Origin of the sequence: Salicibibacter cibarius, from assembly GCF_016495725.1 — a bacterium.
GTDB classification, from domain to species: domain Bacteria; phylum Bacillota; class Bacilli; order Bacillales; family Marinococcaceae; genus Salicibibacter; species Salicibibacter cibarius.
Window position 1 is genome coordinate 4,376,325 of sequence record NZ_CP054705.1, and the last position, 115,343, is coordinate 4,491,667.

The 115,343-nt window shown below is 45.8% G+C and carries 102 protein-coding genes, 3 tRNA genes and 1 pseudogene (2 of these 106 cut by a window edge); 37 read left to right on the plus strand and 69 right to left on the minus strand.

Annotation, left to right across the window (positions count from 1 at the left end; all coding sequences use genetic code 11):
• Positions 1 to 57: the 5' portion of a peptide chain release factor 1 gene (prfA, locus tag HUG15_RS22075; RefSeq protein WP_200125876.1), read on the minus strand. The gene continues 1,014 nt to the left of window position 1, outside the view; only the first 57 of its 1,071 coding nucleotides appear in the window; the start codon lies at positions 55 to 57; the stop codon falls past the left edge of the window.
• Positions 58 to 191: 134 nt separating this feature from the next.
• On the opposite strand from prfA, the gene HUG15_RS22080 reads away from it, so the two are divergent.
• Positions 192 to 1,532 carry an FAD-dependent oxidoreductase gene (locus tag HUG15_RS22080; RefSeq protein ID WP_200125879.1) on the plus strand — a complete coding sequence of 447 codons (1,341 nt, stop codon included), beginning with the start codon at positions 192 to 194 and terminating at the stop codon, positions 1,530 to 1,532.
• 55 nt (positions 1,533 to 1,587) lie between these two features.
• Here HUG15_RS22080 and HUG15_RS22085 read toward each other — a convergent pair whose 3' ends face one another.
• From HUG15_RS22085 to HUG15_RS22115, 7 genes are all read right to left on the minus strand, one after another.
• On the minus strand, positions 1,588 to 1,734 hold the full coding sequence (locus HUG15_RS22085) for a hypothetical protein (RefSeq protein ID WP_200125882.1): 147 nt from the start codon (positions 1,732 to 1,734) through the stop codon (positions 1,588 to 1,590).
• A 175-nt stretch (positions 1,735 to 1,909) separates the two neighbouring features.
• On the minus strand, positions 1,910 to 2,155 hold the full coding sequence (locus HUG15_RS22090; RefSeq protein WP_200125884.1) for a type B 50S ribosomal protein L31: 246 nt from the start codon (positions 2,153 to 2,155) through the stop codon (positions 1,910 to 1,912).
• Positions 2,156 to 2,266: 111 nt separating this feature from the next.
• A complete protein-coding gene (gene rho / locus HUG15_RS22095) occupies positions 2,267 to 3,565 on the minus strand; it encodes a transcription termination factor Rho (RefSeq protein ID WP_200125886.1) in 1,299 nt (432 codons plus the stop codon).
• Positions 3,566 to 3,872: 307 nt separating this feature from the next.
• Entirely contained in the window at positions 3,873 to 4,844 is a 972-nt protein-coding gene (glpX, locus tag HUG15_RS22100) for a class II fructose-bisphosphatase (RefSeq protein ID WP_200125888.1), read from the minus strand.
• Between the two features lie 14 nt (positions 4,845 to 4,858).
• Positions 4,859 to 6,145 carry a UDP-N-acetylglucosamine 1-carboxyvinyltransferase gene (locus HUG15_RS22105; RefSeq protein WP_200125890.1) on the minus strand — a complete coding sequence of 429 codons (1,287 nt, stop codon included), beginning with the start codon at positions 6,143 to 6,145 and terminating at the stop codon, positions 4,859 to 4,861.
• 231 nt (positions 6,146 to 6,376) lie between these two features.
• Positions 6,377 to 7,027 (minus strand): fructose-6-phosphate aldolase, encoded by a 651-nt coding sequence (gene fsa, locus HUG15_RS22110; RefSeq protein WP_200125892.1) that lies wholly within the window; start codon positions 7,025 to 7,027, stop codon positions 6,377 to 6,379.
• 315 nt (positions 7,028 to 7,342) lie between these two features.
• Positions 7,343 to 7,717, minus strand: coding sequence for a response regulator (locus tag HUG15_RS22115; protein ID WP_200125894.1), 375 nt, complete (start codon positions 7,715 to 7,717; stop codon positions 7,343 to 7,345).
• 118 nt (positions 7,718 to 7,835) lie between these two features.
• Between HUG15_RS22115 and HUG15_RS22120 the strand changes: the two genes are divergently transcribed.
• Positions 7,836 to 8,351, plus strand: coding sequence for a DUF2529 family protein (locus HUG15_RS22120; protein ID WP_200125896.1), 516 nt, complete (start codon positions 7,836 to 7,838; stop codon positions 8,349 to 8,351).
• An 853-nt stretch (positions 8,352 to 9,204) separates the two neighbouring features.
• Here the strand turns inward: HUG15_RS22120 and pyrG are convergent.
• From pyrG to HUG15_RS22150, 6 genes are all read right to left on the minus strand, one after another.
• Complete coding sequence (gene pyrG / locus HUG15_RS22125) at positions 9,205 to 10,815, minus strand: CTP synthase (protein WP_200125898.1); 1,611 nt, start codon at positions 10,813 to 10,815, stop codon at positions 9,205 to 9,207.
• A gap of 820 nt (positions 10,816 to 11,635) precedes the next feature.
• Positions 11,636 to 12,115, minus strand: coding sequence for a DNA-directed RNA polymerase subunit delta (gene rpoE, locus HUG15_RS22130; RefSeq protein WP_200125900.1), 480 nt, complete (start codon positions 12,113 to 12,115; stop codon positions 11,636 to 11,638).
• Between the two features lie 124 nt (positions 12,116 to 12,239).
• A complete protein-coding gene (locus HUG15_RS22135; RefSeq protein ID WP_200125902.1) occupies positions 12,240 to 12,851 on the minus strand; it encodes a TetR/AcrR family transcriptional regulator in 612 nt (203 codons plus the stop codon).
• Positions 12,852 to 12,865: 14 nt separating this feature from the next.
• Complete coding sequence (locus HUG15_RS22140) at positions 12,866 to 13,993, minus strand: acyl-CoA dehydrogenase (protein ID WP_200125904.1); 1,128 nt, start codon at positions 13,991 to 13,993, stop codon at positions 12,866 to 12,868.
• A gap of 28 nt (positions 13,994 to 14,021) precedes the next feature.
• The gene (locus tag HUG15_RS22145) at positions 14,022 to 15,200 is read right to left on the minus strand and encodes an acetyl-CoA C-acetyltransferase (protein WP_200125906.1); all 1,179 of its coding nucleotides are present in this window, start codon (positions 15,198 to 15,200) and stop codon (positions 14,022 to 14,024) included.
• Between the two features lie 432 nt (positions 15,201 to 15,632).
• Positions 15,633 to 17,750 (minus strand): (Fe-S)-binding protein, encoded by a 2,118-nt coding sequence (locus tag HUG15_RS22150; RefSeq protein ID WP_200125908.1) that lies wholly within the window; start codon positions 17,748 to 17,750, stop codon positions 15,633 to 15,635.
• 170 nt (positions 17,751 to 17,920) lie between these two features.
• Here HUG15_RS22150 and HUG15_RS22155 point away from each other — a divergent pair, with 170 nt between their 5' ends.
• From HUG15_RS22155 to HUG15_RS22175, 5 genes are all read left to right on the plus strand, one after another.
• Complete coding sequence (locus tag HUG15_RS22155; RefSeq protein ID WP_200125910.1) at positions 17,921 to 19,123, plus strand: phospholipase D-like domain-containing protein; 1,203 nt, start codon at positions 17,921 to 17,923, stop codon at positions 19,121 to 19,123.
• A gap of 133 nt (positions 19,124 to 19,256) precedes the next feature.
• Positions 19,257 to 20,261 (plus strand): TAXI family TRAP transporter solute-binding subunit, encoded by a 1,005-nt coding sequence (locus HUG15_RS22160; protein WP_200125912.1) that lies wholly within the window; start codon positions 19,257 to 19,259, stop codon positions 20,259 to 20,261.
• A gap of 15 nt (positions 20,262 to 20,276) precedes the next feature.
• Complete coding sequence (locus tag HUG15_RS22165) at positions 20,277 to 20,813, plus strand: DUF1850 domain-containing protein (RefSeq protein WP_211202303.1); 537 nt, start codon at positions 20,277 to 20,279, stop codon at positions 20,811 to 20,813.
• Positions 20,814 to 20,818: 5 nt separating this feature from the next.
• Complete coding sequence (locus HUG15_RS22170) at positions 20,819 to 22,792, plus strand: TRAP transporter permease (RefSeq protein ID WP_200125916.1); 1,974 nt, start codon at positions 20,819 to 20,821, stop codon at positions 22,790 to 22,792.
• A 688-nt stretch (positions 22,793 to 23,480) separates the two neighbouring features.
• The gene (locus HUG15_RS22175; protein WP_200125918.1) at positions 23,481 to 24,728 is read left to right on the plus strand and encodes an IS110 family RNA-guided transposase; all 1,248 of its coding nucleotides are present in this window, start codon (positions 23,481 to 23,483) and stop codon (positions 24,726 to 24,728) included.
• Positions 24,729 to 24,916: 188 nt separating this feature from the next.
• Here HUG15_RS22175 and HUG15_RS22180 read toward each other — a convergent pair whose 3' ends face one another.
• Positions 24,917 to 25,342, minus strand: a complete 426-nt coding sequence (locus HUG15_RS22180; protein WP_200125920.1) for a pyridoxamine 5'-phosphate oxidase family protein — start codon at positions 25,340 to 25,342, stop codon at positions 24,917 to 24,919.
• A 135-nt stretch (positions 25,343 to 25,477) separates the two neighbouring features.
• Between HUG15_RS22180 and HUG15_RS22185 the strand changes: the two genes are divergently transcribed.
• From HUG15_RS22185 to HUG15_RS22200, 4 genes are all read left to right on the plus strand, one after another.
• Positions 25,478 to 26,410, plus strand: coding sequence for a S66 peptidase family protein (locus tag HUG15_RS22185; RefSeq protein ID WP_200125922.1), 933 nt, complete (start codon positions 25,478 to 25,480; stop codon positions 26,408 to 26,410).
• Entirely contained in the window at positions 26,410 to 27,591 is a 1,182-nt protein-coding gene (locus HUG15_RS22190; RefSeq protein ID WP_200125925.1) for a M20 metallopeptidase family protein, read from the plus strand. Before HUG15_RS22185 ends, HUG15_RS22190 begins: the two co-directional genes overlap by 1 nt.
• A 153-nt stretch (positions 27,592 to 27,744) precedes the next feature.
• The gene (locus tag HUG15_RS22195) at positions 27,745 to 27,903 is read left to right on the plus strand and encodes a hypothetical protein (protein WP_200125927.1); all 159 of its coding nucleotides are present in this window, start codon (positions 27,745 to 27,747) and stop codon (positions 27,901 to 27,903) included.
• A 196-nt stretch (positions 27,904 to 28,099) separates the two neighbouring features.
• Complete coding sequence (locus HUG15_RS22200) at positions 28,100 to 28,324, plus strand: hypothetical protein (RefSeq protein ID WP_200086304.1); 225 nt, start codon at positions 28,100 to 28,102, stop codon at positions 28,322 to 28,324.
• A gap of 2 nt (positions 28,325 to 28,326) precedes the next feature.
• On the opposite strand, the pseudogene HUG15_RS23265 reads toward HUG15_RS22200, so the two are convergent.
• The 8 genes and pseudogenes from HUG15_RS23265 to HUG15_RS22240 all read right to left on the minus strand — a co-directional run.
• Positions 28,327 to 28,429 (minus strand): annotated as a pseudogene (locus HUG15_RS23265) (MerR family DNA-binding transcriptional regulator); the annotation flags it as partial.
• Between the two features lie 126 nt (positions 28,430 to 28,555).
• Positions 28,556 to 29,344 carry an ABC transporter ATP-binding protein gene (locus HUG15_RS22210; protein WP_200125929.1) on the minus strand — a complete coding sequence of 263 codons (789 nt, stop codon included), beginning with the start codon at positions 29,342 to 29,344 and terminating at the stop codon, positions 28,556 to 28,558.
• A 979-nt stretch (positions 29,345 to 30,323) separates the two neighbouring features.
• Positions 30,324 to 31,256 (minus strand): putative RNA methyltransferase, encoded by a 933-nt coding sequence (locus tag HUG15_RS22215; protein WP_246516716.1) that lies wholly within the window; start codon positions 31,254 to 31,256, stop codon positions 30,324 to 30,326.
• A gap of 822 nt (positions 31,257 to 32,078) precedes the next feature.
• Entirely contained in the window at positions 32,079 to 32,519 is a 441-nt protein-coding gene (locus tag HUG15_RS22220; RefSeq protein ID WP_200125933.1) for an NUDIX domain-containing protein, read from the minus strand.
• 78 nt (positions 32,520 to 32,597) lie between these two features.
• Positions 32,598 to 33,011 (minus strand): type II toxin-antitoxin system death-on-curing family toxin, encoded by a 414-nt coding sequence (locus tag HUG15_RS22225; protein WP_200125935.1) that lies wholly within the window; start codon positions 33,009 to 33,011, stop codon positions 32,598 to 32,600.
• Positions 33,011 to 33,244, minus strand: coding sequence for an AbrB/MazE/SpoVT family DNA-binding domain-containing protein (locus tag HUG15_RS22230; protein WP_200125937.1), 234 nt, complete (start codon positions 33,242 to 33,244; stop codon positions 33,011 to 33,013). Before HUG15_RS22230 ends, HUG15_RS22225 begins: the two co-directional genes overlap by 1 nt.
• 122 nt (positions 33,245 to 33,366) lie before the next feature.
• Entirely contained in the window at positions 33,367 to 34,608 is a 1,242-nt protein-coding gene (locus HUG15_RS22235; protein ID WP_200125939.1) for an Nramp family divalent metal transporter, read from the minus strand.
• Positions 34,609 to 34,738: 130 nt separating this feature from the next.
• Positions 34,739 to 34,903: a hypothetical protein gene (locus tag HUG15_RS22240; RefSeq protein ID WP_200125941.1), complete on the minus strand. Its 165-nt coding sequence runs from the start codon at positions 34,901 to 34,903 to the stop codon at positions 34,739 to 34,741.
• Positions 34,904 to 35,044: 141 nt separating this feature from the next.
• Between HUG15_RS22240 and HUG15_RS22245 the strand changes: the two genes are divergently transcribed.
• Positions 35,045 to 36,025 carry an SDR family oxidoreductase gene (locus HUG15_RS22245; protein ID WP_200125943.1) on the plus strand — a complete coding sequence of 327 codons (981 nt, stop codon included), beginning with the start codon at positions 35,045 to 35,047 and terminating at the stop codon, positions 36,023 to 36,025.
• Between the two features lie 230 nt (positions 36,026 to 36,255).
• Here the strand turns inward: HUG15_RS22245 and argS are convergent, their stop codons facing one another.
• Complete coding sequence (gene argS, locus HUG15_RS22250) at positions 36,256 to 37,932, minus strand: arginine--tRNA ligase (RefSeq protein ID WP_200125945.1); 1,677 nt, start codon at positions 37,930 to 37,932, stop codon at positions 36,256 to 36,258.
• Between the two features lie 3 nt (positions 37,933 to 37,935).
• Positions 37,936 to 38,367 (minus strand): YwiB family protein, encoded by a 432-nt coding sequence (locus HUG15_RS22255; protein ID WP_200125947.1) that lies wholly within the window; start codon positions 38,365 to 38,367, stop codon positions 37,936 to 37,938.
• A 225-nt stretch (positions 38,368 to 38,592) separates the two neighbouring features.
• Here HUG15_RS22255 and HUG15_RS22260 point away from each other — a divergent pair, with 225 nt between their 5' ends.
• The 5 genes from HUG15_RS22260 to HUG15_RS22280 all read left to right on the plus strand — a co-directional run bounded on the left by HUG15_RS22260 (position 38,593) and on the right by HUG15_RS22280 (position 43,955).
• Positions 38,593 to 38,799, plus strand: coding sequence for a hypothetical protein (locus HUG15_RS22260; RefSeq protein WP_200125949.1), 207 nt, complete (start codon positions 38,593 to 38,595; stop codon positions 38,797 to 38,799).
• Positions 38,800 to 38,951: 152 nt separating this feature from the next.
• Positions 38,952 to 41,267 (plus strand): ribonucleoside-diphosphate reductase subunit alpha, encoded by a 2,316-nt coding sequence (locus HUG15_RS22265; RefSeq protein ID WP_200125951.1) that lies wholly within the window; start codon positions 38,952 to 38,954, stop codon positions 41,265 to 41,267.
• The gene (locus tag HUG15_RS22270) at positions 41,267 to 41,773 is read left to right on the plus strand and encodes a class Ib ribonucleoside-diphosphate reductase assembly flavoprotein NrdI (protein ID WP_200125953.1); all 507 of its coding nucleotides are present in this window, start codon (positions 41,267 to 41,269) and stop codon (positions 41,771 to 41,773) included. Before HUG15_RS22265 ends, HUG15_RS22270 begins: the two co-directional genes overlap by 1 nt.
• A complete protein-coding gene (locus tag HUG15_RS22275; RefSeq protein WP_200125955.1) occupies positions 41,700 to 42,743 on the plus strand; it encodes a ribonucleotide-diphosphate reductase subunit beta in 1,044 nt (347 codons plus the stop codon). Before HUG15_RS22270 ends, HUG15_RS22275 begins: the two co-directional genes overlap by 74 nt.
• 324 nt (positions 42,744 to 43,067) lie before the next feature.
• Positions 43,068 to 43,955, plus strand: a complete 888-nt coding sequence (locus HUG15_RS22280; RefSeq protein WP_200125957.1) for an Abi family protein — start codon at positions 43,068 to 43,070, stop codon at positions 43,953 to 43,955.
• Between the two features lie 370 nt (positions 43,956 to 44,325).
• Here the strand turns inward: HUG15_RS22280 and HUG15_RS22290 are convergent, their stop codons facing one another.
• Positions 44,326 to 44,892: a DeoR family transcriptional regulator gene (locus HUG15_RS22290; protein WP_211202304.1), complete on the minus strand. Its 567-nt coding sequence runs from the start codon at positions 44,890 to 44,892 to the stop codon at positions 44,326 to 44,328.
• Positions 44,893 to 45,102: 210 nt separating this feature from the next.
• Here HUG15_RS22290 and HUG15_RS22295 point away from each other — a divergent pair, with 210 nt between their 5' ends.
• Together HUG15_RS22295 and HUG15_RS22300 are read left to right on the plus strand one after the other, a co-directional pair.
• A complete protein-coding gene (locus HUG15_RS22295; RefSeq protein ID WP_200125963.1) occupies positions 45,103 to 45,669 on the plus strand; it encodes a copper resistance CopC family protein in 567 nt (188 codons plus the stop codon).
• 6 nt (positions 45,670 to 45,675) lie between these two features.
• Positions 45,676 to 47,082: a CopD family protein gene (locus HUG15_RS22300; protein WP_200125965.1), complete on the plus strand. Its 1,407-nt coding sequence runs from the start codon at positions 45,676 to 45,678 to the stop codon at positions 47,080 to 47,082.
• 152 nt (positions 47,083 to 47,234) lie between these two features.
• On the opposite strand, the gene HUG15_RS22305 is transcribed toward HUG15_RS22300, so the two are convergent.
• The 4 genes from HUG15_RS22305 to aroD all read right to left on the minus strand — a co-directional run bounded on the left by HUG15_RS22305 (position 47,235) and on the right by aroD (position 50,171).
• Positions 47,235 to 47,684, minus strand: a complete 450-nt coding sequence (locus HUG15_RS22305) for a type II toxin-antitoxin system VapC family toxin (protein ID WP_200125967.1) — start codon at positions 47,682 to 47,684, stop codon at positions 47,235 to 47,237.
• 10 nt (positions 47,685 to 47,694) lie between these two features.
• Positions 47,695 to 47,874, minus strand: coding sequence for a hypothetical protein (locus tag HUG15_RS22310; protein WP_200125969.1), 180 nt, complete (start codon positions 47,872 to 47,874; stop codon positions 47,695 to 47,697).
• A 99-nt stretch (positions 47,875 to 47,973) separates the two neighbouring features.
• Positions 47,974 to 49,293: a hypothetical protein gene (locus tag HUG15_RS22315; protein WP_211202305.1), complete on the minus strand. Its 1,320-nt coding sequence runs from the start codon at positions 49,291 to 49,293 to the stop codon at positions 47,974 to 47,976.
• 107 nt (positions 49,294 to 49,400) lie between these two features.
• The gene (aroD, locus tag HUG15_RS22320) at positions 49,401 to 50,171 is read right to left on the minus strand and encodes a type I 3-dehydroquinate dehydratase (RefSeq protein ID WP_211202306.1); all 771 of its coding nucleotides are present in this window, start codon (positions 50,169 to 50,171) and stop codon (positions 49,401 to 49,403) included.
• Positions 50,172 to 50,277: 106 nt separating this feature from the next.
• Between aroD and HUG15_RS22325 the strand changes: the two genes are divergently transcribed.
• Positions 50,278 to 50,814 carry a shikimate kinase gene (locus HUG15_RS22325; RefSeq protein WP_246516438.1) on the plus strand — a complete coding sequence of 179 codons (537 nt, stop codon included), beginning with the start codon at positions 50,278 to 50,280 and terminating at the stop codon, positions 50,812 to 50,814.
• A gap of 51 nt (positions 50,815 to 50,865) precedes the next feature.
• On the opposite strand, the gene HUG15_RS22330 is transcribed toward HUG15_RS22325, so the two are convergent.
• From HUG15_RS22330 to HUG15_RS22350, 5 genes are all read right to left on the minus strand, one after another.
• A complete protein-coding gene (locus HUG15_RS22330) occupies positions 50,866 to 51,063 on the minus strand; it encodes a helix-turn-helix transcriptional regulator (protein ID WP_200125975.1) in 198 nt (65 codons plus the stop codon).
• A complete protein-coding gene (locus HUG15_RS22335) occupies positions 51,064 to 51,570 on the minus strand; it encodes a DUF6773 family protein (protein ID WP_200125977.1) in 507 nt (168 codons plus the stop codon). It abuts the gene before it with no gap.
• Between the two features lie 255 nt (positions 51,571 to 51,825).
• Positions 51,826 to 53,553: an acyl-CoA dehydrogenase family protein gene (locus HUG15_RS22340; RefSeq protein ID WP_200125979.1), complete on the minus strand. Its 1,728-nt coding sequence runs from the start codon at positions 53,551 to 53,553 to the stop codon at positions 51,826 to 51,828.
• A gap of 3 nt (positions 53,554 to 53,556) precedes the next feature.
• Entirely contained in the window at positions 53,557 to 55,044 is a 1,488-nt protein-coding gene (locus tag HUG15_RS22345) for a class I adenylate-forming enzyme family protein (protein WP_200125982.1), read from the minus strand.
• 20 nt (positions 55,045 to 55,064) lie between these two features.
• Positions 55,065 to 55,445: a MerR family DNA-binding protein gene (locus HUG15_RS22350; RefSeq protein ID WP_200125984.1), complete on the minus strand. Its 381-nt coding sequence runs from the start codon at positions 55,443 to 55,445 to the stop codon at positions 55,065 to 55,067.
• A 160-nt stretch (positions 55,446 to 55,605) separates the two neighbouring features.
• Here HUG15_RS22350 and HUG15_RS22355 point away from each other — a divergent pair, with 160 nt between their 5' ends.
• The 3 genes from HUG15_RS22355 to nagE all read left to right on the plus strand — a co-directional run bounded on the left by HUG15_RS22355 (position 55,606) and on the right by nagE (position 62,290).
• Positions 55,606 to 57,699: a transglycosylase domain-containing protein gene (locus HUG15_RS22355; protein WP_246516439.1), complete on the plus strand. Its 2,094-nt coding sequence runs from the start codon at positions 55,606 to 55,608 to the stop codon at positions 57,697 to 57,699.
• Between the two features lie 117 nt (positions 57,700 to 57,816).
• The gene (locus HUG15_RS22360; RefSeq protein WP_200125986.1) at positions 57,817 to 60,237 is read left to right on the plus strand and encodes a penicillin acylase family protein; all 2,421 of its coding nucleotides are present in this window, start codon (positions 57,817 to 57,819) and stop codon (positions 60,235 to 60,237) included.
• 577 nt (positions 60,238 to 60,814) lie between these two features.
• Complete coding sequence (gene nagE, locus HUG15_RS22365) at positions 60,815 to 62,290, plus strand: N-acetylglucosamine-specific PTS transporter subunit IIBC (protein WP_200125988.1); 1,476 nt, start codon at positions 60,815 to 60,817, stop codon at positions 62,288 to 62,290.
• Between the two features lie 24 nt (positions 62,291 to 62,314).
• Here the strand turns inward: nagE and HUG15_RS22370 are convergent, their stop codons facing one another.
• From HUG15_RS22370 to HUG15_RS22400, 7 genes are all read right to left on the minus strand, one after another.
• Complete coding sequence (locus HUG15_RS22370) at positions 62,315 to 63,409, minus strand: DUF871 domain-containing protein (protein WP_200125990.1); 1,095 nt, start codon at positions 63,407 to 63,409, stop codon at positions 62,315 to 62,317.
• 582 nt (positions 63,410 to 63,991) lie between these two features.
• Complete coding sequence (locus tag HUG15_RS22375) at positions 63,992 to 65,350, minus strand: PTS transporter subunit EIIC (protein WP_200125992.1); 1,359 nt, start codon at positions 65,348 to 65,350, stop codon at positions 63,992 to 63,994.
• Position 65,351: 1 nt separating this feature from the next.
• Positions 65,352 to 66,248 (minus strand): N-acetylmuramic acid 6-phosphate etherase, encoded by an 897-nt coding sequence (gene murQ / locus HUG15_RS22380; RefSeq protein WP_200125994.1) that lies wholly within the window; start codon positions 66,246 to 66,248, stop codon positions 65,352 to 65,354.
• A 755-nt stretch (positions 66,249 to 67,003) separates the two neighbouring features.
• Positions 67,004 to 67,552: a YwhD family protein gene (locus HUG15_RS22385; protein ID WP_200125996.1), complete on the minus strand. Its 549-nt coding sequence runs from the start codon at positions 67,550 to 67,552 to the stop codon at positions 67,004 to 67,006.
• Between the two features lie 179 nt (positions 67,553 to 67,731).
• The gene (locus tag HUG15_RS22390) at positions 67,732 to 68,976 is read right to left on the minus strand and encodes a C40 family peptidase (RefSeq protein WP_200125998.1); all 1,245 of its coding nucleotides are present in this window, start codon (positions 68,974 to 68,976) and stop codon (positions 67,732 to 67,734) included.
• A gap of 448 nt (positions 68,977 to 69,424) precedes the next feature.
• Complete coding sequence (locus tag HUG15_RS22395; RefSeq protein ID WP_200126000.1) at positions 69,425 to 69,937, minus strand: YwgA family protein; 513 nt, start codon at positions 69,935 to 69,937, stop codon at positions 69,425 to 69,427.
• A 13-nt stretch (positions 69,938 to 69,950) separates the two neighbouring features.
• Entirely contained in the window at positions 69,951 to 71,243 is a 1,293-nt protein-coding gene (locus HUG15_RS22400) for an HD domain-containing protein (RefSeq protein WP_200126002.1), read from the minus strand.
• A 194-nt stretch (positions 71,244 to 71,437) separates the two neighbouring features.
• On the opposite strand from HUG15_RS22400, the gene HUG15_RS22405 reads away from it, so the two are divergent.
• The 4 genes from HUG15_RS22405 (at position 71,438) to HUG15_RS22425 (ending at position 76,158) form a co-directional block, all read left to right on the plus strand.
• A complete protein-coding gene (locus tag HUG15_RS22405) occupies positions 71,438 to 72,280 on the plus strand; it encodes a lipoate--protein ligase family protein (protein ID WP_200126004.1) in 843 nt (280 codons plus the stop codon).
• Between the two features lie 178 nt (positions 72,281 to 72,458).
• A complete protein-coding gene (gene hemQ, locus HUG15_RS22410; protein ID WP_200126006.1) occupies positions 72,459 to 73,205 on the plus strand; it encodes a hydrogen peroxide-dependent heme synthase in 747 nt (248 codons plus the stop codon).
• A 240-nt stretch (positions 73,206 to 73,445) separates the two neighbouring features.
• A complete protein-coding gene (metE, locus tag HUG15_RS22420) occupies positions 73,446 to 75,713 on the plus strand; it encodes a 5-methyltetrahydropteroyltriglutamate--homocysteine S-methyltransferase (protein ID WP_281393574.1) in 2,268 nt (755 codons plus the stop codon).
• Positions 75,714 to 75,948: 235 nt separating this feature from the next.
• Positions 75,949 to 76,158 carry a hypothetical protein gene (locus HUG15_RS22425; RefSeq protein ID WP_200126011.1) on the plus strand — a complete coding sequence of 70 codons (210 nt, stop codon included), beginning with the start codon at positions 75,949 to 75,951 and terminating at the stop codon, positions 76,156 to 76,158.
• A gap of 155 nt (positions 76,159 to 76,313) precedes the next feature.
• Here HUG15_RS22425 and HUG15_RS22430 read toward each other — a convergent pair whose 3' ends face one another.
• Entirely contained in the window at positions 76,314 to 76,763 is a 450-nt protein-coding gene (locus HUG15_RS22430; RefSeq protein ID WP_200126013.1) for a DUF2188 domain-containing protein, read from the minus strand.
• A gap of 121 nt (positions 76,764 to 76,884) precedes the next feature.
• On the opposite strand from HUG15_RS22430, the gene HUG15_RS22435 reads away from it, so the two are divergent.
• From HUG15_RS22435 to HUG15_RS22460, 6 genes are all read left to right on the plus strand, one after another.
• The gene (locus HUG15_RS22435; protein ID WP_200126015.1) at positions 76,885 to 77,307 is read left to right on the plus strand and encodes a cell wall hydrolase; all 423 of its coding nucleotides are present in this window, start codon (positions 76,885 to 76,887) and stop codon (positions 77,305 to 77,307) included.
• Positions 77,308 to 77,334: 27 nt separating this feature from the next.
• Positions 77,335 to 77,784: a spore coat protein GerQ gene (gene gerQ / locus HUG15_RS22440; protein ID WP_200126017.1), complete on the plus strand. Its 450-nt coding sequence runs from the start codon at positions 77,335 to 77,337 to the stop codon at positions 77,782 to 77,784.
• A gap of 222 nt (positions 77,785 to 78,006) precedes the next feature.
• Complete coding sequence (locus HUG15_RS22445; protein WP_200126019.1) at positions 78,007 to 79,782, plus strand: ABC transporter ATP-binding protein; 1,776 nt, start codon at positions 78,007 to 78,009, stop codon at positions 79,780 to 79,782.
• Positions 79,783 to 79,935: 153 nt separating this feature from the next.
• Positions 79,936 to 80,172, plus strand: a complete 237-nt coding sequence (locus HUG15_RS22450; protein ID WP_200126021.1) for a ferredoxin family protein — start codon at positions 79,936 to 79,938, stop codon at positions 80,170 to 80,172.
• A gap of 134 nt (positions 80,173 to 80,306) precedes the next feature.
• Positions 80,307 to 81,134 carry a DUF368 domain-containing protein gene (locus tag HUG15_RS22455; RefSeq protein ID WP_200126023.1) on the plus strand — a complete coding sequence of 276 codons (828 nt, stop codon included), beginning with the start codon at positions 80,307 to 80,309 and terminating at the stop codon, positions 81,132 to 81,134.
• 10 nt (positions 81,135 to 81,144) lie between these two features.
• Positions 81,145 to 81,669: a small multi-drug export protein gene (locus HUG15_RS22460; protein ID WP_200126025.1), complete on the plus strand. Its 525-nt coding sequence runs from the start codon at positions 81,145 to 81,147 to the stop codon at positions 81,667 to 81,669.
• Between the two features lie 10 nt (positions 81,670 to 81,679).
• Here the strand turns inward: HUG15_RS22460 and HUG15_RS22465 are convergent, their stop codons facing one another.
• The 14 genes from HUG15_RS22465 to HUG15_RS22530 all read right to left on the minus strand — a co-directional run bounded on the left by HUG15_RS22465 (position 81,680) and on the right by HUG15_RS22530 (position 91,751).
• Positions 81,680 to 82,051 carry a DUF423 domain-containing protein gene (locus HUG15_RS22465; protein WP_200126027.1) on the minus strand — a complete coding sequence of 124 codons (372 nt, stop codon included), beginning with the start codon at positions 82,049 to 82,051 and terminating at the stop codon, positions 81,680 to 81,682.
• 34 nt (positions 82,052 to 82,085) lie between these two features.
• A complete protein-coding gene (locus tag HUG15_RS22470) occupies positions 82,086 to 82,373 on the minus strand; it encodes a DUF5327 family protein (protein ID WP_200126029.1) in 288 nt (95 codons plus the stop codon).
• Between the two features lie 68 nt (positions 82,374 to 82,441).
• On the minus strand, positions 82,442 to 82,636 hold the full coding sequence (locus tag HUG15_RS22475) for a hypothetical protein (protein ID WP_200126031.1): 195 nt from the start codon (positions 82,634 to 82,636) through the stop codon (positions 82,442 to 82,444).
• A gap of 68 nt (positions 82,637 to 82,704) precedes the next feature.
• A complete protein-coding gene (locus tag HUG15_RS22480; RefSeq protein ID WP_200126033.1) occupies positions 82,705 to 83,382 on the minus strand; it encodes a uracil-DNA glycosylase in 678 nt (225 codons plus the stop codon).
• 320 nt (positions 83,383 to 83,702) lie between these two features.
• Complete coding sequence (rlmH, locus tag HUG15_RS22485) at positions 83,703 to 84,182, minus strand: 23S rRNA (pseudouridine(1915)-N(3))-methyltransferase RlmH (protein WP_200126035.1); 480 nt, start codon at positions 84,180 to 84,182, stop codon at positions 83,703 to 83,705.
• Positions 84,183 to 84,333: 151 nt separating this feature from the next.
• A complete protein-coding gene (locus HUG15_RS22490; RefSeq protein ID WP_200129108.1) occupies positions 84,334 to 85,581 on the minus strand; it encodes a S1C family serine protease in 1,248 nt (415 codons plus the stop codon).
• Positions 85,582 to 85,740: 159 nt separating this feature from the next.
• Complete coding sequence (locus tag HUG15_RS22495) at positions 85,741 to 86,541, minus strand: MBL fold metallo-hydrolase (RefSeq protein ID WP_200126037.1); 801 nt, start codon at positions 86,539 to 86,541, stop codon at positions 85,741 to 85,743.
• Positions 86,542 to 86,555: 14 nt separating this feature from the next.
• Positions 86,556 to 87,371, minus strand: a complete 816-nt coding sequence (gene yycI / locus HUG15_RS22500) for a two-component system regulatory protein YycI (RefSeq protein ID WP_200126039.1) — start codon at positions 87,369 to 87,371, stop codon at positions 86,556 to 86,558.
• Complete coding sequence (locus HUG15_RS22505; protein WP_200126041.1) at positions 87,358 to 88,725, minus strand: YycH family regulatory protein; 1,368 nt, start codon at positions 88,723 to 88,725, stop codon at positions 87,358 to 87,360. Before HUG15_RS22505 ends, yycI begins: the two co-directional genes overlap by 14 nt.
• On the minus strand, positions 88,718 to 90,565 hold the full coding sequence (gene walK, locus HUG15_RS22510; protein ID WP_200126043.1) for a cell wall metabolism sensor histidine kinase WalK: 1,848 nt from the start codon (positions 90,563 to 90,565) through the stop codon (positions 88,718 to 88,720). Before walK ends, HUG15_RS22505 begins: the two co-directional genes overlap by 8 nt.
• A 6-nt stretch (positions 90,566 to 90,571) precedes the next feature.
• On the minus strand, positions 90,572 to 91,276 hold the full coding sequence (gene yycF, locus HUG15_RS22515; protein WP_200126045.1) for a response regulator YycF: 705 nt from the start codon (positions 91,274 to 91,276) through the stop codon (positions 90,572 to 90,574).
• A gap of 132 nt (positions 91,277 to 91,408) precedes the next feature.
• A tRNA-Phe gene (locus HUG15_RS22520) sits at positions 91,409 to 91,484 on the minus strand.
• 10 nt (positions 91,485 to 91,494) lie between these two features.
• Positions 91,495 to 91,570 (minus strand) — tRNA-Asp (locus HUG15_RS22525).
• A 105-nt stretch (positions 91,571 to 91,675) separates the two neighbouring features.
• Positions 91,676 to 91,751, minus strand: a tRNA-Lys gene (locus HUG15_RS22530).
• 113 nt (positions 91,752 to 91,864) lie between these two features.
• On the opposite strand from HUG15_RS22530, the gene HUG15_RS22535 reads away from it, so the two are divergent.
• Together HUG15_RS22535 and HUG15_RS22540 are read left to right on the plus strand one after the other, a co-directional pair.
• The gene (locus HUG15_RS22535; RefSeq protein ID WP_200126047.1) at positions 91,865 to 92,572 is read left to right on the plus strand and encodes a YqjF family protein; all 708 of its coding nucleotides are present in this window, start codon (positions 91,865 to 91,867) and stop codon (positions 92,570 to 92,572) included.
• A 60-nt stretch (positions 92,573 to 92,632) separates the two neighbouring features.
• Positions 92,633 to 93,523 carry an aldo/keto reductase gene (locus HUG15_RS22540; RefSeq protein WP_200126049.1) on the plus strand — a complete coding sequence of 297 codons (891 nt, stop codon included), beginning with the start codon at positions 92,633 to 92,635 and terminating at the stop codon, positions 93,521 to 93,523.
• Positions 93,524 to 94,147: 624 nt separating this feature from the next.
• Here the strand turns inward: HUG15_RS22540 and HUG15_RS22545 are convergent.
• The 3 genes from HUG15_RS22545 to HUG15_RS22555 form a co-directional block, all read right to left on the minus strand.
• Positions 94,148 to 95,551, minus strand: a complete 1,404-nt coding sequence (locus HUG15_RS22545) for an NAD-dependent succinate-semialdehyde dehydrogenase (RefSeq protein ID WP_281393624.1) — start codon at positions 95,549 to 95,551, stop codon at positions 94,148 to 94,150.
• Positions 95,552 to 95,843: 292 nt separating this feature from the next.
• A complete protein-coding gene (locus tag HUG15_RS22550; RefSeq protein ID WP_200126053.1) occupies positions 95,844 to 96,410 on the minus strand; it encodes an NADPH-dependent FMN reductase in 567 nt (188 codons plus the stop codon).
• 12 nt (positions 96,411 to 96,422) lie between these two features.
• Positions 96,423 to 97,481, minus strand: a complete 1,059-nt coding sequence (locus tag HUG15_RS22555) for an LLM class flavin-dependent oxidoreductase (RefSeq protein ID WP_200126056.1) — start codon at positions 97,479 to 97,481, stop codon at positions 96,423 to 96,425.
• 415 nt (positions 97,482 to 97,896) lie between these two features.
• Here HUG15_RS22555 and HUG15_RS22560 point away from each other — a divergent pair, with 415 nt between their 5' ends.
• The gene (locus tag HUG15_RS22560; protein WP_246516441.1) at positions 97,897 to 98,304 is read left to right on the plus strand and encodes a transporter; all 408 of its coding nucleotides are present in this window, start codon (positions 97,897 to 97,899) and stop codon (positions 98,302 to 98,304) included.
• A 550-nt stretch (positions 98,305 to 98,854) separates the two neighbouring features.
• On the opposite strand, the gene HUG15_RS22565 is transcribed toward HUG15_RS22560, so the two are convergent.
• The 8 genes from HUG15_RS22565 to rpsF all read right to left on the minus strand — a co-directional run bounded on the left by HUG15_RS22565 (position 98,855) and on the right by rpsF (position 106,317).
• Positions 98,855 to 100,144, minus strand: a complete 1,290-nt coding sequence (locus HUG15_RS22565; protein ID WP_200126058.1) for an adenylosuccinate synthase — start codon at positions 100,142 to 100,144, stop codon at positions 98,855 to 98,857.
• 125 nt (positions 100,145 to 100,269) lie between these two features.
• The gene (dnaB, locus tag HUG15_RS22570; RefSeq protein ID WP_200126060.1) at positions 100,270 to 101,631 is read right to left on the minus strand and encodes a replicative DNA helicase; all 1,362 of its coding nucleotides are present in this window, start codon (positions 101,629 to 101,631) and stop codon (positions 100,270 to 100,272) included.
• Positions 101,632 to 101,660: 29 nt separating this feature from the next.
• Complete coding sequence (gene rplI / locus HUG15_RS22575) at positions 101,661 to 102,107, minus strand: 50S ribosomal protein L9 (RefSeq protein ID WP_200126062.1); 447 nt, start codon at positions 102,105 to 102,107, stop codon at positions 101,661 to 101,663.
• Positions 102,104 to 104,074 carry a DHH family phosphoesterase gene (locus HUG15_RS22580; RefSeq protein ID WP_200126064.1) on the minus strand — a complete coding sequence of 657 codons (1,971 nt, stop codon included), beginning with the start codon at positions 104,072 to 104,074 and terminating at the stop codon, positions 102,104 to 102,106. Before HUG15_RS22580 ends, rplI begins: the two co-directional genes overlap by 4 nt.
• An 11-nt stretch (positions 104,075 to 104,085) precedes the next feature.
• The gene (locus HUG15_RS22585; protein WP_200126066.1) at positions 104,086 to 105,027 is read right to left on the minus strand and encodes a YybS family protein; all 942 of its coding nucleotides are present in this window, start codon (positions 105,025 to 105,027) and stop codon (positions 104,086 to 104,088) included.
• A gap of 198 nt (positions 105,028 to 105,225) precedes the next feature.
• Complete coding sequence (gene rpsR / locus HUG15_RS22590) at positions 105,226 to 105,453, minus strand: 30S ribosomal protein S18 (protein WP_200126068.1); 228 nt, start codon at positions 105,451 to 105,453, stop codon at positions 105,226 to 105,228.
• Positions 105,454 to 105,497: 44 nt separating this feature from the next.
• Positions 105,498 to 105,998 (minus strand): single-stranded DNA-binding protein, encoded by a 501-nt coding sequence (ssb, locus tag HUG15_RS22595; protein ID WP_200126070.1) that lies wholly within the window; start codon positions 105,996 to 105,998, stop codon positions 105,498 to 105,500.
• 31 nt (positions 105,999 to 106,029) lie between these two features.
• Positions 106,030 to 106,317: a 30S ribosomal protein S6 gene (rpsF, locus tag HUG15_RS22600; RefSeq protein ID WP_200126072.1), complete on the minus strand. Its 288-nt coding sequence runs from the start codon at positions 106,315 to 106,317 to the stop codon at positions 106,030 to 106,032.
• Between the two features lie 305 nt (positions 106,318 to 106,622).
• Here rpsF and HUG15_RS22605 point away from each other — a divergent pair, with 305 nt between their 5' ends.
• Positions 106,623 to 109,694 (plus strand): hybrid sensor histidine kinase/response regulator, encoded by a 3,072-nt coding sequence (locus HUG15_RS22605; RefSeq protein ID WP_211202307.1) that lies wholly within the window; start codon positions 106,623 to 106,625, stop codon positions 109,692 to 109,694.
• Positions 109,695 to 109,746: 52 nt separating this feature from the next.
• On the opposite strand, the gene HUG15_RS22610 is transcribed toward HUG15_RS22605, so the two are convergent.
• On the minus strand, positions 109,747 to 115,343 hold the 3' portion of the coding sequence (locus HUG15_RS22610) for a Cna B-type domain-containing protein (RefSeq protein WP_200126076.1). It continues 991 nt past the right edge of the window; only the last 5,597 of its 6,588 coding nucleotides appear in the window; its start codon lies beyond the right edge, outside the window; it ends in the stop codon at positions 109,747 to 109,749.

Genomic DNA, 115,343 nt, shown 5'->3' on the forward strand with positions numbered 1-115,343 from the left:
AAGCCAATCGTTAAGCTGTAGATAGCGATCTTCCACCGATTGCAATTTTTCGAACACAACATTCACCTCATTCTACTGCTTCACACAGTATAATATAAGGGGGCGGAAGCGTCAAAATGAGGATCGCGCCACAAGCCCCGGTTTCTTTTCATGCATGAGAGGGAATGATACATCAGACTGGAGGTATAGCTATGAAACAATACGTGATCATCGGCGGCGATGCCGCGGGAATGAGCGCCGCCATGCAAATTATCCGCCGTGACTCTGATGAGCCTCAAGTCACGACATTGGAAAGAGGCGGCATCTATTCCTATGCGCAATGCGGGTTGCCTTATGTCATTGAAGGCTCGGTCGCCCAAACGGATGACTTGATTGCCAGATCAAAGGAAACATTTCGTAAAAAATACGGCATCGACGCACGTACTTACCATGAAGTCAAAAGCATCGATCCACAAAAACAATACGTACACGGCATCGATTTGGAGTTGGACCAGCCGTTCACCATCCCTTACGACAAATTGTTAATCGCTACCGGCGCAGACCCCGTTATCCCTTCGCTTCCGGGTAACGGCCTGCAAGGTGTGCACACGCTGAAAACCATTCCCGATCTTGAACGCTTACAAGCTGACCTCCATCAACACCGCCAAGTAACCATCGTTGGCGGCGGCTACGTCGGACTCGAGCTCGCGGAAGCCTTTGCCTCGCAACATATTCCCGTGCGCATCGTGGAGCGCAATGGGCAATTGGCGAAAATGTTTGACGGCGATATGGCCTCCCTTTTGCATGAGGAAGCAAACGCACAAGGAATCGAAATCGTGTTCAACAAAACCGTCACGGAACTAAGGGCGGATACAGAAGGGCGCGTAAATGCTTTGTACGCGGACAATGAAGCTTTCCCGACCAACCTTGTCGTTTTCGCTACGGGGATTAAACCGAATACATCCTTTTTACGCGAAACGGATATCGAGCTAAACGAAAAAGGTGCCGTTCACGTCGATGGCCAAATGAAAACCAACCTTGCGAATGTTTACGCAGCCGGGGATTGTGCCTTACAGTACCATCGTATTAAAGAACAGCATGACTTCTTGCCTTTGGGTACGCATGCTAACAAGCAAGGGCGCATTGCCGGCACAAATATGAGCGGGACAGAAAAATCCTTTCAAGGCGTTGTCGGCACTTCCATCTTTCGTTTTCTTCGCTTGACTGCGGCCCGTACGGGAATTTCGGAAAAAGAAGCAGAAAGATTGGAGGTCCCCGCCGAATCCGTCTATTATAAAGGAACAGACATTGCCGGCTATTTCACGGATAAAAAACCGCTCCATATTAAGCTTGTGTACCGAACCGATAACCATTTACTCCTCGGCGCACAAATCATCGGGGAATCAGGCGTCGATAAACGTATTGACGTTTTGGCAACAGCGCTTTTTCATCGGATGAGCATGGATGAATTTGAAGACCTCGATCTGTCTTATGCCCCGCCCTATAACGGCGTATGGGACCCTGTGCAACAAGCGGCCAGGCGGGTGAATTAGTACAACAATGAAGCCTCTCTGCTTACGCAAATGCAGAGAGGCTCCTCTGTTTAGCCTATTCGTCCGGCAAAACTGCAACTCCAAGTCCATTCATCTGAATATAATCGTGCAATCCGTACGCATCGATGGCCTGCGGCGGATTTGCCGGTGAACAAGCAACGAGACTCACCAACAGCAGCAAGCAGCAGAGCTTTTTAACCATTCTAATACCTCCTTGTTCAGAGGTGTATCTCTATTCTGCCCTAAACAAGCGCGTGCAATCATGGAGGTTAATGTTGGAAAAAATTTAATCCTTTATCAAAGATAAACATCTTTAAATGGAACAAAAAAAGACTGCCTTTACTGTCACGTTAATGACAGCCGGGCAGTCTTTTTTATTAATCCAAGTTGTATTTCTTTTTGAATTTGTCGATCCGGCCACCTGCGTCCACAAGCTTTTGTTTCCCGGTATAGAAAGGGTGGGAGTCCGAACTGATTTCTACCTTAAGCAGTGGGTACGTATTCCCGTCTTCCCATTCAATCGTCTCTGATGACGTACTTGTCGAACCGCCCAAAAACTTGAAACCAGTGCCTGTATCTAAAAAGACAACATTTTGATACTGCGGATGAATGTCCGTTTTCATTGTTGCGTTCCCTCCTCTTACACGCTTAAATATAAGCGCTCGTTTCACACATGTTGTGATTATACCAAGGCAGTTTACGTTTTTCAAGGGTATGATTTAGCCGCCGGGGATTCATCCGGATGAATAACTTCCGGCTTTCGCTTTTGTGTTTGCTCTCGCTTTGTCTTGTTCCATACGCTCAAAAAATTCATCGTTCGTTTTCGTATCTTTGATCCTGCGAATAAAATGATCGATGAATTCGGGCGAATCGTTCATCGTTTTGCGCATCGCCCACAAACTTTCAAGCTGGCTTTTCGTAACGAGCAGCTCCTCTTTTCGCGTGCTGGAACGCCGGATATCGATGGACGGGAATATTCGCCTTTCCGCGAGACGACGGTCCAAGTGCAGTTCCATGTTCCCTGTGCCTTTAAATTCTTCATAGATGACATCATCCATGCGTGAACCCGTGTCGACGAGTGCCGTGGCCAAGATCGTCATGCTGCCCCCTTCTTCGATATTGCGGGCAGCCCCGAAAAACCGTTTCGGGCGATGGAAGGCAGCGGGGTCAATCCCTCCGGATAACGTTCGTCCACTCGGCGGGATGACGAGGTTATACGCCCGGGCCAACCGCGTAATGCTGTCCATTAAAATGACGACATCTTTTTTTTGTTCCACGAGACGCATCGCCCGTTCTAGCACAAGTTCTGTCACTTTCACGTGATTTTCCGGCACTTCATCAAAGGTGGAATGAACGACTTCCCCTTCTACCGAACGTTCAATATCGGTCACTTCTTCCGGGCGTTCATCAATGAGCAACATAATTAATTCCGCATGGGGATGATTTTCCGTAATACTGTTCGCCACCTGTTTCAACAGCGACGTCTTGCCCGCTTTCGGAGGTGCCACAATCAACCCCCGTTGCCCGAAGCCCACCGGGGTAATAATGTCCATAATTCTGGCGGAAAGCCGGCCGGGATTCGTTTCCAAGCGCATGCGTTCATTCGGAAATAACGGCGTAAGCGCAGGAAAATGGGGGCGTTCTTTCGCTGTCTCCGGTTCATCCCCATTCACTGCCTCTACTTGCAACAATCCATGATAGCGCTCGTTATCTTTCGGTTTGCGCACCTTGCCGGACACACGGTCTCCATTGCGCAAATCGAAACGGCGAATTTGCGATGCAGAAATGTAAATATCTTGAGAACTCGGCAAATAATTAATCGGCCGCAGGAAACCATACCCTTCCGTTTGTATAATTTCCAAGACGCCTTCCATAAACATATGACCATCCTGCTCCGCCTGTCCTTTTAAAATCGCGAAAATCAGTTCCTGTTTCGTCAATTTGCTATAATAAGAAATTCTAAATTCTTTCGCGAGCCTGTAAAGATCCCGCAACGTTCTATCTTCAAGCTCCGCTATAGATAAACTCAACATTCATCACCGTCTTTCATAAATTCAACTTTTTGCTTACAATTTCTATTTAGGAATACATAAAGGAGAGGCAAAGCAACAACATTCTCTCTGTTGTAGGAAGCGAGGCAGGGTCCATTAAGGTTGGATGTGATACTGTCTCTATGGTTACTTTAAAAGTAACATATGAAGCCGCTTAAAAAAACCACTACGACAACATAAGACAAAAACAGAGGCGCGAACACGACCGTAGGCCTATTTTTTATATTATGCCACGTTTCTCATCAAAGGTTAGAAAAACTTGGCGTTGCGCCAAGTTCCAAGCAAGCCATTATGCGTCTTTAAATACAAAAGCCGGTTTTTTCTCAACATTATGTTTCCCGTCCACGAAGCGAACGGTTCCGGATTTTGCCCGCATGACAAGCGATTGCGTGGACGCCCGTTTGCTTTTGTAGTGGACGCCTTTCAACAGCTCCCCGTCCGTAATGCCCGTAGCGGCGAAAATACAGTCATCCCCTCCGACAAGATCATCCATGTACAGAATTTTCGAAAGGTCCTCGATGCCCATCCCTCGGCAACGATCCGCTTCTGCATCGTCTTTCGGCAGTAAGCGGCCTTGCACTTCTCCGCCAAGGCATTTTAAAGCAACAGCCGAGATCACACCTTCCGGTGCGCCGCCGGCACCGATTAACATATCCACACCCGTTTCATCAAAGGCTGTATTAATGGCGGCTGCCACATCTCCGTCTTGAATAAGCTTGATACGGGCACCTGCTTTTCGGACATCATTAATAATATTCCGATGGCGTTCTCGATTTAAAATGCTGACAACAAGATCATCAACGTCTTTTCCCCGTGCCCTCGCGACCGCCTGAAGATTATCGGCAACAGATGCATCCAAGTTAATCGCACCGACCGCGTCAGGACCAACGGCTATTTTATCCATGTACATATCCGGGGCATGTAACAGTTTCTCGTGATCAGCGATCGCGATGACAGCCAATGCGTTCCATTGGCCGTTGGCCACAATATTTGTTCCTTCCACCGGATCTACGGCAACGTCAACACGGGGGCCGGAACCGGTCCCCAATTTTTCCCCAATATAAAGCATCGGCGCTTCGTCTTTTTCCCCTTCGCCAATCACGACTCTTCCCTTCATCGGGATCGTATCGAATACATCACGCATGGCACTTGTTGCAGCATCATCCGCTTCCTCTTTAAGCCCTCGCCCCATCCATCTTGCGGATGATAAGGCTGCCGCCTCGGTGACACGCACAAGTTCCATCGTTAAACTTCTTTCCATCTGCTTTTCCCCCATTACGAATGTTTCAATTGTTCCTGTTCTTCCTCTGTCATTTCTTCCCGCCAAAGCCTGGCTCCCAATTGTAGGAGCTTCTCCTCAAAAGCTTCATATCCTCGATCAATATGGTGCACTCCGGTAACTTCCGTGACACCGTCCGCCAAAAGCCCCGCGATGACCAAGGCAGCACCCGCCCGCAGATCACTCGCCTTCACGCGCGCGCCTTCCAATTTTATTCCGCCGTTAACCATTGCGGAACGCCCTTCAACTTTTATATCGGCACCCATTCGCCGTAACTCATCAATATGCTTAAAACGGGAATTGTAGATCGTATCCGTAATAATACTCGTGCCTCGGGCCTTGGCAAGCAGGGACGTCACCGGTTGTTGTAAATCCGTCGGGAATCCGGGATGGACAAGTGTTTTAATATCCACCCCTTTAAGATCGTTGTTTGAGCGTACGACGACCGAATCATCTTTTGTAATCACCTCGACGCCCATTTCCTGTAACTTTGCTATCAACGATTCTAAATGATCGGGAATGATATTCTCAATCATCACGTCCTTGCCCATTGTAGCTGCCATTATCATGTACGTGCCCGCTTCAATGCGATCGGGGATAATCGTGTGGTTGCATCCTGCCAGTTTTTCTTTTCCCTCAATGCGGATGACATCCGTACCCGCGCCTTTGATGACCGCCCCCATGCTCGTTAAAATCGTAGCAACATCAATGATTTCCGGTTCTTTTGCCGCATTTTCAATCACTGTTCGCCCTTTTGCACGGGCGGCAGCGAGCATAATATTAATCGTGGCTCCTACGCTGACAACGTCCAAATAGATTCTTGCTCCCCTAAGTTCATTTGCCCGTAAAAAAATGGATCCTTGTTCATTGGATACCTTGGCTCCCAATGCTTCAAAGCCTTTAATGTGTTGATCAATCGGCCGGGGGCCAAGGTTACAACCTCCGGGCAGTCCTATATCGGCCTGTTTATATTTCCCCAACATGGCACCCATCATATAATAAGAAGCTCTCATTTTTTTTACGCGGCCATTCGGCAACGGTGTAGGGATAATATTACGCGGGTCAATGGTGATCGATTCCCCGTACAGATCAACATCAGCCCCAATGTGCTGCAACAAGTCCGCCAAAATTCCAACATCTGAGATCAGCGGCAGATTATCGACATGAACAGGTGCGTCCGCCAGTATTGCCGCAGGTATTAACGCCACCGCACTGTTTTTAGCTCCACTGATGTGGACGTTGCCGGATAGCGTATGTCCACCTTCTATCATTAGCTTGTCCATCGTCTGTCACTTCCTCATTTGGCAATTGTCTCACCACTCGCAAAATTATTGATAGGAATACCTGCTAGCATATTTTTTTAACATTTTTAGAAAACTTGGCTTTTCGCCAAGCTTTTATGGCGAATGCCTTAGTTGCACTTATGCAGGCAATAAAGTTGATTTATACTTCTTACTTGCCCAGTGTAGACATCCCTTCATCTTTCTAGACGCCTTTCGGTAACCGTTAAAACGCTAATCTTTCCCATTCATTTTTTCCCAATCGGCAAGGAAAGCATCCAACCCTTTATCTGTTAACGGATGCTGTACAAGTTGATGGATCACCTTAGGCGGGATCGTTGCAATGTGAGCGCCTTGTTTGGCTGCTTCTGCCACGTGCATGGAATGACGGACGGAAGCTGCGATGATTTGCGTATCAATGCCATGTAATGCAAAGCTGTTCGCGATCTCTCCAATCAGGTTAACGCCGCTATGGCCTATATCATCAAGGCGGCCGATAAATGGGGATACATAAGTGGCTCCGGCTCTGGCTGCCAAAAGCGCTTGCACACTTGAAAAAACAAGGGTTACGTTTGTGTCAATTCCATCCGCTTTTAAAGCCTTTACCGCTTTTAGGCCATCCAGTGTCATCGGAACTTTCACGGTAATATTTGGCGCTATGGCCGCTAATTCTTTTCCTTCTTTATACATTTCCCCGGCTTCCGTGGCAATTACTTCCGCGCTTACGGAACCCTTCACAACCGAAACGATTTCCCGTAACCGTGACGTGAAATCCACCCCTTCTTTTGCAACAAGACTGGGATTGGTCGTCACTCCGCTAAGAATGCCGAGATCATGGGCAAAACGAATATCATCCATATTTACCGAATCAACAAAAAATTTCATCACGGTTCAGCAAGGATGCCGCTTAACTATCCAAAAAACCAACGTCCTTGCCTTCCTCCCTTCGAGATATTCATAAACTATATAAACCTTATAAATCCATTGGAGGTTTTCGCTTGAGTTGCAAAACCCATTGAGACCAATGGCATAATAAATATACAATTAATGTGATATATAGCTCTATATTTCGATAGACCATTCACTACTTGTGTATTATAACATAACTCTTATGGTTTTTTCTTGCCTGTGTGGAGAAAATTCGTGTATCCGAAATATGTCTGCTTTATTGCCGGGCAACGTTATGTAGATTATCGATCATCAGTCTCCTTGTTTATGGTTGTCCATGTACTGATTTACCTTTTCCAAAACGTCCTGAATGTCAAATGGTTTTGATAATGATGCAACGACTCCCAAGTTTTTTACATCCATTTTCATATTGATTTCTTCATAAGCAGTCACAATGATCACGCCTATGGTAATCCCCTCATCCCGTATGGTTTTCAATACATCAATCCCGTTTAACCCGGGTAATTTTACATCTAAAATGATAAGGTCATAGTCAACACGCCTGATCCACCCCAAGGCCTTCCAGCCGTCGCTCGTCTCTTCAACGACGTAACCTTCTGCCTGTAAAACTTCTCTTATTAACGTACGAATACCCTCTTTATCATCAACAATTAATATTTTGCGCATGATTCTCTCCTTTGGCTCCTTCCATTGATTTCTTCGTCAAAAACGTAAATCCTTTTAGTCACTCCCTGTTTTTATGATATTTTTGGTGTTGAAAAAGGAAAAGGAGGAGATTCTATTTATGATAAAGAGTTATACGACACAATTGCAACATGTTTTCCATACAATTGGCAAGCAAGAGGAAGCTATTGGAGACAGCGCACGTCTTTTAGCACAAGCGCTTGTAGGCGAGGGGACTATATATGTAATGGCGAATAAGCGCTTCTCGGCACTTGCAGACACAATCGTTCAAAACGAAGACACACCTAAACGAATACAGCGCATTGCCCAGCAACAAAAAGAAGCGCTTACAACCACTGACCGTATGCTCGTTCTGAGCGAAGGAACAGAAACGAAGAACGAATTATTATACCTCCAAGGGTTGTTGCAGGCGCATATTCCCCTCGTATTTTTGGGACCGGGGTCCCCCAGCCTATCGTTTAAGGAAGGCATGGAAGAACCAATGGTGATCACCACCCCGTCTTCCCCCATCGTACCCGCTCCCGACGGAAGCAAAAGTGGACATCCGACAGAGATCGCGATTATTTATGCATATCAAGCGATGATGTTCGAATTGTCGGAAATGATCGCTGAGTAAGGGACGCTGCTTTTCATGCATCAAAGTTACAATGAGAGATATTCATGGCTATTGTCAATTGGGCGATTCAGACAATTAGTATATCCAATGCGTGAGGAGGTAACAAATCATATTCTGCTCGTAAGTACAAAGTAATCCCTCAAACGGTGGTCGGGTTTCTTTGAGAGGAACAAGTGATGCTTGGTAATCCCTCAAACGGTGGCCGGGTTTCTCTGAGAGGAACAAGTGATGCTTGGTAATCCCTCAAACGGTGGTCGGGCTTCCCTTGGAGGAACAAGTGATGCTTAGTAATCCCCCAAACGGATGCCGGGCTTCCCTTGGAGGAACAAGTGATGCTTAGTAATCCCTCAAACGGTGGTCGGGCTTCCCTTGGAGGAACAAGTGATGCTTGGTAATCCCTCAAACGGTGGTCGGGCTTCCCCTAGAGAGACAAAAGTCGTGTCGATCTGTATTACGCAGAGAATGCAAGGTGGAACAGCCTGTACGACGAACAAACCTGGAAGCCAGGAGGCTTTAACGAAGTAGTCCCGTAATTCTGCCCCCTCAGAAGCTGTTGAAGGAAAAATACGATTGGTGAATCGCTGGAATAGAACGTTAGACAGCTTTATACAATGTAAATGTTGGAGTGGAACATAGGGTCTACCCACTTTTTCCTTGTGCGGTCACTTATTTTGACCGTGCTGCACTTGTCGGACCGACCAGAGCATGAACGCTCGCGGCAGTCCAACCTTAGAAAAACTTGGCTTCCGCCAAGTCCTTATAGCAAAAGTCTTAGTTTTACTTATACTTTAATCCTTTAGCAAAGTTAAACATTCTTAAAATGAAAAAAAGCCGAGTATACGAGTACTCGACTTCACGCTTCCGGCAACGTCGCGTGGATAAACTCCCGAAAAAGCGGTTGGGGGCGCGTCGGTCTCGACACGAATTCCGGGTGGAATTGGGTGGCAACGAAAAATGGATGGCCACTCAATTCGATAATCTCGACGAGCCGGTTGTCGGGACTTTGTCCGGAAAATCTAAATCCTGCATGTTCAAAAGCTTCGCGATAGGCGTTATTAAACTCATAACGATGGCGATGGCGTTCATAAACAATTTCTTCTTCGTCATAGGCCGCTTTTGCAACCGACCCATCTTCGAGTTTGCAAGGATATAGCCCAAGGCGCAGGGTGCCGCCCAAGTCTTCCACATCTTTTTGCTCCGGAAGCAGATCAATAATCGGGTGTTCCGGCTGCTCTACGAATTCCGCCGATGCCGCTTCTTCGTGGCCAAGAACGTTTCGCGCGAATTCTACGGACGCAAGCTGCATGCCGAGGCAAATGCCGAAAAACGGAATGTGATGTTCGCGGGCATAACGGATCGCGCTTATTTTCCCTTCAATTCCACGGTGTCCAAAACCATAAGGAACGAGAATACCGTCCACATCTTTAAACTGATCCGCAGCATTATCGCACGTGATATCCTCGGAATTATACCAACGAATAGCTACATCTGCATCATAAACGTAACCAGCATGCTTGAGGGCTTCTGCAATGGAAAGGTATGCATCCGGGAGGGCCACATATTTGCCGACAATGCCTATCGTCATTTTTTTGGAGAGATGACTTACCCTGTCGACAAGCGCCTTCCAATCCTCCATATCTGCTTCAGGATTTGGCGTCTCCATGTTTAAGTGATCGCACACGATGGAATCCAATCTTTGTTCTTGTAAATCGAGCGTGACCTGATAGAGATTATCGGCGTCCCGGGACTCGATGACCGCATGTTTATCAATGTCACAAAAGAGTGCGATTTTTTCTTTCATTAAATCGGGTACAGGTTGGCCGGTGCGAACGACGATAACATTCGGCTGAATGCCGAGAGAGCGTAGCTCCTTTACGCTATGCTGTGTCGGCTTCGATTTCATCTCCCCTGCGGCTTCTAAAACCGGAATCAGCGTACAATGGATATACATGACATTTTCAACGCCAACATCGCTTTTAATTTGGCGAATAGCCTCCAGAAAAGGCAGACTTTCAATATCTCCGACAGTTCCTCCGATTTCCGTAATCACCACATCGACGTTGGATTCTTCTCCCGCCCGATAAACCCGATCTTTAATCTCGTCCGTTACGTGGGGAATGACCTGTACAGTCCCGCCGAGATAGTCCCCGCGCCGTTCTTTTCGGATAACGGAAGAATAAACTTTCCCTGTCGTCACGTTACTGTTTTTGTTCAGATTAATATCGATGAAACGCTCATAGTGTCCGAGGTCCAGATCCGTTTCCGCACCATCATCCGTAACAAACACTTCCCCATGTTGATAGGGGCTCATGGTTCCCGGATCGATATTAATATATGGATCAAACTTTTGGATCGTCACGTTTAATCCTCTATTTTTTAACAGCCTTCCGAGGGAAGCAGCTGCAATCCCTTTTCCGAGGGAGGATACAACGCCTCCAGTAACGAATATATATTTCACAGACATGCTTTATGCCATCTCCTTTTCTAGAGGTGAGAAAACATTCTTTTTCGGCAGGTAAGAATGTATAAACCAACTTTATTGCCTGCATAAGTTGGGCTAAGGCATTCGCCATAAAAGCTTGCCGAAAAGCCGAGTTAGGTTCTAAAAAGGGTCAACACTAAAATCTATGGTTGAAAAATAGGGGTTATCATGAACGATGAACCGCTACGGAACACCATTACACTTTCCATAGGCTTGCGCTCAGCCTCCTCGAAAAAAGAAATTCGCTTTTTTCTGCGGGGTCTTCCTGCTGCGTTTTCCTACAGGAATCTCCGTGTTTTTCCTCCGCCAGCTCATGTTATTACCATAATTAGGGACTGCTGAATAACGGAAAAAGATTGACACATAAGCATTTTCCGTTGATGTTGTCAAAACTGGATGCAAGGAAATCTATCCTAAAAGCAGAAAACCCTTGCACTTCTGGAAACATACGGAGGGATGATGCTGCAATGGCGAGATTCCAGCGGAAAAACGGACGCGTCAAGACCCCGCAGCGCCGGTTTTGCGCGAGGAGGCTTGACCGTTCTTCCGCGAAAAAGCGAAGCCATGGAGGCGGCATCCCGGCTTCAGCTGATATCTGCAAGTTGTTCAGCAATCCCTAATTATTCACTGATATCAACGAATAGATTTTGATGAAGAGCCCTATAAAATAAAAAAAGTGTGTCCGGCCACCGACGGGGTGGGGCACACTTTTTAGGTGTCTTGATTTACATCTATGGAACAAGCCCAAAAGTTATTGTACCTAGGGCACTATAAAAAGTCAAGATCGGCAAAAGGAGAAGGCTTATTGATCACCTTCCTGATCTTTCTCTTCTTCATCTTCAGGGTGGTCATCGTTGCCGAACCCATCGAGTTCTTCTTCATCGGATTTGTCGGCATCATCTTCATTGGCTAATTCGTCAAGCTCATCTTCCAAATCTTCCAAATCATTGTCCTGATGTTCCGACCCTTGATCATCCGAACTTTTTGATGAGGGTTGGACAGTCCGGCTCAAATCTTCCTCTGTTTGATCAACGGGATACCATGCTTTCAAACCCCAATGATTTGCCCCTAAATGAACAAAACTACCGCCAATATTCAAATCCGTGAACAATTTCGTTCGGCGTTCATCCATTTGTTCCTTTTTTATTTGCTTGATCTCAGCAATCTCCGCGAACAAGTCTTTATAGTGAACGGGTTCACGTTTCTCCTTTAGTAATTCGTAAGCAAGCTCAACCGCTGACCTTTCCAATACTTCATCCTGATCGAGTTCACGAATCGTCACAGTGGCTTACACCCTTTCATTCGGAATACATTTTTTCTCGTGTGCATACCCACCATTATAAACATATTCCAGAAGTTTATGCCACAAAAAATGATGAAGCAGGCGTTCTTTTTTTAAATAGTGCCTATTTGGATAACAGCGCATCCAGTTGCAAACGGGTGTATTGTTCCAATGTATAATGCTTTCTTAATGACCAACGCCTAAATGTCCACATATGTCCTTTAACCGTTATATCTTCCGCCATAAGGCGGGCAGACGCTTCATTCATCGTCAGATAACCTTCTTCGCGGCATTCATCAATCACTGTTTTGATGTTTGCCGTCATGCTTTCGTCTTTTTTTAAAACGTAAGAAAGCGATTCTTTCGGTAATGATTTTGCTTCCTGATACATGACGAGCACTTCTTCTTGCATGTCATCCATCACTTGAAAAAGTGCAGTCACCATTTGTTCAAATCGTTCAGCTGCAGGCAAGCTTTGATCCAGTAATTGATTGAAACGATCGGTCACTTCATCGTAAACGGCATCACAAACGAGGTACAGGATGTCTTCCTTGGAAGTGACATACTCATATAACGTGCCAACACTAAACCCTGATGAACGGGCAATTTCACGGGTTGTCGTGCGATGAAACCCTTTTTCCTGAAAAAGTTTGACGGCACTTTTCACCATTTGATCGCGCCGTTTTTCGATCAGTTGCTCATCTTTAACCATCGCAGGGACGTGTCGTTTCTCCATTGAAGCGCCTCCCGTCAATCCGCCAACAGCATTTTCCCGATGACAAGACGTTGAATTTCATTTGTTCCTTCGTAGATTTGCGTGATCTTCGCATCCCGCATATATCGCTCCACCGGGTATTCACGGATATATCCGTAACCGCCGAACACTTGCACAGCTTCTGTCGTTACGTCCATCGCCGTATCAGCCGCATAAAGTTTCGACATGGCCGATGCTTTTCCATAATCCAGCCCTTCTTGTTCACGCCACGCCGCTTGATACGTTAACAGGCGGGAAGCTTCAATTTTTGTTGCCATATCCGCGAGTTTAAAGCTAATGCCTTGTTGAGCTCCGATTGCTTTTCCAAATTGCTTTCGCTCTTTCGCATAAGCCGTCGCCGCATCGAGAGCACCTTGGGCGATTCCTAACGCTTGCGCGGCGATTCCGTTACGTCCGCCGTCCAATGTCTGCATCGCGATTTTAAACCCTTGGCCTTCATCCCCTAAACGATTCTCTTTGGGAATACGGCAATTTTCAAGACGAATTTCTGTTGTGGGCGAAGATCGGATACCCATTTTTTCTTCTTTTTTTCCTACAAAAAAACCCGGGGAGTCTTTATCCACGATAAATGCCGCAGGACCTGAATCCATCCCCGCAAACACGATATAAACATCGGCTTCCCCGCCGTTTGTAATAAAGATTTTCGATCCGTTCAGCACATAGCTTTCCCCTTCGAGGGTGGCCGTTGTTTTCATCGCCCCTGCGTCGGAGCCTGACCCTGGCTCCGTAAGGGCAAAAGCGCCGAGTTTCTCGCCACGCGCAAGCGGCTTTAAATACGTTTCTTTCTGCTCTTCCGTGCCGAATGTATAGATGGGCCAACTTGCAAGCGAAATATGAGCGGACAGTGTAACCCCTGTAGATGCGCACACACGGGATAACTCTTCGATGGCAACGACGTAACTTAAGAAATCGCCGCCAATGCCGCCATCCGCTTCCGGCCAAGGGAGCCCCGTAAACCCGAGATCGGCCATCTGTGCAAAAAGGGAGCGGTCAAAACGTTCATCCGCATCCCTTTCGGCGGCCGTCGGTTCTACCTCATTTTTCGCAAAGTCGCGAACCATCTTTCGTATCATTTGTTGGTCTTCCGATAGTAAAAAATCCATACATCTCGACTGCCTTTCTAGATTGTTTTTAGACTTTCAACAACACCGCATCCCCTTGGCCGCCACCGCTACAAATCGCAGCGATGCCGAGGCCACCTCCGCGTTTTTTAAGTTCATAGGCAAGTGTCAGCAATATGCGGTTGCCACTCGCTCCAATCGGATGTCCAAGCGCCACAGCCCCGCCGTTGACATTGACTTTTGCTGCGTCAATCCCTGATAGTTGTTCGCCGAGAAGGGCAACAACCGCAAATGCCTCGTTCATCTCAAACAAATCAATGTCTTCCGGACGGTACCCGGTTTTTTTACAAAGTTGATCAATAATAAGCCCCGGGGTTTGCGGAAAACGTTCCGTTTCAACGGCGATCGCCGTATGGCCGACGATCGTCGCCAATGGTTCCACATTTTCAGCATGTGCCGTTTCTTTTTCCATAAGCACGAGCGCACTGGCGCCGTCATTGACGCCCGGTGCGTTCCCGGCTGTGATTGTGCCGTCTTTTCCGAACGCGGGGGGCAATTGTCCCAAAGAGTCCGCCGTAACGTTTTCGCGAATGGCTTCATCCCGATCCACGATGCTATCTTCCCCGCGCCGCCTCGGAATGTTTACAGGCGCAATCTCTTCTTTAAATCGTCCGCTCTCCGTCGCTTCCTGTGCCCTCGTATGGCTGCGAGCCGCCCACTCGTCTTGGGCTTCGCGGCTAATGTCAAACTCTTTTGCATTCCGGTTTCCGTAAACACCCATGTGAACGCCTTCAAACGCACATGTCAATCCATCATGGACCATCGAATCAATCAGTTTGGCATCGCCCATTTTTTGGCCAAATCGAAAATTCGGCACGACATGTGGTGCCTGGCTCATCGATTCCATGCCCCCTGCCGCGATTATTGTTGCATCTCCGCTGCGAATGATTTGGTCGGCAAGGGTGACACTTCGCATTCCCGATGCACATACTTTATTGATCGTCTCCGTTTTGACCTCCCACGGGATATCCGCTGCTCTTGCCGCTTGCCGCGACGTTAACTGCCCTTGGCCGCCTTGAAGAACGTGGCCCATAATCACTTCATCCAATTGGCCTGCTTCAATTTCGGAACGGGTGATCGCCGCTTTTAACGCGTGTCCGCCCAAATCCATCGCCGTGAGCGACGCTAAAGCCCCGCCCATTTTGCCAAAAGGGGTTCTTGCTCCCGATACAATGACTGTTTCCGCCATTTTCATCCTCCTTTTTCAAAAGTAATCCCTATAATGGAGGGGGTGCTGCCCAGAGAGGGATTACTTCATCGACCTAATCCCTCAAGCAAAAGGAATGCTACCACCAGGGGGATTACTTCACCAATCTAATCCCTCTAACGAAAGAAATGCTGCCACCAAAGGGATTACTTCACCAATCTAATCCCTCTAACGAAAGAAATGCTGTCCCCAGAGGGATTCAATCTGTAGAAAAAAAGAGAGAGGAACCTCTCCCTTTTTATTCCCAATCCTTAGGTTTGGGTCAACACTAAAATAAATGGTTGATAGTAGTGATTAAATATAGTAATAACACTAGCTAGCGGAGAAAAAACACGGAGACTGATATGAACGAAACCGTCAAGTCCCCTAGCAACTTTAATGAAAAATACCTTGTTTGGTGAAGAGCCGTACGTTTTACGCTGTTTTTTCTTTTTCACCGGTTCCTACAACGGAACGCTCTAAAATTTCCACAACATCAAGCGTTTCAATATCTTCTTCAAGCCCTTTGTCCTTCGTGCCGTCACTGAGCATCGTCAAACAATAGGGACAAGCGCTCCCGATCATCGTCGGATCCACTTCCAGTGCTTGTTCCGTGCGGGCAACGTTCACCCTTTGTCCGGCCTCTTCTTCCATCCACATCATGCCGCCGCCGGCACCGCAGCACATTCCCTTTTCGCGGTTTCGTGCCATCTCGACGACGTTAAGGCCGGGCACAGCTCTTAAGATTTCACGCGGCGGATCGTAAACTTCGTTATAACGGCCGAGGTAACAAGAATCATGGTACGTGATCGTCTCGTTGACGGCTTGCGTTGGCTTCAATTTCCCTTCTTCCAACAATTGCACGAGAAATTCCGTATGGTGGTAGATTTCTACGTCTTCCAAACCAAACTCCGGATACTCATTTTTAAACATGTTGTACGCGTGCGGATCAATGGTAATAATCCGTTTAACGTCATTTTTTTGGAATTCCTCGATATTTTTAGTCGCGAGTTCCTGGAAAAGAAATTCATTGCCGATCCGCCTAGGGGTATCTCCGGAGTTCTTTTCCTTGTTTCCGAGAATCGCAAAGGAAACGCCTGCTTCATTTAGCAGCTTTGCAAATGACGCCGCAACCTTCTGGCTACGTTTGTCATAAGAACCCATAGACCCGACGAAGAAAAGATAATCAAAGGATTCGTCTTTTTTATTTAGTTCTTTTACCGTCGGCACTTCAATATCATCACGGCTGTCTCTCCAATTCTCACGCTCTTTACGGTTAATGCCCCATGGATTTCCTTGACGTTCAATGTTCGTGATCGCCCGTTGTGCATCTGCATCCATTTTTCCTTCGGTAAGAACGAGATAGCGTCGCATATCAAGAATTTTGTCGACGTGTTCATTCGCCACCGGGCAAGCATCTTCGCAGTTTCGGCACGTCGTACAAGCCCAAAGTTCCTCTTCGGTAATGACATCGCCAATCAAATTCATGCTATGAACATCTTTCGTTGCCGCAACTTCATCGTTCCCGCCTTGGCCGGCCAACTGATTCGCGGTTGCGCCACTAAAGGCGTACGCCGGCATCCAGGGGGATTGGGACGTGATGGCTGCTCCCTTTTCGGTCAAATGGTCTCTCATTTTAATGAGCAAATCCATCGGCGAAAGCATTTTGCCGCTCCCCGTCGCCGGGCACATATTCGTACAACGCCCGCACTCAACGCAAGCGTATAGATCCAATAGCTGTTTCTGGTCGAAATCTTCAATTTTATTCTTGCCAAATTCTTCTTTTGTTTCATCTTCAAAATCAATCGATTCCAATTTTCCGGTTGGTTTTGTCGGTCCTACAAACACATTGGCCGGTCCGGCGATCAAGTGGGCGTGCTTGGATTGCGGAATATAGACTAGGAACGTAAGCAAAAACAACAAGTGCAACCACCAGAACACGTAAAATAAAACGCCCGCTGCCGTAGCCCCCAGTGGTTCAAACGCTAGCGCGAGCACCGAAGATGCAGGTTCGTAGATGCTTGGAGCGCTATCTGCAAACCACACGTGCCCCGCACCTTTTGTCGCCAATTTAAACACCATGACGCCACTGAGCAGAATGAGTACGATACCGGCTTTCCAGCCGCGTTTCAATCGAACGATCTTCTCTATATAACGACGATAAAAAGCCCATATTACTCCGAAAAGAATGATTAGAACAACAATTTCCTGCGATAATGTGAAAAATGGATAAAGCGGCCCAAACGGCAAGTGCCCGCCATTACTTAAGCCCTTCCAAATAACATCGATCGCGCTGAATTGAACAATAATGAAGCCGTAGAAGAAAATAACGTGAATAATCCCGCTTTTTTTATCCTTCAGCAACTTCTTCTGGCCAAACACATTGACCATGACCGCCTTCCATCGTTCCTTTGCGGAATAAATGAAATTCGGTTTATCTCCAAGGCGAATAAAATCAACCCTCGTTTTTACGAGTCTATAAAATAAAAACAGGGCATAGAGTGTCACCGCCAAAAAAGCGATTACATGAACCCAAAAAAGTATGTCCTCCACCCTCAATTTCTCCTTTCCATTGTATATATCTTTTCTATTTAGACAAGTATAACAAAAAAACCACTGAATGGCTATTCATTTTTTATGCAATTCTTTTCCACTTTTAAAAAATCTCATGAGATATGCAATTACGGGCATAGTAAAAGGAGGTTAAAAACGGAGGGATTGCTATGTTCACGACGATTCTCCTTATAATAATCGCGCTTCTTTTGCTTATCGCGATTTGGTTCATCATTGATTTTCGTCTTGGCCGCAAGCGCCATCAACAGCTGGCTTCAACAGTCAAAATTTATCCTCTTCGCCATAGTGAAACCGAACTCATTAAAGATGGCCGCAGATTTTTCCAACGCTTGTTTGCAGATATTGAGCAGGCGCAAAATCATGTGCATATGTCTGTTTTCATTATCAAAGAACCCGGAATCGGCACGCAACTGTTAGCCCTTTTGGAACGAAAAGCACGGGACGGAATAACGGTGAAACTGCTCGTCGATCGTTTTGGCAGCAGGCTCGCGCACGCCACTATCAGCCGCTTGAAAGGATCGGGCATTTCTTTCGCCTATGCTCACAAGCCTAAATTCCCGTTTATTTTTTACAGCGGAAATCGCCGCTATCACCGTAAAATCACGGTCGTTGACGGGAATATTGGCTATCTCGGCGGATTTAATGTTGGGGATGAATATGTAGGGAAAGACAAATTAGGATACTGGCGTGATTACCATGTGCGCATGGAAAAAGAAGGCGTGGCTGATTTGCAGGAAATCTTTCTGGACGACTGGGCAGAAGCAGGCGGCGCGCCCCCCGCAGATCTCATGCCTTCCAATGGCGGGCAAGGACCGGAACCTTTGCAATTACTCGCGAGCGAAGGCCTCGGTTACGCCGATCACCTCATCGATTGGTTTGACTCCGCGAAAAATTATGCAATGATTGCAAGCCCTTATTATGTGCCAGGCAAACAAATTCAAGACGCTGTCGTCAACATGGCGAAACGCGGAGTAAACGTCGATATACTCCTTCCGCAAAAAAAAGACCACCCGCTTGTCAAAGACGCGGCTTATGCTTACTTTCGGGATTTATTGCAGGCAGGCTGCAACATACATGAATACACCGCCGGTTTTTTTCACGGCAAGGCGATCATCATCGATGGCAAATTCGCGAATATCGGTTCCGCGAAGTTTGATAAACGCAGCTTTTTTTTGAACGATGAATTGGATCTCTTTTTTCATGAGCACGGAACAATGATCAGAGAAGCCGAAGCCGCCGTAAAAAAAGACATGCAAACAGCCAAAAGCGTCACGTTGCAGGATGTCGAAAATCGCACGGGCTTTGAGAATTTAAAAACGAAAGTGGCCACATGGATTTCGGAGCTTCTGTAGTTTCAAGCCCTCGTTTTAAAACGGGGGCTTTTTCCCATTTGTACTCCCTGTGTTATCAATTGCATATCTTTTATGGATGTGCTAGTTTTAAGATATATTTTATTACAATTTTTTAACAAGAGGGGGAATAAATATGAATAAAGTATTGTTAAGTAAATTTATTGGGCTCATAACAGCTTCCGCCTTAATTGTAAGCGCTTGCGGAAATGGCGAAGATGAAGCCGACGGTGATACGGATGGCGAAGATGTGGATGACTTGTTCGTAACCATTGCTGCCGGTGGTACGGAAGGTGTTTATTATCAGATTGCCAGTGCCATGTCCAATGTTTATGAAGCAGAAGGGATTGATACATCTGTCCAAGCAACGGGCGCTTCAGTTGAAAATATTAACTTGTTGCAGAGTGACCAGGCGGAACTTGCCATTGTCATGGCCGATGCCATGGAGCAAGCGGATGAAGGCTTCGGTCCATTTGAAGATGAAGGGCCAATGGATAACCTCGTCGGCATCAGTGGTCTGTATCCGAACGTTGTCCAAATCATTACAACAGAAGACTCGGGCATTGAAACGTTTTCCGACCTGGAAGGGATGAATGTCGCGATCGGAGATGCCAATTCCGGTGTGGAATTAAACGCGCGCATGATGTTTGAAGCCCATGACATGAGCTATGACGACATCAATGAAGACTATTTGGATTATGGGGAAGCAATTGACCAAATCCGTAACGGCGTGATCGACGCTGCCTTCGTTACAAGCGGTCTTCCCAATCCGGCAGCCATGGATTTGGGAAGCACTCATGATGTCACCGTTGTAGAAGTCGAGGACGACGGCATGGAATATTTGGAAGAAAACTATGATTCGTTCCTTGAACATGAAGTTCCCGCCGATACGTATGATAATGACGAGGACATTCAGACAGCTGCCATTACGAACTTATTAGTTCCGAATCCCGATCTTACAGATGAAGAAGTCTACGAACTGACGCGTGCGTTCTATGAAAATCTGGAAGACATTCAAGCCTCCAATGTAGCTGCCGAAGACATAGATATTGAAAATGTCGAAGAAGGCTTAAATGTGCCTATGCACCCGGGGGCTGAACAGTATTTCGAAGAAGAAGGCGTGCTTTCCGGTGATGAATAAAAAGAAAGCGAGGGGGTGAGGGGACGGCGTGTCCGTTCCCTCATGTTCTTTATGAAAAAAATGATGATCGTATCACTCGCGCTTGCTCTCTTTATTTTCGTTTTTTTGTACTATTTTCCACAGCAAACGTATCTTACCTTCTCTTCTCAACGTTCCGATGAAGTGTTTTTACAAAAGCCTGTAGAAATAGGGGATGAAGTGGAAGTTTCCTGGATTCACTCGCTAGAACACACGCCTTGGATCGAAACGTTTCGGATCGACGAAGAAGACCAATTGATCTTGTCCGAGACACGGTTTAAGTCTTATGGCGCGGGAACACCGGAAGATACAGATGGCACACTAACGGTCGAGGATGGCTTTATGATCATTTCGGATTTACACGAACCATTTGAAGCATACAATTGGTTCCATTCCTACGACGTGGATTACACGATCACAATTAATGACCGGACTACCATTGAAAGCACTGCCCTTCCCAATCAAACCCCTATGAAAATGAAAGTGACAAGGGAAGTGCCATTGCTATCTAGCTTTTTCCGAAAGAAAGGGTGAATATGATGAATCAGGAAAACGCGCGAACTGATGAACAACTAGACAAAAACCAAGAAGAAATACTTGAAAAATATGATAATGAATCCCGTCTCCGTAGCTTTAATAACCGTTTTCTCGTGATTCTTGTTACGGTTATCGCCGTGTCCATGTCACTGTATCATCTTATTACAGCGTTTACAGGGCCGCCTGTCCCAATACTCGTTCATCGTGCCTTACACGTTTCTTTTGTACTCATTCTTGTTTTCATCCTTTTTCCGCCGACAAAAAAAGCCAGAAGGGACCGTTTGCCGTTCTATGACATCGTGTTCGCGTTTCTATCGATCCCTTCCACGATCTATTTATTCGTTAACTATGAAGACATTGTCACTCGCGGCGGGTTGCCCATTACCGAAGACATCGTTATGGGGACGTTACTGGTTGTCTTGGTTTTTGAAGCCGGACGGCGTGTAACCGGTGCTGCTTTGCCGACCCTCGCTTTACTTTTTATTATATACGCGATGTTCGGCCAGGATATGCCGGGGATCTTCACACACCGGGGATATGACTGGTCACAATTAGCCGAACAATTTTACATGACGACTGAAGGCATTTTCGGTACGCCTGTCGGAGTATCTTCCACTTACATTATTCTCTTTATCATCTTTGGCGCTTTTTTATTAAAATCGGGTATGGGACAACTATTTAATGATCTCGCTTTAGCCATTACCGGCAAACAAAGAGGCGGGCCTGCAAAAGTATCGGTGATCGCCTCCGGTTTCCTCGGCAGCATCCAAGGTTCTGCAATCGCGAATACGGTTACTACCGGTAACTTTACGATTCCATTGATGAAGAAAGTCGGCTATCATCGTAACTTCGCCGGGGCGGTGGAATCTTCCGCTTCGGTCGGCGGACAAATTCTGCCCCCGGTTATGGGAGCAGCCGCTTTTATTATGGCAGAGACACTAGGCGTGCCTTACACGGATATCGCTTTAATTGCCATTTTACCGGCGTTACTCTTTTATTTTGGGATTCTCACGCAAGTGCATATGCGTGCGGTTAAAGATAATTTATCCGGAGTTCCTCGCGATGAACTGCCAAGCATTATCGACGTTTTGAAAGAACGAGGACATCTGTTGTTGCCGATTTTCTTTCTCATTTACATGCTCTTCGTTGCAGGAGTGACGGTTATTTATGCCGCAGCCTGGACCATTATCGTTACCATAGTAGTCAGCTCATTCCGAAAATCCACACGCATGAACATTAAAGAAATGATTGATGCGTTAGAAACGGGAGCACGTACAACGGTTACTGTTGCCGTTGCTTGTGCGACGGTCGGGTTTATCGTTGGTATTTCCAGTTTGACCGGATTTGGCATTAACCTGGCCAATGCGATCGTGGCCATCGGTGGCGAAAGCCTATTCCTGACTCTTCTTTTCACCATGGTGGCTTGTATTGTTCTCGGTATGGGGATGCCAAGTATTCCCGCCTATATCATTACGGCAACAATGGCAGCGCCTGCTCTTGTTGAACTCGGAGTTCAGCCGGTTGTTGCGCATTTGTTCGTCTTCTACTTCGGCATTTTCGCCAACATTACACCGCCTGTAGCGCTTGCGGCTTTCGCTGCAGCTGGTTTATCGGGAGGCAGCCCGATGCGGACAGGTTTCCAAGCATTGAAATTAGCGCTAGCAGGGTTTGTCATTCCGTTCATGTTTGTTTACAACGATGCACTATTATTGATTGACACGACCGTAATGGAAGGCATCACCGTCATTATAACCGCGACCATCGGGGTAATTATGCTCGGCATCGCTGCAGAGCGATATTTTCTCAACAAGCTCAATCCTCTCTTCAACGGACTAATGGTGGCCGGGGGGATTATGTTCCTCTACCCGGGCATGATGTCAGACGTTGTTGGTTTGGCCATTCTCTTAGCGATCTTAGCTATTCAGTTCATTACACGAAAACGGCAAGGAACCCCTGGCGTTTCAACCGCTTCTTAGCATGAATGGAGTCGATGATCGCCCACAGTAATGAAGGATTCTGTTTGTGTTTCTTGAGCGCAGTCCTCAGAATCCACTGGACAATGGCGGATTCGGACCACTCATGCAGATCGGTGAAGTCCCTAAATTTTAAGCATTCAGAGGGACGACACTGAAAAGTGTGTTTCCCATTTATGTCAGATTGCAATCGTTTGAGCGCCATGAATCTACAGAATCTCGCATATAATAGCGTCATCCGGATGCTTTTGACGACATAAAACAAACATGACACTCCACGACACACCCCCATGGTAGATGGTAGCTACCGGGAGCGTAGCCACATTGTTTCTTATTAGAAAAACTTGGCTTCCGCTAAGTCCTTATAGCGGAAGCCTTACTTTTACTTATACTTATAATCATGCCTTTCGCGGCGCTCAAGGCACAAAACGTTATGAAATAAGTTGCCCTGAGCGCTTTTTGTATTATTCTAGAGCTATAGGGATGCTCAGCAAACTACAAATCACGCAGAGGTGAGTGGCCATTCCGTGAACGGGGTGACCGCATACTTATATGTGTCGATTGCCTTCTCAAGCACAAATAAGTGTGACTTAGAGCACGTAGACTTATCTTTGTATAAACATTACTCGTTTATCGCTGGGCAATCAGTCAATGCTGTTTATCCCTATATATTCTAGAAAGGAGATTACGAATGGGGTTAAAAATCGTTTATCCAATCTGTTGTGGCATTGACGTTCACAAAACTTTTGTTGTTGCCTGTATTGCTTCCACCGACAACGGTGTCACAACTTACAAACGCCATCGCTTTTCAACCTATACCAAAGGGTTGAGAGAGCTGTCACAGTGGCTTTGTGAAAACAATTGCAAGGATGTTTGCATGGAATCTACCGGGAAGTACTGGATACCCGTGTTCAATATGTTGGAAGATTCCTGCAATATCACAGTCGCACATCCGAAATACGTCAAGGCGATCCAAGGGAAAAAGACAGATAAGAAAGATGCTAAATGGATGGCCGATTTATTTAAACATGATCTTGTGCCAGGGAGCTTTATGCCACCGTCAGATATCAGACACCTTCGGGATCTGATGCGTTATCGTACCAAATTGACAAATATGATCGCCAGTGAAAAAAATCGGCTACAAAACAGCTTATCCGTCTCCAATATTCAACTGGGATCCGTTGTTTCGGATACACTTGGAAAAAGCTCCATGAATATCATTCAAAAGCTATTGCAAGATCCTGAAAATCCTCATTTGGATATTCCGTCGCTTATTCACGGATCCATGAAGGATAAAATTCCTGAGTTGGAACTTGCCGTTGATGGGTTTATTACCCCCGAACAAGTCGGAAAGATCAGGGTCATTTTGAACCATTACAAGTCCCTTAAGCATTGTAAAGACGAACTTGAACAATTAATCCTTTCTCTTGCCGAGCCCTACACAGAAGAAATCAATTTGCTTTTAACGGTTCCGTCCATCAAAAGCATCTTTACGGCGATCGGGATCATCTCCGAAATCGGCGTCAATATGGACGAGTTCCCATCAGCAAAACATGTCTGTTCCTGGGCAGGGTTAACACCTACGAATAACGAAAGTGCCGGCAAGAAAAAGTCAGTAAAGATTTCAAGAGCAGGGGTATACATCAAACCCCTTTTGGTACAGTGTGCCAACGGTGTTGCCAAAAGCGATAAACATCCTGAAATCCGAAACCGCTATTTAAGCATCAAAAAGCGCCGCGGTCACAAACGTGCCATTATCGCTATCGCACGAATGCTGTTAACAGCAATTTACCACATTTTGAAGAAAAAAGAACCTTACAATCCCGAGCTGTATAAAACATCCGAGGTTCTTCCAGCAAGTCGTGAGCTCACCGTGGAGCAAGCAATAGCGTTAGCAAAATCACAAGGTTTTAAAATCAAGGAACAACCAGCCACTTAAGATTATTTTACAGATTAACCATATTTGACCACAAACCTTCTTTTGAGATGGTTTATTTGGCATGCCCTTTTTTAATGTGCGAATATCAGAGGTTTATTTCAGACTTAATCCTTTAACAAAGTAAAACATTCTTAAAGTGCAAGAAAAGGCTTGCAAGCAACGGCCTTGTTGCACGCAAGCCTTTTTAATTACAAGCGTATTTCTTCAGCAGTCTCCGGCGCATCATCGTCGCGATAACGGATAACAGACGGGCGGCAAATGAGCACGATAAAACGTTCATCCTCGGGGCCGCTGTATTTTTCCGCCACTTTTTCAGACCAAGCTTTCTTGCGATCATCCGGATTTGTCGCGATTTCCGCTTCTGCTTCCACTTCTACAAACGCTTCCCCCCGCTCACGTTCTTCATAACCTAACAGAATATGCACCCGCGGGTTTTCTTCAATATCCTCCACTTTGTGTGTGTCTTCAGCCGTGGGGGTAAAAAGCGTGAACCCTTCGTGGTGAAACGTCATATAGCGAGCGTAAGGGCGGTTATCTTTTATCGTGGACAATACACCGATCCGATTTAGTTTCAACACCTCGGCGATGCGTTCTTTCAATTCATTGTTTGACACCAGAGGCCCTCCTTCATCGCTTGGCTATGATTACCATACCCGAAAATTTACTGTTTTACTCCCGTCCCTATGTTTTGGGTCAAGTCTTACATTCATAAGCATAAGTAAGAAACATGTCGGAGAGGAATGAGCATTTTGAAAAAAATTAAAACCCATGCACTCCAACCCAGAGACACCTTGGGGTTGGCAATGCCCTCAAGCCCCGTGAATAAGGAAATCTTGAATCAAGCGACAGCAGCCATCGAGGAGCTTGGGTTTTCTGTTCAATTCGCCCGCGATTTTGAAAATGATAACCCCAACTTTCTGGCCGGCAGTGTTAGTAGTCGTGTGGGGGAATTGCACACGTTGTTCGTAGACCCGGAAGTCGACGGCATCCTTTGCTTGCGTGGCGGGTATGGCAGTGCCGCCCTGCTTCCCTATCTGGATTATGCCTTAATTGCCAAGCACGCAAAATTACTGATAGGTTACAGCGATATCAGTGCATTGCACCTTGCCCTTCAGCAAAAAGCAAAAATGATGACGTTTCATGGTCCAATGGCTACCAAGCTGATCGATGCCCCCGCTTTTACGGTTGATCATTTCATGCAAAGCTTGACAGGCGAGCGCTGGTCGCAACGGTTGCAAAACCCTACCCATGAGCCAATCAAAACACTTGTCCACGGTGTAGCGGGCGGTATTCTAACAGGAGGGAATTTATCCGTTATTGCCGGTTTGATGGGAACTCCATTCGAAATCGATACGCGCGGAAAAATTCTTTTCCTCGAAGACGTAGGCGAGGAGCCTTATAAAATGGACCGAGCACTGACTCAATTGGCATTGGCGGGAAAATTGCAAGATGCAGCGGGCTTTATACTCGGCACGTGTAAAAATTGTGCATCAAAAGATTACCCGAAAGGAGATCACGTCCTTGCCGTTTGTGAACGAATCCTCGCCCCCTACGGAAAACCAACCGTCTACAATGTGCAAGCCGGACACGGGCCTTATCAACTGACGCTTCCGCTCGGCGCTTATGTACACATCAACGCGACACATCAACAGATCGATGTTCTTGAAAGCGCGGTGATTTAATGATTAGAAAAGAGGCTGAACAGTTAATGCCCTGGCTTTCCGGGATTCGGCGTGATTTTCATATGTACCCCGAACTAGGAATGGAAGAATATCGCACCATGGATAAAATCACCGGGTATTTACAAGAGCTTAACATTCCTTATGAAAAGAACATTGCCAACACCGGTGTTGTAGGGATGATCGAAGGCAACAATCCTGACGGGAAAACGGTTGCGCTCCGGGCAGATATGGATGCGCTTCCCATTCACGAAGAAAATGATGTCCCCTATCGCTCGAAACACAAAGGCAAAATGCATGCTTGCGGGCATGATGCCCATATGACGATTTTACTCGGTGCGGCCTGTATACTCGCGTCCGCTCGTGCTCGGCTACCCGGAAACGTTAAGTTGCTTTTCCAACCCGCCGAAGAAACCGTTGGCGGTGCCGCGCCCATGATTAAAGAAGGTGTACTTGAAAATCCCGACGTTGATGCGGTGCTCGGCTTGCACGTCGCTCCCGAGTTGCCGGTCGGAAGCGTCGGTGTCAAATACGGGCAAATGAACGCATCGTCAGACGCGCTCGCGCTTACCGTACATGGAGAAGGGGCCCATGCCGCTTACCCTGCCGGCGGAAAGGATGCCATCGTCATCGCCGCCCAAATCATTTCCGCCCTGCAAACCGTCGTGAGCCGCAACGTCGATGCCCGTGAAAGTGCGGTCGTTACGTTTGGCACAATATCCGGCGGCACACAGCCTAATATCATTGCGGACCGCGTTCACCTTCAAGGAACCATGCGGACATTGGATCCGAAGATTCGTACGGGCGCACTCGATCGTATCCAAGAAACGGTGAAGTATGTGGCAAAAGGATTGGGCGGCAGCGCTGAGCTCGCCATCGAGCCGGGTTACACAGCGCTCATTAATAACGATAAAATGATCGATCTCGTCAAAGGGGTGGGTATTGATCTTCTTGGGGAGAAAAAAGTGACAATCATCCCGAAACCGAGCCTCGGCGTTGAAGACTTTTCTTTTTTCGCCGCGGAGGTGCCCGGCGCATTTTACCGATTGGGTGTCCGCAATGAAGAAAAAGGAATCATTCATGGCGGGCACACACCGCGCTTTGACATCGACGAACGGGCATTGGCGGTAGGCGCGGCGATGCAAGCGGGAAATGTATGGCGGTTTTTTCGGCAACAGGGGTGAAGATAACGATCTGGTAAATGAAGACAAAATCACAGGGGACGCGAGCATTTTGTCCTCAAATTTCTTTTTAGTTGACTTATTCAACTGTTTGGTATACCTTCAGCATAAGGGTATGATAATTGCCCTGCCCTCTTTAGCAAGGGGGTGATAATAGTGGACGAGATTGGGCTTCTAACGGCTATTGTTAGTCTCATTACGGCAACCGTCGGCTTTGTTACTGCAATCGTGACGGCGTATCTGGAAAAAGAAAAGAATCCAACTCCGCGCCAATCGGAGAAGGATTCAAAAACACCAGAGGATAAAGGGGATTAGTTCCCCTTCCTCACCACTATTATATGCTTTATCATACCCTTGCAATACTAAAATTGTCAAGGAGTTGATCTGATGTATATGGCGACGATTACTATTTCCATTGTTTCCATGCTGATCAGCCTGTGGACATTTATGATTTTATATAAAACACACTGGAAGCGAAAGAAAAATAGCTAATGTAACCGAGGTGATTTGAATGACTTCAAAACAACCTGTGCAATACTATGGACTTAAAGAATTTGCCGACTTTGCTAAAGAAGAAGGATTGGAATACAGTACAAGGCATTTATCCGTATACAAAGGAAGGGGGATGCTCCCTGAACCGACCGTATTGATTGGAGATAAAGCAGGATGGACCAGAGAACAAATTAATGAATGGATCAAGCAGACGACAAACGCAAAAGAATGGGGCGAAAAATAAACATACACTCGATGGCCGCCGGACGTTTTAGTATAAGGTTTCAATAAACCAATATGGTCGTAATAGCGTAATGTACGGACGGGTTATCCCCGTTTGGTTCGTCATTTCTTGATTAGGGATCATGGAAAGCTCCTTTCTCATCTTTATAATAAAAGATGACGTTGCGTCATTTTCAAGTTTTTTAATAAAAAACCCCGCATTTTTTAATGGAAGAATGCGGGGCGCCGATATTTATTTAACATTTTCTTCTTCAATTTCCAACGCATAACGGCCGTTTTTTTGATGAATGTGGATCGGTGCCCGGCAGAAGTCGGAAAGCTTTTCTGACGTCAAAAGGTGGTCGGTTTTTCCCGCGTCGAATACTTCGCCTTCCCGGATGAGTAGCGTTTTCTCGAACACCGGCAAAATTTCATCGACTTGATGCGTGACATAAATAATCGTCGTTTCCCGGCGTTCCGCAAGCTGTTCAACCGTATGCAACAACTGGGCTTTCGCAAAGAAGTCCAATCCGTTACACGGTTCATCCAACAACAGGATGTCTGGTTCGGCCATGAGCGCGCGTCCGATAAGCATCCGTTGTTTTTCCCCTTGTGACATGTGGGCATACGGTTGTTTTTCCAGATAGCCTACCCCCAAATCACGCATGATTTTCTTTGCCTGAGCCATCTCCTCATCTGTCGGATACTCGTGCAAGCCAATCGAAGCGAATTTGCCGCTCAACACGACTTCCAAGCCGATATTTTGCAGTTGATCATGCATTTTTTCGGAAAAAGAAAAACTGACCCAACCGATCTTTTTGCGGAGTTCCTGCCATGGGTAACGGCCGAATTCTTCCCCGAGTACACGGACAGTACCTTTTGTCGGGAATACGTATCCGCAAATCACGTTTAACAGCGCTGTTTTGCCGGCGCCATTCATCCCGAGCATCGCCCAATGCTCCCCGGGGCGAACTTGCCAATTTACATCTTTAAGGATGTATTTATCTCTTTTCAACGTTACGTTTTCAATGTCTATGAGCATCGTTTTCACCTTCCGTTTCCCATTCTATGGACAATGGTAAACGAATCCAACCATTTGTCAATCGCTGACTTCCTTCGCGAATTGGCGTAAAATCGCGTTCAGTTCATTGGATAATTCTGTATTTCCTCTACGATTCCGTTCGCATCGTCTATACTTGCCAAAAACCCGATCCCGTCTCCTGTCTCGAGTAACACTGCTTCCGTGTACGTTTGAATACAGAAGTCAGTTGGAAGTTAGAAATCGGATCAATCTTCACTGCCACAGTCTGTAACAATCGCTCGCACAATAACTACATGAGAGAACGATGAAATAAACCTATTTAAAATGCAGACCCGCCAAATGATTCGCTTCATATAACGGCGGTATCGGATAGATATTGACGCCATAAATCAGCTAATTTATAAACTTAATGGCGTCCACTGGCTACAATGACACCATAAAATGTCCAACCCTTGATAAAGATGGCATAATCGACTGCTTTGACGCCATCATAATACTGATTTTTGTTTAGGATGGCGTCATAACAACTGAATAAGAAGCTTTTCCGTACCTGACGATTTTAAAATCATTCGCGAGAACTCTAGCAACGATCCTTTTTTCGACTTTCACCGCGCACCATTTATGGATTGTATCAGTGGTTATTTTTCTCCCCGGAAAACGCACCGACCGCGTACAAAAGACCCTTTTTATGAATCATCATTGACCGCAAAACTTTCTTCAATTGATCATAATTATACGCCTATTTCCTTTGACAGGTAAAAAAAGGCAGTCCCTACTCCAAGGACTGCCTTTTTCTTACACTAGCTAGCGGAGGAAAAACACGAAGACTCCTGTGGGAAAGCGCAGCGGGAAGACCCCGCAGAAAAAAGCAACCTTCTAACGAGGAGGCTGAGCGCAAGCCCACGGAAAGCGTCGTGTTTTTCCGTAGCGATTATCATAGTGCATGATGTCAATCATAGATTTCGGTGTTGACCCTATATTATCTCTTACCGATTAATATTTCCAAATCAACGGTTATTTTAGTTGCATCCTTTCCTAAAAATGATTTAACTTGATTCTCTGTGGCTGCCCATAATAATGGAGTCATATGAACCAACGATTGAATGGATCGGCTACCGAGGATCACGGTATAACTTAACCTTGAACGGTCTACAAGTTGGAAATTTTTATTGAATCGTTTTACGGTATCTGCATTAGAATATGAATGTTTTTCAGGTTCATCGAAAATTACTTCTCTTAATTCTTTTAGGTAACCACTTTGAGGAACCACTTTAACCACTAAACCATCAGCTTTTAACAATCGATTAAATTCTGCATAATTTGAGGGAGATAGTAGGTTCAGAATAACATCAAATTGCTTATCCCTAAATGGTGTGTCTGCAAGATCAGCAACAGCCCAGGTCTTATTGGCGTAGTTCTTAGAAGCAATCAAGATACCTTCCTTAGAAATATCAATCCCTACGCCTGTCACTGTCTTTTTATAATCAGACCGAACAATATCGCAAATATTCGATAGGTGCGAACCCTCGCCACATCCCATGTCAATTAAAGATATTGTTTCCTTTTTAACAGCAATATGCTCTTTTATAATTTCAGCGATTGCCTGACTTAGTGGTTCAAAAAAGCCATCCTCTGCAACAAGTTTTCTACGTGCATCGAAAAGTCCCTTATTGTACTTCGTTTTTATCGGGCGAGTCGTCAAATTGATATATCCTTGCTTAGCAATATCAAACATATGGTTATTTGAGCAAATTAAGCTTTTTTTCTCAAAAACCTTCATTGGTAATTCGCAAATAGGACATTTAAAAATAGACTCAATCTCACTTAAATATTCTGCACTCTTTATTCTTTTGTTCATTTTACACAAAGAAGCCACCTCAATCATTCGTTTTAAGATAAATGAAAAAGGCATAGACAAATAAACCCTCATAATATTTTCAAAAAAATATGAGTGGGGTCTGAAAGTAGTCTATACCTATCACTATCTATAACGAATGCCTTGGATAACCATGGAAATAACTCCTTTGAGTGGGTTTAAAGAAATTTACCCTATTAAAACATTAGCATGACCAAATGTTCATTGCAACAGACGCGTTGATTTACCTTAAAGCACCTTCACATAGGTTTCCTATATGTTCGATCACGTAGCAATCCAGGACATCTTAGTGCAAATGTTATCTATTGGAAGTTTCTAATGATAGAAATACCCTTCGGTATGAAACGAGAAACCAATGCTTAGTATCAGATGAGTCCTCAGGAACAAGATCTGCGGACTCAAAACGTTGCTCAGTAGCCAGATGAGTCCTCAGGTACAGGTTCTGCGGACTCAAAGCGTTGCTCAGTAGCCAGATGAGTCCTCAGGAATAGGTTCTGCGGACTCAAAGCGTCGTTCAGTAGCCAGATGAGTCCTCAGGTACAGGTTCTGCGGACTCAAAGCGTTGCTCAGTAGCCAGATGAGTCCTCAGGAATAGGTTCTGCGGACTCAAAGCGTCGTTCAGTAGCCAGATGAGTCCTCAGGCTTGAGTTTTGGGGACTTTTAACGGTAACTGAACACCAAACTTGTCCACAAATAACTATACACGGTATGTTTAACATCCTTTTCATCTTTAATAGGCTTCACGAAGCGTTATATTTGTGTAAGCTATTTTATCGGATAAATTTGAATAATAAACGCGCCTGTCATTGCACCTATATATTTAGCCTTTTGAATTATGGCTCTTTTCAGCACACAATGTCAATTGACGTTTCCGAGATATACCGGAACTTTCACCTGTCCATCCGTCAGTGTATGTAGGTGTTGCCTCATCTCAAGAGGATAAATATGATAATTGAAAATATCCGCGATGGGAAGCCATTCAATACCTATTTGATTTTTGTCTGGGACTTCACTATACACATCTTCAATTTTCATGTATGGGAAGCACTCAAAAATAAATTCAATTTGGTGAACGTCTCTATCTTCGTCAAGCCACTCACGAACAAACATCAATTCACCTATCTTCACATCTATGCCCAATTCCTCTCGACATTCACGCGGAAGATTTTTATGCAGTGGTTCGCCAGCTTCTTGACCTCCCCCTGGCAAAGCATAAAATAACTTTCCGTCTACCTGATATTTCACGGCAAGGATGTGATGATCCTGGATTAACAACCCTCTACTTGCTGTCCTAATCATCTGAATTTCCTCCAAATCATCTCAATAGGGTTGGCACCCAAAAAAGGGATTGAACCTTTTCATCCAATTCCCTTTCCATCATTCTTTCTTCCTTGAGTTATTTTCAATCCAATCTGCAATGTCCTTCATCAATTGTTCCGTGTCAATATCTTCGGGCTTGATATCTGCGATTTCAACGGTCATGTTTTCTGCATCTTCCTGCGATGCCATAAACTCATACCCGTTTATGTCAAGCATTCTTATGAGAGACATAAGTGCGGTTCGCTTGTTGGCGTTATGAAACGCATGATTCTTAATCAGCGCGTGATATAACGCTGCACATTTATCATAAAGCGTAGGGAATATTTCTTGACCGAATGCCGTCTGCTTCGGACGGTTGACCGCTGAATCCAAGAGTGATTCATCTTTAACGCCTTTTTGCTCCTTCGGGGAATAGGTTGAAATCAAATAAGAATTAAAGAGAATGACTTCTCGAATAGTAATATACTCCATTAACGATCAACGAGGTTTCTCATGGTTTCCCCGTACTTCTCATCTGTTTCTTTTAAGAATTTCAGAAAGTCGTCATCAAACGTTTGATGCTCTTTGACAGGTTTCACGAAAAATCCGCCATCTTGAATATCAATTTCCAACTCCGTATCTTCGTCAATATCTAATATCTTTCTGACATGAGCAGGGATAGTCATTGCATATGTGCCACCATAAGGATGTATTTTCGTTGCCACTTTATTCCCTCCCTTTTTCTCTCTCCATTTTATCACCAGATATATACTTTTGTATATACCTTATTCTATCCATGCCATTTCTGTTCTATTCATGAACACCCCCCAGACCCCTTATGCAACAACTACACTTCTGTAATAAAGTCGAGAATCGCTTCCACTAGACTGTAAATACCAAGTGCGCTGACAATCAATACGATAAGGCCGCCGATAATGTTAAGTTTGATTGAATTGACGTATTGGCCGAGCAAATTTTTGTTATTGACGACGATTAACAAGAAAATCGCGATGATCGGTAAAATCAGGCCGTTTAAGGCTTGTGCAAACAAAATGAGTTCCAACGGCTCAAAGCCTGTCGCTGAGGTGATCACCCCGATCGAGATGACGATGATAAACACCATTTTAAAACGGGGGTTATCAAAACCCGTGCCCCAATTGGCAACGCCTCCAATTGTATAGGCTGCACCCATCGAGGCCGCGAGTGCCGATGAAAATCCGGCAGCAAGCAACCCGATGCTAATAAACACCGTCGCCCATTCACCAAGCGTTGGCTCCAGGGCAACCGCCAACTGTTCGATCCCCGTCACGTCAGTGCCACGCATTACTGCCGCCGATGTAATCAATACCGCGGCAGTAATAAGCCCTCCGATGCCGATTGTAATTAAAATATCTAATCGGGATTTCTTTAGATCAGCCGGACTATTCCAACGTTCATGCGCACTTGAGGCGTGTAGGAAAAGGTTGTAGGGGACTACGGTTGTCCCGATCAGGGCAACAATGATTACGATAGAGCCGCTCGGGATGGAAGGCGTGAATGCACCTTCAAAAATCGCAAGCACATCCGGTTGAACGACCACCATTGTCGTAATGAACGTGATGCTCATAATTCCCACGAGAACGATCAGTATTTTTTCGAAAACTTTGTAGGTTCCCATAAGACCAAGGACGAGAATGATGGTCCCGAGCACCGGCGCGATATAGTTTTGCGGGATACCGGTGATCAACGTGAGTCCGAGCGCACCACCTGTCAAATCCCCGGCCATATACGCCGCACAGCCCGTGGCAATCGATACGCCTACAACCGTCACCGTTATGTATTTCAACACCGGTCGTTTGAATTGATCGCGAATCGCTTCTCCCAAACCGCTTCCGGTAACAATGCCGATTTTTGAAGCCATCCCCTGTAAAATCATCGTGGTAACAATCGAAAACAAAACTGCCCAAAGCAAGGCATAACCGAACGATGCCCCCGCTTCCGTCGCGGTTGATACGGTCCCGGGACCGATGAACGAAGCGGCGATGATGGCCCCCGGCCCGATCACTTTCAATTTTGATATAAAGCGGGCGAATAACGTATTATTTTCCATTCCCTGCACCTCTCCGTTCATGTGCCTATTTTAGGATTCAGCATAACTCAGGGTTTAGCGGGAGAGCAAGAAAAAATTCAGTAAGGCGAGCCGGAAAGGGCTGGGCAATGTACTGCCAAGCCCCTATGTTTTACATTAGTGGATAATACGGTTCATAACGAGGGTTTGTGTAATAAGGCGGCCGCTCACCGATTTTAGGCATTGCCCACGTCTCCGATATATACTCCATCATGACCTCTTCATCAGATTCATCCACAAGCAGCAGCTCTACCTCAGGGTTAAATTCATAGCGCAAACGATCGCCTCCTTCTAACGTTATCTCTATGCAAATCATTCTGATGCGAGCATGTCATGACCAAAAAAGGCCCAAGACATGCACAAGGGCATTCGCCCAACCATAAATTGTTTTGGAACATACAACATATGGGAGGTCATCATGATACAACATGACGATAAAAGTTATCCATCGGAAGAAATGAAAGAGCTGCAAAGATGGTTCGAAGAAAATAAACAAACAAAGCCCTATCCCTTATATCCCAACTATGGAAAAATAACACGGTATGAAGATGTCCCGCTCGCGCAACCCGAACAGCGTCAGCTTCGGCAACCCGGGCTTGAAGCGTTTATGGTCCCCAAACCGATCATTGAAAATCCAAATTATAAAGGAAGCGGAAAACTAAAGGGAAAGATCGCGTTGATTACAGGGGGAGACAGCGGGATCGGGGCAGCAGCAGGCATCGCCTTTGCCAAAGAGGGTGCGGATGTTGCCATCGCTTATCTCGATGAGCATGAAGATGCGGAACGGACGAAAAAAAGAATCGAGCATTTTGGACAGCAATGTCTCTTGCTTCCCGGAGATTTAAGCACCAAAAAGCAAAGCGTCGAGATCGTCAAAGATACGATTGACGCATACGGCCATCTTGATATTCTCGTCAATAATGTCGGTATTCAATTTCAGCAAATGGATATCGAGAACATTAGCGATGAACAGTTTGATGATACGTTTAAGGTCAATATTTATTCCCATTTTTACACAACGAGAGCCGCGCTCCCTTATTTAAAACCCGGAAGCTCAATCATCGGGACGACATCGGTGACCACGTATGCCGGCGAACCTCTATTGGTCGATTATAGCGCCACAAAAGGCGCGATGGTCGGTTGGACACGATCACTCGCACAAAATATTGCCGATCGGGGCATTCGTGTGAACGCCGTTGCGCCGGGTCGGATCTGGACGCCGCTCATTCCGGCAAGCTTTTCCGCTGATGAAACCGCGCTGCACGGCGGAAATCTTTTTGATCGTATCGGGCAACCCTTCGAAGTTGCACCAGCTTATGTTTACTTGGCCTCCGATGATGCTCGTTTGGTGACCGGGCAAGTGCTCCATGTCAACGGCGGAGAGACGATGGACTCATGAGCGGAATCTAATCCTTGATCGGCTTATGGCGACCTAACTGGAAGGTGACCCACACGTTAGGTCGTCATAAGCCACTTTTGACGACCTAACAGAGAATGGGCACCCGCGTTAGGTCATCATCTGCCCCTTTTGAAGCCCTAACTCGAAGGTGACAGCCCCGTTAGGTCGTCATCCGCTCTGCCCGCACAAAAAAAGCCCGGATACGCGAAGTATTCGGGCATTAAGATCACTCACATTTGGTCGGGTGCATACACGCCGATGAGCGTGAGCCCGTTGGCGAGCACCGTTTGTGTGGCATTCGCTAGCGCCAGCCGCACTTGCGTCAATGCGGGGGAGCCAGGGTCCACGATGCGCTCTGCATTGTAGTAGCTATGGAACACCGACGCCAATTCATGTAAATAATTCGGAATGCGATGCTGAACATATTGTTCAGCGGCTCCTGCCACAACGGTTGGGAACTCGCCGATTTTTTTCAATAGCTCATATGCTTTTTCCGATTCGATCAACGTTAAATCGAGGTCGGCACCTGGGTCATAAGCGACGCCTTTCTCTTCTGCCTGGCGAAATAAACTGCTCACCCGGGCATGGGCATACTGCACGTAGTAGACGGGGTTCTCATTGGATTCCTCAACGGCCAAATCCATATCAAAATCCAGGTGCGTATCCACACTTCGCATGGCAAAAAAGTAACGGGTGGCATCCAAGCCTACTTCCTCTGCCAGTTCTCGCATCGTTACGGCATTCCCCGTTCGTTTGCTCATTTTCACGCGCTCGCCGCCTTTGACGAGGTTGACGTTTTGCCCGACTTGAAAATCCAGCTTCTCCTTCGGATATCCTAGCGCTTGAATGGCCGCGTGCATACGGGCGATATAGCCATGATGATCGGCGCCGAACAAATCGACAAGCTTATCAAACCCGCGGTCCAGCTTATCTTTATGATAGGCGATGTCCGGAAGCAAATACGTGTAGGAGCCGTCATTTTTTACGAGGACACGGTCTTTATCATCGCCATATTGCGTCGATTGAAACCACGCCGCCCCGTCCTTCTCGTAGACTTCCCCGTTTTCCCGCAACGTTTCAAGCGTCTCCTCCACTTTTCCCGTCGTATACAACGACGTTTCGGAAAACCACGTATCAAACGAAACACGGAAATCGTTCAAGTCTGTTTTCAACTTTTCAAGCAAATAATCAAGGCCAAGTCCACGAAATTGCGCTCGTCTCTCCTTTTCCGGCAACGAGACAAACGCCTCGCCGTGATCTTGCACCACCTGCTCTGCAATGCCGACAATGTCCGGGCCTTGATAGGCATCCTCGGGCATTTCCGCTTCCCGGCCGAGCGCTTGCAAATAACGGATATCCAACGACAGCGCCAATTTGTCGATCTGATTGCCGGCGTCGTTAATATAGTACTCGCGCCCGACATTGTAACCGGCCATGTCGAGGATATTGCAAAGGGCATCGCCGACGGCAGCACCGCGCGCGTGTCCGAGGTGCAATGTTCCCGTCGGGTTCGCCGACACAAACTCCACCAACACAGAAGTTTCTTTGCCCGCATCGGAGCGTCCGTACGCCGCACCTTCACGAAGAACCGTCGGAATGACCTCGCGGAGGAATGCCTGATCAAGGAAAACATTAATAAACCCGGGGCCCGCCACTTCAAGGGTGCGCACGGAGGCCTTCTCCTTATTGAAATGCGCCGCAATTCCTTCCGCGATTTCCCTCGGGTTCTTTTTCGCCACGCGCGCAAGCTGCATGGCGACGTTCGAGGCGTAATCGCCGTGGCTTTTGTCTTTCGGGGTTTCCAATATAATATCCGGGATCTCTTCTTCTTTTGCAAAACCGTTCGCGATGACGGATTCGCTTAATGCTTCTCTAATCTTCTGCTTCGTTTCGTCCAAGATGTTCATTTTTTATGACTCCTTAACGTCAATCGCCACCTGATAACTGCCGGCGAGTTGTCCTTGTAATTCCAGATCATAGTCCAGTTTAACATGTAACAACGATTCATTTGGATGGTCCACTTGCACATGCTTTGTTTTCGCTAACGTTTCAAACGTGCCGTAAGGGGTCCCGTACGATCCTGCTTTCTCTTCCCCTTCCATATAGGCTTGTCGCATGGACACAGCCCCTGAGCGAACAATGGTAAGATCGGATTCCTGCTGAATTTTAATAACGGTTTTTACTTCCCCGATATCTTGCAATTGTTCCGTAAACGTCACATAGGTGCTGTTTTCCTTTTCCACGAGCTCCCCTTTCCCATTCACGTGGATCTCTTTTCGTTCCCCGCCTTGCTGAACTTCGGTTTTCATGGATACTTGAATTGGGATGCCTTCCGTCGTCATTAACGTTTCCCCTTTCCTATTGTAGAGTTTATCCTCTCTGTTTATCGGTTGCAACAGCCGAATATTTGCTATTGATATGTTCGTCGAAACCCGACCGTAAGTCCTGCTTTCGGGGAGAAAAAATTAATAAAAAACAAATCGACAAATCATGCCAATTTCGGTAGAATAACAAATGGAAGATTGAGCACAAAACGTATGATCGTTTTTCAAGGAGGCTCTTTCGTTTTGTTTAAGAATATTGGTATTGCCATTATCATCCTATCTGTCCTCATCGTTTTTTTACATATGATCAGTGGCATTATTCTATTCGGAGCGGCGCTCTGTTCTTTAAGCATCCATTATTTTAACCAAACAAAACGGGATTGGTTTGTCGCTATCGTTTATGTATTACTCGGAATGACGTTAATTGTTTTATCTTTCCTTTACCTGTAAAACAAAAAAATTTTCCTCGAAATTTGCCGTGATGAACGTATGTCTGCGTTTTTCTCTACCAACCAAAACACAATTTGTAGTATCCCATGTTTTATCCTCCCACTATATGTGGTATAGTTGATGTATAATCGAAAGATTGGAAGTGGCGATTCATGACGACAGTTACAACGAAAATTACAAAGGACGGCGGTTCGCGCTCCATGCCGTTTGACCGTGACCGTTTGTATGCATTTATTGACGAAGTCACAAGTGACATCCGTATCCCGTCTTATATTGATCAATACAAAGAAAAAATCATAAAGACGATTGAAGCAAAAGAACAGTTTTCCGCTGAAGAAATCACCCAGCTTTTACTCTTAACAGCCGCGGAGAACAACGACATTGACATGCCGGAATGGACGTATGTAGCCACGAAAATTTTCTTGCGGGATTTGTACAAAAAAGCAGCGTACAACCGCAGCTACGATGCCGAGCAAAAATACGGCAGTTATTACGGCTTGCAAAAACGCCTCGGCCATTTGGGCATCTATGACCCGACGATCCTCCGGGACTACACGCGCGAGGAGATTGACGAAGCTGCCTCATTTATCGACCCTGAAAAAGATCACCTTCTTACATACGCCGGTTTGCGCACACTGAGCGACCGCTATCTTGCAACAGGCTATGATGGGAAGGAGGTCTACGAGCTGCCGCAGGAACGATGGCTCACGATCGCGCTCACGCTCATGTCCCAGGAAGACCGTTCGAAGCGCATGGCACTTGTGAAAGAGGCCTATTGGGCATTATCAAATCTCTATATGACTGTCGCGACACCGACACTAGCCAACGCCGGCAAAAAAGCAGGGCAACTGTCCAGCTGTTTTATTGACACAGTGGACGACAGCCTGCAAGGCATTTACGACAGCAATACCGATATTGCCAACGTCAGCAAATACGGCGGAGGCGTCGGCGTTTATATCGGCAAAGTCCGCGCCGCCAACTCTGACATTCGCGGGTATAAAAATACGTCTTCAGGCGTGGTGCCCTGGATCCGCCAAATCAACAATACAGCCGTAAACGTCGATCAGCTCGGCACACGCGCGGGCGCCGTCGCCGTTTATCTCGATGTGTGGCACGCGGATATCTTTGAATTTCTCGATTTGCGTTTGAATAACGGTGATGAGCGCAAACGGGCCCATGATGTTTTTACCGGCGTCTCCTTGCCCGACGTATTTATGGAAGCGGTCGAGGCGCGCGGCGACTGGTATCTTTTTGACCCTCACGAAGTACGCAAAGTCTTCGGCTGGTCGCTGGAAGACAGCTATGACGAAGAAAAAGGCAACGGCACGTTCCGGGAACGCTATGAGCAGTGCGTACAATCCAATGAACTGACGAGCCGTAAAAAAGTAAACGCGATCGATGTCATGAAACGCATCATGCAATCGCAGTTGGAAACCGGCACCCCTTACATGTTCTATCGCGATGAAGTGAACCGCATGAACGCGAACAAACACGAAGGCATCATTTACAGTTCCAACCTTTGCACAGAAATCATGCAAAACATGTCGGAGACCGTTGTCATCGAGCAAATCCAAGACGACGGGGAAATTCTCGTACGCAAAAAACCCGGCGACTTCGTCGTCTGCAATCTTTCATCGATCAATCTGGGACGGGCCGTCAGAGCCGATGTCCTTCCGCGCTTGATCCCGATTCAGGTACGGATGCTTGATAACGTCATCGGCATCAACCAGCTTCCGGTCGTACAAGCGCAAATGACCAATCATAAATACCGGGCCATCGGCTTGGGAACGTTCGGATGGCACCATCTTCTCGCCCAAAACCATATCGCGTGGGATGATCCGGAAGCGGAAAAACTCGCCGATCAAGTTTACGAAGATATCGCCTATCGGACCATTCAGGCAAGCGCGGATCTTGCCATTGAAAAAGGGGCATATCCCGCCTTCCCGGGTTCCGAATGGGAGAGCGGGCGCTATTTCGAACGGCACGGTTATTTTGACCAAGATGAAGATGCAGCGCTTGGAAACAACGATCATTGGAAAGAGCTGGCCGAGCAGGTCCGAAACACCGGAATTCGCAACGGTTACTTGATCGCGGTTGCCCCGAACAGCAGCACAGCATTGATCGCCGGCAGCACGCAAGGCATTGATCCGTTCTTTGGGGCAAGCTATGTGGAAGAGAAAAAAGACTACCGAGTGACCGTTACCGCGCCTGATATTACGGGAGAGAACTACAAATACTATGAGAAAAACGCGTTCCAACAGGACCAATTCGCAAGCATTCGCCACAACGCCGCGCGGCAAAAACATGTGGACCAATCGCAATCCTTTAACCTTTATGTCCCGGCTTCCATCAAAGCGAAGACATTGCTTGAATTGCATTTAACGGCCTGGAATTCAGGGTTGAAAACAACGTATTATGTACGAAGCAGCAAAGTGGACATCCGCGAATGCGAATGGTGCCAAAGCTAATGGCACCCCGAAATGCACTGATTTTGTATGAATCGTTAAGCGGCAATACGGCACAACTCTCCATGTTTATTCAGCAAATGCTTGAATATGATGGAGTAGACGCCGAACGCATGCCTTTACGTTCTTTTCTCGACCTCTCCATTGCAGATGCCGAAGCGATGATTGGGCCATACGGGACTATCTTGATTGGCACATACACCGATGATGCCCATCTTCCCCCGGAACCGATTGAAGAACTAATGGAGACGTATGCGTTTCCGGATAAGCAAATCGCTGCTTTCGGTACCGGGGACACGCAATGGGGAGAGACGTATTGCCTGGCTGCACACACAGTGGCCAAACATTATCAGAGCCCCTATCCGGTTTTGGAAATTGAACAAATGCCCGCGAGAAGCGACGAAGAAAAAATAGACCATTGGTTGGAGGCGATTGATGATGAGCAAACTCATGGAAAAAGTAGCGATTATGGAACCGGCAAATCCGGTGCGGTCCACCGGCATCATTAACGGACAATCGAGCGGTATTCTGAACTGGAACGACATTCCTTATCCATCTTTTTACCGTACGTATCGAGAACTGCTATCCAATTTCTGGATCCCGCATGAAGTGAATATGAGCCCGGACAATAAATCCATCATGGAATTATCCGATGAAGAGTTACGCGCCTACAAACTCACGATTGGCCTCCTTGCCACCCTGGACACTCCCCAAGGACGTCTCATTCATGGCGTCAGCGAATATGTCAGCGATGACAGCGTCCACGCGATTGCTGCCGTCATCGCGCAACAGGAAGTCGTTCATAACGAAAGCTATTCTTACGTGCTTTCCAGTTTGTTCGGCTTCGAAGACCAAAAACAAATTTTTGAGGACGCAAGAACGAATCCGACGATTGTCGCCCGAAATGAACGAATCATGCGCGCGTATAACGACTTTATTGAAAACCCGACGGAAGAAAAACTGGTCAACGTCATCGTTTATTCGCTCATCTTGGAAGGCATCTTTTTCTACAGCGGCTTTGCTTTCTTTTATAACCTGGCCAGACAGCAAAAGATGAATGCGACCGCACAAATCATCAGCTTTATTAACCGTGATGAGCTCGTGCACGGCAAATTCATGTCAGAGTTATTGCGCGCCATCCTTGGCGAAAACCCGCATTTGAACACGCCGGAATTCATGGACTTCGTTAAAAGTGAATTTCAACACGCCGTTGAATCGGAAATCGCTTGGTCAAATGAAGTGCTCGACGACATTATCGGCATCGATCTCGATGAAATGCACCAGTATATTCAGTATCGCGCCAACAAAATGCTAAAAATGCTCGGCTTGGATCCGATTTATCCGAACGCTCAGGAAAACGCCATGCCTTGGATCAAAGCCTTCGTCGACAATTTCGACGAAACAAAAACCGACTTCTTCGAAGCCCGCAACCGCAGCTACGAGAAAGTGGACGCTGATAATGGGTTTGATGAGTTGTAAAAAAAGAAAGGGGGCTGTCTAATTGCAGACAGCCTCCCCTTAACTAGCTAATCATTATTACAAACTATACACCTAAACAAAGGTTCAAAACTCTCAAGAGCCCGCAGGCTGAAAGGCAGTGACAACCTTATCACCTCATGAGCAAGGAGGTGATTGCCATAAGTCGACAACGAAGAAAAAAGGCCGAAACAACAAAGAAACAGATGAATTTTTCGTCTTTTTATTGACAATCGCCAATAGACATCATATTATAATAAGTAATTGAACTCGCCACGCCTCTCATTGAAGCGGACCGCGGCGAGTCGTTTATTTCTGAGGTGAATTATGGAAGGTTCAAATTTAACAAAAGAATTTACCACTTTCCGTGAACAATTAAATATTTTAAAAAGTCGTAACCTTATTATCAAAGATGATGATTTTGCTGTTTCAGTTTTAAAATCTATAAATTACTACCGTTTCACAGGATATCTCATTCCTTTTAAAACTGCAGACGGAAAATACAAAAAAGGAACTACTTTTGATCAAATATACAATATATACGAATTTGATCGTAGGCTACGTTTATTGCTATTAGAGTTAATTGAATCAATCGAACTTAAATTCAGAGTAGCAGTAAGCCATTATTTTTCGGAGAAGAATACACCCACCGCATACGAACATGCTTCATATTTTGTTGATGAATCTAAGCACAAAAAATTTTATGATCAATATATCGAGTATAGAAATAAAAGCAATGAACTTTTCATTAAACATTACCTTAGTAATGGATATGATATTCCATTTTGGGTGGCCGTTGAAATTATTCCTTTTGGCTCACTATCTATGTTATACGCAAACATGAACAATGATGATAAATCATACATAGCCACGAAAGCGTATAACTCAAAACCTTATCTAATTAATAGTTACATGCATACTTTTTCTACATTAAGAAATGCTTGCACTCATTTCAATAGAATATATGATAAAAGCTTTCCAATCAAACCTAAAATTCCTACACCTATTTCGAAAAAGTTTAACCCATCATTTACTATGTATAAAATTTTGTTAGTTATGAAATCTTTGCTCGATAACCGTTTATTCATGAATAGCATGATTAATTTAAATGTACTTATTACCGAATATAGTGAGTCGATTGCACTTCACCGTATTGGCTTACCTCAAAACTGGTACAATGAATTAACCACCAAAAGTTTGGATTCAATTATCTGAGCCTATCTCTCACTAGTCAAAGATCATTTCTCCCATTGAAAAATGGTGTATGTCATCATTCGCCTAATACAAATGATTCCTGTAACACGTCTCTGTCAATCATGGACGGACACTTTTTCCGTTTCTCCTTCTCCAAAGTGCCCGATGTTACGCTTGCTGCAAACTCGGCCGATTTGATCGATGAATTTCTGATATAGACCACTAGTGCAGCATGGCTAAATTATGCCCCCCTTCCATGTCGTTGCTACTCGAGCCACCTTGTATATCCCCTTACCTTTTATATGTGCATTGCATATTTTTCACTGAGCAATGGGATAATCCGCGCTTTCCCCTTCCCACCATACCTATTTGGCGGTAGCTCTTTTTATATCTATTCCGTACAATCACAAGAACCGCTCATTTGTCTATGTACTTCACGAACAGCTGAGTGGAACGAGTGAACACACCCTCCGAATCCCATTGAAAATTTCTCCGCCTGTTCTTTTTTTTCAAAGACGAGAACCTGGGGTGAACAGCACCCTAATAGCTCATCTGCTCCCAAAAGATAAAAAGCGTTTTTCCCGCTGATCGTCGTGCCCTTTAAAAAATCCTGACAAATGAGTTGATCGACCTGTTCAGCTTGATAGTGGTAACGCAACAATGCGCAATGGGGACAGCAAAAATATTCAATATGTTGGTCGCCATATAACATTTGTGCCTGATGGATACGATTGTTTACCTTCAAACAGTATGCACAATAATCAGGCGTTGGTTCGCTCTCTCGAAGTACGATGCCCCCGGTTGTTCGAGCGATGTCCCCTTTTTCCACGAGCGGTTTAATATCACGGTAAACGGTCATTTCCGAGACGCCTAGTCTGTGGCTAATGGTTGCAATACTTAACGTTTTTTCTTTCTCTAGCCAATGCATAACAGACTCTTTTCGCTGGTAAGGCATCATTGATTCCTGCACTCCTTCCACGTTTAACGATTCTAGTGTAAACCTTTTTCGCGAAATAGAACAAGATGAATATTGTGTGAAATTGTTATAAGATGTGATTCTACAACATATCTGTATGTTATGGTTGGCGTAGGAGAAAACGCTTAATCTTGCGTGATGAGGTCTTCTGTTAGACATGCTATGGTTAAGAAAAACTTGGGAGGAGAAAAAATGAAATATTTTTTCGTATTCGTGGCTACAATTTTGTTGTCATTGGCCGTTGTGTCCACGACTTTCGGACATGCACATATGGAAAATTCCGACCCCGAAGACGGCGAAACTGTTGAAGAAGAAGTGGAGACAATCACGGTTTTCTTCGATTCAGGCATTGAATCAGCGACCACGGCAACGGTGACCGATGAAGAAGGAAACGAACATGAACTTGCGGATGAAACGATTGAAGGGGATGATTACATCGCTACCCTTCAAGAACCGTTAACATCGGGGGATTATACGGTTGAAGCGACAGTGCTCGCAGAGGATGGACATACGACCGAAGAGGCATTCACTTTTAGCGTGGATGCTGACGATGAAGCCGTTGAGGAAGAAGCTACAGAAGAAACGGACGGTACCGAAGAAGAAAATGGGCCAGAAGAAGCCGCTGAAGAAGAAAGTGCTACCGAAACAGCAGAAGGCGGCGATGACGGAGGCGCGGGAGGACTTCTGCTCGGCGCTATCGGCGTAATTATTGCAGGCGCTTTAATTTTCTTTATCTTCCGTGGCAGAAAGGCCGCATAAAAACCGATGGTTATTATTGCGAATGCGATATTGTTCATCGCCCTATCGCTTTTTATCGGTATTCATATCCTTGAAGCTATATCTGACGATCAGCGGCCGACCTTACGCATTCCGAAGTTTCTTCTTCCGGCACTTGTGATCGCGATGATCGTTTTTAGTTTTATTCCGGTTGGCCTAATTGCGGAACAGACCGCTGCCACTTCATCGGAACCCTTTCCTTCCGTCCTTGTTTCCAGCTTATTCGAGTTTAATATCGGACAAGGGTTTGTCGCGTTTGCATTTTTTCTTATCATTGTAGTCATTGCACGATTTATAGTAAAAAGGCGATACCTGCTTTTAATCCCCGTGTTTGGAATGATTCTGGCTACGAGTTGGAGCTCTCATGCCGCATCCCTTTCCGATCAAGGCTATATCTTCGATGTTTTACATACGACATCAGCGTTATCCTGGACTGGGATACTCCTCGTTGCCAGCTTCTTCTCGATCGGCGAAGACCGTTGGCTCCGCTTTTTTCACTGGTTCACGCCATTTGCAATCACGATGGTGCTTCTTCTCTTCGTTAGCGGGATTGGGATGCTGCTATTCATTACCCCGGAGTATACGAACAGTTGGCTCCTTCCGTACGGGCAATGGCAATTGCTGAAGCATTTGCTCTTCATTCCGCTCGTGTTCTATGGATTCGCCCATGGCTTTATCATGAAAAAAAGACTGTCGGATCCCATGAAAAATGAAAAGAAGCGTAAACCTCGCTTCTCTTTGCAGATAGAAAGCGTTGCCCTCGTTGTTGTTTTTGTCATCACGGCCATCATGGCTGAACAAGAACCGCCGCATGAAGTCGCGCAAACATTGGAGTTTACAGAAGTGTCGGGTTTGGCGAGCCAAATGATTGGACCGGGCTTGCTTTCAGGTGAAATGGTGCTATGGACCCCAAATATCCCGGCGATCCTGCTGGCCGGCGCGGCGATCACTATTCTCGTTTTTTTCATCTATAGCGTTGGTACCAGGCGTCCTTTTTGGTTGGCACCGATCTATATTGCCCTATTTGTGATGTCGGTTTACACATCTCTTATGATGGGTGCGGATGTGGAAACGATAGCCAAAGATACGTCCACGGAGTCTATCGAGGTTGACATATTAAATGATTCAGAAGCAACAGTCGGTGAAGAATGGACGTTGCAGGCTGAAGTCACCCAGGAGGATGAACCGGTCGAAGATGCTGATGAGGTCATTTTTGAAGTTTGGCACGATGAGGATGAACAAGGCATAATGATTGATGGCAAGCACACCGGAAACGGGATATATAAAGCCGATTATCAATTCTCGGAAGCCTCGACGTATTATGTCCAACCGCATGTGACCGCCAAAGGACAGCATCGCATGCCTGCGCACGAAGTGGATGTTATTGACGAGTGATACGGGAGCGATTGTTTGCGGGCAATCGCTCCTATATATAATTCAGGAAGGTTATAAATTATTTTTGATTGCCACTGCCACGTATGGCGCTTATACCTTGTTTAAGGTATGCGAGACGTGGGTAGTTCCATGCTTACGAAAATATCTCTCATTTACAATTCTGGTGGGGCAATGATTTCGATGGTTGAGTAATGATTCAGACTATTGATAAGCGAAACCGCCTTGCGAGTTTTCACTTTTACCAAATGCTTAAAATTCCAACTTAACAAATATCTACTATCATTCACAGTTGCTACTGCAACATGCCTTGCATCATCAGAATATTTTTCAGGAAAAATCCCTTCCTGTACATATATATTTGAAAGATATTTCGCTTCATCCGAAAATTTAAGGATTTTAAAAGGTTCAACAGTTTTAAGAAATGTTGACTTCATAGGTTCCGGCGCCGCATTTAACTCATCGAGTACAATTTCTGAAATATGAACTTCTTCCTGTACAATCTGATCCCAAGCTTGTTCCGTTAGCTGCTTCCTTTCGGGACTTCGTTCATCATACAAAGCACTAATCACAGAAGTATCCAAATATATTTTTGTCTTTAACATCACTAATACCTCAATGGACTTGCTTCTTCTGAATTGATTTTAATGCTCTTAATGCATGCAATTCGAACAACATATCATCGTTAGGAAATTCTTCTCTTATTTCGTCAATGACTCTTGCGGATACCTTTGGATCAATATTCAAATTATCTGCCACAGATTGATAATCAAAAAACCTGATATTTTGAGCCAATTTGATCACCCTCACCGACTGTAAAGTTAGTTCATATTTTACCATGAGTCGCTGTTATTTCAAAAACAATGTAATTGCCTGAGCCTCCCGCACCGTGCTTCAACCCAGCAACACCGAAAAACCATAAGCAACCAAAATAATAAACGTGAGAAACGTTAGCGCGAAAGGGATGTTTCGCTTAATGATCGCGTACGGATTTACGTTTAATTGCATCGCGAGAACGGTCGGGGTAACATTGAGCGGTCCGATCATAATCGTGCAAAGCCCTGCTCCAATCAGTAAGACGCTGACCCCATACGGATACGCCGCGACGACATCACCAAGGAACGGCGTGATTAACGCGATGGAAATCAATGGGTGAAATCCAATCAGCGCGAGCCCGAAAATAAAAAAGCCGATAATCGCGTAAAAAAGCAAAACGGTGTAATTTTCATACATATGATGAAGCATCGTTTGTAGCTGGTCAAACACACCGGTATACGGAAAAACCTCCACGAAAAAGCCGGCAGACAAAAACAAAAAAAACAAGCCATGCATTTGCCGGGCATTCCCTTTCACCCGGGAGAAAGCCAACGTACGGAATCGCTTTCCCCTTTTCAAAAATAGCGCCCATCCGAACGTAAAAGGCACGATTAAAATTGTAACGGTAAATAAAAAGGTTTGTGTCCCGAAGCTGTTAAAAAGCAGCACAAGCAAAATGAAAACCGTGATCGCGAGTGCCATTTGCCTAAGTTTTTTCGCTAACTGCTTTTGCCCAATTCCCTCCCCTGCTTCCAGCGCTTCAATATGAACACCTTTGTAGCGCTTGCTATGCAAATACCAATCGACACTCATAAACAAAATGCTAATCACGAACAAGGTGGGCAGTAATGTCAAATAGCTTTGCCCTGTAATGTCAATGCTCGCGGCAACGAGTATCTCCGTGGGGCTCCACAGCAACACGAACGCATAAGCCCGCAATAAACTGTGGGAAAAAAACTGCTGGATTTTTTCCTTGCCGAGGGATTTAATTTTACTGCTTACGGCTGACACGACAACCGGTATCGTTGCCACATTCAAAAATAAAGTGAGCATATAGGTAACGAGCGACGTCCGCTTGTAAAAGGTGGTGGCCGTCGGCCGCGGGCCATTACTAATCATGTTCCCGAGCGCTTGATCATAGCGACCTATGGCAATCACCACGCTCATGCAAGGCAACAGAAATAGCAAAGCCAGCAACCCGGCCAACGATCCAAACAACGACAAAAAAGGCTCATCAACCGGCGCAACGGTAATATAAGAAATAACCGCGAGCACCAAGAAAGAAAGGCCCACCCATCGATACAGCGGACCTGCCTTGTTTACCGTTAGTAAAATAATCGCGATCGAACTGATGCCAATCACATAATCCAAAAATTCCAATGCCACGACTTCACTCAATAAGTAACTGATCACTAAGATAAAAAATAAGTAAAATATCGAAAACACCTACTTTGCTGGAGGTGAGAGGTTGGAAGTGGGAGGTGAGAATACACCTTCACGCTATTCTATGATCCCATATTCTTCCTTAGAATGCGAAGGACTTGCTCAACATCCTCGACAGGTACCTGTCCCGGCGCTGAAGATTGTGCTCCGGAGGCAAACGTAAGTGCCGAGCCGAAAACCCCTCCTGCCAAACGTGTCATTATTCCGTTCGTTCCCATTGCCATTGAAATAAGAGGGATCGAAATCGTGCGGCTCATTTTTTCCGTCACTTGCAAAAGAGTGATTACATCCGTTTTTGATTGGGGCATTACCGCTATCTTGGCGACATCAGCTCCCAACTCCACAGCTTCACATATCTTTTCTTCCAACTGTTGTGCCGAAGGCGTTTCCGTAAAATTATGATAGGAAAGAATAACATCTATTTCCTGATTCCTCGCTTGATCGATTAGATGAAGCGTATTTTTTTCCGGCTGACGCAATTCGATATCGACCCCGTGAACAGCATTGCTTTCGATGACTGATTCATACAGTTGCACAACCTCATTCTCTTTGAAAGAAACCGCTTGCCCCCCTTCTTCCTCGGAACGTTTAGTAAACAATAGCGGACGTTTTGTTTCTTGATGCATCTCTTTCGCAATATCAACAATAAGATCCACGTCTCGAATATTTTCAAAGTAATCCACGCGCCACTCAAAGAGATCCACTGGCTTTTCATTTAACTGTTTCCATTCATCCTGTAAAGCCTCACGGTTCTTTCCCATTAACGGAACACAAATCTTTGGATGAACCGTTTCGTCCCCGTTTCGTGTATGTAGTTGTAACCCCTTGCCCATATTCATCCCATCTCCTTTTCTACCATTTTCCCCTTTCAACCGTTACTTTTCAATCATGGTTTGCTACAATGGCAATCAAAGATGATAGGAAAGCGGGGTTATTTGCTTGGCAACGTCGATAGAAGAAACGATTCTACTCACCGGCTTCATGGGATCCGGCAAAACAATGATCGGAGAAGCGTTAGCGAAAAAATTAAACAAATCTTTTGCGGATATTGATAAAATCATTGAGGAAAAGGAAAACATGCCAATCACGGAAATTTTCAAAAAGGAAGGGGAAGCAGCGTTTCGCGCAAAAGAAAAAATGGAAATCGCTGATTATTTAACAGGACCTTCTGCTGGAAATGCCGTTGTTTCTGTCGGTGGTGGGGCCTTTCTTCAAGAGGAAGTGCGTCACATTTGCATGAAAAATGCCACGGTTATTTTTTTACATATCTCTTGGACCGCGTGGCTCGAGCGATTAGATATGCTTGTCGAGACCCGTCCCGTGCTACATGGAAAAACAATCTCGGAAATCCAAACGCTTTACGATGATCGCCAAACCGTATACGACCAACATCATTATCGTGTCACTGTCGATGGCCTCGATCCCGAGGAGGCGAGCGATAAGATTATTTCGACGCTTCGGACTAAGCCTATATAATATATCAGCCAAAATCAAAAAACCCCCTCCCGCTTAACAGGGAGGAGGTTACTATTCTTGTTCCCAAAACAAATCATCCAACGTCTTCGACAAAGCTTTGCAGATCGAGATGCATAGCGCGAGGCTGGGGTTGTATTTTCCCAGCTCAATCAAACCAATCGTCTGGCGCGAGACACCGACAAGTTTTGCTAGCTGCGCTTGGGACAAGTCCTTTTCCACTCTCGCAACCTTCATTTTTATATTCTTCATTTACTCTTCCTCGTTTTTTCTGGCGATCCGCTTGCTGTTCGATTTCGCCAGTAGGTAGGGGATCCCTATCACAAATAATAAAAAGCCAACATAGCCCACAATGCTTACAAAGAAAACGAGTCCGAAATAAACCCATGATTGAGCCGTTCCCTCCGCATACTGCATGGCACTATTGATCCCCATGAAAAGAGCGAACACAACGCCGGCAATGCCTATAAAAAAGACCAATTTTGTGTCCGTAGAAAATTTACTTTTTTCATCATGGGTTTCGACTTCGTCTGAAAATAACCCTAAATTTGAAGAACGTATAAGGTAATAGACTCCACATGCCAATAAGATTGCTAATTCAGTTAAAATCATCGCCTCTCCCCATCCATAGATAGACATCTTGATGGCCATGGAAAGAAAACATATAGCGACGACAACCCAATATAACTCCTTGTAAATTTTATTCTGCGATTGGATAATTCGCTCGTCTTTCTTGTTTTTATTTCCGGTAAAAAACATTATGTGTGCCTCCTTTTTATATTTATTATACATTAAAATTATCATTTTGCAATATATATATGTCATAATGTAAAATAAAAAGTAGTTACCCCCATCACGGTTCACCTACTTTGTCGGTGCGAAACCCTCGCCCGCTAAGGCAATTGGGTTCTATGTGATTTCCCTGCCCAGTGGCCCTACAGCACTGCCTTTACGCTTTTATCTTATCCCGTTAATAACCAAATCTCCCCACAAACTCGGGGGAGATTCAAAGGATTATTGAAAACAGACCAGCTTTTTAAAAACTTCTTCGCTGATGTTATCCGATAAAATACCACGATCAGCCGGTTGGCTAAATTTCATTTTCACCCATTGTTCCGCTGCAAGCATTCTGCGGTCATCGCCTTTGTACTCAAGGTCATACTGTGCTTCTTCGAGCAAATGGACCGCGGCGTAGAGATCATACATAAAATCGGTCAACTTTTTGGCTGCTGCTTGTTGTGTGCGTTCATCCGCTTTGGATAACCGAACGATGAGATCCTCCAAGTGTTTCACTTCCTTCGATAATTGTACTCTAGTACCTTCGAGCGCCGGTTGCTCGATCGCGCCAAGCGTACAACGAAGATCTTCCATAAAAGGTTCTGCCCCGCCTTTTTGTAACGTTTTTAACACTTCAAGCGCCTGTATATTAGCCGTTCCTTCCCAGACCGGATTCACGACTGCGTCTCGCAGCAGTCGCGGCGTAACATATTCTTCAATATAACCATTACCTCCATGCAGTTCGAGGGCTTCTTTTGCAACGGAGACGCCAAGGTCACTACATCGGTACTTTGCAAGGGACAGCAAAATGCGCATCAGGGAATAGTTTTCTTTGGACTCCTCTCCGTAGGTGTGAACATCGTCAAACTTACGAATGGTTTGTGAGGTAATGGCCCAACCGGCTTCAATTTCCGTGATCATATTGATGAGCGTTTCCTGGACCATCGGAAATCGATTGATATTTTCTCCAAATGCGCGCCTGTGACTTGTATAGATCGCCGCTTCCAAAAAAGCTCTTCTTGCAATCCCGAGCCCTCCTAGAGCTGTACCTAATCGGGATACATTTAACGCTTCCGCCATATATTTAAATCCTTTGCCTTCTTCCCCAATTAAGTATCCGACAGCTTCATTTAATTCCAACTCTCCACTGGCAACCGCACGCACGCCTAATTTATCTTTTAAGCGACGGATCGTGACATTATTTTTTGTTCCATCCGGAAGGGTTCGAGGCATCAAAAAAAGCCCTAATCCACGGGTGGATGGTTGTTCATTCACCCGCGCCAAAGTGATCGCGATTTCTGCGTCGCAATTACTGGCAAACCATTTTTCCCCGCTTAACAAATAATGATCGTCTTGTTTTTCAGCTTTTGTCTCCGTTGCTCCTACGTCGGAACCGCCCTGAATTTCAGTGAGGAACGTGCCCCCCTGTTCATGGATATCAGGGTCAGTCGAAGCTAACAAAGACAAATAATCGTCTTTTTGGTCCTTACTTCCGAACTTTTCCAGAACGAATGCAGCCGATTGGGAAAGTCCGACGGGACAGGTAAATCCTGTTTCCGCTTCACAGAGCATATATAACAATACCGCGTTGACCATAAACGGGACGCGTTCCGGTGCAGCTTCATCATAACGATATGATACAACCCCTGTGCCGTAGCCATCTTTCACCGTCTGCAAATAACCTTCGTTATACCAAATCTCGTTAATCTCCTCGCCTTTTTTGTTATATCGGATGAGTTGGGGTGCACCCGATCTGTCCGTATGCACAGCCCTTCGATCGATCGGACCGGAAGCTAGCTCTCCTGTTTTCGAAAAGTCCGACTTTACATAGTTGAACATGGATTCAGATAAATAACGATTGGCATACCGCCGTAAAATTGGATCGTCGTCAAACCAATTGGCGTCGTTTCCCTCTTCCCATTTCGTATAGTCAATTCCTTTTTGTGTTTGTACGTTATTTGACATTATTTATAACTCCTTTACCTTTTGTTTCAACAGTTTCCCGCTTGCATTGTGCGGAAGCTCTTCCACGAAACGATAAATACGCGGGTGTTTAAAATCAGCAAGCCGTTCATTGAAAAATGCTTTCAAATCCTTTTCCGTTACACTTGCCTCTGCTTCTCTCACAATCACAGCTTTGACGGTTTCTCCCCATGTTGCGTCAACCACACCGACCACACTCACCTGATAAACATCAGGATGCGTTGTCAGCACTTTCTCGATCTCACGAGGAAATACATTGACACCTCCGGGCACGATAATATCCTTTTTGCGATCAACGATGAACATATAACCATCTTCATCAACATAAGCCATGTCTCCTGTATGCAACCAACCATCTCGAATTGTTTGTTCCGTTTCTTCGTCGTCATTGTAGTAACCGATCATCAGGCTATCACCTTTGATCACAATTTCTCCGTATGCACCGTCTGCCGCCTCTTTTCCGGCCTCATCCACGACTTTCATCTCAACGTTGATCACCGGTGTTTTTCCGATACTCCCCGCTTTTGTGTGGTGTTCCTCAGGCGTGAGCTTGCACCCGTTGGGACCAGCTTCCGTTAATCCGTACACCTGATAAAAATTGTTGTTTTGAAATGCTTCACTGACGAGTTGATAGGAAGCCAGTGGCATCGGGCTGCCGCCATATGCAAATATTCGCATGCTTGATAAATCAAATGAGGTAAGAATCGGATCTTTCGCCGCCGTCAAATACGCTACCGGGGCAGCAAACGTCGTTGTCGCCCGTTCTTCATGAATAAATCTCAAAAAGCCTTGAGGCGTAAAATCTCCGATAATATGCGAGGCTCCACAATAAAAAGGTGCCAGAAAAAAATCATTCAACGGTGCCGAGTGGGATAACGGCATCATCGTTAACGCGCGGTCTTTCGGCGATAATTGGAACTCGATGGCAATCCCTGCGGCAAGGGCGATTAACCGTTCATGGGTGAAAACAGCTCCCTTTGGTACCCCTGTCGTCCCCGATGTGAACATAACTTCGCACACATCGCTTTGGTTAATGGAAAGACTTAAGTTTTCTTCGGTATAGCCTTTCGCTTCTTCGATAGAGGCTTCAATCGAATAACGATGGGACATCGTCATATACTTATGAACATCATCTATCAATAGTTTGAAATCGCTTTCAAAAAGAACACTACTAGTTTCCATGTTTTCCAATATCGGTATCATCTCACCGGACGTAAGCTTCACATTCAGCGGCATCGGTACAGCCCCTATTTTCATTAATGCAAAATAGGCAAAGAAAAAATATTCGCTGTTTGTAGAGATGATCGCGACGCGGTCTTGACGGTCTATGCCTTCCTGTTGCAGAAATCGCGCGAATTGGTTCGCTATTCGATTCATTTGCGGATAAGTAAGCCGAGCGTTCGCTGTGATAAATGCTTCTTTTTCCGGGAATTTTCTTGCATTCCGCTCCAATATTCCATGAATCGTACTCATCTTTACACCTTCCCCCGTTTCTATTCTTTTTGAAATTTTTCTCTATATGCCAAAATGTCCGCCTTTGCCGTTTGTAACTCCAACAATTTTTCATCAATTTGTTGAAGTTTTTGATCGGTCACCTCTAATATTTGCTTTTTCTCCTTCTCCCCTTTTGGGTTTCGTTCGTAAAGATCTACCATATCTTTAATTTCTTGTAGGCTAAATCCTAAGCGCTTCCCTCTAAGAATTAATTTTAACCTTCGCCGCTCCTTGTCGGAAAAAATACGTTGTTCATTCGATTCATCACGTTTTTCTGAATTGATAAGGCCCATTTCCTCGTAATAGCGGATCGTTCTGGAGCTAATATCAAATAACGATGCCAATTCTCTAATTAAATATTGCTGCTGTCGGCCGGGCACACTTTTTCATCTCCTTTTAGCAGTTTACGTTAACGTTAACATTAACTAATATAAATACTATCACCCTTTAAACTCGCATGCAATAACTACGTTTATTTTCCCCTAAAAAAACCGACACTGCTAACAGACTCATATATCAGTCATAGATGGGGGGCTGGCCGTGCAAACAGCAACGAGGCGTCAACGTAAAACTAAAAAGAGCAAATGGCATGTGCTTTTTCGGCTGACGATCGGGATGGGGGTTCTTGGTACGTTTGGTTTGCTCGTCATTTTTGGCATTGCTTATGCGCTTGGACCGCCGCCGATGGAAGAATCACAATCAACGACGCTTTATAGCAGTGATGGCGAAGTCATTAATGAGCAACATCAAGGACAAGAACGGGAGTGGACAGATCTGGAGGACATTTCTCCCCATGTCGTCGATGCTTTTATTGCTGTGGAAGACCGTAAGTTTTTCGACCATCATGGGTTTGATTATACGCGCATAGGGGCAGCCGTTTTAAATAATATTCAATCAATGTCCATGTCGCAAGGAGCCAGTACGATCACGCAGCAATATGCTCGTAATTTATTTTTAAATCATGATAAAACATGGGATCGAAAAATCCGTGAAGCACTTTATGCCCTCCGCCTGGAATGGCACGTTCCGAAAGAAGATATTCTGGAAGGGTATGTCAACACGATTAATTTTGGTCATGGTGCCTACGGCATTGAACAAGCCGCACAGATGTATTTTGATGCATCGGCTTCTGATTTGAATGCTGCCCAGTCTGCTTTGCTCGCCGGCTTGCCGCGAGGACCTTCCTATTATTCGCCTTACGTCTATCCGGATCGGGCAGAAGACCGCCAACAAATGATTTTGGATATGATGCATGAACAAGGAGCACTAGAGACCGCCGAATATGAGGAAGCGCTCGACTATACACTGACGTACGAAGCAGCAGAGGAAGAAGAGCTTGAAACGACGGCACCCTATTTTCAAGATGCCGTTGAACGAGAACTCGTGGACCGCTATGATCTCGATCCTGACGTGCTTGAGGCCGGCGGCTTGGATATTCATACCACGATTGACCCCGATATGCAGGAAAGCACGGAGCGTTACGTGGAAGCAGAGCTGCCAAGCGATGATCCGTTACAAGGAGCTGCCGTGTCCATAGACCCGAGAACCGGCGATGTAAAAGCGATGGTTGGCGGGAAAAATTACAGCGAGAGTCCTTTCAATCGCGCGGTTGATGCACATCGCTCTCCAGGTTCCGTATTTAAGCCGTTTCTTTACTACGCGGCACTGGAAAATGGGTTTACCGCGGCAACGCCTCTTAAAAGTGAACCAACATCTTTTCCTAACCCGCATGGGGATGGCAGTTATGAACCTGGCAATTTCAATGAAGTATACGCTGATGATTTCATTACGTTGGCACAAGCAATGGCCTATTCCGATAATATTTATGCCGTGAAAACCAATGTCTTCCAAGAACCGGAGGCCCTCGTTGAAACGGCGGAAGCGGCAGGGATTGAAAGTCCGTTATCGGCAAACTTGTCGCTTGCGCTCGGCACATCAGAAGTCAACGTGTTGGAGTTGACAAAGGGTTATAGTCCTTTTGCAAACGGTGGCGAGCAGGTCGAACATCGTTTGATTGAACGCGTGGAGGATCACGAGGGCAACGTATTGCTGGAAACCGAGCCGGAAAAACAACAAGTGTTTGAACCTGAACTTGCCTATATTACGACCGATTTAATGAAGCTAATGTTTGATCCATCCATGAATGATTACGCGGCTGTTACCGGCCATTCCATTGCCCATTTGTTGCAAAGGCCGGCTGCTGGAAAAAGCGGCTCCACCCCCTCGGATAGTTGGATGGTCGGATTTACGCCAGAGCTCGTGACCGGTGTATGGATTGGTTATGATGACAACACCGAGCTTGACCACGGTGAGTACGGGCAGATTGCCAAGCGCATCTGGGTAAATGCTCTTGAAAGCGGGTTGGACGGCCACCTGAAACAGGACTTTTCCACTCCTGAAGGGGTCGAAGAGGTGGACATAGATTTGGACACCGGGCTATTGGCCGATGATGCTTGTGGTCCGTCCTATACCGTATCTTTTCTGGAAGAAACGGCACCGGAAGAATCATGTGTCACGTATCTTGATGACGAAGAAGCGGAAGAAGAAGCACACGAGGAGAGAAAAAATAAAGAAAGTGAAAAACTTATGGACAAATTAAAACGCTGGTTTGGCAGTGATGAGTCGGATGTGTAGTTAGGCAAAGTGTCCAATCTTGCCGAGATTGGACGCTTTTTTATTTTCCAATAAAATCTATTGCAGGATTTCAGCTGCAAATGAGCGAAATAATGACATAAGGCGGTGAAAAGACATATGAGCAATGGGATACATAGCGAAGAAAAACCACGAAAGCGATTGTCGCGCTTTTGGAAAGTGACATTGGCGGCTTTATTTCTCTTGATTTTATTGGCAAGCGGGGCTGCTGTTTGGGCTTACCTCCAACTGACGAGCGGGCTTCCGCAAGTGGAAGGAGAATATGAAGTTTCAGGTCTAACGTCCGACGTAGATGTGTATCGGGACGAAAACGGCGTCCCCCACATTGAAGCTGACAATGACGAAGATTTGTATTATGCCCAAGGATTCGTAACCGCACAAGACCGCATGTTCCAGATGGACATGAGCCGCAGACAAGCATCCGGTATGCTCAGTGAGGTTGTTGGCGAAGATGCGCTCGATACCGATCGTTATTTTCGCACCTTTGGCTTGAAGCGTGCTGCCGAGGCTTCATTAGATGCTTATGATGAAGAGACCCTGGCTATCCTTGAAGCTTATGCCGAGGGGGTTAACGATTATATCTCGACCATGCAAACGGAAAATGAAACCCCGGTGGAATTTCGGTTGCTCGGCTATGAACCGGAACCGTGGACCGTACTCGATACGCTAACGATCGGAAAATTTATGGCTTATGATCTAGGCGGCAATTGGCAGGGACAAGCTTTTCGCCATTGGCTCGCCAACAATGCAAGTGAAGAAGAAGCATTAGATTTAATGCCTACATATCCAGATGATGGCCCTGTAATTCTGGACACAGCCAAGCATACGGATATCGACATTGAGGCATCTTTTGCCACTGCCGGGGATTATCAACCGGAGCCTTTTAACGGCAGCAATAACTGGGTGATTTCCGGCGAACATACGGAATCCGGTGCACCATTATTGGCAGATGACCCTCATCTTGGGCTCGATACCCCTTCCATCTGGTATGAAACCCATTTGAAATCCCCATCGGTGAACGTTACAGGGGTTATTTTTGCCGGTGTGCCCGGAGTCATACTTGGCCACAACGAAGACATCGCCTGGGGAGTGACCAACGTAGGTCCCGATGTTCAGCAATTGTATATAGAAAAGCAAAACCCTGATGACCCATATCAGTTTTTATATGAAGATGAATGGTACAATGCGGAGGTGGTGGAAGAATTTATTGAAGTAGATGGCTATGATGAGCCATTCCTGCACGAAACAATTATTTCGCGACATGGGCCATTAATCTCTGAATATGCCCATGAGAAAGGAGTTGTCGGCGATGAAGCACTCGCTTTAAAATGGACAGCCCATGAACCGTCCACGGAAATGCAAGCTTTAATCGGCATGAATCGGGCCGATGATTGGGAAAGTTTCTCAACCGCATTGGAACATTTTCACTCACCGGCGCAAAATTTCGTATTTGCCGATACAGATGGCGATATCGGTTACCGGGCCAATGGAAAGATTCCGATCCGCGCGAACGATGACGACGCCCTCTTCCCTGTTCCGGGCTGGACCGGGGACCATGATTGGGATGGTTATATCCCTTGGGATGAATTGCCGACGATCGAAAACCCGGAATCAGGCATGATCTCTACCGCCAACAACCAGATCAACGATGAAGGCTACGACTATCATCTATCACACACATGGGCGCAACCTTACCGCCATGAACGCATTCTCGACATGCTTGATGACGGCGATTCTTTCGCTGCTGATGACATGAAAGCCATGCAACTGGATGTACAAAATCTGCATGCGGAAGAGTTTGTTCCGATCTTAACGGCAGCAGTCGCGGATGAGGAGCTTCGAGAGATTGATGAGGATGCGCTGAAGATTTTAACGTCTTGGGATGAAGTGGATGACAAAAATGAAAGTGGACCGCTCCTCTTCCATTTATGGATGAACGCGATTCCGCATGTGCTATTTGCGGAGGACATTCCCGAGAGCATTCTGGATATTTTTGAAGGAGAGGTGAATGTTGTCGATCAATTGATCCGTGACGCAGCTGAGGGAAGCCCGGGACCGTGGATGGAAAAAAACGGAGGACTGTCTGAAGTAGCGACGGAAGCCTTGCAACTCGCCGTTGATTATGCCTCCGAGGCACAAGGAGATGAACCGGAAGCGTGGCTTTGGGGAGATTATCACCGCACTGCTTTTAATCATCCGCTTGGGGATGTGGCGCCCCTTCACCTGCTCTTTAATTCCTCTCCCGAACCTGTGGACGGAAGCAGCATTACCGTGATGGCCGCTAGCTATGACGAGGAAACAGGAGATACAAATCACGGTGCAGGTTGGCGAGGCATCATGGATCTGGCTGACTTAAGTGAAAGTGAACACATCGTTGCGCCGGGGCAGTCCGGTCACGTCCTGAGTGACCATTATCACGATCAGCTCCTTGATTGGGTGGAAGGCAATTACCACACAACTTCCATAATACCGGACAACTATCAATCGGAGAGCACGCATTTGCGATTGGTTCCGAACTAGATTCCCTCTTTGAGAGATTTTAATAGGTTTGTTGTCCCTCTCAGAACAGCGATTCTTGCTTTTGAGGGATTACTCGGGCGTGGTTATCCCTCTCGGACTGTCGTTCCATACGTTTGAGGGATTACTTGAGCGTGGTTATCCTTCTCGGACTGTCGTTCCATACGTTTGAGGGACTACTCGGGCGTGGTTATCCCTCTCGGACTGTCGTTCCATACGTTTGAGGGATTACTTGAGCGTGGTTATCCTTCTCGGACTGTCGTTCCATACGTTTGAGGGACTACTTGAGCGTGGTTATCCCTCTCGGACTGTCGTTCCATACGTTTGAGGGACTACTTAAGCGTGGTTATCCCTCTCGGACTGTCGTTCCATGCTTTGAGGGATTACATCCTGCTTGACGCACCTCTCAAAGTAACGTTTCTTAATTTTAGGGAGCACTTGGAACTTGTCCCCTTTCCCTAACCCGAAAGATTGAAAGTTTTCATGGGGGGATGAAAACTTTTTCAAAAAGATCTTTAGATTATTCTCATTTTACAAGTTTCCATTTATTTCATTCTTAAAGAAAGGTGTTTGAAAACGAATGATGAAATACTTACAAAATCTCGGTCGCTCGTTAATGTTACCGGTCGCGGTCTTGCCTGCTGCCGCGATTCTCGCCGGTATCGCCCACTGGATTCTCAACTTCGCGGAAGATAGTGTAATCGCTAACTATATGATGGCCGGCAGTGATGCTATTCTTGGCAGCCTCGGTATTTTGTTTGCTGTCGGTGTTGCCATTGGCATGTCGAAAGATCAACATGGAGCCGCTGGATTAAGTGGCCTTGTCGCCTTTTTGGTCACCACACAAGTGCTGGAAACCGAATCTGTTTCAGCTTTACTAAGCATTGATCCGGAAAATGTCAATATGGCTTTTGACGAGGAGATCATTGAGAATGTGTTTATTGGAATTTTGTCGGGGATTATAGCTTCGATCATGTACAATCGTTTCAGCCATGTACGATTGCCGGACGCACTTGCCTTTTTCAGTGGCAAACGTTTGGTTCCGATTATGAGTGCGGGTGCCATGTTAGTCATATCAGCGGTATTATTTTTTGTATGGCCGATCGTTTATGGATGGCTGGTTACCTTCGGTACTTGGATCATGGATATGGGTGCAACCGGCGCAGGTTTATACGGCTTCTTTAATCGATTGCTCATTCCAACCGGACTTCATCATGCGTTGAATAATGTTTTCTGGTTTGATCTCGCGGGGATTGATGATATTGCTAGCTTTTGGAACAGCGAAGGGGAACAAGGCATTACCGGTCGCTACTTGGCAGGATTCTTCCCGATCATGATGTTTGGTCTTCCCGCCGCCGCTTTAGCCATGTATCACACAGCAAAAACGAAGCGGAGAAAACAAGCAGCATCCCTATTGATGGCTGCCGGGTTCGCTTCCTTCTTTACAGGTGTAACGGAGCCGCTTGAATTTTCTTTCATGTTTTTGGCCCCGCTTCTCTATGTCGTGCATGCTGCTTTAACCGGACTGTCCCTCTTCATCGCAGCAACGTTCCAGTGGACCGCCGGCTTCAGTTTCAGTGCCGGCTTCGTGGATTATACCCTTAGTTTGGCGGTACCGATTGCGAATCAACCGTATATGTTACTCGTTCAAGGTTTGTTCTTTGCCTTTCTTTACTACTTCCTGTTCCGTTTCTTAATTCAAAAATTCGACTTAAAAACGCCGGGACGAGAAGACGAGGAAGTGGTCGCCCAAACAGAAGGCAGTGAACCAGCAGCCGGAGACGCCGCTCCTACTTCCCAAAAGGATAAAACCACCGTTATGGCAGAAGAGATTTATGAAGGCCTTGGCGGAGACGAAAACGTTACATCCATTGATAACTGTGTTTCCCGCTTACGGATTGAAGTGGGCGATATGGATAAAGTAGATCAAGAAAAGATTAAAGCAGCCGGTGTTCCGGGCGTCAATGTCGTCGGTCAGCACAATATACAAGTTGTCGTCGGGACACAAGTCCAATTCGTAGCCGATGAAATGATTAAAATTCGAAACCGGGAATAATGCATGAGAAAGCGAACAGCCCCCTCACTGTTCGCTTTCTTTCTCCAAACGTTCAATAAAGCAAAAACGTTCTCCTTCACGCAAAACATTCAATATCGGAAGATCTCCTGCCAACACGTGACCGACAACATTCACCTTCTCACTTGCCGAAAGGTCGGTTTTTGTTATTTGAAGCTCCCCTTGGTAGCGTCCGTATTGTTCGTTGTCTATTGTAATGGTCCCCGTCGGCCTTGCCCCGCCACCATTCGCTGGTATTTTCACGTTTCCGCACCTCGCATAAGGACGAGACGTTTGTGAACGCACCACATAATCGGCCTTATCCATCCGCTGTTGATGCGTTTGCAAAACAAGCGCCTGAACCGATTCATCTTCAAAAGGGCCTATTCGGACCATCATAGACACAACGGCCTTATTTTCGAAGATTTGAAATGCCTGCATACTTTTTTCGGAAATGTCCGTGTCCCCGACCAATACTTTATCAGTATCCGCCATTCGCCAAAGTACAAGCGCCGCGGCAAACGGATGGACATGGCGTTGATCTTCAACGGTAGGCACCCCTGCGTATACGGGTCCTCTTTTCACGCCATCGCCTGCAACGAAAGCCACCGTCCGGATTCCAAAAGAATGAAACAAAGCATTTTTTTGTTGAACGTCTTGCAACGGCAATCCCGTTTCCGGTCGTGGGTAAAAATTATGCCAGGCTTCTGTATTCTCAACATGAAGACCCTTTTCCAAATAATTTTGCAGCGTTTCCCGATCAACGGTACCCGCGTTTAACGCTACTTTCATTTGCTTGGAAAATGAAACAATTTGATCAGGAGAAAAACCAACATCCGCCCTAAGACCGCTCACCCCCCAATGCAAAAGTTCCCCGGCATGTTCCCAACATAACCCCAGATGGGAAAAAGATGCAGGTGAGACATCCGCAAACAATTCCATTTCATGTTCGCGCACTTGCTTCCCTAACACACGCAAAGCAGTTTTATATGTACCGGCATCATCTTCAGGGATATGCAGCGATGTGAAAACGGTCTGAAAACCCGCTCGTTTCATCTTCGAGAGTAACCGTTGCTGCTTTTCTTCCGATTGCTGTCCTAAATAAACGGAAAAACCTTTCATTTTTTTCACCTCTTAGTAAAACTTGGCTTGCGTCTAGTGGTCTGGGTCAGGAATTTTTCCTAAAAACTGTACACAAAAATCGTGAGATGTGGTCAAACGATCTGAATTAGGATGATCGCCGAAAGCAGATCGATGGACGACTGCATACGGTCGATTGGTACGGGGGTTGAACATTTTGCACGATTTGTTCCATAGTATGGAGGTCAAACTGCCGAGCCCGTTCAATTATTTATAGGGGAAAGGACTTTGAACTTTCGGATTATAATGCATAATTGCTGACCATATATTCTTCGGCCAACGCCATTTCTACGTCGCAGGGAGGAGTGACAAACCTGTTCTCGTGTTCAAGCGGAGAGAAATTCAACAAGCCGATTTTGTCCCAATAGAGGAAGACATACGGTTGCCAACGGGACGATAAACCTCTTTTCGTCCCATTTTAGAAAGAAAAGTGACGACCAATGGTACAATAAACTCGATTTTGTTCCATTATAGGAAGGAAAACGACTTTCAATGGTACAATAAACCGTTAAACATTTTTAAAGTGTAAATGAAAAGGTCCCCCCGAAAGGGACCCTTGTTGTTCTACTCCAAGTTTTTGACCATTTCTTCCTTGAAACCAAACCAATACGTGAAGAGGAACCCAAACACATAAGCGATTAACAAACCGATAATATAGGAAATATATTGTCCCTCCGCGATGATCGGGATCATAGATAAACCGGAAATGCCGATCCCTGTAGCACCGGTGCCAGCGACAGCCTGGAAAGCTCCGCCGACGGCCGCCCCTAAACAGGCGGTAACGAATGGGCGCCCCAGAGGCAAGGTTACCCCAAATAATAATGGCTCCCCAACACCGAGAAAACCTGCCGGCACTGTGCCTTTAACCCTATCTTTTAATTTCTGGCTTCTCGTTTTCACATAGACGGCAAGCGCCGCGCCTACTTGGCCGCCTCCGGCCATGCCAAGAATGGTAAGAATCGGTGTGTGGCCGATCGTTTCGATAAAGTCCAGGTGAATCGGTGTCAATCCATGGTGCATGCCGATCATGACGAGTGGAAGGAAGAATCCGGCAAGGACAGCTCCCGCGATCGGGCCTCCGATCTCCAACAAGAAGTTAATGCCTATTTGTACCACATCGGAAAATCCGGCAGCAAGCGGTTGCAGTACGATAAGGGTCGCGAATCCAACGACAAGAACGGTAATGAATGGCGTTAGGAGAATATCCAAGGCGGCGGGCACGAATTTGCGTACAAACCGTTCCACCATCGCCATCACCCAAGCCGCTAACAATGCCGCGAAAACCCCGCCCTGGCCGGCGACAAGTTCATCCCCGAAAAGCGTGATGGCTTCCAGTTCAGGATTGATAATTAAAATACCGGCAACGGCACCGAGCGCCGGTGTTCCCCCAAATTCCCGAGCCGTCGTCCAACCGACGAGAATACTCAGAAAGGCAAAGAGTCCTCCGCCGATAACTTGCGCCATTTGCAACCAGGTCGTCTGTTCATCTACCCCGAGGTTTTCCGCGAGACCGGCACCTCCATTAATAAGCCCGGAAGCGATCAACGCCGGAATAAGAGGAATAAAAATATTTCCGATTCGTTTCAGAAAATTTTTAACCGGTGTTTTATTTTTTTGTTTCATTTGGGTTTTCGTATCCTCGGCCACGTGTTCATCTTCGTCTTCCCCTGCAGTTAAACCCGTCGTTTCCGAAAGGGCAATGGCCACTTTATTGGCGGTACCGGGCCCAAGAACGATTTGCAATGTCTCATCTTCCACAACGCCCAATACGTCGTCCATGTTGCGGATTTCATCAAGTTGAACCTTTTCGTAGTCATGAAAATTCAACCGTAACCGCGTCATACAATTGGATATGGAGGCTATGTTTTCTTTTCCGCCCAAGTGGGATACCAGTTCTTGAACGATGGCTTCCTCTTTTCTCATTTTAAACCCCGCCTCTCACTGCCTTTTTAATAAACCCATCCGCTTGTGCAAGCATCTGCCGGGCATCTTTTTCCTTTACATCAGCAAGAATCATTACGATCGCCGTTTTGACGTGTTGGCCGGCCTCTTCAAATACCGTAATCGCCGTATCCTCGTCTACACCTGTCGCTTCCATAATAATGCGATGAGAACGCTTGTATAATTTTTCATTCGTGGGCTTTACATCTACCATTAAATTTTCATAAACCTTCCCTGCCCCAACCATGGATGCTGTGGAAATCATGTTCAAGATCAATTTTTGGGCGGTGCCGGCTTTCAATCGCGTAGATCCGGTGAGTACTTCCGCTCCCGTATTCACCTCCATCGGATAATCCGCATGTTCACTAATGACGGCTGATAAGTTGCAAGCGACACTTCCGGTCACAGCCCCGCATGAACGGGCATATTGCAAAGCACCCACAACGTAAGGGGTTCGCCCACTGGCGGCAAGACCGATCACGACATCATTTGCCGTTACGGAAAGGGTTTTTAAATCATGTTCCCCTGCTCCCCGTGAATCTTCCGCTCCCTCCTTTGCTTCTGTAAAAGCGGCCTCGCCGCCTGCCATTTGCCCAATGACGGTAGATGATGGCACACCAAACGTCGGGCGGCATTCAACAGCATCGAGCAACCCGAGCCGTCCACTCGTGCCTGCTCCCACATAAATGAGCCGCCCTTTCGTTTGCAAAGACTTAGTAACCGCTTTCACTAATGGCGCAATTGCCGGCAAGACATGCCTTACCGCCTCCGTCGCATATTGATCTTCTTCGTTCATCGTTCGGAGAATCTCATAGACAGTCATTTCATCCAAGTGCTCGCTTTTAGGATTTCTTCGTTCCGTTTCTAAGCGGTTAAACATACATGCTCCTTCCTTTATCAAATGTACAAAGCCCATTAAATATGAATGCAGTTACACAATATCCCAAATCTAGCACAATATCAATCAAAAACAATTAAAAAACTTGACTTATTGCCTAGGATGCCAAAAGTCAAAGTCTTTTTATATGAAAAACCACTTTGGTTCAAAGGCAATGGGAGACTTGGTTTTCTCTGAAGATAACATTTGAGGATCGTTTTGAGATATTCAATGATTTTTCTCGTTTATTCACCATATTGAATAATTTTTGAAGCGAGTTACGCGCCTCAAATAGTATTCCACTTCATTTTTGGGGGCCAGAGGACGAAGATCACCTCCGTTTTGGGCAAACATCCATTTTCATCGTAGATGGTGGCTACGGGCAGCGTAACCACATTGCTTCTTATTACTATCATCTGAACAATTTATAAATTCTGCTAGTGTTAAAAAATTGCACGGCCATAAAGCAAGCGATCCTATTTTCACGATTAAATGATTTTTCCAAAGAACTCGTGATTATGTACATGCCTTATACCCTTGTTTGGTAACGATACAGAGCCTTTCCCAACGAGGAAAGAAACGTGATGATTTTGGAAAACGATGAGGACTGTTATGATTTTCCTTTTTTGTTGTCTCATGCTAAGTCAAAAGACACTAAAATACGCAAGAGAAATAGGCACTCCTGCGCACTTTAGTATTTTTTCTTGGTTCCTATTCTACATATCATGTAACTAGTATACAAGGGCTAACGCTATTATTCACGAATCCGCCAGTGCTTCTTTGAGCTGATCATCCGAATTGTTCCAGTATTCTTCACTAAACCCTTTCAAATATTCCCGCAACATGTACCGGGATTTTTCATCCATAAGATCCACGACGACCCGGCCTTTTAAAGCTTTATCCATGTTGTTCACATGTTCAGGCATGCTTTTGTATCCTCTGCGAAAACGACTGCCTTCCGGAGGCTCAACTTCCCGATAAAAACGACAAGCTCCGACGCCATCATACTTTGGTTCCCCTTTTTCCGTATGGCCGGTCGTCACCCAAACCATCCAATATTCTCTCGGGTCGTTCAGTTCTTCTTTATTTTCGAGCAGCTTGACTTTCTTTTCAATTTCAGAACGGGCATGAATGGCTCCCATATCTATAAACACTCGTTCATCAACAGGGTCAATAATGACTGGCGTTAAATGGTCAAGGCTTAGGGAACCTACCCCGAATCCACCGTGTCCATCTGTCGAATCTCCGCTTAATATATTAAAACCTGAACCTGTACGTTTCTCTTTATTTTTATTAAAAAGTTCCACGAGATCCTCTCCTCACTGAAGACATTCTGCTTTTATCCAGTGTATCACAACATCCCCGTCCGTAAACAAGCAAACGTTTTCGCTATCTGATCGCAGAATATAAAAATTACCCCTTGAAATAACGGTTTTAACGTTATCCCCAAGGGGTAATTGATAACTAACCCATTTAACTGTGAAGCTTAAAGACTTCCGGCTCCGAGGTATTTGTCACCCCAATAGTAAGGGTCATCGATGCTATCGATCGTTACGCCGTTTGATGCACTTGCATGGATGAACTCACCATTTCCGATGTAGATACCCGCGTGGGATACACCGCCGCTAGTGTCAAAGAATACAAGATCGCCTTCGCTCGGATTCGATACGGGCGTGCTCATATTATACAAAGAAGTTGTGTCCGCACGATGATCAGGGCCTTGTCCATTTTGGTCTAACACATAGTTGATGAATCCGCTGCAATCAAATGCGTTCGGACCGTTAGCGCCATAACTATATGGCGTACCCATCTGTGCCATAGCAGTATCGATCACACCGCCAGCGTCACCACTGTTGCCGGAATCTGAGCTTCCAGAGTTATTATCACCGGTTGAAACGCCTTGGACTTCCCCTCCGTCGCTTTCATTTCCAGCGTTGTCGCTACCGGAATTGTCGGATCCGCCGTCACCTTCGTTAGAGCTTTCACTTTCGGAAGTGCTGCCCTCGGAAGAAGTATCTTCTTCGGTGCTGCTCTCTTCAGAGGCATTATTCTCGGAAGTATTGCCTTCGGAACTGCTCTCTTCTTCAGAGGCGTTGCCCTCGGAAGCATTGTCTTCGGAGCTGCTCTCTTCTTCAGAGTTGTCTCCGGAGTTGTCACTGTTGCCGGTATTCTCGCTCGGCTGTCCTTCAAGGGCGCTTAACGTTGCCGATCCTGCTACTCCGAAGAAGTTACCGGCAGGCGAAGAAACACCATGGTCTTGTTGAAAAGCTTTTACGGCACTTTCCGTTTGCGGGCCGAAGATGGAGTCGACACTTCCATCATAGTATCCCAAATCTTGAAGTTGCGCCTGAAGATCACTTACGGCTTCACCGGTGTCTCCATTAGACAAAGAACTTGAATTTTCGTCGGAACTAGTGGTTTCAGCTGAGGAAGAACCTTCAAGCGAACCGATCGTTTGCGGTCCTGCAACCCCAAAGAAGTTCCCCGCTTCCGAAGAAATGCCATGATCTTCTTGATACGCTTTTACAGCGCTTAGCGTTCTCGGACCGAACGTAGATCCTGTGGAACCTTGAAAGTAACCAAGATCTTTTAATTCTGTTTGCAACTCATTTACGGAGTCATTTACGTCTCCTTCGGACATGGAGTCTGCATCTACACTAAATGCGTCTGCAGCGTTTGGTGCGAATAGCAATCCTACTGCCACGACTGTACTTAAAGCATACTTTTTCATAATGATATTCACTCATATATTGTTCGACATTTATTCGTCCGTAACTAGGTTTTTTCCATAGATGATAGATATGTACTAGATGTTTCTGAGACGAACGCACTAACTGAGTGAATCGCCACCTCCCTGAATTGTGTAATTAGTATTGTCTTTCATTCTTCTATGAATGTCATATATCGCATTATAGATTCTAAACTTGGAAGTGGCAATATCTTTTACCGTTTTGTATCTTAAATGTAATGTGGATAGACTATTATGCTATCCTACAGTTTTTTCAAAAATTAATAGGCAGGCGTCATGAAGGGAATGTTTACATAGATGTGGTTGTATGTGGAAACGGCTCGAGTTCTGTCGTAATCTTTTTGTAATCTTTTTGTTAAACCCAAATGATCTTTCCAATTAAAAAACTCAAGGATCATTTTCGATGTCCTTGAGTTATCCTTCAGCGACTTTAATTGAGATGCTGCCTCCAGCGTTCAATATGGGCATATGCCTGTTCAATATCCCCTTCGGAATAGTTTTGCGTCTTCTTTAACATATGTACTTTTTTGATAATGTCTTCTTTATCTGCAGGTTCCAAAAAAAGGATCGTGGCGGTCAATTCAAGAAATTTGGATGAGCAAGCATTCATGTCTTCAATGACATTTTGCTGTTGTTCAAATGTTTCACGATCGTTCCCTTTTGTTTTCAGAAAATGTTCGCCATTTGTAGCCACCTGATAGCGATATTGATAATACCCTGCCTTTTCTTCTTTGATTTCCGATATAAATCCAAATTGTTGCAGTTCTTCAAGGCGAAGGCTCAGCTCTTCGGAATACGGGCCATAGCGATGAAAATCGTACTTCTCATGAAACGGCATTCCTAATTTTTTACTGATAAAGACGATTTTTTGAAACTTCTTCCGTCCGGTTATTTCTCCAACCCTCTGTAATAATGACAAGACATTGACATGTTGGTTCAACACACAGCCTTCCTCCTCAACCTGACAAAATCTCCAGTATTTCACGCTTCTCGTTTTCTTGGCCGGGCATGTACAATATATCACTCGGATAATACAGCTTATGATCCGTTCGTTTTTTGCCGGAAATCGCCTCGACAACATCCGATTGCCGTGATAACTCACGGAGTTTCCGATCATTCATAAGCAAATGGATCGGCATCCGTTCTTCCTCTTCCCCGGGCCGGTAAAAATCATAGGGGAGGTCGGATGAAAAATCAATGACCAAATAATAATCCGGATCTACCCCAATTGCTTTAAATCGTTCTTGCAATCCTGCCCATTCATTCATAATAAAATGTTGGTTGAATTCAACGTATTGAAACAACCGTCGATGCAGAAAACGTCCGCATAAATCGGCAAGAATGTCATCTTGTTCTTCTTCCCACACTTGAAAATAATAAAAGATAATCATTTCATCAAGCTTCAAATAGTCCGCAATCGAAATATCCCCGTCAAAAAAAGGCTTAAGGTGCGTCGGAAATTGTTTGAAGACAAATCCATTCAAGTAAAGGTATTTTGCCCTTCGTAATATTTTATTTAAAATCACTTCCGCGCTTCGTGTAACCGGGTGAAAATAGACTTGCCAATACATCTGATAGCGGCTCATGATGTAGTCTTCCACCGCGTGCATCCCGGTACTCTTGATAACGACCTGATCATCCAATGGCCGCATCACTCGCAAAATCCGCTCCATATCGAAATGCCCATAACTGACGCCTGTGTAAAAGGCATCGCGTTGCAAATAGTCCATTCGATCCGCATCAATTTGGCTAGAGATCATGCTGACGACAAGTTTGTTCGGGTGTGTTTTTTCGATCACTTCCGAGACCTCGCGCGGAAATTCATCCCCCATTCGCCGAAGAACCGCATTGACTTCGGTTTGCCCCATAATAATCGCACGTGTCCAACTTTCATGGTCCGTATCAAATACTTTTTCAAATGAATGGGAAAAAGGACCATGCCCTATATCATGAAGAAGCGCCGTCGCCAGGCAGAGCAAACGATCGTCCTCATTCCAGTGCGGTCGGCCTTTAAAAATTTCAATCATTCGCCGCATGATTTCATACACCCCGAGCGAGTGGTTAAAACGTGTATGTTCAGCTCCGTGAAAAGTGAGAAACGTCGTTCCGAGCTGACGTACCCGCCGCAACCGTTGAAACTCTTTCGTTCCGATCAAATCCCATATCAACTGATCACGGACATGAATATACCGATGAACCGGATCCTTAAACACTTTTTCTTCTTTTAACATTGTATTGCCTCTGCTCATATGGCAAAGCCAACCTTTCCGTCTCTTTTTCTTTCATTATAACGAAAGAAAGGGGGCAAGCAAACGAAAAGCCGTGTAAACAAAGTATATCAAACAAGTGTTCTGATTTCAAGGGGTGCGGCAAATGTCCCCTAGAAGCATCTGCATGTTATACTGAGAAGGTCTGAAATTTTTTTGAACGGAGCTTAGGTGGCATGACAAGTTTACAAACATTGCCGGCAAAGCAATGGCGTTGGCTGGACCATTCGGAGCAGGGCTTGGATTACAGCCCGCTTCATTCCTTCGCTTACGATGACACCCTTTGCGAAAGTGTCGGCAAAGAAGACTCCTTTCCGATCGTGCATACATGGATTCACAAGCCGACAATTGTGCTCGGAACACTGGATAGCCGTTTGCCTTCCATCCATCGCGCAATCGAGCAACAAAACGAAAACGGTTTCGAAACAATCGTACGTAATTCCGGGGGGCTCGCTGTTTTTCTTGATCCGGGAATTTTAAACATTTCTCTTATCGTAAAAGATACGAAAACTTTCGCGATCAATGCTGCTTACACGTTCATGTGGAACGTTGTCCGGGAAATGTACCATGATGCGGCAAAAGAAATATTGGCAGGGGAAATTGCCGGGTCTTACTGTCCGGGCAATTATGATCTCAGTATCGGAGGAAAAAAATTCGCGGGCATTTCCCAACGTCGGCTTCGGGGCGGAATCTCCATTCAAGTCTATCTCGCCGTTACAGGTAACGGCTCCGAGCGGGCAGAAATCATCCGTCATTTTTATCAAATAGCAGGCGGAGAAGACAGCCCCGCAACGCCAAAAGTCAAGCCTGAAACGATGGCTTCCTTAACAGAGTTGTATAATCGGAAAATGACAATCGCCGACAGTGAAGCGCGCATGCAACGGGTGTTCAATAACCACGGGATCACGATTACGCCAACCCGTTTGTCCTCCAACGAAGAGAGTCGTTTCCAAAAAAGATTGAGCCTCATTGATGCGCGTAACAAAAAAATATTGGGATACGAACAGAAAGCCCGTTGACCTGCGCGCAACGGGTTTTTTTAGCATTCAATATTACATTTCCTGATGCACAATGAATTTCGAGAGATTGACAAATGTGTCACGTTTATTGAATCCCGGTGTGCCCCGTTTTCTTTCCCCCATTCCCATGTGTTAAAATAGGACTTGCATCACAGGAAAGAGAGAAAGGAGCATACCGATGCCTGAACCTGCAGAGACCATTGATGGCTGGTATTGCCTGCATGATCTCCGTTCGATTGATTGGACATCATGGAAACGCGTACCGGTAGATGAACGGCAAGAAATACTGGCTGAATTCACGGCCATGGTCGACGAGTGGATCGACAATGAAAAGAATGAAGAAGGAAGCTACGCGCTATACTCGATCGTAGGGCAAAAAGCGGACCTCATGTTTATGTTGCTCCGCCCGACAATGGAAGAATTGGAGCAAATTGAAAAAGCCTTTAACCAATCGCGCTTAGCTGAATATACGATTCCGGCTTATTCTTATGTCTCCGTCGTGGAATTGGGCAAATACATGTTCAAAGGCGAAGGAGACCCCCTCGAGGATCCGAGCATCCGCGAGCGTATCTTCCCGATTTTACCGAAATGGGAACATATATGTTTTTACCCAATGGACAAAAAACGTGAAGGAGACGACAATTGGTACATGATGCCCGCAAAAGACCGAGGGCAATTGATGTATGGCCATGGGATGGTCGGCCGCAAGTACGCGGGATATGTCAAGCAAGTCATCACCGGCTCCGTCGGTTTTGACGATTGGGAATGGGGCGTGACCTTATTCGCCCACGACGTCCTTCAATTTAAAAAGCTTGTCTATGAAATGCGTTTTGACGAAGCATCCGCGCGCTTTGCCGAGTTCGGCCCTTTCTATGTAGGAAATGTATTGAAAAAAGATAAAATTACAGGTTATTTCCAAGTATAATTATCGGAATACACCTTGACAAATGCTGTCGCTTCTTTTATCTTTTAATGTATTCCAGTAAGTAAGATAAGGTTGAGCAATGGATATTTTCCCCTTCCATTGAAGGTGAAAATATCCTTTTTTAGCAGGTAAGAAAGTGAAAATCAGCTTTCTTACCTGCATAAGTGAAACTAAGGCTTTCGCCATAAAAACTTGGCGAAAAGCCAAGTTTGCTAACTACATGTACAGGAGGAGATACGATTGAAAACGAGTTTGTTGGGATACCCCCGTATTGGAGAGAAACGGGAATGGAAAAAAGCGCTGGAGGCACATTGGGCCGGAAATTTAAGTAGCGAAGACCTTCATGCCGAAATGAAACATATTCGCTTAAACCACTTGAAAAAACAACAGGACGCCGGCATCGAAACGATCCCGGTCGGCGACTTTACGTATTATGATCATATTCTCGATGCCACCGCCATGTTCGGATTGGTCCCGGATCGCTTTGAATACGACGGCGGAAACGTTTCTTTAGAGACGTACTTCGCAATGGCCAGAGGAAATGAAGACGTACCTGCCTCCGAAATGACGAAATGGTACAACACGAATTACCATTACATCGTGCCCGAAATCGGAAACAAAACACCGACATTAACCGAAAACTACTTGCTCGATGCTTACAAGGAAGCAAAAGAAGAACTAGGGATAGAAGGAAAACCGGTCATCATCGGCCCTTATTCATTTCTGAAATTGGCAAAACATTATAAGAACGACGCGTTTCCCGAATTGCTCAGCCAATTAACCGACGTTTATGTTCAACTTTTTCAAGCGCTGAACGATGAAGGCGTTCAATGGGTACAAGTGGACGAGCCTTCCCTTGTCACGACGATTCCGGAAGAAGACCTTCCACTGATTCTCAAAACCTATGAAACGTTGCAAAAAGAAGTGCCGCAACTTAACGTTTTATTACAAACGTATTTTGAAGCTGTCGGCCATTATGAAAAAGTCATCGAACTCCCGGTTGCCGGCATCGGATTAGACTTTGTCCACGATCAAGGCAAGAACTTGCATGCCTTGCAAACGCACGGCTTTCCGGAAGATAAAGTGCTCGGAGCAGGGGTCATCGACGGCCGCAACATTTGGAAGGCAAAACTTAAAGATAAGCTTGTGCTCGTAAAGGAAATTCAAAAATATGTGGGCGACGATAAGGTTTGGCTTCAAACATCCGCGAGCTTGCTACATACCCCGGTGACCGTGGAAAATGAGCCGACGCTTGATGAAACCTTGAAACAGGCCCTTTCATTTGCCGACGAGAAAATGGAAGAGCTTCGTACGTTGCAACAATTGGGTCTCGGGGAATCTGAAACCAATGAGAAACGATTATTGGAAGACAACGAAGAAATTTTTGCCGCGCTTAAAACAAAGGGTTGGCGCAAGGAAGAACCGGATACCGCGACCTCAAAAGGCGTTGGACGCCCGCTAAGCTATGAAGAGCGCCGCAAAAAACAATTGGAAAAATGGCCATTGCCGAAGCTTCCCACGACGACGATCGGAAGCTTTCCGCAAACTCGGGACGTTCGCCGCTTACGCGCCCGTTTAAAAAAAGGAGAGCTTACACGCTCGGAATACCAATCCGCCATCCAATCCCACATCAAGACGTGGATTGATCACCAGGAAGAGATCGGTTTAGACGTACTCGTCCACGGTGAATTTGAGCGAAACGATATGGTCGAATACTTTGGCGAGCGTCTGGAAGGCTTTGCTTTTACAAAAAACGCCTGGGTACAATCCTACGGCTCTCGCGGGGTGAAACCTCCGATCATCTACGGGGATGTACGTTTCACAGAACCGATGACCGTGGAAGAAACCGTCTATGCCCAGTCATTGACGGACAAACCTGTCAAAGGCATGCTTACCGGACCTGTCACGATTCTCAATTGGTCCTTTGAACGAGACGATCTGCCGAAGCAACAAGTTGCTTTTCAAATTGCAGAGGCGATTAAAGAAGAAGTTAGCGCCCTGGAGGACGCCGGCATTGAAATGATTCAAATCGATGAACCTGCCTTGCGTGAGGGGCTGCCACTTAAACGTGAAAATTGGTCTACCTATTTGGAATGGGCCGTGCAAGCATTCAGACTCAGCTCTTCCCATGTGGAAAATACAACCCAAATTCACACCCATATGTGCTACAGTGAATTTCAGGATATTATCGATGCGATCAGCGCCCTTGATGCCGATGTCATCTCTATTGAAACATCGAGAAGCCAAGGCGATATTCTGGAAACATTCGAAGACAATGTTTATGACAAAGGGATCGGCCTTGGGGTTTACGACATTCACAGCCCGCGAGTCCCATCGGAAGAGGAAATGCTTCACATCATACGTCGCGCGCTCAGCGTCCTGCCTGCCGACCTTTTCTGGGTCAATCCGGATTGCGGCTTAAAAACCCGCAATGAAGAAGAAACTGTTGCCGCGCTGAAAAAAATGGTGAATGCCGCCGAAAAAGCACGCGCGGAAGTAACAACCTAATATTGGGCAGCAGAAAATCACGAGCCTCCCGCGTACAGCGCGGAGGCTCGTTTTGGTTTGTCGAGAGGAGTAGACGTCGCAGTTGATCAGAATGGGTGGAGGTTGCCTAACATTCGAAGAATTGTGGGATGAAGGGTGAAAAACGGTTGCAAGGAGCCATGTCGCGATCGTATTTGGAAGCAACGAGTGAAATACAATCGCAAAACGCCATGTCGCGATCATATTTGGAAGCGGCGTGCGAAATACAATCGCAAAACGCCATGTCGCGATCATATTTGGAAACGGCGTGCGAAATACAATCGCAATGCGCCACGTCACGATCATATTTGGAAACGGCATGCGAAATACAATCGCAAAACGCCACGTTGCGATCGTATTTGGAAGCGGCGTGCGAAATACAATCGCAATGCGCCACGTCGCGATCATATTTGGAAGCGGCGAGTGAAATACAATCACAAAACGCCACGTCGCGATTAAATCTTTAGAATGCCTTCAAAATATGACCACAAAAGCCCATACCGCGATCAGGTTTTAGGGCGGGGCAATCGGCTGCCTATTTGAAATACCCAAGTGCAACACCCTATCCATGTATCTAAGAACTCACCGTTCATAGTTGTATTTTTCTTCTACGCTCTGATCTTCCCGGTGGATAATTAACTGAGTGCCTTTGTTTCGGGCAATTTCACGGCCGCGTGTGATGGCTTCCTTTTTATTTTCATACACTTCCGATGGTTGGTGAGCACCTTCCGCTTGTACGGCCCATCCCCCATTCACATGCGGGGTCACAAATTGCGGGCGTTCAAGCAATTCCGGACGACTGCTATACCGATCATTTTCCGGTGCCGTATCGTCTTTTTTCAAAAACTGCTGAATTTCCGACTCACTGGCATTTTGATGCCACTCCTTCGCTTGTTCGGTGGCAATCGGAATCGCCCTCCCTTCGTCATGGCCATCCTCAAGCATGGCATTGCCGATTTCTATGGCCTTTTTTCGAACGGCTTGATTCATGTTTTTCCAGGAACTTGGATAGTCGTTCATATTCCATGGCATACCTATCACCTCTGTTTTGGGTTTAGCCTTTTAAACGAAAAATAAAACATATATGCTTTCTTGAATCATATAGTGTAATAGTGCGCAGTGGAAACACGACACCACTTGGGGGTGGCCATGTATGGCAGTCATAAAGGCTACTGAACAGGATGTGCAAGTACTCGCCCGCTTAATGCGAGCGGAAGCGGAAGGCGAGGGTAATTTGGGAATGCTCAATGCAGGCACTACGATGGTTAACCGCGTACGTTTTCACTGTTCGGATTTTGAAGATATCCGTACGATCGATCAGATGGCCTTTCAATCTCCGGGAGGGTTTGAAGCCGTTCAAAAAGGTCCCTTCTATCAACGTGCACGGGATCATGAAATCCAACTTGCTCGTCGTCTTATTCAAGGCGAACGTTTCCATCCCGCTCAACGGTCTCTTTGGTTTTTTCGACCACCCGGCGATTGTGACCCTGATTGGTTTGGCCAACCACTCATCGGCCGTTATAAACTGCATTGTTTTTATGAGCCTTTACCCGAGGAATGTCCGGAAATGGTATAAAAGAAACTTAAAAAGGAGGCAAGTTCTATGTACGTAAACCCTTGGTATGGGTACTATCCGTATTATCCGCAACAGTATGGCATGCCTGTTTTCGACCAAGACGGATTTCGACAAGAGCAGATGAACCAACAGCAACAACAGCAAATGAATCAACAAATGCAACAGCAGCAAGTGGGAGAGCTTCCGGTTGAACAATCGTACATCGAGAATATTTTACGCTTAAACTTGGGCAAGGATGCAAGAGTGTATATGACGTTTGGAAATGGCGGCAATCAACAGTCCCAAGTGTTTGAGGGCAGGTTGGAGGCAGCCGGGCGTGACCATATCATTATCGTCGATGATGACACCGGCAGACGTTATCTCCTGCTTATGGTGTACCTCGATTACGTGACGTTCGATGAACCTCTGGATTACGAGTATCCGTTTGCCAATGAAGGAGAAGCTGGGCAGCAGCTAGCTCAATACCCTCCCCGTTAAGATTAAGGCGGCCAAAACGGCCGCTTTTTACATACTAGGAGCATTTTTCTCCGATTGGAGGCAAAGGCTAATTAGAAAAGTTGTGTGAAGTTTTGGGTATGGTCACATTCCGCTTCCGCTTTCTTTCTTTTGACAGTTAAACTTCTTTTCAGCTAATGTGTAATAAGGAAAAACGGCTAAATCGCCGCTTCCTGTGCCTATTTTTATCGAAGGAGAAGGGCAATGCGCGAAAGCACTTTGGATGCAAAACCACGGAAACAAAGCGTGCGCCAAATGTTTAAGGACTTGTTTTCCCGAGTCCGGCCGCATTGGCGTCTGATTTTGATTGCTGTCATTGCTGTACTGTTCGTCGCCTTAATTGAGTTTGCAATCCCCCAGTTTATCCAATATACGATTGATGTTGTCATTCCCGGAGCACAATTGGACATGCTCGTCTGGATCATTGCCGGCATTATTGGCGGGGCCGCCCTTCTTATTGGTTTTCAATTCGCGGGAAGTTATATCATGGCCATCGTCGGCCAACGGGCTCTTTTTGATCTCCGAAATGAACTATACAGCCATATGCAACATGCCGATGTTTCCTTTTTTGACAATAACCGCACCGGAGATTTAATGTCGCGGATGACCAATGACGTGAATATGTTGCAGCAATTGCTTGCTTCCGGTCTCTTGAATTTACTGACCGATATCTTCATTTTCATCGCGATCTCTACTTATATGTTTTATGTGAACTGGCAGCTTGCCGTTCTGATCTTGTTAACGTTTCCCCTTCTTTTTTATTTGACACGTTATTTTGCCAAACGTATTCGTACCGCTTACTGGTGGGTCCAGGGGAGCCTTGCCGAAATGAATAATCATTTGCAAGACACATTCTCGGGTATTCGTCTCGTCAAATCGTTTGCCATGGAGCACTATGAAGAAGAACGATTTTCAAACCGGAATGAAGCAAACCGAAAAGCAAACATCAACGCAGCGAAAAACTTTTCTTTATTCGGTCCGCTCGTCAATTTCACCAATTATCTTGGGATGGCCATCGTTGTTGTGTTTGGTGCTTGGCAAACGATCGGCGGGGAAATGACGGTCGGAATGATCGCCACCTTTATCGTGTATGTGCGTCTTTTGCAAAATCCAATCCGCCGGGTCAGCCGATTAATGAACACCATTCAACAGGCAGCCGCTGCCTATGACCGCATTATGGCTATCTTGGAGACACAACCGTCCATTCAAAATCCGGAAAATGCGGGCACTCTTTCCATTCGTGATGGAGATGTCAAGTTCCACCACGTTTCTTTTGCCTACGAAGATGAAGCCGTCATCAAAAATATCGATGTCCATTTTCAAGCCGGTAAAACGACCGCGATTGTGGGACCTTCGGGTTCCGGAAAAACGACCTTAACGCAATTGATCAGTCGTTTTTACGATCCAACTGCAGGCACGATCACCATCGATGGCACGCGTATCGATGCCGTTACGCTTTCATCCCTTCGTTCTCAAATCGGCGTTGTCAGCCAAGACGTTGTGTTATTTAACGGCTCCATTCGTGATAATATTGCGTACGGTTTGCCGGATGCAACGCTAGCCGATGTTCAACAAGTAGCACGTATCGCTGATGCGGAAACATTTATTAATAAGCTTTCGGACGGGTATGACACCACAGTCGGCGAAAGAGGTGTCAAGCTTTCCGGCGGGCAAAAACAACGAATTTCCATCGCCCGTGCCCTTTTAAAAGACCCGGCAATTATTTTGCTTGATGAAGCCACCTCTTCTCTGGATACGGAAGCGGAAAAAACGATTCAAGCAGGCTTGGACCAATTGTTGGAAAATCGCACGGCTCTCGTGATTGCCCACCGGCTTTCTACGATTCAAAATGCCCACCATATTATCGTCCTTGATGACGGACAAGTGGCGGAACAAGGAACGCATCAGGACTTACTGGCAAAAAACGGACGCTACCAACGGTTGTACTATTCGCAATTTCATCAGCAGGTTTTCAGCTAATTTTTGACATTTCTTTCCCCTTTTAGATAAACAGATATGTTACAATACGGAGCAACGTCTTATTGATGGTTATCAATATAGGCATTTTTGCTATAAAGTGTTTTATTCCACTTCATTTATCCGTTATAATCACAATAGGGAGGTGAGATACAGATGCCATTCGTCATTACTTCACCCTGTGTTGAAGAAAAAAACGGGTCTTGTGTAGAAGTTTGTCCGGTTGATTGCATCGAAGAAGGAAAGGACATGTTCTACATTGATCCGGATATCTGTATAGATTGCGGGGCATGCGAACCCGTATGTCCGGTGGAAGCCATTTATCCGGACGACGAGGTACCAGAAGAAGAAGCCCAATATATCGAATTAAACCGCGCATTTTTTGAAGAATAGGGCCGGTTTCAAGGGCAGGTGTTGACCCCCGAGGGTTAGTCAGCACCTGCTTTTTTTCTAAAGTGTCGCCATTTTTCTATGGAATTTTTAAAACTCCCATGATATAACGATAAGAGTTAGGGGGAGCTATACATATGGGAAAGATTGATGTCCACAATCTTTGGCGCGGGTTGATTATGGGAACCGTTGAAACGATTCCCGGCGTAAGCAGCGGAACGATTGCCGTGGTAATCGGTATCTATGAGCGCTTAATTGCCGCTATTAATGGCTTATCCACAAGGGAATGGAAACAAAGTTTGGCTTTTCTTATCCCGCTCGTTACCGGTATTTTTATAGCCGTATTTTCAAGTGCCAAGGTTCTCAGCTGGTTACTTGATTATTATCCGAATCAACTTTCATTTTTTTTTCTCGGATTAATCATCGGCATTGTCCCTTTTCTGCTGAAAAAAGTTGATTATAAACGAACGTTTTCCGGCATTCATTATTTCGTTTTACTCCTATCCCTTCTACTGATTGCACTATTTGGAATTATGCAGGACCCTGTTCAATCAAGTATACTTGGTTCGATGAGCGCGAGTGACTATCTAGCCATCTTTTTTCTCGGCTGGGTCGCGAGTTCCGCAATGATCTTGCCCGGATTAAGTGGATCTTTTATCCTGTTGGTGTTTGGTTACTATGAGACAATTATCGATGCGCTCGATCATTTTCATTTTCCGGTATTGCTCACACTCATTGCCGGCATAGGGATTGGTGTGCTCATTACGAGTAAAATCGTCCATTTCTTTTTAAACCGATTTCCGGTCGGAACGTATGCAGTCGTCACGGGGATGGTCTTAGGATCCGTGTTTGTGATCTATCGGGGAATGCCTGCAGACATTGGCGGACTCATCGCTTCGCTCGTCGTGCTTGTCATCGGCTTTTGCGTCGCCTTTTTACTTGGAAAAGTAGAGCACAAACAATAAGGGGGCCATAATGGATTATTTGACTTATTTCATTCTCGTATTTTTGGGGGCGGCTGTTCCCTTTATTGAATATATGACCGTTATTCCATTAGGGATAATTATAGGGCTCCCCCTCGTGCCTACTGTCTTTTTAGGCTTTTTAGGCAATCTTGTGACCGTGCTCCTGGTCATCATACTTGTAGATAAAATACGGGAAGTCTTAAGAAAAAGAAAAAAACAACATACGCGCCTTCCGGATACAGATGGAGAAAGCACTTCTAACCCCGAGGAAGCAAACACAACCGAGATGAATTGGGATGAATCATTTACAAGCAAACGGAGGCGACGCGCGCAAAAGCTTTGGGATAAATACGGCTTGCCCGGCCTTACGGTAATCGGCACCGGCCTGCTCAGCAGCCATTTAACGGCACTAATGGCTTGCACCTTTGGGGGAAATCGCACGTACGTCTTTATCTGGATGACGATCAGTCTCGCGTTATGGTCGATCATTCTCGGGATCGCTTTTCAATTGGGGATGGATGCGATTTTTAGCTAATAACTCCGAATCATAGCTTAAATGCAGTGATCATCAGTAATATCCAGCCCGCGATAAACGCAACCCCTCCGATGGGTGTAATGGCGCCAAGCCAAGTCATACCGGTAAGCGCCATTGTATATAGACTGCCGGAAAAAACGATAATTCCAAAAAGCATCAAGCTACCGGCCCATCCGAGAAGTGCACTGCCCCCGATGACTGCCGCTGTCAAACCGACAACGATGATTCCCAGCGCGTGAAACATATGGTATTGCACACCGGTTTGATAATTTTCCAACATGCGCTCACTTACTCTTCCTTCCAAGCCATGGGCACCAAAGGCGCCGATAGCGACTGCAAGCGCGCCCATAACCGCTCCAATAGCCAATAACGTTTTCGCCATTTCTATTCACCTCACTTTCAAACGGTCGTTCGAATTAAAATTCCAGTAAATTTCCTCGCCCGGAAACCTCGTGCCCCTCTCGAGGCCGATGAATGGTTACCGGAGATTTCTCTTGGATTTCTTCTCCTTTTGTGGCAGCAACCGACCATTCCGCTTTGCCGGAAGCGACACCGCCTCCTTCTTCCAAGAGTTCACTAAATGCACGAATCAGACGAGCATGTTCGCGGATTTCCCTTTCCGCCTCCCCTTTCTCCAGTGCACGCTCAAGGTTTGCCGTTTCCTGCTTTATTTTCGCTACAATCGACTCTGCAGATACGTGCATCGAATTCCTCCTATCCGCTTTACCATAACAAAAGGCCTTATAAAGGCCTTGAGTTACCAATCTATGATTCACTCGTTTGATGGGCTTGGATCAACGCGGTCATATCCAAAACCCTCGATTTTAGGATAATTTTCATTATCCACAATCCATAAGATTCCTTCATTGTCTTTTACGATGACCTCATCTTTTTGTAAAGCTTCACGGGCTTCTTCAATATCATTATAACGTTCAGCCGGTATTTGCATATCATCGATTTTGATCATCGTCTCACCTCCAGTATTGATGTATATAGCTTTTCCCGGAAAATAGCCATCGTAAACAAGCGATTTAATTAATCAGTACCGGTTTCACACCAATTGATCGTCTCTCTGTCCATTTGCTGCAAAAACGCATTCGTTTTAGAAAACGGACGGCTGCCAAAAAAGCCTTTATGTGCAGAAAAGGGACTGGGATGAGGCGATCGTATGACCGCATGTTGGCTTTCGATGAAAGAGACTTTCGCTTGAGCGTGACGGCCCCATAAAATAAAAACGACCGGATCTTGTTTTGCGCTCACACTTCTGATCACTTCATCTGTAAACATTTCCCATCCCTTGCCTTGATGGGAAGCCGCTTCCCCGGCACGAACGGTTAACACTGTGTTGAGAAGCAACACTCCTTGCTTGGCCCATCCGCGCAAATCCCCGTTTTCCGGCATTTCACAACCGACATCGTTCACAAGTTCCTGAAAAATATTACGAAGCGAAGGAGGCAGTTTAACACCCGGTTGAACGGAAAAGCTTAATCCATGTGCTTGCATCGGGCCATGGTAAGGATCTTGCCCGAGGATGACCACTTTCGCATTTTCATAGGACGTATAATGAAGCGCGTTAAAAATGTCGTGCATATCCGGATAAATGGCGCGATTGTTATATTCTTGCTTTAAAAACGATCGCAGTTGTTGATAATAATCTTTTTGGAATTCCTCTTCGAGATGGTGTCTCCAGTCATTGTGCAAAGGGATCTTCATCGTATTGGCCCTCCTATTGTTCCACGTGAAACATTTGCTTTCCAATGATCCATTTAACGTGTATTCATTTCGGAGAAAGCACTTCTGGAACACACTACCAGTGATCTGTCTCAGAAATTCTTTCTCCCTTTGTTCGGCCATACCCATAATGAGAGGGACAGGGTTCACATTGTCGTCCCTCTAAGGGTGTGCTTCCCACCCCGAGAGGGACGGGATCACTTTCCTTCTCTCTTGTTCCTCTCGGAGCAGCCCGTTCCCCCTCCAACTGTTTCTGGGATAAAGCACCAGTTCCGGCATTGGCACACGAGTTTGATGGAAGTTCACTTATGATAAGGGGTGCCTTTTTGAATTTGTGTAAAGCGATAAATTTGTTCCATAAGCATTAAGCGTATCAATTGATGAGGAAACGTCAGTGACGAAAATGACCAGCGTAGATCGGCTCTCTGCAAAACATTATCGCCGAGGCCGAGAGAGCCCCCGATTATGAACGTGAAGCTGCTATGTCCGTGTATAGCAAGCTGATCAATCTTCGTGGCCATTTCTTCAGAACGAAACATTTTGCCTTTCCGATCCAATGCGATGATGTATGTTTTCGGCTTCACGTGTTGCAACAAGCGCTCCCCTTCTCTATTCATCACTTGAATGGCTTGTTTTTCGCTGAGACGTTCAGGTGCACGTTCATCCGCCACTTCCGTCATTGAAAATTTTATGTCCTTTTTTAATCGTTTTTTGTATTCTTCCATGCCTGCCAACAAATATTTTTCCTTTATTTTTCCAACCGCAAGCAACTGAATGTTCATGCAAGCCCCCTTATCCACAAAAGTTGTCCACATGTTCACAATAATTTGTTGGTTTCTTTCAAAAACCTCTCCACGACTGGGTAGTCGTTCGTTTCCCAATGTGAATAAAAGAATCCCCGCCTATAACGAGGATTCCCACGTTTACTTTTGATCACAAGCTATCTTGTTGTTCTTCCAGTTCGATCGTCGTCTCTTGCAATTCACCATCACGATAGAAAGATACGGTTACTTCATCGCCGACATCAAGTTCCGTATAGAGATACATACGGAGATCATGGGCAAAATCAATCTCTTGGTCATCCATAGCAACGATTACATCATATTCCTGCAAGCCACCTTCTGCTGATGAACCCGGGAGTACGTTCGTGACAAAAACACCGGAGGTTACATCTTCCGGCAAGTTAAGTGTTTCTTGCCAATGGTAACTTGGAATATCACTAACGGAGCCCATTTCAACCCCCAGTTCAGGTCGCTCAACTTCACCAAAATTCTCGATGTCTTCAATGACAGGCAAAACAATAGACGTTGGAATCGCAAAGCCCATGCCTTCGCCTTGGGCAATTTCCATGGAATTAATGCCGATTACTTGACCTTGGGCATTTAACAACGGACCGCCGCTATTGCCTTGATTAATGGCGGCATCTGTCTGAATCACTTCTGCATTCCAATCGATTTGGCCATCGCCGGTCAAATCAACCGGTATGGAGCGGTCCGTTGCACTGATAATCCCTTGGGTAACGGTACGGGCAAACGCCGGTCCCAAAGGGTTTCCGATCGCAATCGCCGGTTCTCCGGGACTTAGATTATCAGAATCGCCAAAATCAGCCACCGTTTCAATCTCGTCCTCAATGTCTTCGGTAGATACACTTAATATGGCAAGGTCTGTCCACACATCTTCTCCGACTACTTCGGCCCCGACTCGTTGCCCTTCGCTCAAGCTTATTTCTACTTGGTCAGAGCCCCGAATGACGTGTTCATTCGTTACGATAAACGTCTGATTATTTTCCTCTTTATAAATGACCCCGGAACCGGTGCCGGCTTCGATGCCTTCGCCTTCCCCTCCGGGTTCTCCTTGCGGTCCACCGCCACCGCTCCAAAAGCTTTCCTCTTGCATATTAAAGACCCCGACAACGGCATTCGAGACTCCCTCAACCGCTTCGGTCACATCGGTATTGATGTCAAAACTCACTTGTTCTGAATCTCCGGCAAAGAAGTCGTTATCATCTGTTGCCCCTTGCTCCTCCGGGGCTGTTAAATCATTCGTTTGAAAAAGAACAAGAGCGGCAACCACCGCGAGCGCACCGATGATTGCACCTACAAAACCTGATAATCCCATGCCGCGCCGTCGTTTATTCTTTTCGCTGTTTTCATTCCTGTAATGCTCATCGTAATAGCCCATCTGCTCCGTCCACCTTTCCGTTCCGTTATTGCTCGCGAGAGCATTGTTCTCCATAAGTATACGGCCATTGAATCAAATGTCGAGCTTGTGGTCCATCATCCTCAAGCATCAATTTTAATCTACCCGAACTTTATGATTTTCATTAGCAGGAGCAGCAATTTACACCAATTTTTGGACTGCTGTCGGCATAAAAGGATCCGTATCAAGGATTTGAATGCCGCCTGGCGTACAATCGATTCCCTTCTCCTCCATCGTTTGCTCCGTCGTCATCCTAGCAAGTTCCTTTAAATTATTATCTTGGCTCAAATGTGCCAAATATACATAGCGCGTTTTCTCGCCGACGATTGCCGTTAGCGCTTTTGCCGCGTCGTCATTGGAAATATGGCCGGTATCTCCAAGTATTCTACGTTTAATGTTCCACGGATATCGCCCCATTCTGAGCATATTCATATCATGGTTTGATTCAAAGATCAGCGCATCCGCATCGGCGAGTGTTCCTTTAATATGGTCACTGACGTACCCCATATCTGTCGCCAATGCCAATTTTTTCCTTTCATGATGAAAAACAAAAAACATCGGATCGGCAGCGTCATGGGAGACACCGAATGATTGCACATCCATATCGGAAAACGTTCGTACATCCCCCGTTTCCAAATGAAAGCATTGCTCTTTATCAATCGGTCCGATCGCATCACGCATCTGCTTCCACGTACGCTCATTTGCATAGACAGGCAATTGATACTTACGGGCCAACACGCCGACCCCTTTCACATGATCGCTATGTTCATGAGTGACGAGCAATGCGTCAACATCCGATAAGGAACGGCCAATTTGTCGGAACATCTTCTCGATTTTTTTTCCGCTAAGCCCCGCATCGATTAAAAGTTTGGTTTGGTCTGTCTCCACATACAGAGCATTTCCCGTACTCCCACTCGCTAAAACGCTAAAAGCTATCCCCATACAATAAAGTCCTCCTAAGGCTCCCGGATGGTCTCCTCTCCTTCTACTGCAGACACCAGATAAACATCCGGTCGTTGGTCTTCATTTTCAAATTCTTCCTGAACCACAATTCGGTAATAAGGGGCGTACATCACTTCGTTGCTCACGTATTCTTCGGAGAGCGCGCTATAATACACATAGTCAACATTCGTAACGGTGGAGTTGGTCGTTAGTGCATTCTCCTGAATGAGTGTATCAATGGCATCCAATGCAGGACTGATCGATTGCTCCGCCATGTTCTCCGTATGAACAAACTGTTGGATAAACGAATCAATCGCCCCTTCTTCATTTTCATAAATGGTGAGATGCGTATTTCTCGGGGCAATCAGCGTCCGATCTTCATGGTTGGAATAATAATCCGTTTGTGTTTCATCCCTGCTCGCAAACCGATACGCGTCCCCATCGTATACGTGCGTGTCTATAAATTCACGCCGCTCTTGCCAAGCGTCCTCTTCATCAATCTCATAAGGTTCCTCGAGCCAAACGGAGAGCTCCCCGGTCTCCGAATCAAATTCAACATCGCTGATAACATCGGCGTCGTCATAGCTATTTTCCGCTTCCTCAGGGAGGCTTTCCATAGTACGGCTACGCACGACGGAAAGGGCAACTTCCTCATTCGGAAGCTCCGTCTCAATGTCAATGTTTTGATGGTCTAACTGAGCTTCCAGGTTATCCTCTACTTCAACGTCCCTTTCGCGATTTTCCATGTGATTGAACAATTGAGCGATCAAAAAGCCATTTAAAAGTATAAATGTGAAAATAAAAATCGTTTTCGTTTTATTCCAATCCACTCAAGTCACCTTCCTGATCCTCGCCATCCAACCGGATCCAGCTACCATCGCTTTTTGCATACCAATGGGGAACGACATAGACGTACGTATCTACTCTTTCCAGTGCGTAACCGATGCGAATATCTTCGATGTCATCGAGCTCGAGAGAGTTACTTTCTTCAACCTCTGCCAACACTTCCTCACCATCAAGGAGCTCCTGCATTTGACCCTCCGGATTTTCATCTAAAGGCTCGTTCTCATCAAACATAAAAGCGGGACGGTCATAACTGGAAATGACATCATTTTGCTGTGTCACATTAATGGAAGCATAGTCAAGCCATGAAGAATTTGTATCCAGCACAGGCATACCGTCCACATGCATTCGGAATTGGGCAGATTCGCCACCCCCGGACACATTCCAATCATAGAGCTGATAATTATTCGTAAAGCCGCCATGTGCATTAATGAACGTATAGGCATCGGAAATGATTTGTTCATCCCGGCCATCGGATAGTTCATTTTGAGGGTAGTCATACTCAATGTAATTGCCGAATCGGCTTACCCGCATTTGCCGGTCACTAGAATGATAAAGCTGATCCCCTTGCGCGTAACTTCCCGAATCCGGAGTGACTACGGATTCCTGGTCCGGAAACAAATAAGGGAGAAGCGCTTCTTCATCAATGCTTGTGGTATTAAATTGCAGTTGAGGGTAAGAAATCGTTTCCGATGGCAAATAAACAGGTTTTTGCAAAGAACCGCTGTCCTCCCCCACATGTGCTTCGGTTGCGTAGGAAACGCTACTCCCGTCCATCTGCTCCATATACGTCTGAAACGTTTCGATGTCCATATCAATATACCCTTCCAGTACCTGCTCATCGTCAAAAGAAACAAGTTGGACACGCAAAGCCCCGCCTTCATCTACCATGAGCAATCGTTCAAAATGAAATGTGTTTTCCTCTTGCTCAGCAATGGATGGATCGTCTTCAAACCAACTTTCAACGAGCGTTAATGGAAGAGGTGTCGGGAAAATCAACTCAATTTTATCTTCGTCACTTTCATAGACGCGTTCTTGTCCGACGCCCTCCAGCATTTCGAAGTGACTCCATTCAGAGGAAAATAAATCTGTCGTCATATCATCAACGAAATCGAAAGACCCGTGGACAGTGATCCACTGTTCATTATCACGATGAAAAGCGATGTTTGCCGGCCCGACCACATCGGCCAGTTCCACTTGGTCAGCGAGTTGTTCACTTTCCTCCACGCTTTCTTCATCCAAAAGCCCCAGCTCAGGCTGATACGTCCATAATTGCCAGGTAAGAATTAGGCTAATGATCACCAGAAGGCTTAGAAACACGGTTTTCACATGCTCAACCATTGCTTTCACATCCCTCGCCAGAAGATGCCAAAGGCAAGGATATCTTTATGCTTGTCCCTTGGCCCGGCTCACTGGATACCCACACCGAACCCTGGTGTGCATCAATCATTTCTTTCGCGATGGCTAATCCCAAGCCCGTGCCACCCAAGCTTCTGGCCCGGGCTTTATCCACTCGGTAGAAACGATCAAATATTTTATGTTGGTCTTTTATCGGAATTCCCTGCCCTTCGTCCTGGATATCAATCAATGCCTCGTTTTCTTTTAGCTCCGCCCCGACCGTAATCGTGCCGCCCTCAGGAGAAAACTTGAGCGCGTTGGAAATGATGTTATCCAACACTTGGGTCATTTTATCACTGTCCATATCTACTTGAATCGGTCCTTGGGAGAAACGCCGGACAAACGAAACGTCTCGATCTTTAACAAGCATCTCAAACCGATCCACCAAGTGATGCAACCAATGAATCAAGTCGTGGCGTTCTGTATAAATCTCATGCTCTTGCACATCCATTTTCGATAATTGCAATAGGTCATTCACGAGGCGAATCATGCGGTCCGTTTCCACTTGAATGACATTCAAAAAGCGCGGGGCAAGATCTTCATCTGCTATGGCACCATCTTCCAATGCTTCCATGTAACTTTTTAATGTCGTTAACGGCGTGCGTAACTCGTGGGAAACATTTGCTACGAATTCGCGACGTTCTCTCTCCAATTTTTCCTTTTCCGTGACATCATGAAGCACTGTAATCAAACCGGTCACATAACCGCTTTCGCTTCGGAGAACGGAAAAGCTCGCTTCTATAAGAGAATCTCCGCGTTCATCACTGAAGTCCAAAATCAACGGTTCCGTATAATCATAGAGATCACTGGGGGCAACCTGTCCCGAAAGATCCAATATGTCGGGAAGAGGCCGGCCTTTTGCCCCTTCACTGTCTAAAGATAACAAGATTTCCGCTTGTTTATTGAGCAAAATAATACGGCCAAGTTCATCCGTGGCAATCACGCCATCTGTCATATGGGAAAGGACAGAACTAAGCTTCCGCCTTTCTCCTTCAGTTGTGGCGTTCGCTTCCTTTAAATTCATCGCCAACGTATTAAAGGAAGAGGCGAGCTCCCCGATTTCATCATTTCCGTAAACACGAACACGACGACTGAAGTCTCCTTCACTCATCACCGCAGACTGTTTCTGCATATCTTTAATCGGACGAGTAACGGTTCTTGATAGAAGGACGCCGATCATCGCCGTAATTGCCAAGGCAACGCCTCCGCTCGTCATAAAAATGTTATTAATTTGCGTCACTTCGTCATACATATCTTCCATCGATGATTCCAAATGAATGGCTCCAATGACTTCATCATCGTCTCCATGCAAAGGTTGCGTGATTACCCGCATACGTTGGCCGGTGTCCGGGTCCAACAACATTTCGTTCGACTCTTGATCAAGCAATGCCTGGGAGACACGTATTTCCGTATTCAGCAATCCACCGCTTTGCGTTCCGTGTTGATTGTGGGCTAGCACATTCTGTTGACTGTCCACTACTTGAATGGTGGATCCGGTACTGCTTAGCTCATTCACTTCATAACGGGAAATTAAATCGTTAATTTCTTCGTTCATGTCATTTTGATCCGTATCATCCGTTTCTTGTATAAGCGTTTGTTCAATATTATAAGAGAGCAAACTCATTTGGTCTTCCAATGCACCCCGATGATTGTCGACAAACTGTTCTTCCAGACGATCCATGAAAAAGATTCCGATAACCTGAAACGCAATCAGCAAAAGCATGACGTATATAAATATTAATTTAAATTGAAAAGATTTAAAGAAACCCGCGATTCGCTTCATCCAACTCTACTCCTGTTCGGGATGCCGAAGATAGTAACCTACCCCTCTTCTTGTAATAATCCAGTTCGGATAACTGGGATTATCTTCTACTTTCTCCCGTAGCCGGCGCACCGTGACATCAACGGTACGTACATCTCCAAAATAGTCATAGCCCCAGACGGACTGTAAAAGGTCTTCTCGTGACATCACTTGTCCAATATGACTTCCTAAATAATGGATTAATTCAAACTCCCGATGGGTAAGCTCAATCGGATTCCCCCGTTTACGGACGAGATAAGCTTCCGGATCAATCGTCAAGTCCCCGATTTGCTTAACCCCGGTATTTTTTCGATCTGCTTCAGGGACAACTTGAAGCCTGCGAATATTCGCTTTCACACGCGCAAGCAATTCACGGGTACTAAAAGGCTTGGTTACGTAATCATCAGCACCCAATTCAAGACCGAGCACTTTATCGATCTCCGAGTCCTTTGCCGTAAGCATGATAATCGGCATATCATAATTTTTGCGGACTTCACGGCACACTTCCATCCCGTCTTTATTCGGCAGCATAATATCGAGTAAAATGAGATCAGGCTTAAAGGCATCTACCTTTTCAATCGCTTCCGTGCCGTCATAGGCAACTTCGATTTCAAAGCCTTCCTTCTGCAGTGAGAATTCGAGAATATCAGCAATCGGTTGCTCATCGTCGACAACCAGTATTTTTTCATTCATGATTTTTCTCCCCATTTCGTAATTCCGGCACTATATTCTACAAGTATTGTAACACAGCTACGCGTTTAATGACGTTTATTATTGCATACAGAAAAACCCCGGGCGCATTCCGGGGTACATATATTATAAACATGGTGGCTCGAGACGGAATCGAACCGCCGACACGTAGATTTTCAGTCTACTGCTCTACCGACTGAGCTATCGAGCCAATATGTATATGGCGGGCCTGACGGGATTCGAACCCGCGATCTCCTGCGTGACAGGCAGGCATGTTAACCGCTACACCACAGGCCCATTTTATGCACTTTAAAATGTTTAACTTTGTTAAAAGATTAAAGTATAAGTAAAACTAAGGCTTCCGCTATAAGGACTTGGCGAAATCCAAGTTTTTCTAAGAATTGGTGAGCCATGGAGGATTCGAACCTCCGACCCTCTGATTAAAAGTCAGATGCTCTGCCAACTGAGCTAATGGCTCATTAAGCCCAAAGACAAAATTTATCTTAGCACGTCCGGCGTTTAAATGCAATGGGGAATGGCAAATTACTCGTTGGAAAACCCTAAGCGCATGTTCGCAAAAGGAGTGATCCTATGCCCAAACAGACGACACACCGGCCTCAATCGCTTCCTCATGGACTTTGGCTCATGACCCAGACATGGAAAGACGTATTATTCGCCCATTGGCCGCTCTCCCCGGAAACATTGCAAGCGAAAATTCCAGACCCTCTGGAGATTGATACCTATGAAGAGCAAGCTTGGATTAGCGTCATTCCGTTTGAAATCACACAATTACGCGCCCGTTTTCTTCCACCGGTGCCATTTGCGCATGCCTTTCCGGAAATAAATGTACGAACGTATGTCACATTTAAAGGACAAACCGGTGTTTATTTTTTTAGCCTGGATGCTGATCACCGCCTAGCTGTGCTCACGGCACGCTCGCTGTTTCACCTTCCTTATTTTTATGCCGATATGAAGGTGGAAAGGGAAAAAGGGGTCATTCGCTATCACAGCCATCGTCCGAAGACAATATTTGAAACCGTCTACCAACCGACGTCTGACGTTTTTACAGCAGAAATCGGAACCTTGGATGACTGGCTCACCGAACGGTACCGTTTATATACGACGCATCGGCGACATTTATATGCCCTTGATATCCACCATCAGCCGTGGCTGTTACAGCATGCCAAGGCATCTTTTCACAAAAATACGCAGGCTTTTGAATTACCGGCTACGGACCCTTTGCTTCATTATGCAAAAAGACAAAAGGTTTTCTTTTGGCCGCTTCGTCGTTGCACCTGATATACTGGTGTAAGCAATCATCGATATGAAATAATCCTAATCGATAGGAGGCAGAATAAAATGGAGCGTTCGGATCTGATCAAAAAGGCATTGCAAAACCGCACAGTGACATTGCCCGACGGTACCGCCCTTCCAAGGATCGGACAGGGCACATGGAAAATGGGGGAGCATTCCGATAGCAAAAATGATGAAGTCAGAGCCTTGCAACTCGGCCTTGATCTCGGAATGAGCGTCATAGACACCGCAGAAATGTATGGGGACGGCCGGTCTGAAGAGATTGTCGGGGAAGCCATCGACGATCGCAGAGACGAAGCTTTCTTAGTTTCCAAGGTCTATCCCCACAATGCAGGCCTGTCAAAAATCCATACAGCCTGTGAAAACAGTTTGCGACGTTTGCAGACCGATTATTTGGACATGTACCTTTTGCACTGGCGTGGTTTATCGGGGGGAACGCTCCAGGAAACGGTGGAAGGTTTGGAAGCGCTCCGCAAGGAAGGTAAAATTTTGCGGTGGGGGGTTTCCAACTTTGATACCTCGGATATGCAAGAACTCACGGAATTAGAGCATGGTTCCAATTGTTCCATAAACCAAGTGCTGTACCATTTGGGTTCACGAGGAATTGATTATGATCTTCTTCCCTGGCAACGAGAACAGCAAATGCCGGTGATGGCATACAGTCCCCTTGGCCAAGGTGGTTCACTCATCAGTCAATTAATGAACAACCTGATTATTAAAGAAATTTCCGAGAAACATGAAGCAAAACCTCTGCAAATCGCGCTCGCCTGGACGATTCGGACGAACGGCGTGCTCGCGATACCGAAAGGTACTGGCCAAAACCATGTCATTGAAAATGCGGAAGCCGCCACGATCGAGTTGTCAGAAGAAGATCTTCGAAAGATTGATAAAGTATTTCCAAAACCGGAACGAAAGATGCCTTTGGATATTATCTAAATCTCTCGTCACATCACACGCGAGTCCGATACGTCCAAACAGTTTGACTTATTTATATAAAAACCTTAAAATGGAATTAGAAAAAGCCGATTGGTCATCGGTCGATATTTGCTGATGGCGAGGTAATTCACCTCCCCTAATGAGTGATAAGTCCACCCCCATACAGGTCTTATCACTTTTTTATGTATATCTATCTGTGTTCTTGATGCATAATAATATAAAATCGCTCACATCATCCCCGAACCCCAGATTGAGCCGTCGCCTTCTTACATCGGTTCCCCCATGAACCGATAAGCGTAAGAAACGGGTTTGATGCTTGCGGATGTCACTTAATCCCTCTTAATGAGCAAAAGGAAGTGAATCAGGCGAAAGGCTAAGTCGGTGATCTTCCACCGCTTGGCTTTTTTCGCCTTTGTTTTTTCATACAATTTATCAACTCTGCTTGGTCTGTTCCGATATCTGCCGATGACATTCACCTCCTTTCCCCTTCATGAACAAGGGATGGGGTGACGATGCTAGTAACGACTCTCTATTAAACCATGTCGCATCGGTAAAGCTATTACAACACTACTGATCCTTTCATAAAGATGACCCCGGTGTTTGTGCCGGGTCATTCCATTATAGTTATAGTTTAAGCGAGATATATTTCGTCTCCAGAAACTCATCCATGCCTTGACGGCCGCCTTCCCGTCCGATGCCGCTTTGCTTCCAGCCGCCGAATGGCGCCTGTGCTGTGGAAGGACCACCGTCGTTTAAGCCGATGATGCCGTACTCCAGCTGTTCGCTCAAGCGGACCGCTTTAGACACATTGCTCGTAAATAAATAAGCCGCCAATCCGTAGATGGTGTTATTTGCCCGCTCAATCGCTTCTTCTTCGGTTTTAAAAGTAGCAATAGGCGCGAGCGGGCCAAACGTTTCTTCATTCATGCAAGCCATGTCTTCGTTTACCCCGCTAATTACTGTTGGTGTTAAAAAGAGCCCATCTTTCTTTTTGCCGCCCGTAACAACTTTTGCCCCTTGTTTTTCGGCATCTTCTATATGGGAGAGGACTTTGTCAACGGCATCTTCGTCGATTAAAGGCCCAATGTCAGTATTATCATCGAGACCATCGCCGACGTTTAAACCTTCAACGGCTTGCTTAAATTTATTCGTGAACGTCTCTTCAATCGATTCCGCCACGTAAATACGGTTCGCACAGACACAAGTTTGACCTCCGTTACGGAATTTCGAGGTCACTGCCTGTTCAACCGCGTTGTCAATATCCGCATCTTCAAGCACGATTAATGGTGCATGGCCGCCAAGTTCCAACGATATTTTCTTCATCGTTTCCGATGCGCCGCTCATTAACGTTTTGCCAACTTCCGTTGAACCGGTGAAGGTAAGCTTGCGCACGCGTTTGTCCTGCTGCCACGCCTCGGAAATTTTTCTGGATGAACCGGTGACAACGTTGACAACCCCTTTGGGAATGCCTGCTTCCACCGCCAATTCGGCCAATTTGAGAGCTGTTAACGGTGTTTGCGTTGCAGGTTTAATGACAGCTGTGCAACCGACTGCGAGTGCCGGCGCGATTTTACGCGTAATCATCGCCGCCGGAAAATTCCACGGTGTAATCGATGCCACGACCCCCACAGGTTGATGGGTGACAAACAACCGCTTGTCCGGTGCAGAAGCCGGGACCGATTCTCCATAGTTGCGCTTACCTTCCTCCGCGTACCATTTGATAAATGAATTCGCATAAGAAATTTCGCCGCGCGCTTCCTTGATCGCTTTCCCTTGCTCTTTCGTCATCGTTTGCGCGAGGTCTTCGTGATTCTCACCGATCAATTCAAACCATTTCTCCAACTTTGCGCTCCGGTCCGCAGCGGTAAGCTTGGACCACTCGGAGAATGCTTCGTACGCGGCAGTCGCAGCTGCCTCGGCTTCTTTTTCGCCGCCTTTCGGAATCGTATCGAGCACATCCCCCGTCGCAGGGTTAACGACATCGATTTGCTCCAGTTTATCGCCGGTCCATTCGCCGTTGATGAGAATATTCATCGTAGATAGAAGGCTCCTTTCAATTCAAAGATTACTGTAAAATGTTTTCGAATCATCTTTGATATAAATTCCCAACTTCATGCTTGTTGAAACATTTCTTCATTTGTTTGTTTTATCTGAATTATATAATTCTCGTTATCCGAGATGCTCAATCGCCTAATTTAACCGCATGGCCGCTTCATGACGACCGAAAATTCCTGCTTCTATCAAGTTCGGGCGCCATGCTACTTCATGGCGCCCGAAAAGGGAATTAGAGCTTTCTTTCGGGCTTCATGCGAATACGGCTCTAAAACCCATACGCTTCTTCCTTCGTTTTGCGCATATTCATATAAGTCTCCGTTAATCCAACAGTATCTTCCACCAATCGATCGACGCGGAGCAAGACATTGTCATTGGTGATCTCTTTTCGATGGAAATCTTTTTCCTCGATAAATACGTAATCTTGGACGATTTGCGCTTTCATGTACGACAAAATTGGTTTAAGCTGTTGTTCCACAATGAGAAAGTGCGTCAGCGACCCTGCGGTTACGAGTACGCTCGTCACTTTATCCCGCAGCCCGTCCTGAGGGAGCAAATCGAATAGATTTTTCAATGTCGCGGGGATAGATGCTTGAAAAATTGGCGTTCCGATGATGATGGCATCCGCATCCATGATCGTTTGAGCGACATATTTTGTATCCCCTTCATAGTCCAAAAAGTTGCGTCCATCACTAAATTGTATCTCTAAGTCTGCTAAATCAATCAAGGTTACTTCCGTCTCCGGATATTTTTCGGCAATCGTATTCACGGTATAATCCATCGCCGTTCTCGTTTTGGAACCGACGTTGGAACCGGATAATGCTACGATGTTCATTTTCCTTGCCTCCTACTCTTTAGCTGTATGCTTTTTGATTGCCGGCAGTATTTCTGTCCCTATGAGCTCAATATTTTTTCGCAGTTTATCAAACGGTACGCCGCCAAAGTCCATTTGTGCAATAAAACGCTGATGGCCGAATTGTTCATGCTGATAAAGAATTTTTTCAATCACCTGCTGAGGGCTGCCGACGTTTATGACGGTCCGCAGATCCTCACTCTGTGCAAAGGCCTGCTTCGGAAATCCCTGCCCATTCGTCAGCTTCATTCCTTCATTGATATGAGGGTAATATTCCTTCTGGGCCTGCTGGGTCGTTTCCGCTGTATAAAAAAACCCGGCTGTTGAAATCGGCAGAGTGGATGGATCAAACCCGCTTTGGCGTGCAGCATCGCGATAAGCATCAACCGCCTGCTTGAAACTGGCAACGGGTCCGCCTAAATGCGCCAAATACATCGGTACTCCGGCATACCCCGCTTTGATCGCGCTTGCCGCCGTCCCGCCGACCGCGCGCCAAATCGGGAGCGACCCATTTTGCGGCCGGGGAAGCACCTGGGCGTCTTTTAACGGCGCGCGGAATTGCCCGTCCCAATTAACGACTTCCTCTTCATTGATTTTCAATAACAACTCAAATTTTTCTTCATATAATTCTTCATAATCCCGAAGATCATAGCCCAACAAGTCAAAGAGCCCAACACGGGAAGCGCGACCTGCAACAATTTCTGCCCGCCCTTTTGAAATCAAATCGAGTGTCGCGAAATTTTCATACACCCGTACCGGATCGGATGTGCTGATGATCGTCGAAGAACTCGATATTTTTATTTTTTCTGTGGCTTGCGCAATGGCCGATAAAACCACCGCGTGTGCTTGTGTGGCAAAATACTCTTGATGGCTTTCGCCGACGCTGAAAAAATCAATCCCGGCCTGCTCGGCTAATTGAGCTAATTTTATGAGTTCGTGAATCCGCTGCTCAGCAGATATTCTTTCCCCGGCTATTGGATTCGGCAAATGATCACCTAAAGTATAAAGGCCAAACTCCATACCTTTGGCCGGATCGATGCGATAATTTTCCATTTGGTTGATCCCTCTCTTTTCTGTGAACCTACATGACTATTATAAGGTATAACACGGAACGATGCGATTTAGTGGACTTTGACGAGGGCGATTTCCTATTTAAGCCATTTTGCACTAGTGGCGTGTGCCAGAAATTCTTTTTGAACTGTTCGCATCATTTTCACGGGTTATAATGCAATTGTCCGTATCTATATTCCCCCGACGGTGGTCATACCCAATATGAGAGGGACGGGATGATATTGCTTACTTTGTTCCTCTCGGTGCGGCTCGATCTCGGCAGAGAGATTACTAGCGCCCGCCCGATGCTGGGTGACCGATTATTTCAACCACCACTTCCCCTGAGAACCATGTAGCTATATATTGAATAGGATGACGTGAGCCTACTCTAACATACTTGAAAGGAGCGTCGTTTCAGATGAATCAGCACGACCCTCACTGGCAAGGAAATGGACCCCCGCCCCCAAACCAACAGAGACAGTTCGGCCCTATTTTCAACGGATTAATCGGTGGTTTTTTCGGACCTCCCGGACAGCCACCTACAGGGATTCCAACGCAACCGACACAAACGGGGGCTCCGACTGAGCCACCTCCGAGTTTTACCCCGCCAAGACCTGACGGAATCGCCACATTTGCCGTTGATCCGGGAGCTATACGCGGATGCTTATTCCGTTTCACCTATGTTTGGCTGACCAATCAACAACAATTTTGGTTCTATCCTATATTTGTGGGCCAAACGTCTGTAGCAGGGTTCAGATGGACTGGATTTTCTTGGTCCTATTTTGGCATTGACACACGTTTAATCGATGCATTTCAGTGTTTTTAGAAAATCTATCACACCTTTCATTGGTTTGGGGAATTGGATCAGGGTGTAATTCCTCTCGGATTCGTTTTTCGTCAGTTTGAGGGATTAAATCGGGATTGTAATACCCCTCGGACCAACTCTCCCTTTCTTTGAGGGATTAGTTTGCGGTTGTAATCCCTCTCGACACGTCTACTCATCCATTTGAGGGATTACTTCGGCTTAGTAATCCCCCTCGGGCCAACTCTCCCTCCGTTTGAGGGATTAGTGCAATGTTTCAATAGTTCCTCCCTATGGCGGTGTCGTTTTCAAAATCCCATTTGGGGATAAGATCGGGTTTGGCGTCCCTCTAAGCGTAGTATTTATTCCCTTAGAGGGACAAGAGCGGGGTTGTCGTACCTCTAGGTGCAGCATTCTTTCCCTTTGGGGGATGAGAGCAGGCTTGCCGTACCTCAGGCGGCAGTTTTCTGTCCCTTAGAGGGATGAGGAACGGTTCTCGAAAGGAAAAAATTTCTAGTACATTCTACTAGTTCGGATCATATACAAAAAGACTGCCCAACGGCAGTCTCCATCCTTACAATCCCCACACACCACGCACTTCATTCGTTTGCGTCCGGTCCGGCCCAACCGAGAACACGGACAACGGAATGTTTGTTAGTTGAGCGATACGTTCCGCGTAATGCCGTGCACGCGGTGGCAAATCACCAAGGCTTCGAGCTTGGGTAATATCTTCCTTCCACCCCGGCATTTCTTCATAGATCGGTTTACATTCGGCGAGCACATTCAGACTTGCGGGGAACTCTTCAACCCGCTCACCCCGGTACTCATAAGCCACACAAATTTTCACCGTATCAAGCCCGGACAGCACATCCAGGCAATTTAAGGACAAATCGGTAATTCCGCTCACCCGGCGGGCGTGGCGGACGACGACAGAATCAAACCAGCCGACGCGGCGAGGGCGTCCCGTCGTCGTCCCATATTCATTTCCGATATCGCGAATGCGATCGCCCACTTCATCGGTGAGTTCAGTCGGAAACGGTCCGTCGCCAACCCTTGTCGTATAGGCTTTTGATACCCCAACGACATGATGGATTTTTGAGGGCCCTACGCCGGAACCGATCGTTACCCCGCCGGCAATCGGATTCGACGACGTGACAAACGGGTACGTCCCTTGATCGATATCAAGCATCACGCCCTGTGCCCCTTCAAACAAGACGCGCCGCCCTTGGTCAATGGCATCGTTCAAAACGACCGACGTGTCGCAAACATAGGCTGCCAGACGTTGCCCATACTCATAATACTCCTCAAGAATATCTTCGACGCGAAACCCTTCCGTTTCATAGATTTTTTCGAGAAGGCGATTTTTCTCTTGAAGATTACGATCCAATTTATCGGCGAACTCATCTTTCTCAAGCAGATCGGCGACACGAATGCCAACACGAGCCGCCTTATCCATATATGCCGGCCCAATGCCTTTTTTCGTCGTCCCGATCTTGCTTGCGCCTTTACTTTCCTCTTCCGCAATATCCTGTTTAATATGATAAGGAAGAATGACATGGGCGCGGTTGCTAATGCGCAAATTGCTTGTCTCAATGCCGCGCGCTTCAAGCCCTGCCAGTTCTTCGACCAATGCTTTCGGGTCAATCACCATCCCGTTACCGATGACACAGATCTTATCATCAGAAAAAATACCGGAGGGTACGAGGTGCAACTTGTAGGTTTCACCGTCAAACTTAATCGTATGCCCCGCATTGTTGCCCCCTTGATAACGGGCGATCACTTCTGCGTTTTCCGATAGATAATCCGTAATCTTACCTTTGCCTTCGTCCCCCCACTGTGTTCCCACGATAACGATGGATGACAAAAGACTCACCTCTTCCAATTAATGTTCCGTTTTTTTCTTAATCCCGGACTTTATTTTACCAAAATAAATGCTTTTAGTCAAAAATCCCGAACATTAAGTGTCTATTTATTTATTGTCATTCGTTTTTAAGCACCTGGCGGCGCTACACTTTCCTCGTGCTTTCGATCGAGGTTCACAAATTTATTGTATTCCTTAATAAATGCCAGTTCCACGTTCCCGACCGGTCCGTTCCTTTGTTTTGATATGATGATTTCGATGATGTTTTGATTCTCCGCTTCTTGATCGTAGTAATCTTCCCTGTATAAAAAAGCAACAATATCCGCATCCTGCTCGATACTCCCCGACTCCCGCAAATCCGACATCATCGGGCGTTTATCCTGTCTTGACTCCACACCCCGGGAAAGTTGGGAGAGGGCTATCACAGGGACGTTTAACTCGCGTGCGATCGCTTTAAGGTTCCGCGAGATCTCCGATACTTCTTGTTGCCTGCTCTCGGTTCCCCGTCCCTGAATGAGTTGCAAGTAATCAATCATAACCATGCCAAGGCCTTTTTCCTGTTGCAAACGCCGGCATTTCGAACGGATATCGGCAACTTTAATGCCGGGAGAATCATCAATATAAACGCCTGCACGTGAAAGGGTTCCCATTGCCATGGCTAATTTTTCCCAATCTTCTTCAAACAATTGACCGGTACGAAGACGGGCACCGTCAATATTCCCCTCTGCGCACAACATCCGCTGCACGAGTTGGGTCGCGCCCATTTCTAGGCTAAAGATCGCCACATTTTCATCCGTTTTCGTCGCGATGTTTTGCGTGATGTTCAAAGCGAAAGCCGTTTTTCCCATGGAAGGACGCGCGGCAACAATAATTAAATCGCTGTTTTGAAAACCGGCGGTCATGCGATCCAGTTCCTGAAAACCGCTCGCGACTCCGGTGAGGGCGTCGCCGCGGCTTTGCAACATTTCAATGTTATCGTACGTCTCCATCAACACTTCTTTGATGGACAAAAAAGACCCGGATGTCCGTCGATTCGAAACCTCCATGATCATCCGTTCCGCTTCGCCAAGTACTGCATCCACTTCTTGCTCTTCCGTATAACCTTCGGAAACAATCGAGGTTGCCGCCCGGATCAAACGCCGCAAAAGCGCTTTTTCCTCAATGATTTGCGAATAATACCCTACATTTGCCGCTGTCGGAACAGCATTGGCCAGATCGGTAAGATAGGAAATTCCACCGGCTTCTTCCAACCATTCATGATCTTGCAACTGTGACGTCACCGTAACAAGATCAACAGGCTCTGCCTTTTCCGAAAGATCGGTCATCACCCGAAAAATCCGTTGATGGGACGCTCGGTAAAAATCTTCGGGTCTTAAACGTTCCGTGGCGGTGATAAGGGACTCTTCTTCAAGAAAAATAGCCCCTAATACCGCTTGCTCAGCTGCTATATTTTGTGGCGGCGTACGTTCGCCGCTTAAAACATCACTCATCACACGGCCTCCTTTCCCCGTCCATGTGTTTAGTTTTGCTCTTTAACATGAATGTCAACCGTGGCAATCACTTGCGGATGAATTTTAATCCCGACTTTTGTTACCCCCAGCGTTCGGATTGGATCCTTTAAATCGATTTTACGTTTGTCTATTTCAAATCCTTGTTGCTTGAGGGCTTCCGTAATCTGTTTTGTAGAGACGGCACCGAAAAGACGGCCGCCTTGTCCGGCTTTGGCCAAAATCTCAACTGTCGTCTCTTCAAGTTCTTGTTTTTTTTCCTTGGCTTCTTCCAACGCTTGCTGTTCTTTTCGTTCATCGCTCGCTTGTTTCTTTTCCAGTTCTTTTATATTGGATTTTGTCGCTTCGACAGCAAGCTGATTCGGAAAAAGATAGTTTCGAAAATAGCCTTCCGATACATCTTTAACTTCCCCTTTTTTGCCTTTGCCCTTTACATCTTTTTGGAAAATAACTTTCATCCTGCGTTTCCTCCTTCCAAATATTCGTTAATCGCCGTTTGCAGACGGTCCTCAACCTCATGAAGCGAAACGTCGTTCAATTGCACGGCTGCATTGGTTGAATGTCCGCCGCCCCCCAATTGTTCCATAATGATCTGAACGTTCACGTCCCCTAGAGAACGGGCACTAATGCTGATGCGATCGTCTTTGAGTGACGAAATGACAAACGAGCCTTTAACACCGTTCATCGTAAGCAACGTATCCGCTGCTTGCGCAATCAACACCTGGTGATAGGATTCACCTTCTTCGCTGCAAGCGATCGCCATTCCGGCCTGATAAAGATAAGCCTTCTGGATGAGCCGGGAACGTTGAATATATTGATCAAGATCCTCTTTTAGCAAAAGCTGCACAGCAGTCGTATCAGCACCGTTGGCTTTCAAATAGGAAGCGGCATCAAATGTGCGGGATCCGGTGCGAATGCTGAAATTTTTCGTATCCACCATCATCCCCGCGAGCATGGCGGTCGCTTCCAGGGCATCCATGGACACCCGATTCGGTTGATACTCCAAGAGTTCGGTGACAAGTTCGGACGCTGAAGAAGCATATGGCTCCATGTAGACGAGCGCAGGATCGTCGATAAATTCCTCCCCGCGCCGATGATGGTCGAGAACGACGACACGATGGACACGATCAAGCAACTTTGGTTCGATCACAAGCGACGGTTTATGGGTATCCACGATTACGAGCAGCGTCTGCTTTGTTAACTGTTCCAAGGATTCGCTCGGCGTTAAAAAACGCGACCAAAGATATTCATGCTGTTCAACTTCATTCATCAGTTTGTGAACATCCGGACTCACTTCATTCGGATCCACAACGATGTAAGCATCCTTTTCATTCACTTCAGCGACTTTTAAAACACCAAGCCCTGATCCGATTGCGTCCATATCCGGATTTTTATGGCCCATGACAATCACTTGATCGCTTTCGAGCACGAAATCCCGCAATGCGTGGGAAATGACACGGGCACGTACCCGCGTTCGTTTTTCGACCGCATTGGTTTTTCCGCCGTAAAAGCGCACTTGTCCGTTCTTTTCCTTAATAACCACTTGATCTCCGCCCCGGCCAAGCGCCAAATCCAAACTCGATTGGGCAAGCGCCCCCAATTCCCGCGGCGTCCTTTCTCCGCTACCGATGCCTATACTAAGCGTAAGCGCCACTTTTTCCTTCATGGTCACTTCCCGAATATCATCAATGATTTGAAAACGATTATTTTCAATCTCTTGAAGCGTTCTATAGTTCAAGAAAGCGATAAAACGGTCATCTGCAACACTGCGCAAGAAGATGCCATAATCGTTGGCCCACTGGTTGATTTCGGAAAGTACGCCTCCCCTTAAACGGCTCGTCACCTGATCTTCCAACCCCTGTGTCACATCATCATAATTATCCAGTAAAATGTGGGCGATCACCGGTTGTTCTTCATTGTATAAATCGCGCGTCTCAACGGTTTCCGTCATATCAAAAAAATACAAAAGACGTTCATTCGCACGTTCATACACATAATGTTCTCGGCCATTTAATTGCAACCGGTGTTCCGTATTATTGTTTTGGATTAACGCTGGAAGGTCATCGGAAAGAACAGCAAGCGACTTGCCGATGTATTCATTCGGTAAATAGGACAACAAGTATGGGTTCGTCCATTGTATCGTTTCATTTTGATCGTACAATAAGATACCGACGGGAAAATTCGCTACCGCTGCTTCTCCGGCACGGTTAACCCGGTGGCTCAACCTCGAAATATATTTTTTTATATCCGATTCCATTCGTTTGTGTATATGATAGGCAAGGTAAGTTAACCCGATTAAAACGACAAAACCAAACACGCCAAGTTGCCAATGAAAAACGAAAAGCGTGATATTCATCAATAACGCAACGATAAAAACGAGCAATATGGGGTAATCATACCAGTGCTTTCTTAAAAAATTAGGCATCTGCTCAACCCCTATTTATCAGACTTAATCCGGTTTTTTAAATCCATTCCGATATCCAAAATCCCAAGGATTCGAACAAACACTTGGACGAGCGGAAGCATCAATCCCGGAAAAAGGATGAGGATCGGGAGTGCTCTCGTTATATTCCTCATGTATACAAATTGGAACATAACCGATGCTCCCTGTATAATCATGGCAAATTCAAGCAACGGAAAGATATTGGAGACAATCATATGCATCGTTGTTCCCTGATCTTCGATCACTGCCAACCGCATGATGATGCCTGCCAAATAGTACCAAAGAAATACTCTCGGCAACGACCACTCTCTGAGGGGCGGAAATCGATACGTCCCTCCGATCAGCCTCCGCAAAAATTGGTGGGCAATAACTTGCGTCAAAAACGCATAGCCCACACCGGTTATGATCATGATTAAAGGTGCAATTTGCGGGATTTGCGCAATAGACTCACGATAAAACTCCAACTGTTCTTCATCCACTCCCTGATCAAAGGAAGTTAGCATTTGTTCTGCAGAATCAACAGAATCCTCCATTCCGCCTTGAAGCGCTTCAAAAGGATGAATATCAAGAATGACAACTGATCCGACAAAGAGCAGAACCAGTGTAAAAATATAGCTTAAGCTCCCCGCGAAAAGGGTTCGAAATGCAGACCTTTTTAAATGGTAACTGACACCGGCCACGTAGCCGCCCACCCCAAATAAAAGCACGAGCGGGATCGAAAAGGCCGAAGCGATTAAAAAGGCCGCGACAAAGCTGACGGCAAGGACCAGCGCCCCGGGTTTCGGGCCAAAACGAACCGTGTATATCAGGAGAGGAATGGGCAGAACCCATACGAATAATATACCTAGAACCGGTATGTAAACGGTAGCTGCCGTTAAAATTGCAAAGAGGGCAATCATAACAGCTCCCTCGGTTATTTTTCTCGATTGATTCATGCCGTCCCCCCGTCTGGATGTGAGAAGTGAGAAGTGAAAAGGTGGGTAGTGAGTAACACCCCGTTTAGTATATTTCACTGGTTCATTGTAGCCCATACATCTACAAAAAGAAAGGACGAACATTTATCGCCGCCCTTGGCGACGGATCGTATGAAGAAAGAACACTGCCGGCTTCATCGGCAGTGTTCGTAAGGGGTATTAATCGTCTTTTGCATATGGGAGTAACGCAGCTTGACGCGAACGTTTAATCGCGGTCGTCAATTTACGCTGATACTTCGCAGATGTTCCGGTTACCCGCCTCGGTAAAATCTTTCCCCGGTCCGAGATAAACTTCTGGAGAAGATTAACATCTTTATAATCAATCGTCTTGATTTTATTAACGGTAAAATAACATACCTTTCTGCGCTTGCCTCTGCGGCGTGCCATAGGACTCCCTCCTTCTTTAAGTTATTTTGCATGATGGGTAGTGTTTAGAATGGTAAATCGTCGTCGGAAATATCGACCGGTTTCCCGTCATTGGAGATAGGGTCTTCATTCAAATCGGCGGAGTGGCGTTGCCCTTCTTGGCCATATCCAACGTTTCCTTGGTAATTGGACGGCCCGGGAGCAGCTCCAACTCCTTGGTCGTCCCCGCCCCGATTTGCGGTAACGTTACGAGGCTCCAAAAATTGGACGCTTTCCGCTTGTATTTCAACGACATTTACACGTCGTCCTTCCCGATTTTCATAACTGCGGCTTTGAACGCGGCCGTCTACGCCTGCCTGACTTCCTTTTTTCAAGTAATTGGCGACGTTTTCCGCCTGTTTTCTCCAAACGACGCAGTTCAAAAAGTCCGCTTCCCGTTCCCCATACTGATTCGTAAATGGACGATTAACGGCGATGCCGAAATTAGCGACCGCCACCCCGTTCGGGGTGTAGCGCAATTCCGGATCACGCGTGAGACGTCCAACGAGCACGACGCGATTAATCATTCCAAACCCTCCCATTTATTAGAAGAATGCTTTAATCATCATCTCGAACAACGAGCGTTCGAATAACTTCATCGGTAAGCTTTATACGACGGTCAAACTCATTGATAGCGTCAGGGGTTGCCTGCACTTTGAGGATGACATAATACCCTTCACGGAAATCCTGAATTTCATAAGCGAGACGGCGTCTCCCTTTTTCATCAACTTCCGTTACCTCTGCACCATTATCGGAAAGAATTTGGTTGAAACGTTCAATCGTCGATTTGACTGCATCCTCTTCCAATGTCGGCCTTAAAATGTACAGAATCTCGTAGTTACGCATGCGCGTCACCTCCTTTTGGTCTTAACGGCCCCCGTCATTCCATTTACGGGAGCAAGGAGCAAAACGGGACAAGCCCTCTATTTACTCACATTACAACATTTTAACAAGAAGAACGGCCATACACAATAGCTGAGGTAAATTTTGATTCATCTTACAACTTATAGGGATCATACGTTTGCTTTCATGTTCATTATAGCATGATCTACTAAAGATGCAAGTGAAATTTTCGGGCAATCTTGTAAATCTATATCCTTTCATCCATAATTAAGCTAATACACCCCGTCATTAAAGGAATGAACCTGTCCATGATCACCAGCAGACCGATGGCTAAAAGAAATATCTTCCTTATTATTATTTTATTTTTTTTAATATTAACCTGTATGCGAATCGGTTGGATGATTTATCATCAACCTCCGGATCAGCCTCAGGCAGAAGATGGCATGATTGATTTAACAGAATGGAATTTTACGGATAACGAGGCAATCACGCTTGATGGTGAATGGGAATTTTATCCAAGCGAATTCATTGCGCCGAATTCCTACGATGATCCAAATGAATCAAAGGAATATATTTCTGTTCCCGGTGATTGGAGCATTGTTTATGGGGATTCCCCTTATGGCTACGGAACGTATCGTTTGACCATCATTCTTCCTGAAGATGAGCTGCCACACCAGCTATACGGAGTGCGAATGACAGAGGTGGACAGTGCCGCCAATGTATACATTGATGGGCAATTAATGGCCGAAAAAGGCAATGTCGCTCCATCCGCGGAGCATTCGGAAGATTCCTATGCACCATTCTCTACATTGTTTCACCCAGAAAATAATCAAGTTGAATTAGTGATTCATGTTTCAAACTTCGAATCGCCTTTACAGGGCGGAATTTCTCAATCCATTCAAATCGGCACCGAAAATGCAATCGCAGCAGATAACCACACCTCGGTCACACTGCAAATGATCGTTGCGGCCATTTTTTTATTACATAGTGTGTACGCATTCAGCATCTATTTTATGGGCAGAGGGAAATATCAAAAAGAAATTCTGTTTTTCGGCATCATGTTATTATTACATGGTTTTATGATTTTAATCGATGATGATGTTGCCCTCTATTTACCGATTGATGGTTCAGCACACTCGAAACTATTAGTCTTTTTATCCGCCAGTACATTGGTTAGTTTACTTATCTTTATCAAGCATTTTTTTCAAATTAAGTCACGTTTTTATTTATTGCTTTTACTATTATACGGACTTACCGTCATCAGTGTACTCATCATTCCGTTTCATCATTATGGCTATACATTAGGCATACTTTTTGTATTTGAAACGTTGGTTACTTTGTTTTTATTTGTTGAAACAATACGAGCGATTCGAACCCATTCTTCAGAAGCTATTTTTATATTGTTATTCATCGCGAGCTATGCATCGAACCAGTTTTGGGGTGCCTTAATCGTCGTGCAAATAGTTGACATCCCGTACTACCCATTTGATTTTCTTCTAACCATTGTGATGATTGCTTTACTCTTATTTAACCGCCACATACAGATGGCGAAATTGAATGAACAACAAACAGAAGAGCTTCAGAAAGCTGACGAGAAGAAAGACGAATTCTTAGCCAACACCGCACATGAATTACGCAACCCATTGCACGGCGTCATGAATATCGCACAAACCGTATTAGATGATAAAGACGAACATTTATCTGATAAAAATAGGGAGAATTTGAACTTACTCATTAATGTTGGCAGGCGAATGTCATTTACGCTTAATGATCTGCTTGATGTTACACGTCTGCAAGAGCATCGTATCGAGCTACAAAGGAAAACAATAAACATTCGTAAAGTTGCCCGAGGCGTTTTGGATATGGTTCATTTTATGACAGAAGAAAAGGAACTTCAATTTCAGCTGGATATCCCTCGTTCTTTTCCTAAAGTCAACGCAGATGAGAATCGCCTCATTCAAATTTTGTTTAATTTGCTTCATAATGCAGTTAAATACACGAATAGCGGGGAAATAACTGTATCTGCCAGTTATAAAAATAAAATGGCTATGATTGATGTGAAGGATACCGGTGTTGGCATGAGCAAGGAAATGTTAAATAAAGTTTTCCAGTCTTACGAACAGGAAGATAGCGGGGCTACATCTATAGATGGTGGTTTTGGCTTGGGACTGAGCATTTGCAAACAATTGGTTGAGTTGCATGGCGGAAAAATTTCTGCGAAATCAACTGTCGGTAAAGGCACTATTTTCTCTTTCACGCTGCCGTTAGCCAATCGCCATTACGGCAAAATCAATCATAAGTCTGAAGCAGCTGCTTCCATTGATATTACAGATGAATTCCATATGATGGATGCTACAACGCCGGTTTCCGATAATAGGGAACGAAGAGATGACAAAGCGAGAATACTAATCGTGGATGATGACCCTGTGAATATAAGGGTTTTGAGAACCATGCTAGCTTCTGATTATAAAGTCATTACCGCAACAAGCGGACAAAAAGCATTAGACCTCATCGATGACGGAGGAATCGATTTAATTATCTCTGATGTGATGATGCCCTATATGTCGGGTTATGAACTAACTCGCATCATCCGCAATCAATTCACGATTTCCGAGTTACCTATTTTGTTACTAACTGCACGTTACCAGCTTGAAGATATTAATACCGCCTTCCTCGCGGGCGCCAATGATTACATTGTAAAACCTGTGGATGCATTAGAAGTGAAGGCACGTGTAAGAGCATTAACAAATCTAAAAAGATCCATCAAGGAGCAGCTTCACTTAGAAGCGGCTTGGCTCCAATCTCAAATCCAGCCGCATTTCTTATTTAATACATTAAATACGATTGCTTCGCTCAGTGAAATGGATACGGATAGGATGATCAAGCTCCTGAATGAGTTTGGCAATTACTTGCGAAGAAGCTTTGATGTCAATAACGCCGAATCCCTTACCTCATTTGAGAGCGAGTTGGATCTAACAAAATCCTATTTGTACATTGAAAAAGAACGGTTTGGGGATCGATTGAACATTAAATGGACCATTGAAAACGGCGTTGATTTTCATCTTCCGCCTTTAACGATCCAGCCCCTTGTAGAAAATGCAGTCAGGCATGGTGTGCTTAAAAAAAGCAACGGGGGCGCAGTCACTATACAGGTGACGGACCGGAACACTCATTTTGAAATCGCGGTTATGGATGAAGGAGTAGGAATGGAACAAGGGGAGATTCGTAAAATACTCGATGAGCATCCTCATCATTTAAATGGAATTGGCGTAGCAAATACCAACCAACGATTAAAAAAGATGTATGGAAAGGGATTGGAAATTGAAAGTGAGCCTGGCAGCGGCACAACGGTGAGATTTCAAATCCCGAAAAATAAATGAAAAAAAGCTTTCATATACGTTTATGTATATGAAAGCTTTTTGTTACATGAGCCTATTCAACTGTTCTTCTTTTGCGATAAAGCATTGTGAGTGCCAATCCAACGATTAACAACCCTACGCCGACAAGGAGCATATTAAACAGATTTGTCGCTGTGTCAGGTAGTAGTCCACCTGTATCATCACTTTCGTCTTCTTTCGTTGTATCTCCTCTTTCAGCGTCAGTGGTTTTGTCTGTTTTGTCTTCTTGATCCGGTTTTGTCTCATCTTTTTCAGGATCGGTCGGTTTGCCTGGTTTGGCTTCACCGTCTTCATCTGTTATAAGCGTGTTCGTGAGATCATAACCGTTAACAGCCGTTTCATAGCCCTCTACAGCTTTCTCTGAAATGCTATAGTCGATTTCTTCGCCAGCTTCGTATTTGGGCAAGTCTGTGAAACGATATTCCCAATCGTCTTCTTCAGTGACTTCCATGTCATCAACAATTGCTCCATCGGCTAGAAGTTTCACTGTAATGGAATCCGGGCGATCATCGTTATCGCCATCTTTCCATGTTTTCGTTCCGGATACTTCCGTTTCTTCCGGTGTGTAAGCATTCGTGATGATAATGTTGCCATGATTGTCATCATTCACTGATGCTTCATATTCCGATTCTGTCAGCTCCACGACAGAATAATCAATGGCTTCTCCGGCTGCTTTAGCATCTAGGCCATCCCATGTGTACGTCCAGTCATTGTCTGCAGATAGCTCTACTGGATCGCCATAGGCTTCACCATCAGCTGTTAATTGCACCTCAATGCTTTCCGGACGGATACCATCTTGGTTATTAGCGTCGTCCCAATTCTTCGTTACGGTGACAGCTGTTTCTTCCGGCGTGTAGTGGTTGGTTATATCATGACCGTCGATATCTTGCGTGTAATGCTCTACTGTGTTTTCCGTAACTGTATAAGCGATCTCTTCTCCGGCTTCATATTTCGGTAAATCTGTGAAGCTATAGGCCCACTCGTCTTCTTCCGTGACTTCAGTGGAATCAACGACGGCACCATCGGCTAAAAGATTCACTGTTACGGATTCCGGACGGACGCCATCTTGATTATCGGCATCGTCCCAGGTCTTCATTCCGGATACGTCTGTTTCTTCCGGTGTGTACGCATTTGTGATGATAATGTTGCCATGATTGTCATCATTCACTGATGCATCATATCCTGGTAGTTCTGTCAGTTCTTCAACGGAATAATCAATGGCTTCCCCAGATGCATTTGCATCTAATTCATCCCATGTGTACGTCCAGTCGTTCTCTACAGATAGCTCCACCGGATCACGATGTTCTTCACCATCAGCTGTTAATTGCACCTCAATGCTGTTCGGGCGAATCCCGTCTTGGTTCTGGGCATCGTCCCAGCTCTTCGTTACGGTGACAGCCGTTTCTTCCGGCGTGTAGTGGTTGGTTATATCATGACCGTCGATATCTTGCGTGTAATGCTCTACTGTGTTTTCCGTAACTGTATAAACGATCTCTTCGCCGGCTTCATATTTCGGTAAATCTGTGAAGCTATAAGCCCACTCGTCTTCTTCCGTGACTTCAGTGGAATCAACGACGGCACCATCGGCTAAAAGATTCACCGTTACGGATTCCGGGCGGACCCCATCTTGATTGTCGGCATCGTCCCATGTCTTTTCACCTGTGACCTCAGTTACTTCCGGCGTGTAACGATTAGTGACATCAAATTCTTCAATGGCCGTTTCGTAACCTTCTACAGGGTCTTCTGTGATCCTGTAGTCAATTTCTTCACCGGCCTCATATTTTGGCAAGTCTGTGAAACTGTATTCCCAATTATCGTCTTCCGTGACTTCAATGGAATCAATCGTCTCGTCATCAACCAAGAGATTGACGGTGACTGAATCCGGGCGAATACCATCTTGATTGTCGCCATCTTCCCATATTTTTTCACCGGAAATATTAATTTCTTCCGGCGTATGAGCATTTGTGAGGATGATGTTTCCATGATCGTCATCATCCACTATTGCTTCATATTCCGATACGTCTGTTTCTTCAACGACGGAATAGTCAATGGCTTCTCCTGCTTCGTTCAAAGGCAGTTCATCCCACGTATGATTCCAATCGTTTTCTTCCGACAATTCAACTGGATCACCAACAACATCGCCATTCGCCGTTAATTGCACGTCAATGCTTTCCGGACGGATACCGTCCTGATCATTGGCGTCGTCCCAGTTCTTCGTGACGGTGGCCGCTGTTTCTTCCGGCGTGTAATGGTTGGTTATATCATAACCTTCAATATCCTGCGTGTAATGTTCGACAGTATTCTCTGTAATTGTATATTCAATCTCTTCACCGGCTTCATATTTGGGTAGGTCTGTGAAACTATATTCCCAATTATCGTCTTCCGTTACGTCAGTCGAATCGACTGGTTCGCCGTCAGCCAAAAGATTCACGGTAATGGAATCCGGACGAATGCCATCTTGGTTATCGGCATCTCCCCATATTTTTTCACCACCGATATCAATGACTTCAGGCGTGTAGCTATTTGTAATATCATGGCCATCCACTTCCGATGTGTAGCCATCAACACCTACGTCTTCTTCCTCTACCGTGTACGTAATTTCTTCCTGATCGTCATATTGTGGCAAACCTGTGAAGCTATACGCCCAATCGTCTTCTGCCGTGACTTCCGTTGAATCGACTGGTTCGCCGTCAGCTAAAAGATTCACGGTAATGGAATCCGGGCGGATACCATCCTGGTTATCTGCATCGTCCCATGTCTTTGTACCGGAGACGTCCGTTAATTCACGTTGGTTTTCTACTGTTATAGCTGCCGGCTCTCTTTCTTCTTCTCCAACTTCAACGTAATGTCTTTCTTCGTTTGGTTCATAACCAATGGGGGTGTCTGTTTCTTCCAGGTAGTATGTTCCTGCCCCTGGTAAATCTTCAAACAGTATGTTTCCTTCTTCATCGGTTGTTCCGGTTGCTATTAAGTCATCATCCGAATTGTAGAGTTCGAACTCAACTCCGGAGATATTTTCCCCTAAGTCATCGACTTTCGCCAATTCAATGGCAAATACAGGTTCATAATTCTCCACAGTATAGGCATAATCCGTTATATCTGCCTCCGGATCGTATGCTTCATCAATGGTAATGGTTCGGCTTTCTTCCGGTGTGACATAACCATCCGGTACAGTCGTTTCGTGTAGTACATAGTCACCATATAGCAAACGCCCAAAATCAATTTGGCCATCATCGTCGGTTGTGCCGGTTTTTAATACATTGCCGGTATCTGCATCGATTAAGTCAAATTCTGCTCCGGCAAGCTTTTCTTCCCCGTCATCTGTCGTATCAACCTTATCGATCACGAGGTAACCCGCTTCACCTGATCCGCCGCCTGAAGATGTTTGGCTAATGGTTACCGAACCGTCACCATCTGTTTGGCCATCTTCAATGATATTGTCACCTTTTATGTCATAGGAGTTTGTGACATCTTCGCCATGCCCTGCAAAGAACAATGTGGAATATTCAACGATAAACGGACGCTCTACTGTGTCGTTCCATTCGATCGTAAATGCTTGATCATCTTCATTAAACGTTAACTCATACTCATCTTCGGAAACTTCGTCTCCTCTGGTGGTATTTCCATTTACATCAACGCTTGCATGATACACTGTAATCGTATCTTCAAGATACGCTTGATTGTCAGAGATGGAGTCCTCAAGTGTTAAGTTACTGATTTCTTGTTGCCCGAGGTTCACATCGATGGACCAATGCACTTGTTTTCCATCTTGATAACCGGACTTATCGCCATACGTAGCTGATTTTGCTATACCTACTGAGGCTTCTAAATTGGATAACGTTTCGTCTCCATCTAACACCTCTGCTTCGTTCACATACTCGCTTTGAATATCACTTAAACCTTCGAGCGAGGTCCTGTACTCAATTTTGTACGCGTTGTTTGTGTCACCAATGTCGACGTGTAATGTATTTTCCCCTTCATCGACACTTGCAACATCTTCTAAGATGTCGCCTTCCGTTATACCACCATCTGACCCTATGGCCAGTTCCGTGACCTCAACAGAATCCGCGATGATCGTTTGATTGCCTTGCGGCGCATCTGTGACAGTTAAATCTTCAATGGTATTTTCACGGTAATTGGTGTAAATCGTCCACGTAATTTCTTTGGATTCAGGATCGTATGATCCGTTTTTCCAATCACGTTGCTCTGTTTGCCAGTTTAACTCTGTTTCAGCTTCAACGTTTCTTGTAATCGAGTTTTCTTCGCCTTCCGGCGTCCATGTTATGGCTGCATGATTTGTCGCCGTATTATCCGGCAATTCGTCTGCAACATAATCGGTTTGATACGTGATTAGGATCTCTTCATCTGTTGTGAAGTCTTCAGGGAACGCAATGGTGAATGGATTTTCACCTGAAAGTGTATAATCTGTATATGGTGACCCACCAACGGTGACCGCCACGGAATCCTCATCTAACGTTAACCCTTCACCCAATGTATCCTCGATAGTGATATTCTCCATTGGGTATTCATCATGGTTAATGCGGATGGTCCAATCAATGGTATTTTCTGCGTAGTCAATTGTTCCGGCTGATTTCGCACCATAGTACGTGCCGACACCCGTACCGGAAGCCGCTGATTCACCGCCAAATCCGGCCGTATTCTCAACGTTAAACCCATCCAACACACGGTCTGTCACTTCTGTTTGATACGTGACTTTATACGGGTTATCGGTTGTAATGCCGGTGACCTCAAATCCATCTTCAATCGATTGAAGTTCCGCACCGTCCGGCATGCCGACATTGCCTGTTTCTTGTGCATTGCCGTCTTCATCGATTTCCATTTCCGTGAACACGAGACTGTCCTCGACTAATGCCAGTGCCCCTTCAGGTGTCCATGAATCAGACAGAGTGACATCTTCTAAATCCTGCTCATCGTAGTTGAATTCAATTTCCCATTCAATCATGCCTGTTACAGGGTCATAGTCTGCAACAGCAGTTTTGTTAATCGGGTCCCCGCGATCAATGGTTACGGTAGCGTTTGCTGACGTATCATCCAGGTCATCATCTGAAAGCGTCGCGTTATTTTGGAATTCCGCCTCCTCATGATCGGTGACTGTCGTGACATATTCAATGCGATAAGCCTCTTGAATATCGCCGAGCGGGATATTCAATTCACCGTCTGCAAATGTCTCCTCTATGCTGTCGACTTCATCGCCCTCGCCAATGACATTGCCGTTTAAATCAACGTCCAATTCTACGACATTTAAGCTCCCTTCCTGATACTCCGTTCCTTCGGGAAGGACGTCGGTGACAGTTGCATTATCTAATGACACTTGATCCTTATTAATGATTACTTCCCACGTAATTTCATCGGCATTATAGCTACTATTCGGTGTCCCCTCTTTTTCGATCGTTTTCTCTCGTTCACCGAGATCAATAGGGATCCTGATTTCGCCCTCTTCGCCAATGGGCTCAATAATCGCGTCGCCATCGTCGATTTCAACATTTTCTGCATCCAATGTTGAAATGATTTCCAGCCAACCTTCGACATTGCTATGCGTTTCAACAAAATCTGTAAATGTTAAATCGACTTGTTTATCTGTGCCTATTGTATAGGTTGCTACGACTTGAC

What these genes read in the sequence shown, in the direction of transcription:
- HUG15_RS22505 (WP_200126041.1), bottom strand. Translation starts at nt 88,725, where the DNA reads ATGGTTGAGCATGTGAAAACCGTGTTTCTAAGCCTTCTGGTGATCATT.
- nagE (WP_200125988.1), top strand. Translation starts at nt 60,815, where the DNA reads ATGATGAAATACTTACAAAATCTCGGTCGCTCGTTAATGTTACCGGTC.
- rlmH (WP_200126035.1), bottom strand. Translation starts at nt 84,182, where the DNA reads ATGAACATTCAGTTGCTTGCGGTTGGAAAAATAAAGGAAAAATATTTG.
- HUG15_RS22555 (WP_200126056.1), bottom strand. Translation starts at nt 97,481, where the DNA reads ATGGAAAATTATCGCATCGATCCGGCCAAAGGTATGGAGTTTGGCCTT.
- HUG15_RS22120 (WP_200125896.1), top strand. Translation starts at nt 7,836, where the DNA reads ATGATAAAGAGTTATACGACACAATTGCAACATGTTTTCCATACAATT.
- HUG15_RS22290 (WP_211202304.1), bottom strand. Translation starts at nt 44,892, where the DNA reads ATGATGCCTTACCAGCGAAAAGAGTCTGTTATGCATTGGCTAGAGAAA.
- HUG15_RS22305 (WP_200125967.1), bottom strand. Translation starts at nt 47,684, where the DNA reads ATGTTAAAGACAAAAATATATTTGGATACTTCTGTGATTAGTGCTTTG.
- HUG15_RS22340 (WP_200125979.1), bottom strand. Translation starts at nt 53,553, where the DNA reads ATGTCAAATAACGTACAAACACAAAAAGGAATTGACTATACGAAATGG.
- rpsF (WP_200126072.1), bottom strand. Translation starts at nt 106,317, where the DNA reads ATGCGTAACTACGAGATTCTGTACATTTTAAGGCCGACATTGGAAGAG.
- HUG15_RS22280 (WP_200125957.1), top strand. Translation starts at nt 43,068, where the DNA reads ATGGAAGGTTCAAATTTAACAAAAGAATTTACCACTTTCCGTGAACAA.
- HUG15_RS22465 (WP_200126027.1), bottom strand. Translation starts at nt 82,051, where the DNA reads ATGGCGAAAACGTTATTGGCTATTGGAGCGGTTATGGGCGCGCTTGCA.
- HUG15_RS22405 (WP_200126004.1), top strand. Translation starts at nt 71,438, where the DNA reads ATGACAAGTTTACAAACATTGCCGGCAAAGCAATGGCGTTGGCTGGAC.
- HUG15_RS22105 (WP_200125890.1), bottom strand. Translation starts at nt 6,145, where the DNA reads ATGGACAAGCTAATGATAGAAGGTGGACATACGCTATCCGGCAACGTC.
- HUG15_RS22295 (WP_200125963.1), top strand. Translation starts at nt 45,103, where the DNA reads ATGAAATATTTTTTCGTATTCGTGGCTACAATTTTGTTGTCATTGGCC.
- HUG15_RS22535 (WP_200126047.1), top strand. Translation starts at nt 91,865, where the DNA reads ATGCCCAAACAGACGACACACCGGCCTCAATCGCTTCCTCATGGACTT.
- rpsR (WP_200126068.1), bottom strand. Translation starts at nt 105,453, where the DNA reads ATGGCACGCCGCAGAGGCAAGCGCAGAAAGGTATGTTATTTTACCGTT.
- argS (WP_200125945.1), bottom strand. Translation starts at nt 37,932, where the DNA reads ATGAACATCTTGGACGAAACGAAGCAGAAGATTAGAGAAGCATTAAGC.
- HUG15_RS22170 (WP_200125916.1), top strand. Translation starts at nt 20,819, where the DNA reads ATGAATCAGGAAAACGCGCGAACTGATGAACAACTAGACAAAAACCAA.
- HUG15_RS22400 (WP_200126002.1), bottom strand. Translation starts at nt 71,243, where the DNA reads ATGAGCAGAGGCAATACAATGTTAAAAGAAGAAAAAGTGTTTAAGGAT.
- murQ (WP_200125994.1), bottom strand. Translation starts at nt 66,248, where the DNA reads ATGTTTAACCGCTTAGAAACGGAACGAAGAAATCCTAAAAGCGAGCAC.
- HUG15_RS22090 (WP_200125884.1), bottom strand. Translation starts at nt 2,155, where the DNA reads ATGAAAACGGACATTCATCCGCAGTATCAAAATGTTGTCTTTTTAGAT.
- HUG15_RS22495 (WP_200126037.1), bottom strand. Translation starts at nt 86,541, where the DNA reads ATGGGGATAGCTTTTAGCGTTTTAGCGAGTGGGAGTACGGGAAATGCT.
- gerQ (WP_200126017.1), top strand. Translation starts at nt 77,335, where the DNA reads ATGTACGTAAACCCTTGGTATGGGTACTATCCGTATTATCCGCAACAG.
- HUG15_RS22275 (WP_200125955.1), top strand. Translation starts at nt 41,700, where the DNA reads ATGATGAGCAAACTCATGGAAAAAGTAGCGATTATGGAACCGGCAAAT.
- dnaB (WP_200126060.1), bottom strand. Translation starts at nt 101,631, where the DNA reads ATGAGTGATGTTTTAAGCGGCGAACGTACGCCGCCACAAAATATAGCA.
- HUG15_RS22460 (WP_200126025.1), top strand. Translation starts at nt 81,145, where the DNA reads ATGGATTATTTGACTTATTTCATTCTCGTATTTTTGGGGGCGGCTGTT.
- HUG15_RS22245 (WP_200125943.1), top strand. Translation starts at nt 35,045, where the DNA reads ATGATACAACATGACGATAAAAGTTATCCATCGGAAGAAATGAAAGAG.
- pyrG (WP_200125898.1), bottom strand. Translation starts at nt 10,815, where the DNA reads ATGTCTGTGAAATATATATTCGTTACTGGAGGCGTTGTATCCTCCCTC.
- HUG15_RS22580 (WP_200126064.1), bottom strand. Translation starts at nt 104,074, where the DNA reads ATGCCTAATTTTTTAAGAAAGCACTGGTATGATTACCCCATATTGCTC.
- HUG15_RS22430 (WP_200126013.1), bottom strand. Translation starts at nt 76,763, where the DNA reads ATGCCATGGAATATGAACGACTATCCAAGTTCCTGGAAAAACATGAAT.
- HUG15_RS22360 (WP_200125986.1), top strand. Translation starts at nt 57,817, where the DNA reads ATGAGCAATGGGATACATAGCGAAGAAAAACCACGAAAGCGATTGTCG.
- HUG15_RS22190 (WP_200125925.1), top strand. Translation starts at nt 26,410, where the DNA reads ATGATTAGAAAAGAGGCTGAACAGTTAATGCCCTGGCTTTCCGGGATT.
- HUG15_RS22085 (WP_200125882.1), bottom strand. Translation starts at nt 1,734, where the DNA reads ATGGTTAAAAAGCTCTGCTGCTTGCTGCTGTTGGTGAGTCTCGTTGCT.
- walK (WP_200126043.1), bottom strand. Translation starts at nt 90,565, where the DNA reads ATGAAGCGAATCGCGGGTTTCTTTAAATCTTTTCAATTTAAATTAATA.
- HUG15_RS22345 (WP_200125982.1), bottom strand. Translation starts at nt 55,044, where the DNA reads ATGAGTACGATTCATGGAATATTGGAGCGGAATGCAAGAAAATTCCCG.
- HUG15_RS22215 (WP_246516716.1), bottom strand. Translation starts at nt 31,256, where the DNA reads ATGCCTTTTTCATTTATCTTAAAACGAATGATTGAGGTGGCTTCTTTG.
- HUG15_RS22175 (WP_200125918.1), top strand. Translation starts at nt 23,481, where the DNA reads ATGGGGTTAAAAATCGTTTATCCAATCTGTTGTGGCATTGACGTTCAC.
- HUG15_RS22445 (WP_200126019.1), top strand. Translation starts at nt 78,007, where the DNA reads ATGCGCGAAAGCACTTTGGATGCAAAACCACGGAAACAAAGCGTGCGC.
- rplI (WP_200126062.1), bottom strand. Translation starts at nt 102,107, where the DNA reads ATGAAAGTTATTTTCCAAAAAGATGTAAAGGGCAAAGGCAAAAAAGGG.
- HUG15_RS22490 (WP_200129108.1), bottom strand. Translation starts at nt 85,581, where the DNA reads ATGGGCTATTACGATGAGCATTACAGGAATGAAAACAGCGAAAAGAAT.
- yycF (WP_200126045.1), bottom strand. Translation starts at nt 91,276, where the DNA reads ATGAATGAAAAAATACTGGTTGTCGACGATGAGCAACCGATTGCTGAT.
- HUG15_RS22370 (WP_200125990.1), bottom strand. Translation starts at nt 63,409, where the DNA reads ATGAAAGGTTTTTCCGTTTATTTAGGACAGCAATCGGAAGAAAAGCAG.
- HUG15_RS22270 (WP_200125953.1), top strand. Translation starts at nt 41,267, where the DNA reads ATGGCACCCCGAAATGCACTGATTTTGTATGAATCGTTAAGCGGCAAT.
- HUG15_RS22475 (WP_200126031.1), bottom strand. Translation starts at nt 82,636, where the DNA reads ATGATCAAAATCGATGATATGCAAATACCGGCTGAACGTTATAATGAT.
- HUG15_RS22455 (WP_200126023.1), top strand. Translation starts at nt 80,307, where the DNA reads ATGGGAAAGATTGATGTCCACAATCTTTGGCGCGGGTTGATTATGGGA.
- ssb (WP_200126070.1), bottom strand. Translation starts at nt 105,998, where the DNA reads ATGATTAATCGCGTCGTGCTCGTTGGACGTCTCACGCGTGATCCGGAA.
- HUG15_RS22160 (WP_200125912.1), top strand. Translation starts at nt 19,257, where the DNA reads ATGAATAAAGTATTGTTAAGTAAATTTATTGGGCTCATAACAGCTTCC.
- HUG15_RS22225 (WP_200125935.1), bottom strand. Translation starts at nt 33,011, where the DNA reads ATGGAGTATATTACTATTCGAGAAGTCATTCTCTTTAATTCTTATTTG.
- HUG15_RS22470 (WP_200126029.1), bottom strand. Translation starts at nt 82,373, where the DNA reads ATGCACGTATCTGCAGAGTCGATTGTAGCGAAAATAAAGCAGGAAACG.
- HUG15_RS22585 (WP_200126066.1), bottom strand. Translation starts at nt 105,027, where the DNA reads ATGAATCAATCGAGAAAAATAACCGAGGGAGCTGTTATGATTGCCCTC.
- hemQ (WP_200126006.1), top strand. Translation starts at nt 72,459, where the DNA reads ATGCCTGAACCTGCAGAGACCATTGATGGCTGGTATTGCCTGCATGAT.
- rho (WP_200125886.1), bottom strand. Translation starts at nt 3,565, where the DNA reads ATGTTGAGTTTATCTATAGCGGAGCTTGAAGATAGAACGTTGCGGGAT.
- HUG15_RS22255 (WP_200125947.1), bottom strand. Translation starts at nt 38,367, where the DNA reads ATGACGACGGAAGGCATCCCAATTCAAGTATCCATGAAAACCGAAGTT.
- HUG15_RS22220 (WP_200125933.1), bottom strand. Translation starts at nt 32,519, where the DNA reads ATGATTAGGACAGCAAGTAGAGGGTTGTTAATCCAGGATCATCACATC.
- HUG15_RS22080 (WP_200125879.1), top strand. Translation starts at nt 192, where the DNA reads ATGAAACAATACGTGATCATCGGCGGCGATGCCGCGGGAATGAGCGCC.
- HUG15_RS22450 (WP_200126021.1), top strand. Translation starts at nt 79,936, where the DNA reads ATGCCATTCGTCATTACTTCACCCTGTGTTGAAGAAAAAAACGGGTCT.
- HUG15_RS22540 (WP_200126049.1), top strand. Translation starts at nt 92,633, where the DNA reads ATGGAGCGTTCGGATCTGATCAAAAAGGCATTGCAAAACCGCACAGTG.
- HUG15_RS22435 (WP_200126015.1), top strand. Translation starts at nt 76,885, where the DNA reads ATGGCAGTCATAAAGGCTACTGAACAGGATGTGCAAGTACTCGCCCGC.
- HUG15_RS22300 (WP_200125965.1), top strand. Translation starts at nt 45,676, where the DNA reads ATGGTTATTATTGCGAATGCGATATTGTTCATCGCCCTATCGCTTTTT.
- HUG15_RS22140 (WP_200125904.1), bottom strand. Translation starts at nt 13,993, where the DNA reads ATGGATTTTTTACTATCGGAAGACCAACAAATGATACGAAAGATGGTT.
- HUG15_RS22135 (WP_200125902.1), bottom strand. Translation starts at nt 12,851, where the DNA reads ATGGAGAAACGACACGTCCCTGCGATGGTTAAAGATGAGCAACTGATC.
- fsa (WP_200125892.1), bottom strand. Translation starts at nt 7,027, where the DNA reads ATGAAATTTTTTGTTGATTCGGTAAATATGGATGATATTCGTTTTGCC.
- HUG15_RS22480 (WP_200126033.1), bottom strand. Translation starts at nt 83,382, where the DNA reads ATGAAGATCCCTTTGCACAATGACTGGAGACACCATCTCGAAGAGGAA.
- HUG15_RS22235 (WP_200125939.1), bottom strand. Translation starts at nt 34,608, where the DNA reads ATGGAAAATAATACGTTATTCGCCCGCTTTATATCAAAATTGAAAGTG.
- HUG15_RS22145 (WP_200125906.1), bottom strand. Translation starts at nt 15,200, where the DNA reads ATGGCGGAAACAGTCATTGTATCGGGAGCAAGAACCCCTTTTGGCAAA.
- glpX (WP_200125888.1), bottom strand. Translation starts at nt 4,844, where the DNA reads ATGGAAAGAAGTTTAACGATGGAACTTGTGCGTGTCACCGAGGCGGCA.
- HUG15_RS22335 (WP_200125977.1), bottom strand. Translation starts at nt 51,570, where the DNA reads ATGTTTTTTACCGGAAATAAAAACAAGAAAGACGAGCGAATTATCCAA.
- HUG15_RS22605 (WP_211202307.1), top strand. Translation starts at nt 106,623, where the DNA reads ATGATCACCAGCAGACCGATGGCTAAAAGAAATATCTTCCTTATTATT.
- HUG15_RS22115 (WP_200125894.1), bottom strand. Translation starts at nt 7,717, where the DNA reads ATGCGCAAAATATTAATTGTTGATGATAAAGAGGGTATTCGTACGTTA.
- HUG15_RS22200 (WP_200086304.1), top strand. Translation starts at nt 28,100, where the DNA reads ATGACTTCAAAACAACCTGTGCAATACTATGGACTTAAAGAATTTGCC.
- HUG15_RS22265 (WP_200125951.1), top strand. Translation starts at nt 38,952, where the DNA reads ATGACGACAGTTACAACGAAAATTACAAAGGACGGCGGTTCGCGCTCC.
- HUG15_RS22330 (WP_200125975.1), bottom strand. Translation starts at nt 51,063, where the DNA reads ATGAAGAATATAAAAATGAAGGTTGCGAGAGTGGAAAAGGACTTGTCC.
- HUG15_RS22210 (WP_200125929.1), bottom strand. Translation starts at nt 29,344, where the DNA reads ATGCTCATAGACATTGAAAACGTAACGTTGAAAAGAGATAAATACATC.
- HUG15_RS22550 (WP_200126053.1), bottom strand. Translation starts at nt 96,410, where the DNA reads ATGAACATCGTAGCATTATCCGGTTCCAACGTCGGTTCCAAAACGAGA.
- HUG15_RS22375 (WP_200125992.1), bottom strand. Translation starts at nt 65,350, where the DNA reads ATGAGAAAAGAGGAAGCCATCGTTCAAGAACTGGTATCCCACTTGGGC.
- HUG15_RS22155 (WP_200125910.1), top strand. Translation starts at nt 17,921, where the DNA reads ATGTTCACGACGATTCTCCTTATAATAATCGCGCTTCTTTTGCTTATC.
- HUG15_RS22560 (WP_246516441.1), top strand. Translation starts at nt 97,897, where the DNA reads ATGAATCAGCACGACCCTCACTGGCAAGGAAATGGACCCCCGCCCCCA.
- aroD (WP_211202306.1), bottom strand. Translation starts at nt 50,171, where the DNA reads ATGGGCAAGGGGTTACAACTACATACACGAAACGGGGACGAAACGGTT.
- HUG15_RS22390 (WP_200125998.1), bottom strand. Translation starts at nt 68,976, where the DNA reads ATGAAAAAGTATGCTTTAAGTACAGTCGTGGCAGTAGGATTGCTATTC.